Annotated in this window: 108 protein-coding genes, 1 tRNA gene and 2 pseudogenes (1 of these 111 only partly in view); 51 read left to right on the forward strand and 60 right to left on the reverse strand. The window is 66.3% G+C overall.

Features of this window, described 5'->3' with window-relative positions:
* Nucleotides 1–370: pseudogene (locus tag AC1DNE_RS22185) on the reverse strand (hypothetical protein); the annotation flags it as partial.
* 315 nt (nt 371–685) lie between these two features.
* Complete coding sequence (gene argH, locus AC1DNE_RS22190) at nt 686–2,107, reverse strand: argininosuccinate lyase (RefSeq protein WP_476767342.1); 1,422 nt, start codon at nt 2,105–2,107, stop codon at nt 686–688.
* Nucleotides 2,108–2,256: 149 nt separating this feature from the next.
* Here argH and AC1DNE_RS22195 point away from each other — a divergent pair, with 149 nt between their 5' ends.
* From AC1DNE_RS22195 to AC1DNE_RS22205, 3 genes are read left to right on the forward strand one after another with little or no spacing between them, the layout of a single operon-like run.
* A complete protein-coding gene (locus AC1DNE_RS22195) occupies nt 2,257–3,372 on the forward strand; it encodes an aminotransferase class I/II-fold pyridoxal phosphate-dependent enzyme (protein WP_476767341.1) in 1,116 nt (371 codons plus the stop codon).
* A gap of 18 nt (nt 3,373–3,390) precedes the next feature.
* A complete protein-coding gene (locus AC1DNE_RS22200) occupies nt 3,391–4,008 on the forward strand; it encodes a helix-turn-helix transcriptional regulator (protein WP_476767340.1) in 618 nt (205 codons plus the stop codon).
* Nucleotides 4,001–4,957, forward strand: coding sequence for an ornithine cyclodeaminase family protein (locus AC1DNE_RS22205; protein ID WP_476767339.1), 957 nt, complete (start codon nt 4,001–4,003; stop codon nt 4,955–4,957). The genes AC1DNE_RS22200 and AC1DNE_RS22205 overlap by 8 nt, the downstream gene beginning before the upstream one ends.
* A gap of 133 nt (nt 4,958–5,090) precedes the next feature.
* Here AC1DNE_RS22205 and AC1DNE_RS22210 read toward each other — a convergent pair whose 3' ends face one another.
* Nucleotides 5,091–6,200, reverse strand: coding sequence for an aminotransferase class I/II-fold pyridoxal phosphate-dependent enzyme (locus AC1DNE_RS22210; RefSeq protein ID WP_476767338.1), 1,110 nt, complete (start codon nt 6,198–6,200; stop codon nt 5,091–5,093).
* Nucleotides 6,201–6,516: 316 nt separating this feature from the next.
* Between AC1DNE_RS22210 and AC1DNE_RS22215 the strand changes: the two genes are divergently transcribed.
* Nucleotides 6,517–6,795: a hypothetical protein gene (locus tag AC1DNE_RS22215; protein WP_441472424.1), complete on the forward strand. Its 279-nt coding sequence runs from the start codon at nt 6,517–6,519 to the stop codon at nt 6,793–6,795.
* Nucleotides 6,796–6,855: 60 nt separating this feature from the next.
* Here AC1DNE_RS22215 and AC1DNE_RS22220 read toward each other — a convergent pair whose 3' ends face one another.
* The 5 genes from AC1DNE_RS22220 to AC1DNE_RS22240 all read right to left on the reverse strand — a co-directional run bounded on the left by AC1DNE_RS22220 (nt 6,856) and on the right by AC1DNE_RS22240 (nt 11,549).
* On the reverse strand, nt 6,856–7,704 hold the full coding sequence (locus AC1DNE_RS22220) for a transporter substrate-binding domain-containing protein (RefSeq protein ID WP_441472425.1): 849 nt from the start codon (nt 7,702–7,704) through the stop codon (nt 6,856–6,858).
* Nucleotides 7,705–7,749: 45 nt separating this feature from the next.
* The gene (locus AC1DNE_RS22225) at nt 7,750–8,523 is read right to left on the reverse strand and encodes an ABC transporter ATP-binding protein (protein ID WP_441472426.1); all 774 of its coding nucleotides are present in this window, start codon (nt 8,521–8,523) and stop codon (nt 7,750–7,752) included.
* Nucleotides 8,520–9,245, reverse strand: a complete 726-nt coding sequence (locus AC1DNE_RS22230; RefSeq protein ID WP_441472427.1) for an ABC transporter permease — start codon at nt 9,243–9,245, stop codon at nt 8,520–8,522. The genes AC1DNE_RS22225 and AC1DNE_RS22230 overlap by 4 nt, the downstream gene beginning before the upstream one ends.
* Complete coding sequence (locus AC1DNE_RS22235; protein ID WP_441472428.1) at nt 9,245–9,964, reverse strand: ABC transporter permease; 720 nt, start codon at nt 9,962–9,964, stop codon at nt 9,245–9,247. The genes AC1DNE_RS22230 and AC1DNE_RS22235 overlap by 1 nt, the downstream gene beginning before the upstream one ends.
* Before the next feature lie 163 nt (nt 9,965–10,127).
* Nucleotides 10,128–11,549, reverse strand: coding sequence for an amidohydrolase (locus AC1DNE_RS22240; RefSeq protein ID WP_441472429.1), 1,422 nt, complete (start codon nt 11,547–11,549; stop codon nt 10,128–10,130).
* A 220-nt stretch (nt 11,550–11,769) separates the two neighbouring features.
* On the opposite strand from AC1DNE_RS22240, the gene AC1DNE_RS22245 reads away from it, so the two are divergent.
* The 10 genes from AC1DNE_RS22245 to AC1DNE_RS22290 all read left to right on the forward strand — a co-directional run bounded on the left by AC1DNE_RS22245 (nt 11,770) and on the right by AC1DNE_RS22290 (nt 23,948).
* Nucleotides 11,770–11,955 carry a hypothetical protein gene (locus AC1DNE_RS22245; RefSeq protein ID WP_476767335.1) on the forward strand — a complete coding sequence of 62 codons (186 nt, stop codon included), beginning with the start codon at nt 11,770–11,772 and terminating at the stop codon, nt 11,953–11,955.
* A gap of 11 nt (nt 11,956–11,966) precedes the next feature.
* On the forward strand, nt 11,967–12,056 hold the full coding sequence (locus AC1DNE_RS22250) for a K(+)-transporting ATPase subunit F (protein WP_441472431.1): 90 nt from the start codon (nt 11,967–11,969) through the stop codon (nt 12,054–12,056).
* A gap of 33 nt (nt 12,057–12,089) precedes the next feature.
* The gene (gene kdpA, locus AC1DNE_RS22255; RefSeq protein ID WP_476767334.1) at nt 12,090–13,793 is read left to right on the forward strand and encodes a potassium-transporting ATPase subunit KdpA; all 1,704 of its coding nucleotides are present in this window, start codon (nt 12,090–12,092) and stop codon (nt 13,791–13,793) included.
* Between the two features lie 167 nt (nt 13,794–13,960).
* A complete protein-coding gene (gene kdpB / locus AC1DNE_RS22260; protein ID WP_476767333.1) occupies nt 13,961–16,012 on the forward strand; it encodes a potassium-transporting ATPase subunit KdpB in 2,052 nt (683 codons plus the stop codon).
* Between the two features lie 12 nt (nt 16,013–16,024).
* Entirely contained in the window at nt 16,025–16,630 is a 606-nt protein-coding gene (locus AC1DNE_RS22265; RefSeq protein WP_476767332.1) for a K(+)-transporting ATPase subunit C, read from the forward strand.
* A gap of 66 nt (nt 16,631–16,696) precedes the next feature.
* On the forward strand, nt 16,697–19,399 hold the full coding sequence (locus tag AC1DNE_RS22270) for a DUF4118 domain-containing protein (RefSeq protein WP_476767331.1): 2,703 nt from the start codon (nt 16,697–16,699) through the stop codon (nt 19,397–19,399).
* The gene (locus tag AC1DNE_RS22275; RefSeq protein WP_441472436.1) at nt 19,396–20,088 is read left to right on the forward strand and encodes a response regulator transcription factor; all 693 of its coding nucleotides are present in this window, start codon (nt 19,396–19,398) and stop codon (nt 20,086–20,088) included. Before AC1DNE_RS22270 ends, AC1DNE_RS22275 begins: the two co-directional genes overlap by 4 nt.
* A 5-nt stretch (nt 20,089–20,093) precedes the next feature.
* Complete coding sequence (locus AC1DNE_RS22280) at nt 20,094–20,540, forward strand: PTS sugar transporter subunit IIA (RefSeq protein ID WP_441472437.1); 447 nt, start codon at nt 20,094–20,096, stop codon at nt 20,538–20,540.
* Nucleotides 20,541–20,730: 190 nt separating this feature from the next.
* The gene (locus AC1DNE_RS22285) at nt 20,731–21,384 is read left to right on the forward strand and encodes an invasion associated locus B family protein (RefSeq protein ID WP_441472438.1); all 654 of its coding nucleotides are present in this window, start codon (nt 20,731–20,733) and stop codon (nt 21,382–21,384) included.
* Between the two features lie 167 nt (nt 21,385–21,551).
* Nucleotides 21,552–23,948, forward strand: coding sequence for a transketolase-like TK C-terminal-containing protein (locus tag AC1DNE_RS22290; RefSeq protein WP_441472439.1), 2,397 nt, complete (start codon nt 21,552–21,554; stop codon nt 23,946–23,948).
* Nucleotides 23,949–23,993: 45 nt separating this feature from the next.
* On the opposite strand, the gene AC1DNE_RS22295 is transcribed toward AC1DNE_RS22290, so the two are convergent.
* Together AC1DNE_RS22295 and AC1DNE_RS22300 are read right to left on the reverse strand one after the other, a co-directional pair.
* Nucleotides 23,994–24,299, reverse strand: coding sequence for a hypothetical protein (locus AC1DNE_RS22295; RefSeq protein WP_441472440.1), 306 nt, complete (start codon nt 24,297–24,299; stop codon nt 23,994–23,996).
* Nucleotides 24,300–24,415: 116 nt separating this feature from the next.
* Nucleotides 24,416–25,525, reverse strand: coding sequence for a hypothetical protein (locus AC1DNE_RS22300; RefSeq protein WP_441472441.1), 1,110 nt, complete (start codon nt 25,523–25,525; stop codon nt 24,416–24,418).
* Nucleotides 25,526–25,978: 453 nt separating this feature from the next.
* Here AC1DNE_RS22300 and AC1DNE_RS22305 point away from each other — a divergent pair, with 453 nt between their 5' ends.
* From AC1DNE_RS22305 to AC1DNE_RS22315, 3 genes are all read left to right on the forward strand, one after another.
* A complete protein-coding gene (locus AC1DNE_RS22305) occupies nt 25,979–27,013 on the forward strand; it encodes an aspartate-semialdehyde dehydrogenase (protein WP_441472442.1) in 1,035 nt (344 codons plus the stop codon).
* Between the two features lie 145 nt (nt 27,014–27,158).
* Complete coding sequence (locus AC1DNE_RS22310) at nt 27,159–28,091, forward strand: DMT family transporter (protein ID WP_441472443.1); 933 nt, start codon at nt 27,159–27,161, stop codon at nt 28,089–28,091.
* A gap of 119 nt (nt 28,092–28,210) precedes the next feature.
* On the forward strand, nt 28,211–28,711 hold the full coding sequence (locus AC1DNE_RS22315) for a histidine kinase (RefSeq protein WP_441472444.1): 501 nt from the start codon (nt 28,211–28,213) through the stop codon (nt 28,709–28,711).
* A 10-nt stretch (nt 28,712–28,721) separates the two neighbouring features.
* On the opposite strand, the gene AC1DNE_RS22320 is transcribed toward AC1DNE_RS22315, so the two are convergent.
* The gene (locus AC1DNE_RS22320; protein ID WP_476841191.1) at nt 28,722–29,345 is read right to left on the reverse strand and encodes a TetR/AcrR family transcriptional regulator; all 624 of its coding nucleotides are present in this window, start codon (nt 29,343–29,345) and stop codon (nt 28,722–28,724) included.
* Between the two features lie 209 nt (nt 29,346–29,554).
* Here AC1DNE_RS22320 and AC1DNE_RS22325 point away from each other — a divergent pair, with 209 nt between their 5' ends.
* From AC1DNE_RS22325 to bfr, 5 genes are all read left to right on the forward strand, one after another.
* The gene (locus tag AC1DNE_RS22325; protein ID WP_441472446.1) at nt 29,555–30,763 is read left to right on the forward strand and encodes an HlyD family secretion protein; all 1,209 of its coding nucleotides are present in this window, start codon (nt 29,555–29,557) and stop codon (nt 30,761–30,763) included.
* Between the two features lie 21 nt (nt 30,764–30,784).
* On the forward strand, nt 30,785–32,371 hold the full coding sequence (locus tag AC1DNE_RS22330) for a DHA2 family efflux MFS transporter permease subunit (RefSeq protein ID WP_441472447.1): 1,587 nt from the start codon (nt 30,785–30,787) through the stop codon (nt 32,369–32,371).
* A gap of 231 nt (nt 32,372–32,602) precedes the next feature.
* A complete protein-coding gene (gene irrA / locus AC1DNE_RS22335) occupies nt 32,603–33,136 on the forward strand; it encodes an iron response transcriptional regulator IrrA (RefSeq protein ID WP_441472448.1) in 534 nt (177 codons plus the stop codon).
* Complete coding sequence (locus tag AC1DNE_RS22340) at nt 33,133–33,420, forward strand: (2Fe-2S)-binding protein (protein WP_441472449.1); 288 nt, start codon at nt 33,133–33,135, stop codon at nt 33,418–33,420. Before irrA ends, AC1DNE_RS22340 begins: the two co-directional genes overlap by 4 nt.
* A gap of 126 nt (nt 33,421–33,546) precedes the next feature.
* Complete coding sequence (bfr, locus tag AC1DNE_RS22345; RefSeq protein WP_476841192.1) at nt 33,547–34,041, forward strand: bacterioferritin; 495 nt, start codon at nt 33,547–33,549, stop codon at nt 34,039–34,041.
* Between the two features lie 226 nt (nt 34,042–34,267).
* Here bfr and AC1DNE_RS22350 read toward each other — a convergent pair whose 3' ends face one another.
* On the reverse strand, nt 34,268–34,945 hold the full coding sequence (locus AC1DNE_RS22350; RefSeq protein ID WP_441472451.1) for a cold-shock protein: 678 nt from the start codon (nt 34,943–34,945) through the stop codon (nt 34,268–34,270).
* Nucleotides 34,946–35,270: 325 nt separating this feature from the next.
* Here AC1DNE_RS22350 and AC1DNE_RS22355 point away from each other — a divergent pair, with 325 nt between their 5' ends.
* Nucleotides 35,271–35,885: a GNAT family N-acetyltransferase gene (locus tag AC1DNE_RS22355; protein ID WP_441472452.1), complete on the forward strand. Its 615-nt coding sequence runs from the start codon at nt 35,271–35,273 to the stop codon at nt 35,883–35,885.
* A gap of 74 nt (nt 35,886–35,959) precedes the next feature.
* Here the strand turns inward: AC1DNE_RS22355 and AC1DNE_RS22360 are convergent, their stop codons facing one another.
* Nucleotides 35,960–36,664: an AprI/Inh family metalloprotease inhibitor gene (locus AC1DNE_RS22360; RefSeq protein ID WP_441472453.1), complete on the reverse strand. Its 705-nt coding sequence runs from the start codon at nt 36,662–36,664 to the stop codon at nt 35,960–35,962.
* A 176-nt stretch (nt 36,665–36,840) separates the two neighbouring features.
* On the opposite strand from AC1DNE_RS22360, the gene AC1DNE_RS22365 reads away from it, so the two are divergent.
* Nucleotides 36,841–37,224 carry a RidA family protein gene (locus AC1DNE_RS22365; protein ID WP_441472454.1) on the forward strand — a complete coding sequence of 128 codons (384 nt, stop codon included), beginning with the start codon at nt 36,841–36,843 and terminating at the stop codon, nt 37,222–37,224.
* A 19-nt stretch (nt 37,225–37,243) separates the two neighbouring features.
* On the opposite strand, the gene acs is transcribed toward AC1DNE_RS22365, so the two are convergent.
* Nucleotides 37,244–39,196, reverse strand: coding sequence for an acetate--CoA ligase (gene acs, locus AC1DNE_RS22370; RefSeq protein ID WP_441472455.1), 1,953 nt, complete (start codon nt 39,194–39,196; stop codon nt 37,244–37,246).
* Nucleotides 39,197–39,429: 233 nt separating this feature from the next.
* Between acs and AC1DNE_RS22375 the strand changes: the two genes are divergently transcribed.
* Nucleotides 39,430–40,575, forward strand: a complete 1,146-nt coding sequence (locus AC1DNE_RS22375) for a DUF2235 domain-containing protein (RefSeq protein WP_441472456.1) — start codon at nt 39,430–39,432, stop codon at nt 40,573–40,575.
* A gap of 72 nt (nt 40,576–40,647) precedes the next feature.
* Here AC1DNE_RS22375 and AC1DNE_RS22380 read toward each other — a convergent pair whose 3' ends face one another.
* The 4 genes from AC1DNE_RS22380 to tsaD are packed head-to-tail and all read right to left on the reverse strand — an operon-like array spanning nt 40,648 to nt 43,446.
* A complete protein-coding gene (locus AC1DNE_RS22380; RefSeq protein ID WP_441472457.1) occupies nt 40,648–41,058 on the reverse strand; it encodes an EVE domain-containing protein in 411 nt (136 codons plus the stop codon).
* Complete coding sequence (locus tag AC1DNE_RS22385; protein WP_441472458.1) at nt 41,058–41,384, reverse strand: hypothetical protein; 327 nt, start codon at nt 41,382–41,384, stop codon at nt 41,058–41,060. The genes AC1DNE_RS22380 and AC1DNE_RS22385 overlap by 1 nt, the downstream gene beginning before the upstream one ends.
* 11 nt (nt 41,385–41,395) lie before the next feature.
* The gene (locus AC1DNE_RS22390) at nt 41,396–42,394 is read right to left on the reverse strand and encodes an NAD(P)H-dependent glycerol-3-phosphate dehydrogenase (RefSeq protein ID WP_476766226.1); all 999 of its coding nucleotides are present in this window, start codon (nt 42,392–42,394) and stop codon (nt 41,396–41,398) included.
* Entirely contained in the window at nt 42,391–43,446 is a 1,056-nt protein-coding gene (gene tsaD / locus AC1DNE_RS22395) for a tRNA (adenosine(37)-N6)-threonylcarbamoyltransferase complex transferase subunit TsaD (protein WP_441472460.1), read from the reverse strand. The genes AC1DNE_RS22390 and tsaD overlap by 4 nt, the downstream gene beginning before the upstream one ends.
* Before the next feature lie 255 nt (nt 43,447–43,701).
* Here tsaD and AC1DNE_RS22400 point away from each other — a divergent pair, with 255 nt between their 5' ends.
* From AC1DNE_RS22400 to rpoH, 4 genes are all read left to right on the forward strand, one after another.
* A complete protein-coding gene (locus tag AC1DNE_RS22400) occupies nt 43,702–45,561 on the forward strand; it encodes a uroporphyrinogen-III synthase (protein WP_476841193.1) in 1,860 nt (619 codons plus the stop codon).
* Nucleotides 45,562–45,578: 17 nt separating this feature from the next.
* Nucleotides 45,579–47,258: a heme biosynthesis HemY N-terminal domain-containing protein gene (locus AC1DNE_RS22405; RefSeq protein ID WP_476841194.1), complete on the forward strand. Its 1,680-nt coding sequence runs from the start codon at nt 45,579–45,581 to the stop codon at nt 47,256–47,258.
* 167 nt (nt 47,259–47,425) lie between these two features.
* The gene (locus AC1DNE_RS22410; RefSeq protein WP_441472463.1) at nt 47,426–48,454 is read left to right on the forward strand and encodes an RluA family pseudouridine synthase; all 1,029 of its coding nucleotides are present in this window, start codon (nt 47,426–47,428) and stop codon (nt 48,452–48,454) included.
* Nucleotides 48,455–48,672: 218 nt separating this feature from the next.
* Nucleotides 48,673–49,569: an RNA polymerase sigma factor RpoH gene (gene rpoH, locus AC1DNE_RS22415; RefSeq protein WP_441472464.1), complete on the forward strand. Its 897-nt coding sequence runs from the start codon at nt 48,673–48,675 to the stop codon at nt 49,567–49,569.
* Nucleotides 49,570–49,627: 58 nt separating this feature from the next.
* On the opposite strand, the gene AC1DNE_RS22420 is transcribed toward rpoH, so the two are convergent.
* On the reverse strand, nt 49,628–50,668 hold the full coding sequence (locus tag AC1DNE_RS22420) for a DUF2125 domain-containing protein (protein ID WP_441472465.1): 1,041 nt from the start codon (nt 50,666–50,668) through the stop codon (nt 49,628–49,630).
* A gap of 134 nt (nt 50,669–50,802) precedes the next feature.
* Between AC1DNE_RS22420 and AC1DNE_RS22425 the strand changes: the two genes are divergently transcribed.
* A complete protein-coding gene (locus tag AC1DNE_RS22425; protein ID WP_441472466.1) occupies nt 50,803–51,375 on the forward strand; it encodes a gamma-glutamylcyclotransferase in 573 nt (190 codons plus the stop codon).
* Here AC1DNE_RS22425 and AC1DNE_RS22430 read toward each other — a convergent pair whose 3' ends face one another.
* From AC1DNE_RS22430 to ftsE, 5 genes are all read right to left on the reverse strand, one after another.
* Complete coding sequence (locus tag AC1DNE_RS22430) at nt 51,376–51,774, reverse strand: hypothetical protein (protein WP_441472467.1); 399 nt, start codon at nt 51,772–51,774, stop codon at nt 51,376–51,378.
* A gap of 95 nt (nt 51,775–51,869) precedes the next feature.
* Nucleotides 51,870–52,646 (reverse strand): lysophospholipid acyltransferase family protein, encoded by a 777-nt coding sequence (locus tag AC1DNE_RS22435; protein ID WP_441472468.1) that lies wholly within the window; start codon nt 52,644–52,646, stop codon nt 51,870–51,872.
* A 56-nt stretch (nt 52,647–52,702) separates the two neighbouring features.
* Nucleotides 52,703–53,503: a YdcF family protein gene (locus AC1DNE_RS22440; protein WP_441472469.1), complete on the reverse strand. Its 801-nt coding sequence runs from the start codon at nt 53,501–53,503 to the stop codon at nt 52,703–52,705.
* A 115-nt stretch (nt 53,504–53,618) separates the two neighbouring features.
* Nucleotides 53,619–54,581 (reverse strand): cell division protein FtsX, encoded by a 963-nt coding sequence (locus AC1DNE_RS22445; protein WP_441472470.1) that lies wholly within the window; start codon nt 54,579–54,581, stop codon nt 53,619–53,621.
* Nucleotides 54,568–55,227 (reverse strand): cell division ATP-binding protein FtsE, encoded by a 660-nt coding sequence (gene ftsE / locus AC1DNE_RS22450; protein WP_441472471.1) that lies wholly within the window; start codon nt 55,225–55,227, stop codon nt 54,568–54,570. Before ftsE ends, AC1DNE_RS22445 begins: the two co-directional genes overlap by 14 nt.
* Before the next feature lie 265 nt (nt 55,228–55,492).
* On the opposite strand from ftsE, the gene AC1DNE_RS22455 reads away from it, so the two are divergent.
* The 3 genes from AC1DNE_RS22455 to AC1DNE_RS22465 all read left to right on the forward strand — a co-directional run bounded on the left by AC1DNE_RS22455 (nt 55,493) and on the right by AC1DNE_RS22465 (nt 57,368).
* Nucleotides 55,493–56,293, forward strand: a complete 801-nt coding sequence (locus AC1DNE_RS22455; RefSeq protein WP_441472472.1) for a zinc-ribbon domain-containing protein — start codon at nt 55,493–55,495, stop codon at nt 56,291–56,293.
* A 130-nt stretch (nt 56,294–56,423) separates the two neighbouring features.
* On the forward strand, nt 56,424–56,981 hold the full coding sequence (gene hpt, locus AC1DNE_RS22460) for a hypoxanthine phosphoribosyltransferase (protein ID WP_441472473.1): 558 nt from the start codon (nt 56,424–56,426) through the stop codon (nt 56,979–56,981).
* A 9-nt stretch (nt 56,982–56,990) separates the two neighbouring features.
* Nucleotides 56,991–57,368: a response regulator gene (locus tag AC1DNE_RS22465; RefSeq protein WP_441472474.1), complete on the forward strand. Its 378-nt coding sequence runs from the start codon at nt 56,991–56,993 to the stop codon at nt 57,366–57,368.
* 3 nt (nt 57,369–57,371) lie between these two features.
* Here the strand turns inward: AC1DNE_RS22465 and AC1DNE_RS22470 are convergent, their stop codons facing one another.
* On the reverse strand, nt 57,372–57,881 hold the full coding sequence (locus AC1DNE_RS22470) for a TspO/MBR family protein (RefSeq protein ID WP_441472475.1): 510 nt from the start codon (nt 57,879–57,881) through the stop codon (nt 57,372–57,374).
* 142 nt (nt 57,882–58,023) lie between these two features.
* A complete protein-coding gene (locus AC1DNE_RS22475; protein ID WP_441472476.1) occupies nt 58,024–58,533 on the reverse strand; it encodes an Lrp/AsnC family transcriptional regulator in 510 nt (169 codons plus the stop codon).
* A 135-nt stretch (nt 58,534–58,668) separates the two neighbouring features.
* Between AC1DNE_RS22475 and AC1DNE_RS22480 the strand changes: the two genes are divergently transcribed.
* Nucleotides 58,669–59,823, forward strand: coding sequence for a trans-sulfuration enzyme family protein (locus tag AC1DNE_RS22480; protein ID WP_441472477.1), 1,155 nt, complete (start codon nt 58,669–58,671; stop codon nt 59,821–59,823).
* Between the two features lie 7 nt (nt 59,824–59,830).
* On the opposite strand, the gene AC1DNE_RS22485 is transcribed toward AC1DNE_RS22480, so the two are convergent.
* Nucleotides 59,831–60,415, reverse strand: a complete 585-nt coding sequence (locus tag AC1DNE_RS22485) for a glycoside hydrolase family 19 protein (RefSeq protein ID WP_441472478.1) — start codon at nt 60,413–60,415, stop codon at nt 59,831–59,833.
* Between the two features lie 145 nt (nt 60,416–60,560).
* On the opposite strand from AC1DNE_RS22485, the gene AC1DNE_RS22490 reads away from it, so the two are divergent.
* Nucleotides 60,561–61,859, forward strand: coding sequence for an aminotransferase class V-fold PLP-dependent enzyme (locus AC1DNE_RS22490; RefSeq protein ID WP_441472479.1), 1,299 nt, complete (start codon nt 60,561–60,563; stop codon nt 61,857–61,859).
* A 77-nt stretch (nt 61,860–61,936) separates the two neighbouring features.
* Here AC1DNE_RS22490 and AC1DNE_RS22495 read toward each other — a convergent pair whose 3' ends face one another.
* Nucleotides 61,937–62,458, reverse strand: coding sequence for a cysteine dioxygenase (locus AC1DNE_RS22495; protein ID WP_476766229.1), 522 nt, complete (start codon nt 62,456–62,458; stop codon nt 61,937–61,939).
* 180 nt (nt 62,459–62,638) lie between these two features.
* On the opposite strand from AC1DNE_RS22495, the gene AC1DNE_RS22500 reads away from it, so the two are divergent.
* Entirely contained in the window at nt 62,639–63,112 is a 474-nt protein-coding gene (locus AC1DNE_RS22500; protein WP_441472481.1) for an Lrp/AsnC family transcriptional regulator, read from the forward strand.
* A gap of 70 nt (nt 63,113–63,182) precedes the next feature.
* On the opposite strand, the gene AC1DNE_RS22505 is transcribed toward AC1DNE_RS22500, so the two are convergent.
* The 6 genes from AC1DNE_RS22505 to AC1DNE_RS22530 all read right to left on the reverse strand — a co-directional run bounded on the left by AC1DNE_RS22505 (nt 63,183) and on the right by AC1DNE_RS22530 (nt 68,955).
* Nucleotides 63,183–63,869: an OmpW/AlkL family protein gene (locus AC1DNE_RS22505; protein ID WP_476766259.1), complete on the reverse strand. Its 687-nt coding sequence runs from the start codon at nt 63,867–63,869 to the stop codon at nt 63,183–63,185.
* 155 nt (nt 63,870–64,024) lie between these two features.
* Nucleotides 64,025–65,647 (reverse strand): peptide chain release factor 3, encoded by a 1,623-nt coding sequence (locus AC1DNE_RS22510; protein ID WP_441472482.1) that lies wholly within the window; start codon nt 65,645–65,647, stop codon nt 64,025–64,027.
* Nucleotides 65,648–65,810: 163 nt separating this feature from the next.
* A complete protein-coding gene (locus AC1DNE_RS22515; RefSeq protein ID WP_441472483.1) occupies nt 65,811–66,587 on the reverse strand; it encodes an ABC transporter permease in 777 nt (258 codons plus the stop codon).
* The gene (locus AC1DNE_RS22520) at nt 66,584–67,522 is read right to left on the reverse strand and encodes an ABC transporter ATP-binding protein (protein WP_441472484.1); all 939 of its coding nucleotides are present in this window, start codon (nt 67,520–67,522) and stop codon (nt 66,584–66,586) included. The genes AC1DNE_RS22515 and AC1DNE_RS22520 overlap by 4 nt, the downstream gene beginning before the upstream one ends.
* A 235-nt stretch (nt 67,523–67,757) precedes the next feature.
* Entirely contained in the window at nt 67,758–68,456 is a 699-nt protein-coding gene (locus AC1DNE_RS22525; protein WP_441472485.1) for a hypothetical protein, read from the reverse strand.
* Nucleotides 68,457–68,730: 274 nt separating this feature from the next.
* Nucleotides 68,731–68,955, reverse strand: a complete 225-nt coding sequence (locus tag AC1DNE_RS22530; protein ID WP_441472486.1) for a YjiS-like domain-containing protein — start codon at nt 68,953–68,955, stop codon at nt 68,731–68,733.
* Nucleotides 68,956–69,058: 103 nt separating this feature from the next.
* Between AC1DNE_RS22530 and gcvA the strand changes: the two genes are divergently transcribed.
* Nucleotides 69,059–69,991 carry a transcriptional regulator GcvA gene (gene gcvA, locus AC1DNE_RS22535; RefSeq protein ID WP_441472487.1) on the forward strand — a complete coding sequence of 311 codons (933 nt, stop codon included), beginning with the start codon at nt 69,059–69,061 and terminating at the stop codon, nt 69,989–69,991.
* 110 nt (nt 69,992–70,101) lie between these two features.
* Here the strand turns inward: gcvA and AC1DNE_RS22540 are convergent, their stop codons facing one another.
* From AC1DNE_RS22540 to AC1DNE_RS22555, 4 genes are all read right to left on the reverse strand, one after another.
* Nucleotides 70,102–70,395 (reverse strand): hypothetical protein, encoded by a 294-nt coding sequence (locus tag AC1DNE_RS22540; protein ID WP_441472488.1) that lies wholly within the window; start codon nt 70,393–70,395, stop codon nt 70,102–70,104.
* Between the two features lie 148 nt (nt 70,396–70,543).
* Entirely contained in the window at nt 70,544–71,164 is a 621-nt protein-coding gene (locus AC1DNE_RS22545; protein WP_441472489.1) for a TlpA family protein disulfide reductase, read from the reverse strand.
* Nucleotides 71,165–71,301: 137 nt separating this feature from the next.
* Nucleotides 71,302–72,186 carry a tellurite resistance TerB family protein gene (locus AC1DNE_RS22550; protein ID WP_441472490.1) on the reverse strand — a complete coding sequence of 295 codons (885 nt, stop codon included), beginning with the start codon at nt 72,184–72,186 and terminating at the stop codon, nt 71,302–71,304.
* A 101-nt stretch (nt 72,187–72,287) separates the two neighbouring features.
* Nucleotides 72,288–72,758, reverse strand: coding sequence for an Lrp/AsnC family transcriptional regulator (locus AC1DNE_RS22555; protein ID WP_441472491.1), 471 nt, complete (start codon nt 72,756–72,758; stop codon nt 72,288–72,290).
* Between the two features lie 125 nt (nt 72,759–72,883).
* Here AC1DNE_RS22555 and hppD point away from each other — a divergent pair, with 125 nt between their 5' ends.
* Nucleotides 72,884–74,020, forward strand: coding sequence for a 4-hydroxyphenylpyruvate dioxygenase (hppD, locus tag AC1DNE_RS22560; protein ID WP_441472492.1), 1,137 nt, complete (start codon nt 72,884–72,886; stop codon nt 74,018–74,020).
* A gap of 42 nt (nt 74,021–74,062) precedes the next feature.
* On the opposite strand, the gene AC1DNE_RS22565 is transcribed toward hppD, so the two are convergent.
* The 3 genes from AC1DNE_RS22565 to AC1DNE_RS22575 all read right to left on the reverse strand — a co-directional run bounded on the left by AC1DNE_RS22565 (nt 74,063) and on the right by AC1DNE_RS22575 (nt 76,734).
* Entirely contained in the window at nt 74,063–74,854 is a 792-nt protein-coding gene (locus AC1DNE_RS22565) for an AprI/Inh family metalloprotease inhibitor (protein WP_441472493.1), read from the reverse strand.
* Nucleotides 74,839–75,813: a 2-hydroxyacid dehydrogenase gene (locus AC1DNE_RS22570; protein WP_441472494.1), complete on the reverse strand. Its 975-nt coding sequence runs from the start codon at nt 75,811–75,813 to the stop codon at nt 74,839–74,841. Before AC1DNE_RS22570 ends, AC1DNE_RS22565 begins: the two co-directional genes overlap by 16 nt.
* A 144-nt stretch (nt 75,814–75,957) precedes the next feature.
* On the reverse strand, nt 75,958–76,734 hold the full coding sequence (locus tag AC1DNE_RS22575; RefSeq protein WP_476841195.1) for a FadR/GntR family transcriptional regulator: 777 nt from the start codon (nt 76,732–76,734) through the stop codon (nt 75,958–75,960).
* Between the two features lie 236 nt (nt 76,735–76,970).
* Between AC1DNE_RS22575 and AC1DNE_RS22580 the strand changes: the two genes are divergently transcribed.
* The 5 genes from AC1DNE_RS22580 to AC1DNE_RS22600 all read left to right on the forward strand — a co-directional run bounded on the left by AC1DNE_RS22580 (nt 76,971) and on the right by AC1DNE_RS22600 (nt 82,469).
* Nucleotides 76,971–78,023 (forward strand): ABC transporter ATP-binding protein, encoded by a 1,053-nt coding sequence (locus AC1DNE_RS22580; protein WP_441472496.1) that lies wholly within the window; start codon nt 76,971–76,973, stop codon nt 78,021–78,023.
* 226 nt (nt 78,024–78,249) lie between these two features.
* Nucleotides 78,250–79,554: an ABC transporter substrate-binding protein gene (locus AC1DNE_RS22585; protein WP_441472497.1), complete on the forward strand. Its 1,305-nt coding sequence runs from the start codon at nt 78,250–78,252 to the stop codon at nt 79,552–79,554.
* 65 nt (nt 79,555–79,619) lie between these two features.
* A complete protein-coding gene (locus AC1DNE_RS22590; protein ID WP_441472498.1) occupies nt 79,620–80,576 on the forward strand; it encodes a carbohydrate ABC transporter permease in 957 nt (318 codons plus the stop codon).
* Complete coding sequence (locus AC1DNE_RS22595; protein ID WP_441472499.1) at nt 80,569–81,471, forward strand: carbohydrate ABC transporter permease; 903 nt, start codon at nt 80,569–80,571, stop codon at nt 81,469–81,471. The genes AC1DNE_RS22590 and AC1DNE_RS22595 overlap by 8 nt, the downstream gene beginning before the upstream one ends.
* A gap of 92 nt (nt 81,472–81,563) precedes the next feature.
* Entirely contained in the window at nt 81,564–82,469 is a 906-nt protein-coding gene (locus AC1DNE_RS22600) for an NAD(P)-dependent oxidoreductase (RefSeq protein ID WP_441472500.1), read from the forward strand.
* A 161-nt stretch (nt 82,470–82,630) separates the two neighbouring features.
* Here the strand turns inward: AC1DNE_RS22600 and AC1DNE_RS22605 are convergent, their stop codons facing one another.
* Nucleotides 82,631–83,707, reverse strand: a complete 1,077-nt coding sequence (locus AC1DNE_RS22605; protein WP_441472501.1) for a LacI family DNA-binding transcriptional regulator — start codon at nt 83,705–83,707, stop codon at nt 82,631–82,633.
* A 92-nt stretch (nt 83,708–83,799) separates the two neighbouring features.
* On the opposite strand from AC1DNE_RS22605, the pseudogene AC1DNE_RS22610 reads away from it, so the two are divergent.
* Nucleotides 83,800–84,720: pseudogene (locus AC1DNE_RS22610) on the forward strand (NAD(P)-dependent oxidoreductase); the annotation flags it as partial.
* A gap of 49 nt (nt 84,721–84,769) precedes the next feature.
* On the opposite strand, the gene AC1DNE_RS22615 reads toward AC1DNE_RS22610, so the two are convergent.
* Both AC1DNE_RS22615 and AC1DNE_RS22620 read right to left on the reverse strand, forming a co-directional pair.
* Nucleotides 84,770–85,513, reverse strand: a complete 744-nt coding sequence (locus AC1DNE_RS22615; protein WP_441472503.1) for an aspartate/glutamate racemase family protein — start codon at nt 85,511–85,513, stop codon at nt 84,770–84,772.
* Between the two features lie 831 nt (nt 85,514–86,344).
* Nucleotides 86,345–86,429, reverse strand: a tRNA-Leu gene (locus AC1DNE_RS22620).
* A 205-nt stretch (nt 86,430–86,634) separates the two neighbouring features.
* On the opposite strand from AC1DNE_RS22620, the gene AC1DNE_RS22625 reads away from it, so the two are divergent.
* The 4 genes from AC1DNE_RS22625 to AC1DNE_RS22640 all read left to right on the forward strand — a co-directional run bounded on the left by AC1DNE_RS22625 (nt 86,635) and on the right by AC1DNE_RS22640 (nt 90,210).
* Nucleotides 86,635–87,246 (forward strand): YqaA family protein, encoded by a 612-nt coding sequence (locus AC1DNE_RS22625; RefSeq protein WP_441472504.1) that lies wholly within the window; start codon nt 86,635–86,637, stop codon nt 87,244–87,246.
* A gap of 8 nt (nt 87,247–87,254) precedes the next feature.
* Complete coding sequence (locus tag AC1DNE_RS22630; protein WP_441472505.1) at nt 87,255–87,803, forward strand: disulfide bond formation protein B; 549 nt, start codon at nt 87,255–87,257, stop codon at nt 87,801–87,803.
* A 269-nt stretch (nt 87,804–88,072) separates the two neighbouring features.
* A complete protein-coding gene (locus AC1DNE_RS22635; RefSeq protein ID WP_441472506.1) occupies nt 88,073–89,458 on the forward strand; it encodes an NfeD family protein in 1,386 nt (461 codons plus the stop codon).
* 8 nt (nt 89,459–89,466) lie between these two features.
* Entirely contained in the window at nt 89,467–90,210 is a 744-nt protein-coding gene (locus tag AC1DNE_RS22640) for a slipin family protein (RefSeq protein WP_441472672.1), read from the forward strand.
* A 223-nt stretch (nt 90,211–90,433) separates the two neighbouring features.
* On the opposite strand, the gene AC1DNE_RS22645 is transcribed toward AC1DNE_RS22640, so the two are convergent.
* The 16 genes from AC1DNE_RS22645 to AC1DNE_RS22720 all read right to left on the reverse strand — a co-directional run bounded on the left by AC1DNE_RS22645 (nt 90,434) and on the right by AC1DNE_RS22720 (nt 106,874).
* Nucleotides 90,434–90,991, reverse strand: coding sequence for an HNH endonuclease (locus AC1DNE_RS22645; RefSeq protein ID WP_441472507.1), 558 nt, complete (start codon nt 90,989–90,991; stop codon nt 90,434–90,436).
* A 222-nt stretch (nt 90,992–91,213) separates the two neighbouring features.
* Nucleotides 91,214–92,098 (reverse strand): 3-hydroxybutyryl-CoA dehydrogenase, encoded by an 885-nt coding sequence (locus tag AC1DNE_RS22650; RefSeq protein WP_441472508.1) that lies wholly within the window; start codon nt 92,096–92,098, stop codon nt 91,214–91,216.
* An 84-nt stretch (nt 92,099–92,182) separates the two neighbouring features.
* Nucleotides 92,183–93,127, reverse strand: coding sequence for an electron transfer flavoprotein subunit alpha/FixB family protein (locus AC1DNE_RS22655; protein ID WP_441472509.1), 945 nt, complete (start codon nt 93,125–93,127; stop codon nt 92,183–92,185).
* Nucleotides 93,127–93,873 (reverse strand): electron transfer flavoprotein subunit beta/FixA family protein, encoded by a 747-nt coding sequence (locus AC1DNE_RS22660; protein WP_441472510.1) that lies wholly within the window; start codon nt 93,871–93,873, stop codon nt 93,127–93,129. The genes AC1DNE_RS22655 and AC1DNE_RS22660 overlap by 1 nt, the downstream gene beginning before the upstream one ends.
* 165 nt (nt 93,874–94,038) lie before the next feature.
* Nucleotides 94,039–94,737: a rhomboid family intramembrane serine protease gene (locus tag AC1DNE_RS22665; RefSeq protein WP_441472511.1), complete on the reverse strand. Its 699-nt coding sequence runs from the start codon at nt 94,735–94,737 to the stop codon at nt 94,039–94,041.
* Nucleotides 94,738–94,745: 8 nt separating this feature from the next.
* On the reverse strand, nt 94,746–95,327 hold the full coding sequence (locus AC1DNE_RS22670) for a cob(I)yrinic acid a,c-diamide adenosyltransferase (protein WP_441472512.1): 582 nt from the start codon (nt 95,325–95,327) through the stop codon (nt 94,746–94,748).
* A gap of 60 nt (nt 95,328–95,387) precedes the next feature.
* Nucleotides 95,388–95,981, reverse strand: a complete 594-nt coding sequence (locus tag AC1DNE_RS22675) for an acyloxyacyl hydrolase (RefSeq protein WP_476811395.1) — start codon at nt 95,979–95,981, stop codon at nt 95,388–95,390.
* A 156-nt stretch (nt 95,982–96,137) separates the two neighbouring features.
* Nucleotides 96,138–96,326 carry a twin transmembrane helix small protein gene (locus AC1DNE_RS22680; RefSeq protein ID WP_441472514.1) on the reverse strand — a complete coding sequence of 63 codons (189 nt, stop codon included), beginning with the start codon at nt 96,324–96,326 and terminating at the stop codon, nt 96,138–96,140.
* A 67-nt stretch (nt 96,327–96,393) separates the two neighbouring features.
* Entirely contained in the window at nt 96,394–97,674 is a 1,281-nt protein-coding gene (locus AC1DNE_RS22685; protein WP_441472515.1) for a glycosyltransferase family protein, read from the reverse strand.
* 150 nt (nt 97,675–97,824) lie between these two features.
* Nucleotides 97,825–98,595 (reverse strand): polysaccharide deacetylase family protein, encoded by a 771-nt coding sequence (locus AC1DNE_RS22690; RefSeq protein ID WP_441472516.1) that lies wholly within the window; start codon nt 98,593–98,595, stop codon nt 97,825–97,827.
* On the reverse strand, nt 98,592–99,728 hold the full coding sequence (locus AC1DNE_RS22695) for a glycosyltransferase family 4 protein (protein ID WP_441472517.1): 1,137 nt from the start codon (nt 99,726–99,728) through the stop codon (nt 98,592–98,594). Before AC1DNE_RS22695 ends, AC1DNE_RS22690 begins: the two co-directional genes overlap by 4 nt.
* A gap of 32 nt (nt 99,729–99,760) precedes the next feature.
* A complete protein-coding gene (locus AC1DNE_RS22700; protein WP_441472518.1) occupies nt 99,761–100,939 on the reverse strand; it encodes an ABC transporter permease in 1,179 nt (392 codons plus the stop codon).
* Between the two features lie 8 nt (nt 100,940–100,947).
* On the reverse strand, nt 100,948–101,946 hold the full coding sequence (locus AC1DNE_RS22705) for an ABC transporter permease (protein WP_441472673.1): 999 nt from the start codon (nt 101,944–101,946) through the stop codon (nt 100,948–100,950).
* Nucleotides 101,947–101,952: 6 nt separating this feature from the next.
* Nucleotides 101,953–103,908 (reverse strand): ABC transporter substrate-binding protein, encoded by a 1,956-nt coding sequence (locus AC1DNE_RS22710; RefSeq protein WP_441472519.1) that lies wholly within the window; start codon nt 103,906–103,908, stop codon nt 101,953–101,955.
* Complete coding sequence (locus tag AC1DNE_RS22715) at nt 103,905–105,788, reverse strand: ABC transporter ATP-binding protein (RefSeq protein WP_441472520.1); 1,884 nt, start codon at nt 105,786–105,788, stop codon at nt 103,905–103,907. Before AC1DNE_RS22715 ends, AC1DNE_RS22710 begins: the two co-directional genes overlap by 4 nt.
* A gap of 96 nt (nt 105,789–105,884) precedes the next feature.
* Nucleotides 105,885–106,874, reverse strand: coding sequence for a polysaccharide lyase family 20 protein (locus AC1DNE_RS22720; protein ID WP_441472521.1), 990 nt, complete (start codon nt 106,872–106,874; stop codon nt 105,885–105,887).
* A 149-nt stretch (nt 106,875–107,023) separates the two neighbouring features.
* Here AC1DNE_RS22720 and AC1DNE_RS22725 point away from each other — a divergent pair, with 149 nt between their 5' ends.
* From AC1DNE_RS22725 to AC1DNE_RS22735, 3 genes are all read left to right on the forward strand, one after another.
* Nucleotides 107,024–109,759 (forward strand): ABC transporter transmembrane domain-containing protein, encoded by a 2,736-nt coding sequence (locus tag AC1DNE_RS22725; protein ID WP_441472522.1) that lies wholly within the window; start codon nt 107,024–107,026, stop codon nt 109,757–109,759.
* Between the two features lie 23 nt (nt 109,760–109,782).
* Complete coding sequence (locus tag AC1DNE_RS22730; protein ID WP_476841196.1) at nt 109,783–110,205, forward strand: Crp/Fnr family transcriptional regulator; 423 nt, start codon at nt 109,783–109,785, stop codon at nt 110,203–110,205.
* Nucleotides 110,206–110,275: 70 nt separating this feature from the next.
* On the forward strand, nt 110,276–110,562 hold the beginning of the coding sequence (locus AC1DNE_RS22735) for an adenylate/guanylate cyclase domain-containing protein (RefSeq protein WP_476841197.1). The gene runs 1,492 nt beyond the window's last position; 287 of the gene's 1,779 nt are visible here — the first part of the coding sequence; its start codon is at nt 110,276–110,278; its stop codon lies beyond the right edge, outside the window.

The following is a 110,562-nucleotide window of genomic DNA, read 5'->3' on the forward strand; positions in this document are numbered from 1 at the left end:
CGCCGAGCTCGGCGAGGACGGCCGGCGGCTGCGGCCCGGCTTCACCCATCGGGATGCCCTGAAAGGCGCGCTGGACCCAGACCATGCGCTGCTGACCCTCAGCATCCGCCACGTTCTGCCAGAAGCGCTTGCCCTCCGCGGGGAGGAGGCGGGGCAGCGGCAGCGTCGGATCGGCCGCGAGGGCGTGACTGATCGCGGCGCATTGCTGCTCGACCAGAGCCGGCTCGCCCTGCGGGCGCATCGCCTTGACGATGACATCACCCTCGCTGGTCCGGCCACGGAAGTTGAGGTCGTATTCGCCGCCGAGCTGCCGCAGCCCGCCATCGATGCCGAACTGTTCGGCGACCCCACGCAACCAGACGTGTTCCATCTTGTCTCCCCCGCCGCGGAGCCTGCGCCGTGCTCCGCGCTCATTCTTTCAGGCACGGTCGAATCGGCCGGCACCATCATCCATAGCCACAAAGCCGGCCGCTTTGGTCCTGCAAAGTTTGCGCGGCTGAGCCCGCCGGGATGCGTGGCGCGCCGATCTCATGGGGAATCACGCCGTCATCCCGGGCTGGACCCGGGATCCATGCCGGAGCCCATCTGATCAAGGCTCAGGCATGGATCCCGGATCTTCGCTTCGCTTCGTCCGGGATGACGCGCGTTTTCGTGTAGAGCACTCCGATTGGCGCGAAGATGCGCGTCAGACCTCCGCCGCCATGGTGCCGGCCAGCCAGCGCTGCTTCGCCCGCTCGATCGCCTCGCGCACGGTGTCCGGGGCGGTGCCGCCATAGCTGCGCCGGCTGCGCACGGAATGCTCGGGCGCCAATACTTCGAAGACCGCTTCGCTGATCCGGGGATCGACCGAGCGCATGGCGTCGAGGTCGAGCGCCTGCAAGGTGCAGCCCTTGGCCTCGGCCAGCGCAACGATACGAGCGGTGACGTGATGGGCGTCGCGGAAGGGGATCCCGGCCTCGCGCACCAGCCAGTCGGCGAGGTCGGTCGCGGTCGGGAAGCCGCGATCGAGGAAGGCGCGCATGTTCTCGGGCCGCACCGTCAGGTCGCGGATCATGCCGGTGGTGGCGGCGACGCAGAGCTCGACCGTTTCCAGCGCGTCGAACATCGGCTCCTTATCCTCCTGCATGTCCTTCATGAAGGTCATCGGCAGACCCTTCACCATCACCAGCATGGCGGTGAGCGAGCCGACGACACGGCCAGTCTTGCCGCGCACCAGCTCGGCGGCGTCGGGGTTGCGCTTCTGCGGCATGATCGAGGAGCCGGTGGTGAAGGCATCCGACAGCGCGATGAAGCGGAAGCCGTCGCTGCACCAGAGCGTAATCTCCTCGTTGAGGCGCGAGAGATGCACGGCCAGCATCGAGCAGCAGAACAGGAGTTCGCAGATGTGGTCGCGCGCGCCGACCGAATCCATCGAGTTCTCGGTCGGCCGGGCGAAGCCGAGCTCCGCCGCGGTGAACTGCCGGTCGATGGGGAAGGCGGTGCCGGCGAGCGCGGCGGCGCCAAGCGGCGAGACATTGGTGCGCTGGCGCGCGCCGGCTAGGCGCTCGCGATCACGGCCGAACATCTCGACATAAGCCATGAGATGGTGGCCGAAGGTCACGGGCTGGGCGACCTGCATATGGGTGAAGCCCGGCATGATCGTATCGGCATGCTCGCTGGCACGCTCGATCAAGGCCTGCTGCATGTCGCGGATGGCGCCGTCGAGCGCATCGATCGCGTCGCGCATCCACAGGCGGACATCGGTGACCGCCTGGTCGTTGCGGCTGCGGGCGGTGTGCAGGCGCCCGGCCGGCTCGCCGATGATCTCCTTGAGGCGGGCTTCCACGTTCATATGGATGTCCTCGAGGTCGATGCTGAATTGCAGCTCGCCGCGGTCGATCTCGCCGCGGATCTGGTCGAGCCCGGCCTGGATGCGCTCATTGTCGGCGCTTGCGATGATACCCTGGCGGGCGAGCATCGCGGCGTGGGTCTTGGACGCGGCGATGTCCTGCCGATAGAGCCGGTAGTCGAAGCCGATCGAGGGATTGATCTTGCGCATCACATCGGCCGGAGCTGTCGTGAAGCGGCCGCCCCACATCTTGTTGGCACCGGGGTTCTGGTCGGACATGATGGGCTCTCCGGGAGCGGCTTTGACGTCGCCGACATGGATAGCAATCGCGATTTGGACTGTAAATTCCAAAATTGACCTTGACGTCCAAATGATGCCTATCATACTCGCGGGAGATGCGGCGGATCGGCCGCCGCGGGATGGGCAGCATGAAGATCGAAGAATTCACCCTGGAGCGGATCCAGTCGCTCTATGAGAACACCGTCGAGTTCAACCTCTCGGATAGCGGCGTCCATCCCTACTCGTTGAACGAATTGCTCAGCGCCGATGAGCGCGCCAAGCTGATGGAGGTCGAGCTCGGCTATGGCTGGACCAATGGCGCGGTCGAATTGCGCGAGGACATCGCCAAGCTCTATCGCAACCGCAGCTCGGATGAGGTGATCGTCACCAACGGTTCGGCGGAAGCCAATTTCCTGATGGTGATGTCGCTGATCGAGCCGGGCGACGAGATCGTCGTCTTCGTGCCGAACTACCTGCAGATCTGGGGCTGGGCGCGGGCGATCGGCGCGACCGTGAAGGAAGTGAAGCTGCGTGAGGAACTGGGCTGGACGCCCGATCTCGACGAGGTCCGCCGGGCGATCACGCCGCGCACCAAGCTGATGACGATCTGCAACCCGAACAATCCGACGGGCAGCCTGCTCTCGCGGGAGACGATGGACGAGCTTGTCGCGATCGCACGCGAGCAGGGCTGCTATCTCCACGCCGATGAGGTCTACAAGGGCGCGGAACTCGAAGTCGACGAGCCGCCGAGCTTCGCCGATCTCTATGAGAAGGCGATCATCACCAGCGGCCTTTCCAAGGCGATGGCGCTGCCGGGCCTGCGGATCGGCTGGCTCGTCGGCCCTGCCGCCGACATCTACACGGCCTGGCAGAACAAGGACTACACCTCGATCACGACGAGCGCGCTGAGCGAGCAGGTCGCCCGTATCGTCGTCCAGCCGGGCAAGCGCGCGGAGATCCTGCAGCGAAGCAAGACCATCCTGCGGGAGAATCTCGCGCTGCTCAGCAACTGGGTGAAGGCGAATGAGGAATTCTTCTCCTTCGTGCCGCCCAAGGCCGGCGGCATGGCCTTCATCAAGTACAGCCACTCGATGAACTCGACGGAGCTCGTGCACCGGCTCCGCGAGGAGCGCGGCATCATGCTGCTGCCGGGCGATGTCTACGGGCTCGACGGCTATATCCGCATCGGCATCGGCGCGCCGGGCGAGCATCTCTCCGCAGGGCTGGAGCGCCTGAGCGACTATCTGAAGTCGCAGCCACGCTGACGCCTGCCTGGGGGAAGCATGACGCCGGAACTCGTTCCTTACCTGCCGATCTGCGACGCGGTCGCGCTGCTGTTCCGGCCGCATGCCGAGGTCGTGCTGCACGATTTGGGGTCGCAGAGCGTCGTGCATATCGCCGGCAACTTCTCGCAGCGCGTGCTCGGCGAGCCCTCACTGCTCGACGAGATCGGCTTCGACCCCGACGAGACGATCATAGGTCCCTATGAGAAGGTGAACTGGGACGGGCGGCGGCTGAAATCGATCAGCATCGTGCTTTCGACCGGGGGGAAGCCGGTCGGCGTGCTCTGCATCAATGTCGACGTCTCGCATTTCCACGCGCTGATGCAGACGCTCCAGGCCTTCGCCACCGTCCCGGCCGGCGCGGAAAAGCCGCAGGCGCTGTTCAAGGAGGACTGGCACGAGCGGATCAACGAGTTCGTGCAGCAATGGACTCAAAGTCGTGGTCTCGCCGTAACCAGCCTCAGCCGGGCCGAGAAGCGAGAGCTGGTCGCGGACCTTGCCGCCAACGGCGCCTTCGGCGGGCGCAATGCTGCGGCCTATATCTCGCGCATCCTCGGGCTCGCCCGCGCGACCGTCTACAACTACCTCAACCAGGCCAACGAGACCCCGGATGCTTGATCTGACGCGGGCGGAGATCGAGGCCGCCGTCGATCTCGACCGGGCCTTCATCGCGCTGGAGGAGGGGTTCAAGGCGGCTGCGGCCGGCCAGGTGCAGATGCCGCCGGTCGGCTATCTCGGCTTCCCCGCGCATAACGGCGACTGCCATATCAAGTTCGGCCATATCGCCGGTGATGCCATCTTCGTCGTTAAGATCGCGACCGGCTTCTACGACAATCCGGCCAAGGGCCTGCCGACGACGAGCGGCATGATGATCGCGCTTTCGGCCGAGACCGGCGCGGTCGTCGCGATCCTGCGCGACGAGGGCTGGCTCACCGATTTGAGGACGGCGCTGGCCGGAGCCATCGCGACGCGTGCGGGCATGCGGGCCGATGCGCGCCGGATCGGGATCGTGGGCGCCGGCACGCAGGCGCGCTTCCAGATCCGCGCCGCTGCGCATCTGCTGCGCGAGCGCGAGCCGCGCTTCGCATGCTGGGCGCGCTCGCCGGAGAAGCTGGAGGCGCTACAGCGCGATCTGGAACGGGAGGGCATCGCCATCGAGCCGGTGGCCGAGCTGGAGGCGCTGTGTGCGCGCTCGGATGCGCTGATCACGGTGACGCCGGCTGCCGCGCCGATCATCCGTGACGACTGGATCAAGCCGGGAACGCATATCACCGCGCTCGGAGCCGATGCACCGGGAAAGCAGGAGTTGGACTCCGCGCTGGTGGCGCTCGCTGACACAAGGATCGCGGATTCGCTGGAGCAGAGCCTCGACCATGGCGAGTTCGCCGCTGCCGCAGCCGTGGGGCTGATCGATGCGGGCGATTGCGTCGAGCTGGGGGCGGTACTGGCCGGGCAGGTGCCGGCGCGGCGCTCCGACGACGACATCACCATCGCCGACCTCACGGGGATTGCGGTGCAGGACATCGCGATTGCGCGGGTGGTGCTGGACGGGATCGGGCGTCGATAGCGCCAGCCTTCGACGGGAAGGGCGTCCTTCTCGGGCTTGCCCCGAGAATCTTTGGAAAGCGAGGTGTCGGAGCCTCCTTCGGCACGAGATGCTCGGGTCAAGCCCGAGCATGACGGCGAGTTAGAAAGGCTCGTCAGCCCTTGTGCCGCGCCAGAAACCGATCCAGCCTCGCCAGCCCTTCCCGCAGCACGTCGGTCGGTACACCGATGCCGATGCGGATGTGGCTTTCAATGCCGAACCAGCTTCCCGCGACGACGAATACGCTCTCCTCCTCGCGCAGCTTCTGCGAGAAGGCCTCGGAGGGCATGTCGAGCGGGTAGCGCAGAAAGGCCATGCCGCCGGCCTGCGGGCGTCGCCAGGACCAGTCGTTATGCTGCGCCATCCATTGCGCAACGAGATCGGCATTGCTGCGCAGCAAATCGCGGCCGCGTGCAAGCAGGCGCCCGCGTGTTTCCGGACGCATGACCTCTTCCGCAAGGATCTGGCTGAGGATGCCGCTGCCGATCGTGGTGTAGTCCTGCCGCTCGGCCGCAGCCGCTACGACCTCCGCGGGAGCGACGATCCAGCCCAGACGCAAGCCCGGGCAGGCGAAGGACTTAGACAGGCTCGAGGTGACGAGCACCTTGGGGTAGCTACCCCAGAGCGTCTGCGTCTCCGCGCCGTCGATCTCGCCGCCGCGGTAGATCTCGTCGACGATGAGCCAGGCGTCGTTACGCTCGGCGGCCTCGATGAGAACGGCGCGGCTCGCAGCAGAAAGCACGCTGCCGGTCGGGTTGGCCGGGTTGGTCACGGCGATGGCCTTGGCGCCGGCAGCGACGGCGGCGAGCTGCTCTGCGTCGATCTGCCAGTCGCTCTCGCCGGAAAGCTCCAGCCGGCGGATGTCGAGGCCGAGCGCGCGGCCGAGGCCGTCGATCTGCATGAAGTTAGGCAGGGCGAAGACGAGCGCGTCGCCGGGCTCGAACAGCGCCATCAACGCGATCATCGTCGCCTCGGAGGAGCCGTTGGTCACCAGCACATTGGCGGCGGTGGCGCCCGGATACCAGGAGGCGATGTTGCTGCGCAGGTCCGGCCGGCCGTCGGTCCAGCCATAGCCGAGGGGCTGCTTGAGCAGGTCGCGCGCTGCCTGTTCGCCCAGAATATCCTCGATCGCCCAGGGATGGACGCCGCTTTCGGTCAGATTGATCTCGACGTCGTTCTCGAAGAGCGTCTGGTTCCGCTCCATCTGGAAAATGTCGAACTTCACGGGAGCCTCCGGCAATGCCGCATCGAACCCTGCCATCGCAGGGCAGTGCGTTTGCTCGATCTGTGAGGCCGGGCGGCCGAGGGGTCAAGTCAAATTTAGACAATCAGTCCAATTTGGACTTGTTGTTTATTCAATCCGTGTTGCGGCGTCGGTTGCGTCGAAGCCGGGTTCGATACCCTAGCCTGTGCGCAGCTCGTTGTTTTTGTGGGTGATGCCGTTCTTGCGGCGGGTGTTCAGGGCATGGCCGCAATTCCGCCTGCCTTGCGGGGAACCTCGCCGCCCCCATATCCGTTGCGCCGCCATGCTCGAATCGATGATGCCCGCCCAGAACTTCCGCTTTCCCGGTGTCCTGAACTCTCAGGAGCTTCTCGTCGCAGAAGCCGTGCTCGCCAGAGCCTGGGCTGCGCTGGACTATGACGCGCGCACGGACGCGGAGCTTGAAGCGGAAGCGCGGGATCGCCTCGGGCGCATCATCCTGCAAGCGATGTCGCGCGGGTCGGATTCGATTTCTGATCTCTCGGCTGCGGCGGTCGCCGAGTTCAAGGCGACCAAGCCGGCGATGCGCGTCGAGATCGCCGGCCGGCAGGACGGCTGAGGCTCGCGCAGAAGGAACTGCGCGATCGCCGCATCGGACGATCGCGCAGGACGAGGCGCTTCAGCGCACCGTGACGTCGAAGCCGAAATACTTCTCGCCCAGTGCCTTGATCGTGCCGTCGGCATTGGCCTCGGCGATCGCCTTGTCGAACTTCGCCTTCAGCTCGGTGTCGCTCTTGCGCAGGCCGATGGCGCTGCCCTTGCCGACGATGCCGCCCTGGAAGCGCGGGCCGACCACGACCATGTCCTCGTTGCCGGCCTTCTTGGCGGCGGTGGAGAGATAGGCCATCGAAGCCATGATCAGGTCGACGCGGCCGGCGGCCAGGTCGAGGTCGTGCTGCTCGGTGGTCTTGTACTCGCGAATCTCGACGAGGCCCTTCAGGTACTTTTCGAGGAAGGCGCCGTTGATGGTCGAGGTCTGCACGCCGATGATCTTGCCCTTGAGCAGGGGCTTCAGCTTCTCGATCTCGGCAAGGGCACCGGGCTCGTCGGTGGTCAGGTGGAAGATCTTGCCGGTGTCCGGCAGATCGGCGAGCGGGCTGCCCTTGATGACGGCGAAGGTCTGGCCGGTCGAGCCGTAGGGGTTCGAGAAGAGGATCGCCTCCTCGCGCTTCGGGGTGACCGACATGCCGGCCATGATCGCGTCGAACTTGCCGGCGTTGAGGGCGGGGATCATGCCGTCGAAGGCCTGGGCCTCGATCGAGCAGTCGAGATTGGCCCGCTTGCACAGGTCCTTGTACAGGTCGATCTCGAAGCCGGCGAGGGTGCCGTTGGCCTCGGTCCAGTTCCACGGGCGGAAGGCGCCTTCGGTGGCAATGCGCACCTTCTGCGGCGCCTGGGCGAGGACGGGGGCGGCGAATGCGGCAGCGCCGAGCGCGGCGAGCGCAAAGAGCTTGGTGATGGTCTTCATGGTCTCTTCCCTGATGATGCGGCCGCGAGCGGCGCGCGGTTAATATCAGCCCGCCAGGAACTGGCGGAAGCGTTCGGAACGGCTGGCGGTGAAGACCTGCTGCGGCGGGCCCTCCTCCTCGATGACGCCCTTGTGCAGGAACACGACCTTGCTGGAAACGTCGCGGGCGAAGCCCATCTCATGCGTCACGACCAGCATGGTGCGGCCCTCTTCCGCAAGAGAGCGCATCACGCGCAGCACTTCGCCGACGAGCTCGGGGTCGAGCGCCGAAGTCGGCTCGTCGAAGAGCATGACCTTGGGGCGCTGGGCGAGCGCGCGGGCGATCGCGGCGCGCTGCTGCTGGCCGCCGGAGAGATGCGCCGGATAGTGGTTGCGCTTGTCGGCGATGCCGACGCGGGCGAGCAGCGCCTCGGCCTCGGCGATGCATTCGGCGCGCGGGCGCCCCTGCACATGGATGGGCGCCTCGATGACGTTCTCCAGAATGGTCATATGCGACCAGAGATTGAAATTCTGGAAGACCATGCCGAGCTCGCTGCGGATCCGGTCGACCTGGCGCGGATCGGCAGGCTTGGTGCCGTTCGGCGTCTGCTGCAAGCGGATAGTCTCGCCGGCGACCGTGATGTCGCCTGAGTCCGGTATCTCCAGCATGTTGATGCAGCGGAGCATGGTCGATTTGCCCGAGCCCGAGGAGCCCAGGATCGAGACGACGTCGCCCTCGCGGGCTTCGAGGGAGATGCCCTTGAGCACTTCGAGCGAGCCGAAGGTCTTGCGCAGATTGGTCAGCGAGACCGCGACGGGGCGTTCTGGGACGGCGCTCATGCGGAAGCTCCGGATTTCAGGGTCGCGGGTGCGCCGGGGGCGGGGCGCAGATGTGGCGTCAGCCGATATTCGGCGTATTGGACGAGCCGCGTCACGACGAAGTTGATGACGAGGTAGATCGCGCCGGCGACGATGAAGACCTCGATGGCGCGGTAGGTTTCCGAGATCAGCTTGGCGGCGAGCCCGGTGATCTCCATCAGCGTGATGATCGAGGCGAGCGAGGTCGCCTTGATCATCAGGATGAGTTCGTTGCCGTAGCCCGGCAGGGCCTGGCGGATGGCGAGCGGCAGCACGATGCGGCGGAACATCAGAAGGCGCGTCATGCCGGCGGCGCGGGCGGCTTCGATCTGCCCGGCCGGCACGGCTTGGAGCCCGCCGCGGAAGATCTCGCTGGCATAGGCGGCGGTGTTGAGCGAGAGCGCCAGCAGCGCGCACCAATAGGGGTCGCGCAGCAAGGGCCAGGCGAAGCTCATGCGGACTTCGCGGAACTGGCTTAGCCCGTAATAGATGATGAAGATCTGCACGAGCAGCGGCGTCGAGCGGAAGATGAAGACGTAGAAGCGCGCGAACCACTCCAGCGGCGCGATGCCGGACATGCGCAGCAGCGCGAGCAGCAGCGCCAGCACCGAGCCGCAGGCGACCGAGGAGAGCGCGAGCTTCAGCGTCAGCGGGATGCCTGCGACCAGCGTCAGCAGCGTCTCATACATGAAGGCGAAATCCATCACGCCCTCCTGAGGCCGCGCGTGAAGCGCGTTTCCGCCGCGCGCAGGCCCCAGCCCGACACCGAGGAGATGACGAGATAGAGGATCGCGGCGATGAAGAAAAAGGTGAAGGGCTGGCGGGTCGAGCCGGCGCCGATCTGGGCCTGGCGCAGGATCTCGACCAGGCCGGTGACCGAGATCAGCGCGGTTTCCTTCAGCACGAGCTGCCAGACATTGCCGAGGCCGGGCAGGGCATAGCGCAGCACGAGCGGGGCGATGACGCGCCTGAGTCTCAAAAACGGGCTCATGCCGCAGGCGATGGCAGCCTCGATCTCGCCGCGCGAGACGGCGCGATAGGCGCCGCGGAAGACCTCTGTGTGATAGGCGCCGGAGACGAAGCCGATGGCGAGCGCGCCGGCAAGGAAGCCGGGCAGGCTGATGAAGCCGGTCGCTCCGAAGAGCCGGCCGAGCGGGGTGAGCACCGCGCTCGAGCCGAAATAGAAGAGGTAGATGACCAGAAGGTCGGGGATGCCGCGCAGCACGGTGGTGTAGCCATCGGCAAGCCGGCGCGTGATCGGGCCGCCGGAGAGCTTGGCCCAGGCGCCCAGCGCCCCGATGACGGCGCCGAGCGCAAAGCCGCAGATCGCGACGGCGATCGTCATGCCTGTTGCCGCCAGCAGGGCGGGGCCCCAGCCATTGGCGCCGAAGCCGATGATCTCGAAGAAGCCAGGCTGGTTCATCGGCCCCTGCTTTCGACAAAAAGAAATCCGCCGGATGGGAGGGGCGGGAAGCCCCGCCCATCCGAGCGGTGTGACGATGCGCTTGATTCCCGCAGCGGAGCGAATACGCAAGTCATCGAGCGGCTTTGCTCACATGCATCGCGCGCTTCCGCCGGGAAGAGCGTCAATGTGCCGCCATGTCGAGCGGGGGTTCGACATCGTCGGTGATCGGGTTGGCGAAGGGGTTCTTGGCGCGGAACGCCGCGAAATCGTCCTTCGCCGCCTTGAGCAGGGCGGGATCGTTCAGCACGTCGGCGGCGACGCCGGCCATCGCCTTGGCCGCCAGCGCCAGGCCCTTGTGCGCCGCAGGGGCCAGGCCCTGGGCGACGAGCTGCCAGGAATGGCCGGGCGTGCCGATGGCGTAGCAGGCGGTGCGGCATTGCACGGTCGGGACGACCCAGCTCACCGTGCCGACATCGGTTGAGCCGACCGAGGTGTCGTTGCCGGCGCCGAGCGGATAGATGTCGTCGCTCAGCGCCTCGCCTTCCTTCGGCTTGAGGTCGAAGCGGCCATAGGCCGCGGCGATGTCCTCGGCGCTCAGGGTCTTCTGGAACTTGGCGGCGAAAGCCTGGTCGGCGGCGTCGAAGCCCGGGCCGCCGAGCGCCTCGAGATTGGCCTGCATCGCCTCTTCGAGCGGGCGGTTGCCGATCAGGTTGGCGTCGCCGGAGAGCTGCTTGACGGAGACGGTGGTCTCGCTCATCAGCGCGGCGCCCTCGGCGATCTTCTTCACGCGGGCGACGAGATCCCACATCTCACTGAGGGTGGCGGCGCGGATCAGCTGGCGCGTCGTCGCGGTGGCCTGGACGACGTTGGGGGCGATGCCGCCAGCGTTGATGATGGCGTAGTGGACGCGTGCCGTCGAAGGCATATGCTCGCGCATGTAGTTGACGCCGATATGCATCAGCTCGACGGCATCGAGCGCCGAGCGGCCGAGATGGGGCGCGGCGGCGGCGTGCGAGGCGCGGCCGCTGAAGGTGAACTCGATCTCGACGCAGGCGAGCGAGAAGGGCCGGTTGACGCCGTTGAACGAGGCCGGGTGCCAGCACAGTGCGATATCGACGTCGTCGAAGGCGCCGGCGCGGACCATGAAGCCCTTGGCCGAGCCGCCTTCCTCCGCCGGGCAGCCATAATAGCGCACCCGGCCCTTGATGCCGTTGGCGGCGAGGTAGTCCTTCACCGCGGTGGCGGCGAGGAGGGAGGCCGAACCCAGCATGTTGTGGCCGCAGCCATGGCCGTTGCCGCCCTTCTCGACCGGCGTCTCGCTCGCGACGCCGGCTTCCTGGCTCAGGCCCGGCAGCGCGTCGAATTCACCCAGGATCGCGATGACCGGGCCGTCTTCGCCGGCCTCGCCGACCACGGCGGTGGGCAGGCCGGCTACGCCGGTGGTGACGCGGAAGCCCTCGCGCTCCAGCATGGCCTGATGCTCGGCCGCAGAGCGGACTTCCTGATAGTTCAGCTCGGGCATGTGCCAGATGCGGTCGGAGAGCTCGAAATAGGCCGGGGCCTTGTCGTCGATCAGACGCCAGACGTCCTTGCTGTTGCTCATGGAAGGCTTCCTCCTGCGCGGGCTCTATTGCCCAAATTCGCGCCAGCTTCTGGCATGGCGCATGGGCGGCTCACAAGCGGCCCGGTGACGGGGTTTCCCTGCGTTTTCGGTAGGGCAGGCGGCCTTTAGCGCCGCCGCCGTTCGATGCTCGCCCGGCGCGTTGGCCGAAAATTCCTATAAAATCTTTATATCCGCGCCTCCGTCCTTCTCTCGAACGGCTATGGCCTCGGCGCGATATTGGCCCGAACGGCCGGTCCCCCAATGGAACCGGTGCTCGCTGCCGGACGGATGGTCCGGCAGCCACGACCATCGGGGTTATTCGATGATGGACACCATCGTACTCGCCATCGGGCTCGTCTTCTTCGGGCTCTCCTTCGCCTATGTCGCTGCCTGCGACGCGCTGTAGGGGAGGCCGGAATGCTTCTGGATTACGTCCTGGGCGGAGCGGTGACGCTGTTCCTGCTCGCCTACCTCACCTACGCGCTGATCCGCCCCGAGCGGTTCTGACGGCGGCGGCCCCTCAGATTCGGAACCTCATCCATGACCCTCAACGGATGGATCCAGATCCTGCTCTTCTGCGGGATCATCATTGCTCTGGCTAGGCCGCTTGGCGGCTACATGACGCGCGTCTTCGCCGGCGAGCGCACATTGCTTTCGCCGGTCCTGCACCCGGTCGAGCGGCTGCTCTACGGCGCCGCCGGCACGCATGAGAAGGAGGAGCAGCACTGGACGAGCTATGTCACGGCGATGCTGCTGTTCAACCTCGCCGGCTTCCTCGTGCTCTACGCGATGCAGCGGCTGCAGGGCGCGCTGCCCTTCAACCCGGCGGAGATGGGCGCGGTGCCGGCCGATCTCGCCTTCAACACGGCCGCGAGCTTCGTCTCCAATACCAACTGGCAGAACTATGCCGGCGAAAGCACGATGTCCTACTTCACCCAGATGGCGGGGCTGGCCGTGCAGAACTTCGTCTCGGCGGCGACGGGCATCGCCATCGCCGTCGCGGTGATCCGCGCCTTCGCGCGCCGTTCGGCCCGCACGCTCGGCAATTTCTGGGCCGATCTCGTTCGCGCGACGCTTTATGTCCTGCTGCCAATCTGTGCGATCGGGACGCTCGTCCTCGTCTGGCAGGGCGTGCCACAGAACCTCAACCCCTACACCGTCGCGACGACGCTCGAAGGCGCACAGCAGACGATCGCGCAGGGGCCGGTCGCCTCGCAGATGATGATTAAGCATCTCGGCACCAATGGCGGCGGCTTCTTCAATGCCAATGCGGCGCACCCCTTCGAGAACCCGACCGCCTTCACCAACCTGATCCACTTGGTCGCGATCTTCGCGATCGGCGCGGCTCTGACCAATGTCTTCGGCCGCATGGTCGGCAACGAGAAGCAGGGCTGGGCGATCTTTACCGTGATGGGCCTCCTGTTCGTGGCCGGCGTCATCGTCTGCTACTGGGCCGAGGCCGCCGGCAACCCGCTCGTCCAGGCGCTCGGCCTCGATGGCGGCAACATGGAAGGCAAGGAGACGCGCTTCGGCATCGTGCTCTCGGCGCTGTTCGCGGTCGTCACCACCGCTGCATCCTGCGGCGCCGTCAACGCGATGCATGACAGCCTGATGCCGCTGGGCGGGCTGATCCCGCTGATCAACATGATGCTCGGCGAGATCATCATCGGCGGCGTCGGGGCCGGTTTCTACGGCATCATCCTCTTCGTCGTCATCGCCGTCTTCGTCGCCGGGCTGATGGTCGGGCGCACGCCGGAATATCTCGGCAAGAAGATCGAAGCGAAGGAGGTCAAGATGGCGATGCTCGCCGTGCTCTGCCTGCCGCTCGCCATGCTCGGCTTCACCGCCGTCGCCGTCGTGCTGCCGGATGCCGTCGGCTCGATCGCCAATGCCGGCCCGCACGGCTTCTCCGAGGTGCTCTATGCCTATACTTCGGCGGCGGCGAACAACGGCTCGGCCTTCGGCGGGCTCTCCGGCAACACGGTCTGGTACAATCTGACCATCGGCGTCGCCATGCTGATGGGGCGCTTCCTCGTCATCATCCCGGCGCTGGCGCTGGCAGGCTCCGTCGCGGCCAAGAAGACCGTGCCGGAATCGGCGGGCACCTTCCCGACGCATGGGCCGCTCTTCATCGGCCTGCTCATCGGCGTGATCGTCATCGTCGGCGGCCTGACCTTCTTCCCGGCGCTCGCGCTCGGCCCGATCGTCGAGCACCTGGCGATGCTCGCCGGCCAGAGCTTCTGAGGAACTGGTCATGCGCACCGAAACGGGACCTCGCCCTTCGACCCTCATCTGCGGAGCGACGATCGCGGTCCTGTTGATCGCCATCGTCTTCCACGCCCTTTCTTTCCTGCTTGCGGCGGTCTGACCCGAGAGGGGTCCCGCTCGCAGGCCACGACGGAGCTTTCGTCATGAGTCATCCAAGGTCCGGCAGCATCCTCGATGCCCGCATTCTCGTCCCGGCGCTCGGTGGCGCCCTCCGCAAACTCGATCCGCGCAGCCTTGCCAAGAACCCGGTGATGTTCGTCGTCGCCGTCGTCTCGGCGCTGACCACGATCCTGCTGCTGCGCGACTGGCTCACTGGGGCGACCCATCTGGGCTTTTCCTTCCAGATCGTGCTCTGGCTCTGGTTCACGGTGCTGTTCGCCAATTTCGCCGAGGCCGTCGCCGAAGGGCGTGGCAAGGCGCAGGCGGATTCGCTGCGCCGGACGCGCGCGGAGACGCAGGCCAAGCTGCTCAGCGGTACCGATCGCAGCAAATACACGCTGGTCCCCGGGCCGAGCTTGAAGCTCAACGACGTCGTGCTGGTCGAGGCCGGCGACATCATCCCCTCAGACGGCGAGGTGATCGAAGGCATCGCCTCGGTCAACGAGGCCGCGATCACCGGTGAATCGGCGCCGGTCATCCGCGAATCCGGCGGCGACCGCTCGGCCGTCACCGGCGGCACGCAGGTGCTGTCGGACTGGATCCGCGTGCGCATCACCGCGACGGCGGGCTCGACCTTCATCGATCGCATGATCGCGCTGGTCGAAGGCGCCGAGCGGCAGAAGACGCCGAACGAGATCGCGCTCAACATCCTGCTCGCCGGCATGACGCTGATCTTCGTGCTGGCGACCGCGACGATCCCCAGCTTCGCCAGCTATGCCGGCGGCGCGATCCCTGTGATCGTCCTCGTCGCGCTGTTCGTGACGCTGATCCCGACCACCATCGGCGCGCTGCTCTCGGCCATCGGCATCGCCGGCATGGACCGGCTGGTGCGCTTCAACGTGCTCGCCATGTCCGGCCGCGCCGTCGAGGCGGCGGGCGACGTCGACACGCTGCTGCTCGACAAGACCGGCACGATCACGCTCGGCAACCGCCAGGCGACGGCCTTCAGGCCGGTCCGTGGCGTCAGCGAGCATGATCTTGCGGACTCCGCGCAACTCGCCTCGCTCGCCGACGAGACGCCGGAAGGCCGCTCCATCGTCGTGCTCGCCAAGGAGCAGCACGGCATCCGGGCGCGCGATCTCGTTGGTCTCAACGCCCATTTCGTGCCCTTCACCGCGCAGAGCCGGATGAGCGGCGTCGACCATGACGGCTCCAGCATCCGCAAGGGCGCCGTCGATGCGGTGCTCGCCCATGTCCGCGCGACCGGTGGCGAGGCCGAGGCGGCGCGCGAGGTGCAGTCCATCGCGGAGGAGATCGCCAAGACGGGCGGCACGCCACTCGCCGTGGCGCGCGACGGCAAGCTGCTCGGCGTCATCCAGCTCAAGGACATCGTCAAGGGCGGCATCCGCGAGCGCTTCGCGGAGCTGCGGCGCATGGGCATCCGCACCGTGATGATCACCGGCGACAACCCGATGACCGCCGCCGCCATCGCGGCCGAGGCCGGGGTGGACGACTTCCTCGCCCAGGCGACCCCTGAGAACAAGCTCGCGCTGATCCGCGAGGAGCAGGGCAAGGGCAAACTCGTCGCGATGTGCGGCGACGGCACCAACGACGCGCCGGCTCTGGCGCAGGCCGATGTCGGCGTCGCCATGAACACCGGCACGGTGGCGGCGCGCGAGGCCGGCAACATGGTCGATCTCGACAGCGACCCGACCAAGCTCATCGAGATCGTCGAGATCGGCAAGCAGCTCTTGATGACGCGCGGCGCGCTGACGACCTTCTCGATCGCCAACGACATCGCGAAATACTTCGCCATCATCCCGGCGATGTTCATCGCCTTCTATCCGCAGCTCGGCGCGCTGAACTTCATGCAGCTGGCCACGCCGCAGAGCGCGATCCTCTCCGCGATCATCTTCAACGCGCTGATCATCGTCGCGCTGATCCCGCTCGCGCTGCGCGGCGTGAAGTACCGCGCGGTCGGCGCGGGGGCGCTGCTCTCGCGCAACCTGCTGGTCTACGGCCTGGGCGGCATCATCGTCCCGTTCATCGGCATCAAGGCAATCGACATGGCCGTCACGGCCGTCGGCCTGATCTGAAGGAATTCAGCCATGCTTCGTCATATCCGCCCCGCGATCGTGATGATCGTCGCGCTTACCGCCATTACCGGTCTCGCCTATCCGCTGGCGATGACCGGTCTCGCCCAGGCGCTGTTCCCGCGCCAGGCGAATGGCAGCCTGATCGAGAAGGGCGGCAAGGTGATCGGCTCCGAGCTGATCGGCCAGTCCTTCACCGGTGAGCGCTATTTCCATGGCCGGCCGTCGGCGACGGTCGGCGCCGACCCGACCGACAGCAGCAAGACCGTTGATGCGCCCTACAATGCAGCCGGCTCCGGCGGCTCCAATCTCGGCCCGACCAATCCCAAGCTGATCGAGCGCATCAAGGGCGATGTCGCCACGCTGAAGCAGGAGAACCCGCAGGCCGCGGTTCCGATGGACCTCGTGACGACCTCGGCCAGCGGGCTCGATCCGCATGTCTCGCCGGAGGCGGCCTATTTCCAGGTGCCGCGCATCGCCAAGGCGCGCGGCCTGAGCGAGGCCGATCTGCGCAGCCTGGTCGCGGACCATCTCGAGGGACGCCAGCTCGGCATCCTCGGCGAGCCCGTGGTCAATGTGCTGAAGCTCAACCTCGCTCTCGATGCGGCGACGGCAAAATAACGCTAGGAAGAGCGCGGCGGCCGGAGCGATCCTGCCGTCGCGCCGTTTGGGGACCGAATTCCAGCCATGCCGGACGAGCTTCGTACCGAGCCGACAAGGCCGTCGCCGGACGCGCTGTTGCAGCAGGTCCGCAGCGAAACGCGCGGGAGGCTGAAGATCTTCCTCGGCGCCGCCCCCGGTGTCGGCAAGACCTACGAAATGCTGCTCGCGGGCCGGGCGCGCCGCGCGGAGGGCGTCGATGTCGTCATCGGTGTTGTCGAGACGCACGGCCGGCGCGAGACCGAGGCACTGATCGAAGGCTACGAGACGATACCGCGGGCGCAGGTCGCCTATCGCGGCCAGAGCGTCGATGAGATGGACCTCGACGCGGTGCTGGCGCGGCGGCCGGAACTGGTCCTCGTTGACGAGCTCGCCCACACCAATGCGCCGGGGAGCCGCCATCCGAAGCGCTATCTCGACGTACTCGAGCTGATCGAGCGTGGCATCGACGTCTACACCACGCTCAACATCCAGCATGTCGAGAGCCTCAACGACGTCGTTGCGCAGATCACCCGCATTCGCGTGCGCGAAACGGTGCCCGATTCCATCATCGACCGGGCCGATGCGATCGAGATCATCGACCTCACGCCCGAGGACCTGATCAAGCGGCTGAACGAAGGCAAGGTCTATCTGCCGGAGACCGCCAGGCGAGCTGTCTCCAACTACTTCTCGCCCGGCAACCTGACGGCGCTGCGGGAGCTTGCGCTGCGGCGCACGGCGCAGCGGGTCGACGAGCAACTGCTCAGCCATATGCAGGCCCATGCGATCCCGGGGCCCTGGGCGGCCAGCGACCGGCTGATCGTCTGCATCGACGGCAGCCCGCGCGCCGCCTCGCTGGTGCGCCATGCCCGGCGTCTCGCCGAGAAGCTGAAGGCGTCATGGACGGCGTTGCATATCGAGGCGCCCGGGCGCGCGCGGCCCTCTGAGGCAGAGAAGGACCGGCTTTCCGCCGCCATGCGGCTCGCGGAGCAGCTCGGCGGCGAGGCGGTGATCCTGCCGGGCGAGACCGTGCCTGACGAGGTGCTGCGCTATGCCGCCTCGAAGAATGTCAGCCATATCGTCATCGGCTCGTCGAGCGCTCCGCGCTGGCGCGAGCTCCTCTTCGGATCGGTGGCGCAGGCGCTGATCCGCGAGGCCGGAGACATCAATATCCATGTGATTCCCGGGCAGGAAGCCGGGGCTGGTGAGGTTCGTGCTGCCGGCTCCACCGGCGAGCACCGCTTCGAACCCGGTGCCTATCTGGCGGGCATGGCCTTCGTGGCCGTGGCCGTAGGGCTCGGCATGTTGCTGCATCTCGTGCTCGACGTGCGCAACATCGCGCTCGTCTTCCTGATGGCCGTGCTCACCTCGGCGGTGACGGCCGGACTCTGGCCGGCGCTGTTCACCTCCGTGATCGGCGCGCTGGCGTTCAACTTCTTTTTCCTGCCGCCGCTCTACACGCTCGTGATCGGCGACCCCGAAAGCGTGCTCGCCTTCTTTTTCTTCCTTCTGGTCGCGCTGATCGCCAGCAATCTCACGGCCCGCGTCCAGCGCCAGGCCGCGGCGGCGCGCCAGCGGGCGCGTGCCACCGAGGACCTCTATCTGTTTTCGCGCAAGCTCGCCGGTACGGGCACGCTCGACGACGTACTCTGGGCGAGCGCCTACCAGATCGCGGCGATGCTGCGCGTGCGCGTCGTGATCCTGTTGCCGGAAGAAGCCAGCATCGCCGTTCGGGCCGGTTACCCTCCCGACGATACGCTCGACGATGCCGATATCGCGGCGGCGCACTGGGCCTGGGAGCACGACCGCCCGGCGGGACGCGGCGCCGACACGCTGCCGGGTGCGAAGCGGCTCTATCTGCCGCTGCGGACCGGGCGCGGCGCCATCGGCGTGATCGGGCTCGATTCCGACCGGCCGGGCGCGCTGCTGACGCCCGAGCAGCAGCGTCTCTTCGATGCGCTGGCCGATCAGGCCGCGATCGCGATCGAGCGCGTCCAGCTTGCGGCGGATGTCGACAAGGCGAAGCTCGCGGCGGAGGCGGACCGGCTGCGCTCGGCGCTGCTGACCTCGATCTCGCATGATCTCAAGACGCCGCTCGCCGGCATCATGGGCGCGGCCGGCACTCTGCGCGACTACGGCAAGGCGATCCCCGAGGCGGATCGCTCCGAGCTTCTGGCGACTGTCGTCGAGGAGTCGGAACGGCTCAACCGCTTCATTGCCAATCTGCTGGACATGACGCGGATCGAGGCCGGCGCGATGGAGCCGAACTATGCTCTGCTGGACGTCGGCGACGTCGTCGGCGCAGCGCTGCGGCGCGCGGAAAGCATCACGCGCGGCCATGCGATCGACCTGTCGCTCGCCCCCCATCTGCCGATGCTGCGGCTCGACCCTGTGCTGTTCGACCAGGTGCTGTTCAACCTCATCGACAACGCCGCGAAATATGCGCCGACGGGCACCACGATCGGCGTCCATGCCCGTGGGGATGGCGATGCAGTGGTTCTGGACATTCTTGACGAAGGGCCGGGCCTGCCGCCTGCCGATCTCGAACGGATCTTCGACAGCTTCTACCGGGTCGGGAAGGGCGATCAGGTCCGCGCCGGCACCGGGCTTGGCCTTGCGATCTGCCGCGGCTTCGTCGAGGCGATGGGCGGCACGATCACCGCCGCCAACCGCAGCGATCGGCAGGGCGCGGTGTTCGCGATCCGCATGCCGATCCCGCCCGAGGCACACCAGATGAAGGTATTGCCATGACAACGATGGCCGTCCGGGTGCTCGTCGTCGACGACGAGCCGCCGATCCGCAAACTGCTGCGCGTCGGGCTTGGCACCGAGGGATACACGATCAGCGAGGCCGGCAACGCCAAGGACGCCATTGCCCGGATCGACGCCGAGGAGCCCGACCTGGTGCTGCTCGATCTCGGCCTGCCGGACATGACCGGGCAGGAGCTGCTGCGGCTCTGGCGCAGCGAGGGGCGCACGCTGCCCATCGTCATCCTGTCGAGCCGCACCGACGAGGCCGGCATCGTCCAGGCGCTTGAGGCGGGGGCGGATGACTATGTCACCAAGCCGTTCGGGATGCGCGAGCTCGCGGCGCGGCTGCGCGTTGCGCTGCGTCACAAGCTGCACCAGCAGGGCGAGAGGCCGGTCTTCCGTACCGGGGAGCTCTCGGTCGATCTCGTTCGCCGCATCGTCCAGGTCGGCGGCACCGAGGTGAAGCTGTCGCCGAAGGAATACGACATCCTGCGCGCGCTGGTGCAGCATGCCGGCAAGGTGCTGACGCATCGCCATCTGCTGAAGGAGGTCTGGGGCGGCAACGAGGATGTGCAGTATCTGCGCGTCTATATCCGGCAGCTGCGCCAGAAGATCGAGCCGGTGCCCGAGCAGCCCCACTACATCACGACCGAGCCCGGCGTCGGCTATCGGCTGCGCGAGAGCGACTGACGGCCATGGATATTTCCGAACTGATCGCCCCCGGCTCCGTGCTGACCGGGCTCAAGGTCGCGTCGAAGGAGCAATGCCTCGATCTGCTCGCCCGGCATGCGGCCGGGGCGGCGGGCGTGGCGGATGACGTCATTGCTGCCGCGCTAAAGCGCCGGGAAGCGTTGGGCTCGACCGGCATCGGCGGCGGTATCGCCATGCCGCATGCGCCGATCGCTGGCCTTTCCGTGCCCTTCGGTCTGCTCGCCTGCCTGGCCAAGCCGATCGATTTCGAGTCGGTCGATGGCGAGCCGGTCGATATCGTCTGCCTGATCCTGACGCCGGAGTCGGGGCAGGGCCAGCATCTCAACGCGCTCGCTTGCGTCGCCCGGCGCCTGCAGCGGCAGGACATTCGCGAAGCGATCCGCCGGGGGCGCCGTCCGGAGGATGTTCATGCCGCGCTGGGGAATGGCTGAGGTGCTGGGCAGTCGAGGTGACCGAGCGTGACTGCGAACGCTGTTCAGATTGAACCGATTCTATTCTATAAATTTGTTTGAATGAGTGAATTCTGCGTCGCTTTATCGATGATTGTGAGCGATTTCGCGCTTTCTCTCGTAATGAATTTCTGCAATAGCTCTGGCGATATATTCACCAGATCATAGCGCCATGCCCTGTCATATCTCCCGAAACGTCTCTCTCGCCGCCCTGGCCTTCGTGGTCGGTTCCTTTATCGCTGCGCCTTCGCTCATGGCGCAGGGAGAGTCGCCGCCTCAGCGCCCCGCCGCCCGGCCTCCGGCGAAACCCGCCCAGCCGGTCGCGCAGAACCAGGCTGCTGCGAGCGTCAGCCAACCCGCAGCGCAGACCGCGACGCTGCCGAACGGCGCGAGCGCGATCAACGAGACCTATGGTGACTGGTCGGTCGACTGCCGCATCGCCAATGGCCAGCGGCTCTGCGTGCTGCTGCAGTCGCAGGGCAACAGCCAGACCGGACAGCGCGTCTTCGCCATCGAGCTGCGCACGCCTAAGGACGGGCGCGCCGAGGGCACGATCCTGTTTCCGTTCGGCATGAAGCTGGAGAACGGAGCCGTCCTGCGCCTCGACGACAGGGATCTGGGCCAAGGACTGCGCTTCTCGACCTGCATGGCGCAGGGCTGCCTGCTGCCGATCTCCTTCCCGACGGTTGCGACCGACGCGATGAGGGCGGGCAAGACGCTGACGGTGGCGGCACTGAACCTGTCGAACAGCGAGCCGATTTCCTTCAACGTATCCCTGACCGGCTTCGCCGCCGCCTTCGACCGCATCGCGCAGGTCGACAGGTAGCCGGCAAGAAGGGCCGCGGCGCTGCCACGTCATTTGGCGATTTCAAGCGTCTCTGTGCTCTGCAATAGTCGAAGCCGCCAAAGTGGGTCGACAGAACACAGAAATTTGGCTCGTTCTGCCAGTGCTTCCGTGCATGATCGGCAGCACAGGGAGTTCGGGCCAAAACCATGACAACAGATGCGCGCCTGCCGTTTCTCGCCGAGCTTGAAAAGAAGATCCTCTGGTTGGCGTCGTGGACGATCCACAACGCCAACCATATCCGGCCGAATGAGGACGGCATGAAGGTCGGCGGGCATCAGGCTTCCTCCGCCTCGCTCGCCACGATCATGACGGCGCTCTACATGGCGGCGCTGAAGCCGCAGGACCGGGTGGCGGTGAAGCCGCATGCCTCGCCGATCTTCCACGCCATCAACTATCTGATGGGGCTGCAGACCCGCGAGAAGCTCGAGAATTTCCGCGGCTACAAGGGCGCGCAGAGCTATCCCTCCCGCACCAAGGACATCGACGATGTCGATTTCTCGACCGGCTCGGTCGGCCTGGGCGTCGCGCAGACGCTCTTTTCCTCGCTGACGCAGGATTACGTGAAGGCGCATGGCTGGGCCAAGGATCGTTCGGAAGGCCGTATGGTCTCGCTGATCGGCGATGCCGAGCTCGACGAGGGCAACATCTTCGAAGCCCTGATGGAGGGGTGGAAGCACGGCGTCCGCAATACCTGGTGGATCATCGACTACAACCGTCAGTCGCTCGACGCGGTGATCCGTGAAGGGCTCTACGACCGCTTCGAGACCATGTTCCGCAATTTCGGCTGGGACGTGGTCACGTTGAAATATGGCTCGCTGCAGCAGGCCGCCTTCAGGGAGAAGGGCGGCGAGCGGCTGAAGGCCTGGATCGATTCCTGCCCGAACCAGCTCTATTCGGCGCTGACCTTCCAGGGCGGCGCAGCCTGGCGCAAGCGGCTGATGGACGATCTCGGCGATCAGGGGCCGGTGACCAAGCTGATCGAGAAGCGATCCGATGCGGAACTCTCGAAGCTGATGTGCAATCTCGGCGGCCATGACCTGCCGTCGATCCTCGAAGCCTTCGAGTCGATCGACCATGACCGGCCGGTCTGCTTCCTCGCCTATACGGTGAAGGGTTTCGGTCTGCCGATCGCCGGGCACAAGGACAATCATGCCGGCTTGATGACCAAGGAGCAGCTCGACGGCTTCCGCAAGGCCAACAATATCCGCCCCGGCCATGAATGGGATCTGTTCGAGGGGCTCGGCCTGGCCGAGAACGAGATCAAGGGCTTCCTCGACAAGGTTCCGTTCTTCTCGGAGGGACGCCGGCGCTTCTCCGCCGCCAAACTGCCGGTTCCGGAAAGACTGGAGGCCGGCATCCAGCCGTCCATGTCGACCCAGATGGGCTTCGGCAAGGTGCTGGACGAACTGGCGAAAGCAGGCGGCCCGCTCGCCGACCGCATCGTCACGACCGCGCCGGACGTCACCGTCTCGACCAATCTCGGCCCCTGGGTGAACCGGCGCGGGCTTTTCGCCAGGGCGTCGATGGCCGACACCTTCAAGGACGAGCGCATCCCCTCGATGCAGAAATGGGAGTTCTCGCCCAAGGGCCAGCATATCGAGCTGGGCATCGCCGAGATGAATCTGTTCATCAACCTCTCGGCGCTCGGCCTCTCGCATTCGATCTTCGGCGAGCGGCTGATCCCGATCGGCACGCTCTACGACCCCTTCATCTCGCGCGGCCTCGATGCGCTGAATTATGCCTGCTACCAGGACGCCCGCTTCATGGTCGTGGCGACGCCGTCGGGCGTGACGCTGGCGCCGGAGGGCGGCGCGCACCAGTCGATCGCAACACCGCTGATCGGCATGAGCCAGGACGGGCTCTGCGCCTTCGAGCCGGCCTTCGTCGACGAGCTGGCGGTGATGATGCGCTGGTCGTTCGACTACATGCAGCGCGACGGCGAGGGCGATCCCGACGAGCGGACCTGGCTGCGCGACGAGACCGGCGGTTCGGTCTATCTGCGCCTGTCGACCCGGCAGGTCGAGCAGCCGAGCCGGGCCATGACGCCGGAACTTGAGCGCGACATCATCGACGGCGCTTACTGGCTCAGGAAACCGGGGCCGAACGCCTCGGTCGTCATCGCCTATACGGGCGCTGTCGCGCCGGAGGCGATCGAGGCCGTCGGGCTGCTGGGCGAGGACAGGCGCGACGTCGGGCTGCTCGCCATCACCTCGGCCGACCGGCTCAATGCCGGCTGGCAAGCGGCCGAACGGGCACGCCAGCGCGGCAACCACGCTGCGACAAGCCATATCGAGCGACTGCTCGGCGATCTGTCACGCGATTGCGGTATCGTGTCGGTGCTGGATGGTCATCCGGCGACGCTGGCCTGGCTCGGCAGCGTCCATGGCCACCGGCAGAAGGCGCTCGGCGTCGAGCATTTCGGCCAGACCGGTACGGTCGCCGATCTCTACCGGCATTTCGGCATCGATGCGAATGCGATCGTCCACGCCGCGAATGCCGCGTCGCCCGGGCGTCCGGTGCGCTATCTCAAGGCTTTGCCTTAAGCCGGTCCGTCATGGCCGGGCCTGACCCGACCATGACGCGTTTCGTCAGTAACCCGGCGTTGAGAAGGTATTGGCGAAGGGGTTGACGCCCGCGCCGATGCGGGGCGGCAGTGTGGCTTCGCCATAAAGCTCGCCGACGTTGGCATAGACCGGCGAGGTATAGGGAGCCTGGTTGGCGTAGCGGTTCAGCGAGCCGACCGGAACGACGTTTCCGGCATCGAAGTAGCTGCGCTTCTGGACCGTGACGCGCAGCGGCCCGCGGCGGTTCTGCGCCTCTGCGATCGTTGCGAGGACGGTCGATGCCGCCAGGGTGATGGCGAGAACGGTGGCAACACGCTTGAACGGCATCATGGCGGCAATCTCCGGGAGTGGATGCACCCACTCCATGTAAGCATCAGAAATCCGACGCAAAGAGTAGCACGCTGTCGTTAACAATTTTGTTAGAACGGCGGCGTTTTGCGAGAGCGTCAGGGCTGGTGGCGATTCGGCTTGGCGCGACGCTTGCCGGGCTCGGCAACGGCACGCGGGGGCTCTGCGCTGGCGGTCTTCATCCGCAGAGACGGCAAGCTGCCGTCGACATCGAGCCAGGATGCCTTGCGGCCGCTCGCGGAGAGGCGCGGAGGAGCGCAGGCCGGTTCGCGGTTGAGTTCGCTGCGGGCGAAGACCCTGCGCAATTCCGGGTCGACCGGGCCGGCGAGATCGAGCCGGTCGATGAGGCAAGCCAGCTGCCGGCGGTCGCTCGGCTTCGAACCGGCGCACCACCACCCGCTCATGGCGAAGCCAGCTTCGCCGGGAGGCGAGCGAAATGCGATGCAGGCGCGGCTTTGCGTGCCCTCGCCGAGCACGACGTCTGCCGTTTCCAGCGGACCGAAACGGGTCTCTGTCGGAGCGGGCGTGCTGCTGCGTTCGACGGCGAACCCTCGCTGGGCGGCGTCGTGCACCAAGGCAACCATGAAGGAGCGCGTTCCGGCGGCGGCGTCATCGCCCGTCGCCAGGCGCAGGACGAGATGCGGTTTCGGCTCGGCGAAGCCACCGAAGCTCAAAAGATCCTCGCGACGGCCGCCGTCCTGGCTGCGCCGCGCTTCCAGGGCGGGCGTTTCCCGGCCGAGTTCGGATGCCTCCAGGCTGAACATCGTGCTGGGACGGGGGATCGCGACCCAGTCTTCCGCAGCAGCCGGGGCGCGCTGCCGGCGCGGAGATGCCCCGGTCTGGGCCGATGGGCCTGTCGCCGGCAGGGCCAGACTGGCCAGCTGGGTCGGGGCCTCGTCCTTCGCGGAAAGGCCGGTGATCAGGGCTGCCGTCAGCCCGATGCCGCTCAGAGCCGCTGCGCTGCGCCAGGCGAGCGCTCCGGTCAGCCCGAGGCCGCGGCGCGGCAGAAGCTGGCGGGCGACACGCGTGCTCCAGCGGAAGCCGCCCTCGATGCGGTCGGCGCAGCCGATGAGGAAAGGGACGATGTCGATGCCGGCAAGACGCGCGGCGATGCTGCGAGAAAAAGCGACGCCTTGCAGGAGCATCGGCCTGAGCTGGTGGAGCCCCGCCTGCAACCTCGAAACCGCATCGCCCGAACGCAACCGCAATCCATCGCTCCCGCGCCGCGCAGGGGCGGCATCCTCCTTCAACTGCAGGTAAGCTCGCCTGCGAAGCGTCGCCGGCAGGTTACCGGCCGGCGCCGATCGCTCGGCAGCGTGAATCGCCGGTCAACGAGCAGGGTTAATGGCGCAGATTCAGGTTGGTCCTCGGGGGGAATTGACTTTTTCGCGCCGTGGGTGTTCTGACAGAGCTGCGGTGCAGCAATGCGCCGCTTGCGAAGTTTGCAGCCCTTCGGGATTGGCTCTGTGACTGTCCGTCTGACGACGACGAAACTCACGACCAAAACGACGACCGGGAAAGCCGGTACGTCGCGCTGACGCTTCGCCTCGGTTCCGGGTCCCATCTCCCCCCGGCGGGGGCAGATCGCCGAACCCGCCCGAAAGGGCGGGGCGGCCCCCAAAGGGAGATCCGAACCGCCCCCATCCGCAAAGGATCACATCATGAGCTTCAAGGTCGCAGTGGTCGGTGCAACCGGCAATGTAGGCCGCGAGATGCTGGACATTCTCGCCGAGCGCGCTTTCCCCGTCGGCGAGGTCGTGGCGCTGGCCTCGTCCCGCTCGATCGGCACCGAGGTTTCCTTCGGCGACCGGACGCTGAAGGTGAAGGCGCTCGAGCATTACGACTTCTCCGACACCGATATCTGCCTGATGTCGGCGGGCGGCGAGATTTCGAAGGTCTGGTCGCCGAAGATCGGCGCACAGGGCGCCGTCGTCATCGACAATTCTTCGGCCTGGCGCATGCATCCCGACGTGCCACTGATCGTGCCGGAGGTGAATGCCGCCGCCGCTGCCGGCTTCTCCAAGATGAACATCATCGCCAACCCGAACTGCTCGACCGCGCAGCTCGTCGTGGCTTTGAAGCCGCTGCATGACCGCTTCGGCATCAAGCGCGTCGTCGTGTCGACCTATCAGTCGGTGTCCGGCGCCGGCAAGGAGGGCATGGACGAGCTCTTCAACCAGACCCGCGCCGTGTTCTCGGCCGGTGAGGTCACCACCAAGAAGTTCCCAAAGCGCATCTCCTTCAACCTCATTCCGCAGATCGACGTCTTCATGGAGGACGGCTTCACCAAGGAAGAGTGGAAGATGATGGTCGAGACCAAGAAGATCCTCGACAAGAACATCAAGCTGACCGCGACCTGCGTGCGCGTGCCGGTCTTCATCGGCCACTCCGAGGCGGTCAACATCGAGTGTGAAAAGCCGATCACCGCCGACGAGGCGCGCGAGGTGCTGCGCACGGCGCCGGGCATCCTCGTGATCGATAAGCACGAGCCCGGCGGCTACATCACCCCGCATGAAGCGGCCGGCGAGGACGCGACCTACATCTCGCGCATCCGCGAGGACGCGACGGTCGAGAACGGCCTCGCCTTCTGGTGCGTCTCCGACAATCTGCGCAAGGGCGCGGCGCTCAACGCGATCCAGATCGCCGAGGTTCTGGTCAACCGCAAGCTGATCCAGCCGCGCAAGCAGGCCGCCTAAAGCAAACTGCGCAGCCGACCCTGTCCGAAAACCGGGCAGGGTCACACGCAATGTCCACGCGCATGGGCGGGCGACCGTCTTTGCGTGTGGATATGCAGGGCAAAAGGGCTAAGGCTTGAGCATTCCTTGCGCGCGAACCGAGCCCTTGCCCAACGCTCCCCTCCAGAAAACGCCGGCCGTCCCTCCACAGGAAGGCAGGCCGCTACGCATCGACAATTCCGCGCGTGGCATCGCGCTCGTGCTGCTCTCATCCATTTTCATGTGCAGCGGCGACATCGCCTCCAAATATCTCGCGACCACCTTGCCAGCGCTCCAAATCACCTGGATGCGCTATGGCACCTTTGCCGCGATCATGCTTGTGACCGTCTGCTTCACCGGTGGCTTCCGCAGGATGAGAACCCGCCGGCCTGGCCTGCAGGTGCTGCGGGCTTTGGGAGTGACGATCTCCTCGATCCTGTTCGTGGCCGGGCTGCACGATCTGCCGATGGCGGACGCGACCGCCACCTCCTTCGTTTCGCCGCTCTTCGTGACGGCGCTTTCGATTCCAATCCTGGCCGAAACCGTCGGCTGGCGGCGTTGGCTCGCCACGATCGTGGGACTGTTGGGCGTGATGGTCGTGGTGCGTCCCGGTGGCGCCGGCTTTCATGGCGCGTCGTTCTTCGTTCTCGGCTCGTCGTTCTTCTGGGCGTTTTCGCTGATCATGACTCGGATGATGAGCCGCACCGAGATCCCTGTGGTGACGCTGGCCTATTCCGCCACGATCGGCTTCATGCTGCTTTCGCTGGCCGTGCCGTTCAGTTGGCAGGCGCTCGATCTCAAGACGATCCTGATCGGCGCCTTCATCGGCGGCATCTCGACGATCGGGCATATCTTCCTGATTCAGGCCTTCCGCTATGCGGACGCTTCGCTGCTGGCGCCCTTCGCCTATTCGCAACTGCTCTGGGCCTCGATCTTCGGCTATCTGGTTTTCGCAGCGATCCCGGATATCTGGACCTATGTCGGCGCCAGTATCATCGCGGCTTCTGGGCTCTACACGGCCCATCGCGAGCGCATCCGCGCCAGGCAGGTCGCCGGCTGACGGCCGGTAACCAAGGATCGCGATAGCGCCGCCGCTTCGTCCTGGGATACGTGGCATCGCGGCAATGTTGCTATAGGGTGACGTTGCGCCACCCGGCGTTTTCTTCCCAGGAACGACCTATGCCGATCCATCTCGCACGCGCGGTTTTCGCCGCCAGCCTTTTCCTGCTGCCGGGGCTCGCAAGCGCCAAGACCTACTCGATTCCCGATCCCAAGCCCGTCGCGGTGATCACGATGCCGGACGACTGGGAATCCACCGAGATCGACAAAGGCGTCGAATCCACCTCCGATGACGAGGCCGTCTACATCTCCGTCGAAGTGACGGAGCTGAAGGATGCCGCACAGGCCATCGCTGAAGCGGTCACCTGGCTGAAGAGCAAGGGCGTCGTCGTCGATCCCGCGACGCAGGAGAAGAAGCCGTTCTCCAACAACGGCATGGAAGGCGTCCAGGTGCAGTGGACCGGCAAGGACGAGGATGGCCCCACACATGTCAGCCTGACCTTGCTGCAGGTGACCGAGACCAAAGGCCTTGTCGTGACCTACTGGGCCTCGCCCGAGGGCGAAAAGGAAAACCTCAAGGACCTGGCCTCGATCATCGATAGCCTGAAGGCGCTGAAATAGGGCGCCACGGTCAGCGCGCGGCCGGCTCGGCGCCGGCCSCGCGTCCATAGCGCGCCATGAACATCGCGATTGCCTCGCCGACGACGTGGCGGATCTCGTCCTCGGTCGGCGGGGTGCGGACGGCGTTGAACAGCCGCGGCCGCGTCAGGGTCGACTGGCAGAGATCGAGGAACTGGAAGGCCGCGAGATAGGTGTCGTCGATCGCGAGCTTGCCTTCGGCCACCATGCGGTCGAGATAGCCCGCGATCAGCCGTGAGCCGAGCATCGGGCCGTTCTCGTAGAATTCGCGGCCGAGATCCGGCATGCGCTCGGCGACGCCGATGACGACGCGATGCGCGCTCACCGCCAGCTCGTCATTGATCACCCGCACGATACAGTAGCCGAAATTGCTCAAGGCCCGCACGGGATCGGAATCCTCGTTCAGGGCCTCGATCGCGCCGCGCTTCTGGGCTTCGCGCTCGCGCTGGATCAGGGCGACGAAGAGATGCTCCTTGTCCTCGAAATAGACGTAGAGCGTGCCCTTCGACACATTTGCTGCCGCGGCGATGTCGCTCATGCTGGCGGCGTCGAAGCCGCGCGAGGTGAACACTTGCAGCGCGCCGTCGAGGATCTGGCGGCGCTTGTCCGGATCCATACCGGCGATCCGGCGGTTGCGCGGGCCCGTCTTTACCGGGACTTCAGAGGTTTCCGTCATCATACTCTGGCCCGGCCTGCGGGCTCTGCATGGCAGCTGCGAAAAAAGAATCGAACCAATCGGTTCGATTTGACTTGATATGCATCATCTCTCGCGCTATTTCAAGCGCAATCGAACCGAGCGGTTCGAATTGACACGCAGGACGCATCATGTCTGCAGAAACCGCATCCGAACCGCGGCGTGACCGGCTGAAGCTCGTAGACGCACAGGCCGAGACCGCCCAGCCGGCCGAGCCGGCCACCGCCCGCGAGGCGCGCGAAGCGCCGGCCAGGGAGGCTCCGCCAACACCCGCAGCCGACAAAGCCAAGGGTGGCAAGAGCCCGCTGAAGCGCGGCATCATGATGGTCGCGGCGACTGCCGTCGTTGGCGCCGGCCTGTGGTACGGCATCGACTGGTGGCGCAATGGCCGCTTCATCGTTTCGACCGATGACGCCTATGTCAGTGCGGAGATGGCGACGATCTCTGCCAAGCTCGCGGCGAACATCGCGACCGTTTCCGTGACGCAGAACCAGGAGGTCAAGGCCGGCCAGCCGCTCGTGGCGCTGGACGATGGCGACTGGCGGATCGCGCTCGACAGCGCACGGGCCAAGAGCGCCACGGCGCGCGCTACGCTGGCGCGCATCGACAGCCAGATCGAGGCCGGTCGCGCCGCGCTCTTGCAGGCGCAGGCGCAGCAGGTGTCGGCCGAGGCGGCGGTGACGCGCACCACGGCCGATTTCGAGCGCGCCAACAGCCTCGCCGCCAAGTCCTATGGCTCGCAGGCAACGCTCGATGCGGCGACGGCTGCGCGCGACCAGGCGGTCGCTTCGGTGGCGAGCGCCAAGGCCGGCGTCGTGCAGGCGCAGGCCAATATCAAGGTGCTGGAGGCGCAGAGGGTCGAGGCTGCCCGCCAGATCGACGAGCTCAAGGTTGCCGAGCAGAAGGCCGAGCGTGACCTTTCCTTCACCAAGATCGCCGCGCCGATCGACGGCGTCGTCGCCAACACCAATCTGCAGCTCGGCGACCTCGTCAGCGCCGGCAAGCGCCTGATGTCGATCGTTCCGCTTGATCAGGTCTATGTCGATGCCAACTTCAAGGAGACCCAGGTCGGGCCGCTGAAGGTCGGCGACAAGGCAAGCATCACGGTCGATGCCCTGCCGGGCAAGGTCTTCCACGGCACGGTCAGCGGCATCGCCGGCGGCACGGGCTCGGTCTTCACGCTGCTGCCCCCGGACAACGCGACCGGCAATTTCACCAAGATCGTGCAGCGCGTGCCGGTACGCATCGTGCTCGACAAGGAATCGACTGGTCAGCATGTGCTGCGGCCGGGCATGTCGGTCATCGTCTCGATCGATCCGCGTCCCGCCAGCCAGCGCTGACCCTCAATCGAGGAGGCCACCATGGCCACCGCGACCGTAAATGTGCCGGCGGGAGCGCCGCCGGCATCGGACGCCATCCCCTTACGCCGGATCTTCGCCTTCCTGGCGATGGTCTTCGGCATGTTCATGGCGATCCTCGACATCCAGATCGTCTCGGCCTCGCTGGCGGAGATCCAGGCGGGCCTGTCGGCATCGGCCGATGAGATCGCCTGGGTGCAGACGGCCTATCTGATCGCGGAAGTGATCATGATCCCGCTTTCCGGCTATCTCAGCCGGGCGCTGTCCACGCGCGTCTTCTTCTCGATCGCGGCGGCGGGCTTCACCATATCCAGCGTGCTCTGCGCCCAAGCGTCCTCGATCAACGAGATGATCCTGTGGCGGGCCGTCCAGGGCTTCATCGGCGGCGGCATGATCCCCGGCGTCTTCGCTGCGGCCTTCACCATCTTTCCGCCGTCGAAGCGCCCGGTGGTCTCGCCGCTGATCGGCCTCGTGGCCACGCTGGCGCCGACGATCGGCCCGACGGTCGGCGGCTATCTCAGCCACGCCTTCTCCTGGCACTGGCTCTTCCTCGTCAACGTCGTGCCGGGCATCGGCGTGACGATAGCGGCCTGGACGCTGATCGACTTCGACAAGCCGCAATACGACCTGATCAAGCGCTTCGACTGGCTCGGGCTCGCCGGCATGGCAGCCTTCCTCGGCAGTCTCGAATATGTGCTGGAGGAGGGGACGCGGCTCGACTGGTTCCAGAGCCATGAGATCGTGTTCTTCTCGGTCGTGATGGTGTTCGGTGCCGTGCTGTTCTTCTGGCGGGCGCTGACGCGCGACGACCCGCTCGTCGATCTCTACGCCTTCAGGAATCGCAACTTCGCGTTCGGCTCCCTGTTCTCCTTCTGCATGGGCATCGGCCTCTACGGGCTGACTTATCTCTACCCGGTCTATCTCGGGCGCATCCGTGGCTATGACGCGTTGATGATCGGCGAGACCATGTTCGTCACCGGCCTCGCCATGTTCCTGACAGCGCCGATCGCCGGGCGGCTCTCGGCCAAGCTCGATCCGCGCGTCCTGATGATGATCGGCTTTGCGGGGTTCGCGCTTGGAACCTGGTGGGCCTCGTTCATCACCGCGGACTGGGACTTCCGTGAGCTTCTGGTCCCGCAGATCCTGCGCGGCTGCTCGCTGATGCTGTGCATGGTGCCGATCAACAACATCGCGCTGGGGTCGCTGCCGCCGCAGCAGCTCAAGAACGCTTCCGGCCTCTACAACCTGACCCGCAATCTCGGCGGCGCCGTCGGGCTCGCGGTGATCAACACGCTGCTGAACACGCGCACGGACCTGCACATCACGCGGCTGCATGAGATGGTCGTGGCCGGGCGCGGTGTTGCGGAGGAGGCGCTCGCCAATACGGCGCTGCGCTTCGGCGACTATGGCGACGCAGCGCAGAAGATGGCGCTGGCCCTCATCAACCAGCGCGTCCACAAGCAGGCGCTGATCATGGCCTTCAGCGACGTCTTCCTCGGCCTGACCTTGATCTTCGCCAGTCTCGTCGTGCTGTCGCTCTTCCTGCGCAAGCCGCCCAAGGCCGCTGCCGGGGGCGGCGGCGGCCACTGAAAACAAGGCTGCGCGCGGGATGGCCCGCCGCGTGTCGTCCCCTCCTCACGCCTCCTCAATGGCGGTCATGCCCGCGATTTCGTGATCGCCAAGCTGTGGGCGCTGCCGGATGCCGCAGCCACGAAGATTGACAACCGGTGCCGATATTGGCAAATATGTGAGTAATATCAGTAGTTTAGAGGATTTCTAAACTGTGCGGCCGGGCAACCGGCGTGGTGGAAGGCGTTATCGATGAGCGTTCTGACGAACAAGGATCAGGATCACAAGCCGGTGGCGGGCGACCATATTCCGTGGCCGCAGAAAAACCCCGCCTCGTGCCCGATCAGCTCGGTGAAGGCTCGTTTGCGCACCGCCGGCCTGCGCCCGACGCGCCAGCGCATGGCTCTGGGCTGGCTGCTCTTCGCCAAGGGCGACCGCCATGTCAGCGCCGAGATGCTCTATGAGGAGGCGCTGCGCGCCCGCGAGCCCTTGTCGCTGGCGACCGTCTACAACACGCTGCGCCAGTTCTCGGAAGCGGGCCTGCTGCGCCAGGTCTCGGTCTCCGGGCCGAAGACCTTCTTCGATACCAACGTGTCGGAGCATCATCATTTCTATAACGAGGACGACGAGACGGTTACGGATATCCCCGGCTCGACCATCCATGTCTCCGGCCTGCCGGAGGCGCCGGAAGGCATGGTGGTCTCCTCGGTCGAGGTGATCGTGCGGCTGCGCCGCGCCGATGGCGAAGAGATCGAAACCAAGCGCGTGGTGGGCCATCACGCGTGATCGTCTGTTCCTGCAACGTTATTTCCTGCCGTCAGATCAAAGGGACTGTCGCTCCCGACGGCAGCGGTCCGCGGACGGCGGGCGAGGCCTATGACTGCCTCGGCTGCAGCCCGGACTGCGGGCGCTGCGCCCGTGAAGTGCGGACCCTTCTGGCGGAGGCGCGCGCCGCCTGCGCGACGCAATGCAGCAGCTGCGCCAGCCGCGAGATCGAATGTGCGGTGCAGGTCACCGTCGAGCGCATGCTTGAAGGCATCGCGGTCGTCGAGGATGCCGCCGCGGCCTGAGCCGGAACGGCTTTCGTTTTGCCGCTCGCATTCGGCGCGCCGCAAAAGCGGATTTACCTCTTCCCTTCCGAGCTTGCCCTGTCTACATTAGTATTATTCTAATGTAATTTATTGGGGTGCTCCGCCATGAAGGGCGACAAGAAAGTCATCGAATATCTCAACAAGGGGCTGCGCTCGGAGCTCACCGCCATCAACCAGTACTGGCTGCATTACCGGATGCTCGACAATTGGGGGCTGAAGGAAATGGCCAAGACCTGGAAGAAGGAATCGATCGAGGAGATGGTCCATGCCGACCGTTTCGTCGACCGCATCCTCTTCCTCGAAGGTTTCCCGAACCTGCAGACGCTCGACCAGCTGCGCATCGGCGAGAACGTCAAGGAAGTCATCGAGTGCGATCTCAAGGCCGAGGTCGAGGCGCGCGCCCTCTATCAGGAAGCGGCGAGATACTGCCGTGACGTCGGTGACTACCCGTCCGAGGATCTGTTCAAGGCCCTGATGAAGGATGAGGAAGGCCATATCGACTTCCTCGAAACGCAGCTCGACTTGATCGGGCGCGTCGGCCTCGAACTCTACACCYAGAAGCATATCGGCGGCCTCGAAGGCGACGATCACGATCACTGAGAATGGCTCGGGGAGTGCGTCCTCGGCGGCGCTCCCCGATTTCACGCCGTCAGGCTGCTAGAGCATTTTCGCGTTTCTCCGAACCGCGGAAATGCACGAAGTCTTTATTCTTCGCATTTTCTTCACGCGGACCGATATCCACTTCGTTCGAAAATGCTCTGGTGAATGCCAAAAGAAAAGGCCCGCCATTGGCGGGCCTTTGACGTTTGGAGCGATCTGATTCGGATCAGATGAAGCTGACGTTCGCAGCTTCCGGGCCCTTGCGGCCGGCGCGGATCGAGAAGCGCACGCGCTGTCCGTCGACCGGCGGCTGCAGGCCGCTGCGGCTCAGCGACGAGACGTGCAGGAAGACGTCCGGGCCGCCCTTGTCGGGGGCGATGAAGCCGAAGCCGCGATCCGAATTGAAGAACTTCACGGCGCCGTCGAAGGGGCCTTCGACCGGGCCGCTGTCGCGGTCCTGGAAGCCGCCGCCGCCGCGCGGGCCGCGGTCACCGCCGCCGAAGCCGCCGCGGTCGCCGCCGAAGCCGCGATCACGATCGCCGCCATATCCGCCCCGATCCCGATCGCCGTAGCCACCACCGAAATCGTCACGCGGCGGGCGCGGCGAGAAGGCGCGCGGAGCCGGAGCGGTCTGAGTCGCGGTAGAGGCATCGATCTCGTGGATCGCGACGACCTGGAGGCCGCGGCGTCCCTCGCCGAGATCGGCGACGATGGTGGCGCCGGGCAGCAGGTCCTGCTGATCGAGCGGGCCGATCGCCGAGACGTGCAGAAAGACATCGCCCGAACCATCGGCGGGCGATGCGAAACCGAACCCCTTCTCGGGGTCGAACCACTTAACCTTGGCTTCGATATTTTCGTGCGTGACGAAAGGCTGGGCAGCAGGAGGCTTGCGACGATCGAACATGGAGCTTCAAGTATGAGTGACCGGGAGCACGCAACTTAGCTCATGCCGGGCGCGCCGTCATCGGGGTACGTGCGAAATTATCGCACGACGATATCCGTGGTTGTAGTGCTTTTTTTCGTGGCGTCCCCAGGCTGTTGAGAGCCGAGTGTCATGTCTTTTCTGCATGGGATTTTGCGGTAGAGGCTCAAATCTTAGTCAGACCCGGCAAAAATGCCGCAGCTCGATGCCTTGCATTCGCCCGAATCCGGCACGATCTGGGGAACGCGTTAGGGAAGATACGCTCCTGGTCGGCAGTGCGCGCTTCGCGCTGTTCAGGAGATGACAATTGGCTCGTTCGAAACTCGCCGGCGTGAAGGCCGGCACGGGCGTGATCCGGCGGCTGTGGCCGACGGAGCGCTATTTGCTGCGGGAACATCTGCTTCGGCTCGATCCGGTGACACGCCATCAGCGGTTCGGCACGGCGGTCAATGATGCCTTTCTCGAGAATTATGCGACGACGACCTTCGGCGTGGGCGGACTCGTCTATGCCTATGTCGAAGACGGGATTGTTCGCGGTGCCGCCGAGCTGCGCGGCCTCGACGATATCGTCGCGCAGACAGGCGAGGCGGCTTTCAGCGTCGAGGGCGACTGGCGCCGGCGCGGTATCGGCACGGATCTTTTTCACCGGCTGATTACCGCGGCGCGCAACCGCAGCATCCGCACGCTCTACATGACCTGCCTGCCCGGGAACGCGGCGATGCGCCGGCTCGCCGCCAAGTTCGAGGCGGATCTCGTCGGCGGCTACGCGGATGTGGAAGGCGTGATCATGACCGGGGGGCCGACGCCCTTCACGATTCTCGACGAAGCGCTGGACAATGCCACGGGCTTTGCGACGCTCGCCCTGTCGATCCAGAAGAACTTCTGGCCGACGACCCTGCTTGCCCGCGCGCTCAGGCCGTAATTCGTCGCCGGCTTAAACCGCAGCGCAGGGCGGATCGAGGCGCTTCCGCCCGCGCTTCGTGTGCTGGCCGCAGACTACCTGCTGAGCGATAGCCCCGCACCGGACTTGGTCACCGCGCCATCGAGCGAGCTGCCGCCGCCGCGCAGGCGCGCCGCAACGGTGCCGCCCTGCTGGTAGAGATAGACCTCGCCGTCGCGATAGTCCCAGGCCGTGATCTTCTGCAGATCCCGATTCGCGCAGCCAGACGAGCTGGCGCGATAGAGATCGAGCGTCGGCGTGCTCGACAGTTGAATCCGGCAGGAGCCGCCGGTCGCCTCCCGTGCCGTCCAGCCGCCGACCATGCCGTCGCGGCTTGCGGCCGGGCGCGGCGCGGTGGCACTTGAGCCGAGCCCGGCGACCTGGTTGCTGCTGCCGCGCAGGCCGGGCGCCTGCTCCGGCTGACCCGTCGGCGGCAAAGGTTGGCCGCCGGGTGGCAGTGCCTGGCCCTGCGGCGCGCCGGCGCCGGGATTGAAGAACGGATCCTGCGGAGCGGGCAGGCCCCCTCCCGCCGGCGGCGGCGCGGACGCGGCCGGATAGCCGCCGGGCGGCGGCAGCGGCTCCGAGGTGATCGGCGCTGAGCTGACCGGAGGCGCCGAAGGCAGAACCGGCTGATCGTAGGATGGCGCGTTCATTACCGGGCCGGAGAAGCGCTGAGAGCCTGCGCAGGCCGTCAGAACCAGCAGAGGCAGAAGGGCAGCCGCGCGGGTGAGGGCGGCAGGCGTGGCAGTCATCGTCATCATGCGGCGCGGGTTCCGATCTCGGTCAGCCGAACTTTGCGTCATTAGCACAGGAACTCAATGAACGCGGCATGAGCATGATCTAGCGCAGGCCGGGCGCGATGCGAACCCGCGATACATGCTCTGGTTCCAACAGATGTGGGCAGGCATAGTCCGGACGATTCCCGGAGACCTCCCCCATGAAGCCGCTCAACCCCGCCGCGATCGCGCCGCCCTTCGCCCGCTACAGCCACGGCATGGAGGTGCCGGCGGGCAGGCGGCTCGTCTTCTGCTCGGGCCAGCTGGGGATCGCCGCCGATGGGAGCGTGCCCGAGGATGTCCGGGCTCAAGCCGACCTGTGCTTTGCCAATATCGCAGCGATTCTGGCCGAGGCTGGGATGACGCTCGCCGATACCGTGCGGGTCAATGCCTATGTCACCGACCGCGCCTACATGAAGGGCTATATGGAATCGCGCGACGCTCATGTCGGCACGCCGCCGCCCGCCTCGACCCTGATGATCGTCTCGGGCTTCACCCGGCCGGAGTTCAAGGTCGAGATCGAGGTGGTGGCGGCGGCTCACTGAGCGCCGCCACCAAAGGGCGTCAACCGGCCTTGCGCTTGTTCTGCCGGTTCTCGATCAGGTCGTCGACGACGGCGGGATCGGCCAGTGTCGAGGTATCGCCGAGCGCACCGAACTCGTCCTCGGCGATCTTGCGCAGGATGCGACGCATGATCTTGCCGGAGCGGGTCTTGGGCAGTCCGGGCGCGAACTGGATCAGGTCCGGCGAGGCGATCGGGCCGATCTCGTTGCGGACATAGGCAACGAGTTCCTTGCGCAGCGTGTCGCTGGGCTGTTCGCCGGCCATCAGGGTGACATAGGCGTAGATGCCCTGGCCCTTGATGTCGTGCGGATAGCCGACGACTGCGGCCTCGGAGACCGAGGGGTGCGCGACGAGGGCCGATTCGACCTCCGCCGTGCCCATGCGGTGACCGGAGACGTTGATGACGTCGTCGACGCGGCCGGTGATCCAGTAATAGCCGTCTGCGTCGCGCCGGCAGCCGTCGCCGGTGAAATACTTGTTCGCATAGGTGGCGAAATAGGTGTCCATGAAGCGCTGATGGTCGCCATAGACCGTGCGCATCTGGCCCGGCCAGCTGTCGGCGATAACGAGGTTGCCCTCACAGGCACCCTCCTGCACCTGGCCCGCGGCATCGACGATCTCGGGCTTGATGCCGAAGAAGGGCCGGGTGGCCGAGCCGGGCTTGAGCTTGGTCGCGCCCGGCAGCGGCGTGATCAGGATGCCGCCGGTCTCGGTCTGCCACCAGGTATCGACGATCGGGCAGCGGCGATCGCCGACGACACGGTGATACCACTCCCAGGCTTCCGGATTGATCGGCTCGCCGACCGAGCCGAGCAGGCGCAGCGAGGCGCGGCTGGTCTTCTTCACCGGATCCTCGCCGGCGCCCATCAGCGAGCGGATCGCGGTCGGTGCGGTGTAGAAGGTGTTGACCTTGTGCTTGTCGATCACCTCCCAGAAGCGGGAGATCGACGGATAGGTCGGGATGCCCTCGAACATCAGCGTCGTAGCGCCGTTCGCGAGCGGGCCGTAGAGGATGTAGCTGTGGCCGGTCACCCAACCGACATCGGCGGTGCACCAGTAGATATCGCCATCATGGTAGTCGAAGACATATTGGTGCGTGATCGCGGCGTAGACCAGATAGCCGGCCGTGGTGTGCAGCACGCCCTTCGGCTTGCCGGTCGAGCCCGAGGTGTAGAGCAGGAAGAGCGGGTCCTCCGCATTCATCTCGGCAGCCGGGCAGTCGCCGGAAACCTTGGCTGCCTCGTCGTGATACCAGACGTCGCGGCCCGCCTTCATAGAGACATTGCCGCCGGTGCGCTTGACGACGATGACGGTGCCGATGCCGCCCTTCACCTTGTCGTCGGCGAGGTCCACGTTCTTCTTGAGCGGGACCGAGCGGCCGCCGCGCAGGCCTTCATCGGCGGTGATGACGATCTTGGAATCGGAATCCTCGATGCGGCTCGCCAGCGAGTCGGGCGAAAAGCCGCCGAAGACCACCGAGTGGATGGCGCCGATGCGCGCGCAGGCGAGCATGGCGTAGGCTGCCTCGGGGATCATCGGCAGGTAGATGGTGACGCGGTCACCCTTCTTGACGCCATGCTCCTTGAGGACGTTCGCGAACTTGCAGACCTCGGCGTGGAGCTGGCCGTAGGTGATCGTCTTGGACTCGGCGGGGTTGTCGCCCTCCCAGATGATCGCGGTCTGGTCAGCGCGTGTGGCGAGATGCCGGTCGACGCAGTTATGGGCGACATTGGTGGTGCCGTCCTCGAACCATTTGATCGAGACCTTGCCCGGCTCGTAGCTGGTGTTCTTGACTTTGGTGTAGGGCTTGAACCAGTCGATCCGCTTGCCGTGCTCGCCCCAGAATTTCTCCGGATCCGCGACCGAGGCCGCATACATCTCCTGATAGCGAGCGTTGTTGACCCAGGCCTTCTCGGACCAGCCGGCGGGCACGTCGTAGATCGTCTCGGACATTCGGGTGTCTCCCCAGACTTGGAACGTCTGTGTTGCGTTGGTCCCACCGCTCTGGCGAGCGGTTGGGACATCGCTTCCTTTGAATTCCCCGCATCATAGGATGCGCGCACGGCGCGGCAACCCATTGTGCGTCGCACTTTCGTGGCAGGGGCAGGCGCTGGAAGCATGGTTGGGGGCCAAATTGTCCCCGGAGCGCCTCATCACATGGTAGGGTGCGGGCGCGGGAGGGCTCCATGGCGCGCAATGTCTGCATCTTCTCGGATGGGACGGGGCAGGCCGGCGGTGCGAACCCGATCAACTGGACGAGCATCTACCGCCTGTTCATGGCGACGCGGGAGGTCGATCCCGCCCGTCAGATCTGCTTCTACGATCCCGGGTTGGGCTCGAACCCGGACGAGGGCGAGATTCGCGGGCCGCTTCGGCGCTTCAAGGACCTGCTGGCCCAGGCGACCGGCTACGGCATCACCGACAACATCATCGATTGCTACGCCGCTCTGCTCTGCGCCTACAGGCCGGGCGACCGCGTCTTCCTGTTCGGCTTCAGCCGCGGCGCCTACACCGTGCGCAGCCTCGGCGGGGTGCTTGCGCTCTGCGGTGTGCCGGGCGGCTTCATCAATGTGCTGCGCTGGGACGGCTTCACCGACGCGGTTCAGGCGCGCGAGGTGCGGGAGCTCGCGGCCAGCGCGGTGAAGGATGTCTACATGATCCGCGACCGCGCGGCGCGGATCGAGGCCGCTGCGGCGTTCCGGCAACGCCACGCTACCCAGCCGGCGCCTCCGTTCTTCGTCGGCGTCTGGGATACCGTGCGCGCGCTTGGCCTGCCGGCTATCGGCAGCCTGCCGGGGCGCCACAAATTCCACGACGCGATCCTCAACCGGCAGGTCGCCCATGGTCGCCAGGCGCTCGCCATCGACGAGAACCGGCAGGTCTTCGCGCCCGAGCTCTGGGACGAGACGCAGGCGCCGCCGGGACAGATCAGGCAAGTCTGGTTTGCCGGCGTGCATACCGACATCGGCGGCGGCTATGGTCTGCAGATGGGGCTGACCGACCTGGCACTCGGCTGGATGGTCGCGGAAGCGCGGGCCGCCACGCCTCCGCTCATCGTCGAGCCGGGGCTGGTCGCAGAACTCAGGCCCGATGCGCTCGGCCTCCAGCATGACGAGCGCAAGACCTCATGGCTGCCCTGGAGCGAGGGCACGCGGGGGAGCTTCGTGCTGCACCGGTTCCAGCCGCAGCCGGCGCGGATGGCTGATGCCGTCGAGCCACGCCTGAAAGCTCCGGCGGTGCCGATCCTCGACGAGAGGCTGCCTTATCGGCCGCGCGCGCTGGCTAAATATCCGCCCTTCGCCGCCTACTACCGCGGCCCAGAACCTATCTGATGAGCCCTCATCCTTCGAGACGCCGCGTTCCGCGGCTCCTCGGGATGAGGGCTATGAATTTTCTGATGGGGATCAGAGGCCGCCCATCTTGCAGACGAGGTCCCATTCCTCGTCCGTCACCGGCTGGACCGAGAGGCGGAAGGAGGTGACCAGCGACATCTTGGCGAGCTTCGGCTCAGCCTTGACGGCAGCGAGCGAGACCGGCTTCGGCAGCGGCTTCACCGCCTTGAAGTCGACCAGGACCCAAGGCGGGCCGGCCGCTTCCCAGGGGTAGGCTTCCTTGATGACCTCGACGATGCCGACGACCTCGAGACCTTCGTTGGAGTGATAGAAGAACACCTGATCGCCCTTCTTCATCGCCATCAGGTTGAGCTTGGCGGTGTGGTTCTTCACCCCGTCCCAATGCGTGCCCTTGGCGCCGGCCTTGACCTGGTCGTCCCAGGACCAGACCGAGGGTTCGGATTTGATCAGCCAGTGAGCCATCAGGCTTCGTCCTCCTTGAGCGGCACCGGCGGCTGCGAGGCCGCCTCGCCCTGTTCGTTCCAGAACCGCACCATCTCGCGCGTCAGGGCGGCGTAATCCTTGGGGTCGAGCTCGACGCGGACCTCGCCCTCGCCGAAGGGCAGGATCAGCACGAAGCGATGGGTGCCCTCGGCCTTGCGCCGGCGATGCTGAAGCACGGGGCCTGCAATCCGCCCGGCCAGCGGGACGGGTTGGCCTTCGGCAATGAGCTCGGACCCCGTCGTCTTCTTGACCTCGGCGATGCCGCGCGCGACGCGCTTGGTGAGATCGGACCAGTCGTTTGCCATGCCCGTTCCCCCTATCGTTCGGCCCGGATCGGCCGGGCGAGCAGGGCGGCCACGGCCTCCCGCACGCCGATGCGCCCGGCGATGATCTCGCAGACCGCTTCCGCGATCGGCGTCTCGACGTTCCGCGACCGGGCCATCTCGACCAGGATCGGAGCGGTGAAGGCGCCTTCGGTGAGCTTGCCGCCGGCGGCCTCGGCGGGCTTGCGGCCCTGTCCGAGCGCCAGACCATAGGCAAAGTTGCGCGATTGCGGCGAGGCGCAGCTCAACACGACGTCGCCGAGGCCCGACAGCCCCATCAGGGTTTCCGCTTCGCCGCCATAGGCCTCGCCGAAGCGACGCAGCTCCGCGAAGCCGCGCGCGACCAGCGCCGCGCGCGCGCTTTCGCCATAGCCGAGGCCGATGGCGATGCCGGCGGCGATGGCGAGCACGTTCTTGGCCGCCCCGCCGATCTCGACGCCGAGCGGATCGCTGGAGTGATAGATGCGGAAGGCCGGCGAGCTCAGCGCCTCGGCCAGGGCCTGCGCCAGCTCCGGTTCTGCCGCCGCGAGCGTCACCGCCGTCGGCAGGCCACGGCCGATATCGGCGGCAAAGCTAGGGCCGGACAGGATCGCGGTGCGGGCGCCGGGCAGCACGCTTTCGATGATCTCGGTCGGAAACAGGCCGCTCGCCTGCTCGATGCCTTTTGCGGCGGAGATGATCGGCACGCCCGCCGGCAGGTGCCCAGCCAGATTCTGGCAGGCCGAACGCAGATTCTGGGTGGGTACGGCGATGATCAGCGCGTCGCAATCCGCGAGGTCGTCGAGAGAGGCGGTGGCGCGGATGGTTTCCGGCAGCGCGATATCGGGCAGCCGGGGCGCCTGGCGGCTGCGCTCGATGGCTGCGACGGTGTCCGGGTCGCGGGCCCAGAGCCGGACATTGCGGCCGGCGCGGGTCGCGGCGAGCGCCAGCGCCGCGCCATAAGAGCCGGCGCCGACAACGCCGATGGTCGCGTAGGGCGCCGCGGGTTTCATGCGGCGGTCTTAGGCTTGGCCGAGAGCTCGTCGAGCGGCCAGCGGGGACGCGCGGCGACCGTCATGTCATCGACGAGGCCGAGCCTGAGCCGTTCCAGCCCGGCCCAGGCGATCATCGCGCCATTGTCGCCGCAGAGCGCCTGCGGCGGGGCGACCATGGGCAGGCCGGCTTCGGTGGCAAGGCGTGTCAGGCCGCTGCGGATCGCCTGATTGGCTGCGACGCCGCCGGCGACGACGAGCGTCGAGGGCGTGATGCCGGCCTCGCGGCAGGCGCGCAGGCCGGCGCGGGTGCGGTCCACCATGACGTCGACGATGGCAGCCTGGAAGGAGGCGCAGAGATCGGCGACGTCGCGATCGGAGAGCGGGGCGATGCGCTCGGCGACGAGGCGCACGGCGGTCTTGAGGCCGGAGAGCGAGAAGTCCGGATTGGCGCGCCCCTGCATCGGCCGCGGGAAATCGAAGCGCTCGGGATCGCCCTTCAGCGCCTCGCGCTCGACCGAGGGGCCGCCGGGGTAGGGCAAAGCGAGCATCTTGGCGATCTTGTCGAAGGCCTCGCCCACGGCATCGTCGATGGTGCCGCCGAGCTTGAGATAGTCCCCGACGCCGCGCACGGCCAGCAACTGGGTGTGGCCACCCGAGACGAGCAGCAGCAGGTAGGGGAAGGCGAGGTTGTCGGTGAGGCGGGCGGTCAGCGCATGCGCCTCGAGATGGTTGATCGCGATGAAGGGCTTGCCGGTCGCGAGCGCGATCGCCTTGCCGGCGGTGAGCCCGACCATGACGCCGCCGACGAGGCCGGGCCCAGCCGCCGCCGCGATAGCGTCGATGTCCCCGGGCTTCATGCCGGCCGTCGCGAAGGCGCGCGCGATGATGCGGTCGATCGCCTCGACATGGGCGCGCGCCGCGATCTCCGGGACGACGCCGCCATAGGCCGCATGGGCGGCGATCTGGCTCAGCACCTCGTTCGACAGGATCTTGCTCTCGCCCGAGCGCTCGACGGAGACGATCGCGGCCGCTGTTTCGTCGCAGGTCGTCTCGATCCCAAGGACACGCATGATCGTTCGATTAACCTCACGGAACGGAAGAACGGGATGAGGGACCATGTCCGGCAGTTCCTCGCCGGCCATTCCTTCGTATAGTGCGGGGTAGGGTGCAAGGCCAAGGGGCGCGGTTGCGACCTTTGCGGCAGAGACAAGAACGGAGACGGCATGCAAGGCATCATTGTTCCGCCTCAATGCGGACCGAACGCGGGAAGCTGCATGGTTTGCGCACCGTCCTGTGGTCGTTGCCCTTCTTGTCAGGAGCTGTGAATGCGCGTTTTCGTCTTCCGTCCCCGTCCTGATGCCGAACGGACCGCGCGCGCCATTGCCGATCATGGTTTCGAGCCTGTGCTCGCGCCGCTCTTCGACGTGGTCCGGCTGCCTGGAGCAGCGCCGGAGGCTGCTTTCGATGCGATCGTGCTGACGAGCGGCAATGCCGTCCCGGCGCTCACCGAAGGACCGGCCGGCTGGCGTGACCTGCCCGTCTTCGCGGTCGGTGCGCGAACGGCGGCCAAGGTCCGTGAAGCCGGGCTAGAGGATGCGCGCAGCGCAGACGGCGACCGCAACGACCTGATCGAACTGATCAAGCGGACGCTGCCGGCCCCGGCGAAGCTCCTGATGATCGTGGGGCGCGATCGCAAGGAGGACGTGCCGGACCGGCTCAAGGCGGCCGGCTACGCGGTGACGCTCTGGACCGCCTATGCGGCCGAGCCGGTGACCGTCCTGCCCGAGGATACGCAGGCCGCGTTGCGGCATGGTCAGCCGGGCGATGCGGCCCTGCATTATTCGGCGCGCGGCGCACGCACCTTCATCACGCTCGCGCAAGCGGCTGGTGTATCGGACGCGGCGCTCGAACTCACCCATGTCGTGCTCTCGGCCGATGTCGCGGCGCCGCTGATCGCGGCGGGCGCCAGCACGGTGCTCGTCGCCGAGCATCCGGAGGAGGCGGGGATGCTCGCCGCGCTGGAGCAAGTCTCCGCGCGGGCAGGCGCATCCGATCCCGCCCGGCCGGAGCCGCGCGGCAGCCTCAAGCGCACGCCGCCGACCATCGAGCTCAAGGCCGAGGCGGAAGCGCCTGCAGCGGCGCCTGATACCGCACATGCAGATGCCCACCCCCCGGAAGCGATTGCGCCGACGGAGGCGCTGCCGCAGGAATTCAGGCCGCCGCCCGTCGAGCCGCAGCCAGATACCGGCGAACGCCAGCCCCCTGCGGGAACGTCCTGGCTGCACTTGATCGCAGCCGGGCTTGTCGGTGGAATCATCGGAGCCGGGGGCGTGTTCCTGGCGCTCAACCGGGTCAGCCCGGCAGCGACCGGCGAGCAGATCGCCGAGCTGCGCAGCCGGATCGATAGCGTGCAGACCGGCGTGGCCGCGGCCGATCGGAAGGCGACGGCTGCGTCCGAAGCGGTCACGAAGACCGGATCGGAAGTGCAGGCGCTGGCCGGGAAGCTGGGCTCTCTCGGCAATCAACAGGCGCCCGATACGAGCGCTTTCGCTGCCCAGGTCCAGCGCACCGAGGCTGCGACAGCGGCTCTCGGGCAGCGGCTCGACCAGATCACCGGCCGCGTGGGCGCGGTCGAAGCACAGGCGAAGAGCGCGGCCGCCCTCGGCCCGGAGGCTACGGCCGCGGCGCGGATCGTGCTCGCCGAGCGGGTACAGCGGGCGCTTGCGGGCGGGCGCTCCTTCGCGAGCGATGTCGCGGCGCTGACCAAGAGCGGTGTTGCTCAGGCCGATATCGCTGCGTTGGCGGCGGTCGCAGCGTCGGGAGCCCCGACGCGCGACGCGCTGCTGGCGGGCTTCCGCAAGCATGGTGCGATGTTCCAGCGCGAGGTCACGCCGCAATCCGACAGCTGGTCGGACAAGCTCATCGGGCTCGCCAGCCGGATCGTCACGGTCCGCCCGGTCGGCGACAACGGCTCGAACGACCCCGCGACATTGCCCATCCGGCTGGAGGCTGCCATCACGGCCGGGGACATGCCGAAGGCGGCTGCGCTGTGGGGGCAGTTGCCCGAGCCGGCGCGCCGTGCCAGTGCGGATTTCGGCGCCGATCTGCAGAAGCGGGCCGCGGCGGATGCGGCGATCGCCAAGATCGCGCAGGATGCAGTCGCGGCGCTCGGCGCCGCCGGCTGACGGAGGATAGAGGGTCCATGGTTCGCGTTCTCATCTATCTCGCGGTCTTCGCCTGCCTTGCCTTCGGTGCGGTCTGGCTCGCGGATCGCCCCGGCGAGGTCTCGGTGCTCTGGCAGGGCTACCGGATTGAGACCAGCGTTGCGATCGCCGCCGTCGGCGTCGTGGCGCTCGCCTTCCTCGTGCTGCTGGCCTGGGCGGTGCTGCGCTTCGTCTTCGGCCTGCCCTCGGCCTTCAGCCTGTCCTCGCGCGCCCGGCGCCGGGCTCGCGGCTTCGAGGCCGTCTCGCGCGGCATGGTCGCGATCGGCGCGGGCGATCCCGTCGCGGCCGGGCGCTATACCGGCGAAGCGCGCCGCTTCGTGCCGAACGAGCCGCTGACATTGTTGCTCGAAGCGCAGACGGCGCAGCTTTCAGGCGACCGCGCCCAGGCGGAGGCTGCCTTCAAGGCCATGCTCGACAAGCCGGAGACGCGGGTGCTCGGCCTGCGCGGTCTCTTCGTCGAGGCCAAGCGTCGCGGCGACATGGCGGCGGCCCGCGCGTTTGCCGACGATGCGGTGCGGCGCTCGCCCTCGCTCGCATGGGCCAATGATGCGCTGCTCGATTTCCACACCAACGCCGGCGACTGGCAGGCGGCGCGAACGGCCGTCGAGCGCCGCGCCGCGCTGCGGCTCGCCGACAAGGCGGAAGCGCGGCGCCAGCGCGCCGTTCTGCTCGCCGCCGAAGCGCTGCAGGAGAGGGACCGTGAGCCGGAGAAGGCGCTTGCCGCCGCTCTCGAGGCGGTGAAGCTCGCGCCGTCACTGACGCCCGCGGCCGCGCTTGCCGGGCGGATGCTGTCGGAGCGCGGCGATGTCCGCAAGGCGTCCAAGCTGCTGGAAGCGGCTTGGCGGGAAGCGCCGCATCCCGATATCGCCGCCGCCTATCTCGATGCGCGGCCGGGCGACAGCGCGCTCGATCGGCTCAACCGCGCGACCACCTTGTCGAAGCTGCGGCCGGCCGACCCCGAAAGCGTGCTGGCGCTGGCTGGGGCTGCGATCCAGGCGCGCGAATTCCAGAAGGCGCGCGAGATCTTGAAGCCGCTGCTCGCCGGCGGAGCCTCGGTGCGGGCCTGTCTGCTGATGGCCGAGCTGGAGGAAGCCGAGCACGGTGCCGCTGGCCGAGTGCGCGAATGGCTGGCGCGGGCGACGCGGGCACCGCATGATGCGGCCTGGGTCGCGGACGGGCTGGTCTCCGACCACTGGATGCCGGTCTCGCCGATCACCGGCCGGCTCGACGCGTTCGTCTGGACGGTGCCGCCGGCGACGCTGGGGAGCCCGCCTCAGGCGCTCGACGATGTATTGGTCGATCTCGACGACTCGACCAAGCTGATCGAGATCAAGCCGTTGTCGGCGACGACGATCGAGCCGGCGGTGGTAGCTCCCCCGGCCGCGCCCGCGCCGAAGGAAGAACCGAAGCCGGAGCCGGCCGCGGCGGTCGCGCAGCCCGCTCCCAAGGAGGAGCCGAAACCGGTGGAGACGGTGACCGAGGTCGCGAGGCCGGCCGAAGCCAAGACAGCAGAGGCAGCCAAGCCGGCTGTGTCTGCGCGGGAGGCCGCGCCGCCCAAGCCGGTGATCTTCCCGGTCTCGCATGCGCCGGACGATCCGGGCCCGGACGACGAGCCGCCGCCAGAGCCGAAAAAGAGCGGCTTTCGCCTGTTCGGCTGAGGGCGGCCGCCGGAATCATTCTCGGGCGAAGCGCAGACCCGGGAATCTCTTTCAGCGCGAGGAACAGGAAGCCCGTGTCATGAGATGCTCGGGTCACGCCCGCGCATGATGGGGGAGCATTGCGGAAAAGGCGTGCGGTCCCGCTGCATGCAACGTATAGCGGCGCAATGACCTCCGTTTCCGATCCGAATGCCAGCGTGACCCTGCAGGTCGGTCCCGAACAGGCCGGCCAACGCCTCGACAAGGCGCTTGCCCTGCTGGCCGGCGAGATTTCGCGTGCGCGGCTGCAGCAGGTCATCAAGGAGGGCGGCGTCCGCCTCAACGGCGCCGTCGCTAGCGACGGGAGCCGCAAGGTCGTCGAAGGCGACGAACTCGCCCTCGTGATGCCCGAGGCCAAGCCGGCGGAGCCGATCGGGCAGGATATCCCGCTCAACGTCGTCTATGAGGACGAGCATCTCATCGTCATCGACAAGCCGGCGGGGCTGGTCGTCCATCCGGCGGGCGGCCATGAGGATGGTACGCTCGTCAATGCGCTGATCGCCCATTGCGGCGAGAGCCTCTCCGGCATCGGCGGCGTCCGGCGTCCCGGCATCGTTCACCGGCTCGACAAGGATACGAGCGGACTGCTCGTCGTCGCCAAGAACGACCAGGCGCATCAGAAGCTCGCCAAGCAGTTCGCCGACCATGGCCGCACGGGCCCGCTGCAGCGCGCCTATCTCGCCATCGTCTGGGGCGTGCCGCGACTGCACCAGGGCACGATCGATGCGCCGATCGAGCGATCGAACCGCAATCGCGAGAAGATGATGGTGGTCAAGGAAGGGCGGGGCCGCGAGGCGATCACGCATATCGAATTGATCGAGCGTTACCCGCCTCTGCTCAAGGGGCTCGACGAAACCGAGCCGCTGGCGAGCCTGATCGAGTGCCGGTTGGAGACCGGGCGCACGCATCAAATCCGCGTGCATATGAGCCATATCGGCCACCCGTTGCTCGGCGACCAGCTCTATGGCTCGGGATTTGTCACCAAGGCAGTGCGGTTGCCGGCGGAGGCACAGGCGGCGCTCGCCGCGCTGGGGCGCCAGGCACTGCATGCCGCCATTCTCGGATTCGCGCATCCCGCCACGGGCGAGGAAATGCTGTTCGAATCCGAGCCGCCTGCGGCTTTTGCGAATCTGCAAACCGCCCTCGCGACGCTGTGAGTCAATCTGGCTTCTCTGCCACCTTTCCGCCAGACTGAGTTCGCATATACTAGGGTTGTCGGATGCGGATGGCCAAGGGGGCGCCGCACGCGATCAGTCCAGCCGAACTCCACAGCAGTTGCTGCGTTGGATCTATTCGCATCATCCGAAACCTGCGCGAAGGTTGATCGCGCGGTGGGCCTGCCGCACAGCGGGAGCCTTGATGAGGAGACACGCGCATGGCGAGTGCTTCGCTGCCTGTCCTGTCCGCCGAAGGCGGGCTGTCACGTTATCTCGACGAAATCCGCAAGTTCCCGATGCTGGAACCGAGCGAGGAATACATGCTGGCCAAGCGCTGGCGTGAGCATGGCGACCGCGATGCGGCGCACAAGCTCGTTACCTCGCATCTTCGCCTCGTCGCCAAGATTGCCATGGGCTATCGCGGCTACGGCCTGCCGATCGGCGAAGTCGTGTCCGAAGGCAATGTCGGCCTGATGCAGGCGGTCAAGCGCTTCGAGCCTGACAAGGGATTCCGCCTTGCCACCTATGCGATGTGGTGGATCAAGGCCTCAATTCAAGAGTACATCCTGCGCTCGTGGTCGCTCGTGAAGATGGGCACCACGGCCAACCAGAAGAAGCTGTTCTTCAACCTGCGCAAGGCCAAGAGCAAGATCTCGGCGCTGGGTGAGGGCGATCTGCGCCCCGATCAGGTCAAGCAGATCGCGACCAAGCTCGGCGTCAACGAGCAGGACGTGGTCGAGATGAACCGCCGGCTCGGCGGCGACGCCTCGCTCAACACGCCGCTGCGCGAGGACGGCGAGGGCGAGTGGCAGGACTGGCTGGTCGATGATTCCGAGAGCCAGGAGCGCCGCCTCGCCGATTCGGAGGAGAGCAGCAACCGCCATACTGCTCTGCGCGAGGCGCTGGAGGTGCTGAATCCGCGCGAGCGCCGGATATTCGAGGCGCGTCGTCTCGCGGAGGATCCGATTACGCTGGAGCAGCTCTCCGAGGAGTTCGGCGTTTCGCGCGAGCGCGTCCGCCAGATCGAGGTGCGCGCCTTCGAGAAGGTGCAGGAGGCGGTCAAGAAGGCCATCAGCCGCATTGAGGCGCCGAGCGCGGCCCTGCCGGCGGCCTGAGCCGGCGCTGCAGCGCAGATAAGTTCAAGGGGCGCCGCGGCGCCCCTTTTTCATGTGTTTAGTAGAGAGAGGGCAGCGGCTGGAGCGGCAGCCGGAAGGGCCCGATGAAAACCCGGCCTTCGCGCAGCGACACGGGCGGCAGCGGGGTGAGGCCGGGTGTCGCCGCGGGATCGGCACCGCGCCCGCCGAGAAGACCGCCGAGGCCGCCGAGGAGGCTGCCGATGCGAATACCGCCGATCTGTTCGATGCCGGCTGCTGCCAGCCGGAGATCGCCGGAGACACGGCGCATCGGATCGAGCTGCAACTGGCCGCTGCCATCGACGCGGGCCTTGCCCTTGGTCGAGACGAGGCGGGTCAGCTCGAAGGCGCCGTTGGCGCCGCGCCAGCTTTCCAGAGCGTCGGGATTGAAGCCTTTGCGGAAGGCTTCCGCCTGCGTCAGCGTGGCTTCCAGCGCGATCTCGCCGGTATCGGTGTTGCGGAGCAGCATGTCGATCGGCGGCAGGACCGTACCCTTGGCCGTGAGGGCGATGTCGACGGCCTGGTCGGTGGCCGGCCGCGCCGGGTTGCGGCGAAGGTGGGCCTCGAGGGACTTGCTGCTCCAGGTTTCCGGATTCAGGCCGGGCGCCGTCTGAACGGCCGTAAGATCGCTGGCGACGAGGGCGAAGCGCTCGGGATTGCGCCAGGCGAGGCTGGCATCGAGGTTGGTCCAGGTCAGAGCGACCGAGCGGCCTTCGGGCAGGGTGACCTTGGCGGGGCCGGTGAGCTCGACAATCACGAGACTGGGCGAATAGATCTGGCCGACGGCGACGGCAGGGCCGGTCTCGACGCGAACGGCGTCTCCCCAGCGCGTCGAGGTCAGTGCGAGCGCATTGCAGCGCAGCTCGATTCTGAAGGGATAGCCGCCGATCGTGCGGTCGCTGCAGGTCCAGGTGCGGCCGCGCTCGGCCTCGCGCGCCAGGGCGGCATCGATCTCGGCCGCGGCGCGCCCGCGTGCATAGAACCAGAAGACGGACCAGGCCGCCGCCAGGATAACGAGCAGAAGCGTGGGACCGTAGAGCCAGAAGCGGCTCTGGCGGCGCGTCGGAAGGGTATCGGTCATGCGGCAGGCGTTCCTTGCGCGGAGGCGGGCGGATTGTTAGCTCGCCGAAGGAGCCGGCGCCAGAGCGGGAAGGCCCTTGCGCTGGACGGCGCGGGACAGCAAGCAGCTTGGCGCGGCCAAATTATGGGATGGCGATGACGACCGAATTCGGTGCGACCGATCTCTGGGTCTTCGGCTACGGCTCGCTGATCTGGCGGCCTGGCTTTCCCTTCGCGGAGAGCGTGCAGGCCCGGCTGCACGGCTATCACCGCTCGCTCTGCGTCTTCTCGCATGTCCATCGTGGCACGCCGGAGCGGCCGGGGCTGGTCCTCGGGCTCGATCGCGGCGGCGTCTGCCGGGGCCTCGCCTTCCGGGTCGCTGCGGCACAGGCGAAGGAGACGGTGGACTATCTGCGGGCGCGCGAGCAGGCGACGGCTGTTTATCTCGAGCGCCATGTTCCGCTCAGGCTGGAGGATGGCCGGCAGGCACGCGGGCTGGTCTATGTCGCTGACCGCAAGCATCTGCAATATGCCGGCAAGCTGCCGCCCGCGCAGCTGCTCAAGCTCGTTCGGGAGGGAAAGGGCCAGTCCGGCGAGAACCCGGACTATGTGCTGCAGACGCATGAGCATCTGCGCAAGATGGGCATCTACGATCCGGTCCTGGCCTGCCTCGCGCAGGAGCTGGCGCCCGGTCTCGGCGCGCCGCATCCGCCGTTGGGGGCCGGCTGATCAGGCTTCCGGGCTGGCCTCCGGCATCAGGTCGAGCAGCGCGGCCCGGCGGCTCAGGCCATCCTCGGCGAGAAGATGCACGTGAATCTCGGCAGCGCCTGCGGCGCCGATCGCGCGCTGCCAGCGGCTCAGGGCCGCCTCGACACCGAAAGGGCCGGAATCCCGCGCCGCGATGATGCGCCGATCGGGAGAGACCGCGAGCAGCACGGCATCGGTGAAGCCGAGCGCATGCATGTCATCGACGGCGAAGACCGAGGCGACATAACGCCGGCCGGACCGGCCGCGCCAGGCGGTGAAGCGGCGCTCGCTGAGGCTCGCGGTACTGCGCAGCGGCATCTCGCGGGCGACGAGGGGCTCGTCGAAAAGATCGGGAGTATAGCGATAGGCGAGAGCGGCCATGTCCGTTCCTCCGTAATAGGAACAAAATGGGAACGACATGGAGATAAGTCAAGCGTCGGAGCCGGCAGCTCCCGGGGCGGCGTAAAGTTCTGCTGTCAGGGTTTGTCAGGAGCCTGCGCCGCGAGCGGGTCGAGGCCGAGCGCGGCGAGTTCCGCCCGCCCCTGCGCCAGCAGCCTGTCGCAGGCTGTTTCGATCCGTTCCTGCAGCTCATGCTGAAAGGCGAGCTTGCCGAGACCCGGCATGATCGGTGGCAGGATCTCGATGCGGATCGTGCCGGGTCGGCGCAGGAATTTGCGGCGCGGCCAGTAGAGGCCGGTATTGAGTGCGACGGGAACGCAGGGGACGCCGAGCTCGGCGTAGAGATGGGCGGCGCCGAACTTGTAGGCCGGTGGGGCGCCGGGGGGGCGGCGCGTGCCTTCCGGGAAGATCAGCAGCTGACGGCCGTTCTGACCGAGCTCGACCTTGGCGCGCCGCGTGACGTCGGACAGGGCGCGGGCGCGGGCACCGCGGTTGACGGGAATCATGCGCAGCTGGTTCAGCGCCCAGCCGAAGAGCGGGATCCAGGTCAGCTCGCGCTTCAGGATGAAAACCGGGTTCTGGAAGATCGTGACGAGTGTGAAGGTCTCGACGAAGGACTGATGCTTCGCCGCCACCATCAGGCCGCCCTGCGGAATGTTCTCGATGCCGGTGACCTCGTAGCGCGTGCCGGCGACCACGCGCAGCAGCCAGAGCGAGGACCGCGACCAGGCGATGGCCGCGGCCAGCAGAATCCGCCTCGGCAAAAACAGCGCCGGCAGAATGATGAAGATCAGCCAGAGGACAAGATTGGCATAGAAGAGTGTGTTGAAGGCGAGGGAGCGCAGGACGAGCATGCTGCGCAATGAGCCTGAGACGCGGCGCCGGTCAAGCGCTTGCGCTATTTCGGGGCTCAGCCCTCGTGGCGGGAATGGCCCGGCAGCCGCGACCGCTTCTCGGCCGCGGGGCCCAGAAGCTCGGCCGGCTTCGACGAGACAGGCTTGCGGCCGCCGGTGATCACCGAGAGCCGCGAATTCTCGGGATCGCTTTCGACGAGACTGCGCAGGCGTGCGACGAGATATTTCACGTATTCCGGCGCGAGGACCTTGATCGTCGCCCAGCGATACCACCAGCCTGTCGTGTCGAGATGCTCGGTGACGACCGGGTGGGGGATCAGCGTGACGCCCGGCATGGCATGGGCGAATTCTGCGACCGTGCGCGGCATGTGGTAGTTCGAGGTCACGACCATCAGCGAGCGAAAGCCGTGCTCGCGGACCCAGCGCCGCGCCTCGATGGCGTTGCCGATGGTGTTGCGGGCGCGGTAGTCGAGATCGACGCAGCAATTGAGCAGGTCGCGCGAGGCGGGGTTGAGCTTGGCCAGTTCCTCGCGGCTGGTCTTCTCGTTGACGCCGCTGATCAGGAGCCGTGAGCCGCGATCGGCCCCAAGCAGTCCGATGGCGTCGCCGATACGCTGGGCGCCGCCGGTGACCACGACGATCGCGTCCGTACGCGGGGAAGTCGCCGGTTCCTGCGCGTCGATGGCCGAGGCGAAACGCACATAGCCGAGGCCGAGCAGCGCGACGCAGGTCCCCGCCAGCGCAGCGACGGTCAGAGCCAGGATGCGGCGCAGCGAGGGCCGCACAGCCTGCCCGGAGCCCCGGATCGCTGAATCCGGCGGCTCGATCCCGAGATCGTCCTTCGTGCTGCCGATCATGGCCATGATATCGTTGGCATAACCCGGCATTCGGGCATAACGGCGGCGGCAGGATGCCGGCTTTCGCCGCAGGAGTGAAGGATCCGTTGACGTCCGGCTGTCGCCCCGCGCGCGCTCATGACAGCATCCGCAGATAGTGACGGACGGTGAAGCGCGAGACGAGACCGGCGATGGCGGCGACCACCATTGCGACCAGAAGCACCGCGGCATAGCCGGCCCAGCCTATTTCGAAGGCGCCGAACAGAGCCTGCAACTGCTCGGCCTCCGGCGCCGTGCGCCAGCGCGAGACGATGAAGCCGATGAGGGCGATGGCGAGGATCGCGGCGAAGCCGCCGAAAGCCCCGCCCTTGAGACCCAGCCTGATGAAGCGGCTCTGGAATTCGCGGGCGATGAAGCCGTCATCGGCGCCGACGAAATGCAGCACCTCGACGCTGTCGCGGCTGCCCGCCATCGCGCCACGTGTGGCGAAAGCGACGGCGAGCGCGGCCGCTGTCAGGACGAGCAGAACGATCGCGAAGCCGGAGGCGACGATGGTGCCGGCCATGGCTGAGAGCCGCCGGACCCAGAGCCGGTGATCATCGAGGATCGCCGTCGGCACCTCGCGGCGCAGCGCCGGCCCGAAGCTCGCCAGATCCGGGCTGGCGCCGCTCTTGAGCTTGAGCACGATCAGGCGCGGAATCGGCAGCTCGACGAGGTCGAGGCCGGTGCCGAGCCAGGGTTCGAGCAGCTTGTCCGATTCGGCCTTCGGCACGGCGCGCACGCTGTCGATGCCGTCGAGCGCCTGCGCCATCGCCACGGCGCGCGCGACATCGCCGTCGATGCTGCGATGCGAATCGGGACGGATCTGGATGGTCATCTCGTTGGAGATGGCCCCCCGCCACTGATCGGAAGCGCGCGCGGCGAGCACGGCGGCGCCGGCGCTGAGCGCGGCGAGGAAGGTCAGGATCGCGATCACCGCCATCAGCGCGCGGCCGGCAACGGTGTCGACAGGCACGAGCGGCAGGTCGCGCCGCAGATTGGGCGGCAGCGTCCTTTCCTCGCGCTCCGGTTCGTGATGGCTGAGCTCAGGCATCGACATGCAGATGCCCGTCGGCCAGCACGAGGCGCGGCGCGTCGTAGATCTCCATCAGATTGAGATCATGCGTGGCGATGATCACGGCGGTGCCGAGCGTCTGCAGCTCCATGAACAGCCGCAACAGCCGCCGACCGAGGCCGGGATCGACATTGCCGGTCGGCTCGTCGGCGAGCAGCAGTTCCGGCCGGCCGATCAGGGCGCGGGCGATCGCGGCGCGCTGCTTTTCGCCACCGGAGAGGACCGGTGGCACGGCATGCATGCGTTCGCCGAGCCCGACCCAGCGCAGCAATTCGACGACCTCGGCGCGATAGCTCGCCTCCTCCTTGCCGAGAACGCGCAAGGGCAGGGCGACATTCTCGTAGACGGTGAGATGATCGAGCAGGCGGAAATCCTGAAAGACCACGCCCATGCGGCGGCGAAAGGCGGTGAGCGTGTCGGCATCGAGGCGCGAGACATCCTGGCCGAACAGGTTCACCAGCCCGCGCGTCGGCTTCAACGCCATCAGGATGAGACGCATCAACGTCGTCTTGCCCGCACCGGACGGGCCGGTGAGATACTGGAACGAGCGCGGCGCGATGCTGAAGTTGATGTCCTTCAGCACCTCCGGCCCCATGCCATAACGCAGGCCGACATTTTCGAACCGAACCAAGCGGTCTTCCTCATTCAGCGAAACGCGTATCCGGGCCAATCCTACACCGCAAGCGAGCCTGCCCGGAACGGCGCGATGGGTGCAGTCTGCGTCACAGATTCTTCACGGGGCGTTAACCATAAATCGTGCCAATAGCAGCGGGCATTTCCGTTCGCCGCCATTCGTGCTTCAGCGCCTGTCGTCGTGCCAGATCCTGAAGGACGAATCCCGGGCCGAAGCGTACCGGAGACACCCGGCCATCGTTGCGAAGAGATTGCCCAAGCCCATGCTGATCGTCTGCCCATCCTGTGCCAGCCAGTATGAACTCGACGCGGCCAAACTGGGGCCGGAAGGTCGAAAGGTGCGCTGCGCGAGCTGCAAGACCGCATGGCATGTCGAGCCGGTCGCCGTCTTTCCCGATGCACCCAGCGAGGAGGAGACGAAAGCCCTGCTGGCGGAGGAGATGGAGCGCGCTGCCGCCATCGACGCCGAGATCACCGCGCTTGCCGCCGAAACCAGTGAGAAGGCGGTTGCGGAGGCGGAATCCGACATCGTCGCCAATAGCCGGCCTCTCGCCCGGCGCGGCAGGCCCGGTGCGGCAAGGGCAACCGCTTCCAGGGTGAAGGGTTTGCGGCGCGCGGCGGCGTTACCGGCGGCGGCCGCTGTGGCGGGTCTTGCCCTGCTCGGCCTTTTCGCATGGCAGCGCAACGCAGTCGTCCGCGCTGCCCCGCAGCTCGCGAGCGTGTTCGAGACGGCCGGGCTACCGGTGAATGTGAGGGGCCTGAGCCTGGGCGCGATCGAGAGCGGGCTCGTCGAGGATGGTGCGAACCGTTTCCTCGTCGTCGAGGGCGATGTCACCAATATCACCAAGAGCAAGGCGAAAGTGCCGCTGATCGAGGTCGCGGTGAAGGATGCTGCCGGCGCGACGCTCTACACCTGGACGACGGAGTCGCCGCGGGCGAGTCTGGAGCCTGCCGAACTCATCCGTTTCCGGGCCCGGCTTGCTTCTCCCCCGGAAAGCGGGCGGTCCGTGCGGGTGCGCTTCACTTCGGCCGCGACAACCGCCAATATCGCCAGCACGCCCTGACGCTGCTAGGACGGGTGCTTGTCGATCGGGCCTGTCGGGCTGGACGGCGTTCATCAACAATCGCTGCACGGGCCCCGGCGCATCGATCTTGCGCGGGCCGGTTGCGGCCGGAAATGAAGACGGAGATATCATGCCGGAACGGCGGATCAGGGTTCTTTACGACGAGGCTGCGATCGCGCGGCGCAACCAGGAGATGGCGGAGGCCATTGCCGCCAGCAATCCCAAGGATCTGCTCGTCGTTGCCGTTCTGAAGGGCAGCTTCATGTTCGCGGCCGACCTGATCAGGGCGATGCACCGCATCGGCCTCGCGCCGCAGGTCGAGTTCATTCACCTCTCGAGCTACCGGACGGGAACCGTCTCGTCGGGGCAGGTCGAAATCCTGCGCGACGTGCAGAGCGAGGTGCGCGGGCGCGACGTGCTTCTGGTCGACGACATCCTGGAATCCGGCCGCACGCTGGCTTTCGCCAAGGATCTGCTGGCCGCACGCGGTGCCGCGAAGGTGTCCACCGCGGTTCTGTTGGAAAAGCCGCATAAGCGCGCGGTCAACATCCAGGCTGATTATGTAGGCTTCGAATGCCCGGACTATTTCGTCGTCGGCTATGGCATGGATGTCGCGCATTCCTATCGCCAACTGCCTTTCGTCGGCGTGATCGAGACGGAAGATCAGGCCGGACTGCCGGGCATCTGAGGAACTGCGATGTCACGTATTCTGGTCGTCGACGACGAGGAGCCGCTGCGCGTGCTGGTGGCGCGCGGCCTCAGCCTGGACGGCCATAGCTGCCTCACTGCTGCCGATGGCGCCGAGGCGCTCGACATCCTTCTGGCGGAGGAGGGGCGCTTCGACCTGCTGCTGACGGATATCCGCATGCCGCTGATGGACGGGATCGCGCTGGCGCTCGCCGCCAAGCAGCGCTTCCCCGAGCTGACCATCATGCTGATGACCGGCTATGCCGAGCAGCGCGAGCGCGCGAAGAGCCTGGAGACGATCGTCGCCGAAGTGATGGCGAAACCCTTCACCATCGCCGAACTCCGCGCCACCGTGATGAAGGTGATCGAGCGCTCGATCGGCGGATAATCCTCAGCGGTTGAGCCACCAGATCGAGGCATTGAGCAGGGTCGCGAAGGAGACCCATGCGAGATAGGGCCAGAGCAGATTGGCGGCGAGCCGGTCGAGCGGTCTGAAGGCGGCGATGGTCGCGAGGATCAGGACGAGCAGCGGCAGGATGACGATCAGCCCCGCCAGCGGGCTGTTGGCACCGAAGAAAGCGAAGGACCAGCCGATATTGAGCAGAAGCTGCAGGTGATAGACCAGCAGCGCGCGGCGCCGGCCGGGCACCCCGACAGGGATGCGCAGGATGCGGAAGGCCGCCAGCGCCATCAGCGCATAGAGCGCGGTCCAGACCGGCGCGAAGATCCAGTTCGGCGGGTTGAAGGCCGGCTTGGCGAGCCCGGCATACCACCCCGCAATCTGAGGAACCGTGACTGCACCGCCGAGCACCGACGCTGCGACGACCGGCAGGATCGCGATGATCAGCGCCGCCCAGAGCGGGGAGCAGCGTTCGGAGTGAATTCCCGGAAGCGTGTTCATACCCGGAAGATGATGCCGGTGCGTTGGGGCGGCAAGGCTGCCTGGCGCCACCTGACATGCGTCCTGCTCTGGATGGCATGTCTTCCGGTCATGGAACTCTTCCTGAGAAGGCCGAGGCGGAGGCCGCTTGCGAGACCGGGCGCTAGGCCCGCCGTTCGGGGCGAGCCGCCGCGGTAGCGCGCTCCGGCCGACCAGCTTGCGCCGGACCGACCACTTCGCGCATGGCGACATAGGTGTAGAACGACGACACGTTGGGGTCGTCGTGGAAAACCTCGCGCGCAAAGGCCGCGTAGGCTTCCATGCTCTCGACCTGAAGGTGGAGGACGAAATCCGCGCCTCCCGTCACATAGGACGCGTACCGAACCTCCGGCCGCAAACGCAGCTTGCGTGCGAAGGCCTCGGCGAGCTGAGAGCCCCTGTCGATCGAGACCAGCACGTGAATTGTGAGGGGAACGCCGAGCACGGCGGGGTTCACGATGGAGATGTCGGCCGTGATGATCTTTTCGGCTCGCAATCGCCGGAGGCGGCGGAGCACGGCGCTCTGAGACAATCCGACTCGCTCCGCCAGGACGCGGGCCGGCGTCTGGTTGTCGCGCTGCATCTCTTCGAGCAGGGCATGGTCGAACTGATCGAGGTCGGCGATTTTCGGCATCATGAGTTTCCTGGCGACGAAAATAGTCGCCCTATGGTGAAAAGCACCAACTTTAATTTTGGCTGAGCCCTAGAGTGCGTCTGACCGATCATGCGAGATCGTGTCGACATAGGCAGCGTGACGGTTGGAGAGACGATGAGCACGAAAAGCTGGAGCCCGCGGAGCCTCGCAGCGCAGGCGATGGGCAAGGTCGATTCGGTGACCAAGGCCGTGGTGCCGCCGATCCATGTCTCGACGACCTATATCCGCGACGAGGACAACGGCTACTCGACTGGTTTCATCTATGGCCGGCCTGACAACGAGACGGTCCATGAGGCGCAGGCCGTGCTCGCCATGCTGGAAGAGGCCAAGGCCGGCGCGCTGCTGTTCGGCTCGGGCATGGCTGCGGCGACCGCCGTGTTCCAGGCGCTCTCACCCGGCGACCACGTCGTCGCCTCCAAGGTGATGTACTGGGCGCTGCGCGCCTGGCTGCTCAACGAGGCGACACGGTGGGGCCTGAATGTCGATTTCGTCGAGACCGACGATCTCGCTGCGCTCAAGGCAGCCGTGAAGCCCGGCGCGACCAAGCTCGTCTGGATCGAGACGCCGTCGAACCCGCTCTGGACCATCACCGACATCGCGGCCGCGGCCGAGATCGCGCACAAGGCCGGCGCGCGGCTCGCGGTGGATTCGACCTGCGCCTCGCCGGTGCATACGCGGCCGCTGACGCTCGGCGCCGACATCGTGATGCATGCGGCGACCAAGGTTCTCAACGGCCATTCCGACGTCGTCGCCGGCGCGCTTTGCGCCAATGCCGACGATGAGTTCTGGAACCGCATCAAGACCGTGCGCAAAGGGCAGGGCGGCATCCTCGGCCCGTTCGAGGCTTACCTCCTGATGCGCGGCATGCGCACGCTGCATCTGCGGCAGGAGCGCCAGTCGGCTTCGGCGATGGAATTGGCGCAGCGCCTCTCGGCCCATCCGCTGGTGGCGCGCGTGCTCTATCCCGGCCTGCCGCAGCACCCCGGCCACGACATCGCTGCGCGGCAGATGGAAGGCGGCTTCGGCTTCATGCTGTCGATCCAGGTCACCGGGGGCGAGGCGGCGGCGGTCAAGGCCGCGGCCCATGTCGAACTCTACAAGCGTGCGACCTCGCTTGGCGGCGTCGAGAGCCTGATCGAGCATCGCGCCTCGATCGAGGGCGCCGGCTCGCCCTGTCCGACCGATTTGCTGCGCCTCTCGACCGGTATCGAGGATGTCGGGGATCTCTACGCCGATCTCGACCAGGCGCTGAAGGCCGGGCACGTTTGAGGGGCGGCTAGATCCAGATCGCTTTGGCGAGCTTCAGATAGCGCGCCCGCGCGGCCAGGCCGTTGTGCCCGCCATTGACGAGCTTCGTCACTCGCTCGACATCGTCGGCATCGGCGGCTGCGCCGATGCCGCGCTCGCGCCAATAGGAAAAGGCGACGGAGAGCGCGATCGCAGGTTCCTTTGCCCGCTCGGGCTCGGCTTCAAGATCGATGCCGAGAAGCTGCCCGAAGCGGCGATAGTTCGCCCGGCCGGTGAGCTGGAAGATGCCGCGGCCATGATAGCGAATGCCGTCGCCGGCCTGCGTGTTGCCGAGATCGCGCCGGCCTTCATAGCGGCTGAAGTAGACGGGGCCGCCATATTCCTCGAGCGTGCGGAAGCCGTCGGTCTCGTGTGCGGCTTGCGCGAGGAAGTGGCATATGCGCAGCCGCGTCGTCACGCCGTGGCCGGGCGCCAGCCGATCGAAGCCGCCTGCAATGCCGGCGAGGATCGCCGCGCCTCCATCGGGCGCGAGCCGGCGAAGCTTCGGCTCGGTGACGGCTGAGGGCGCTGGTGCCACAATCGTCGGCGCTCCCGTCCGGCCAAAAATCGACATGCGCAGGCTCCCCTGAGGTTTGAGCCGGCCAGCATGCGGCCGCCGTCCGGACCGGGGATAGAAGTGCCCCTTTATCCCCGCATTCCGTCACAGGGCTGAAACACCGCTTCGCTACGCGGCACCGACCCCGCAGGAGGCGACGACCATGCAAGCCCTCGAGACCAATCGCCGTGCGTTGCTGCTCGGCCTCGGCGCCGCTGCGCTGACGACGCAGGCCATGACCGCTTCGGCCCGCTCTTTGCCGGCACTGCCGACCGCGAATATCGGCTCCGACACCGCCTATTGGACTGCCGTGCGCAATCTCTATGCGGTGACGCCGGACATGGTGAACCTCGAGAACGGCTATTGGGGCATCATGGCCGAGCCGGTGAAGGCAGAATACAAGCGCCTGACCGACTTCGTGAATTTCGAGAACACGGTCTATGCCCGCACCAAGATCGGCAAGGACCTCGACGATGTCCGCACGCCGCTCGCCGCCTTTCTCGGCGTCGCGCGCGAGGAGATCGCGCTGTCACGCGGCGCGACCGAGGCTCTGCAGGCGCTGATCTCCGGCTACAACAAGCTGAAGCCCGGCGACACGGTGCTCTATGCCGATCTCGACTACGACTCGATGCAGTATGCGATGAACTGGCTGAAGGGGCGCCGCGGCGTCGATGTCGTCAAGTTCGCCATCCCGGAGCCGGCGACCCGTCAGGCGGTGCTCGACGCCTATGACGCTGCGCTCAAGGCCAATCCGAAGTCACGGCTCCTGCTGCTGACCCATGTCAGCCACCGCACCGGCCTGATGATGCCGGTCAAGGAGATCGCCGTCATGGCGAAGGCGCGCGGTGCCGACGTCATCCTCGACGCCGCCCATAGCTGGGGCCAGGTCGACTTCCAGGCCAAGGACCTCGGCGTCGATTTCATCGGCTTCAATCTGCACAAATGGATCGGCGCGCCGCTCGGCGTCGGCATGCTCTACATCAACAAGGAGCGCCTGGCCGACATCGACACCTATCTGGCCGACGAGGACTTCAAGGCCGACGATGTGCGCTCGCGGCTGCATACCGGCACGGTGAACTTCGCCGCCCAGCTCGCGGTGCCGACGGCGCTGGCGCTGCATCAGGAGATCGGCCCGCAGGCCAAGGAGGCGCGCTATCGCCATCTGCGCAACTACTGGGTCGCCAAGGCGCGAGAGCTGAAGGGCGTGGAAATCCAGACACCGGACGATCCGAGCATGGTCGCCGGCATTACCTCCTTCGCGCTGACCGGCAAGCGCACGGTGGCGGAGACCAACGCGATCGTCGCGGAGCTGCGGGACAAGCACAGGGTAATGACGGTGCGTCGTGGCGGCGTCGCCCGGGGCGACACGATCCGCATCTCGCCGGCGCCCTACATCATGGAAGCCGATCTCGATCGCTTCATCGCCGCGCTGGCGGTGGTTTCGGGCAACCGGGCGGGCTGAGGCCGATCGGGAAGCCGCGGGGCGGGGGTCCATGCACCCGTCCCGCCGCAAGCAGTGCGCCGCGGTTACGGCACGTGTCAGCCGCTGATGGCGGTATATTCGGTCTCGATCGAGGAGGCGTGAACCTCGTGGTCGAAGCCGTAGATATGGATCGAAATCGCCTCGCCCGGCCCGAAATTACGCATGCGGTGGATGTTCGGGCCTGAGGGCAGCATGCAGGCAACATAGCCCGGCTGGCGCTCCTGCTCTTCGGTAGGCACGGCGCGGGCGCCGTCGATGGCCCGATACCACGTCTCGGTTACGGTGCCGGAGACGACGCCAAAGCAGCAAGAGCAATGGTGATCATGGATCGAGGTGGCCGAGCCTTCGCCCCAGACGATGGCCCAGACGCTGACATCCTCATTGCCGGCGAGCAGGTTGCGGCTGTAGCCGCCCGCCTTGCGCTCCAGCGGCAGGCGCTGGATCAGATCGGGCATGGCGACAAGCTCGTGCAGGACTTCTCGCGCTGCTGAGAGATAGTCGCGCGACAGCGTGCCTGCATCGGTCCGCAGGCTCTGGAGTACGGCCCCACGCCGCTCCTCGTTCAGAAACCCCTGCATGTCGTCCCCCTCTCGAACCCTTGCGAAAAAGGATACGGGAGGGGGGCGGGCATTGGTTTGCGCAGTTGGAGAATTTTCTTCCCTGATTGGAACCTGTTGCCCTAAATGGGATAATACGTGGAAAATATTCTCCGCTTCATTCCTTGGGAAAGAAGCTGATGCCGAATTCGCCGAGGTTTCATGGCCAAGCTCGATGCTTTCGACCTGCGCATTTTGGCGCGGCTGCAGGAGGATGCGAGTCTGCCGCTCGCTGAACTCGCGGAGGCGGTGGGACTATCGTCATCGCCCTGCTGGCGGCGGGTGCAGAAGCTCGAGGAGGGCGGCTACATCAAGCGCCGCGTAGCGCTGCTCGACCGGGAGATGCTCAAGGCCGGCGTCACGGTCTTCATCGCGATCAAGACGGCCCGCCATTCGATGGAGTGGCTCGAACGCTTTCATCAGGCCGTGCACGACCTGCCGGAGATCGTCGATTTCTACCGGATGAGCGGCGAGATCGATTATCTGCTCAAGGCCTATGTCGCCGACATCGCCGCCTATGACGCGCTCTACAAGAAGCTGATCTCGCGCATCGACCTCAGCGACGTGACCTCGATGTTTGCGATGGAGGAGCTGAAATCCACCTCGGCGATCCCGCTGGGTTTCGCCGAGGTGTGAACGCCGGCGGCGGAGGGAGGGGCGAACCGTTCCCTTTCCGCCAGCCGAACCGCCGAAGCCGGGCCGGATCTCAGAAGCGGTAGGTGACGCCGGCGCCGATGAGCCAGGGGTCGATCTTGACCTTGCCGGCGATGAGTCCGTTGTTCACCTTCACCTTGGGCTCCAGGAAGATTTTCTTGACGTCGAAGTTGAGGCCCCAGTGCTGGTCGATCATGTAGTCGAAGCCGGCCTGGAGCGCGAAGCCGAAGGAATCCTTCAGGTCGAAATCGGTGAAGCCGCCCTTGGCCTTCTCGTTGAAGAAGACGGTGTAGTTCACGCCGACGCCGAGATACGGCTTGAAGGCGCCGAGGTCGGTGAAGTGGTACTGCAGCATCAGGGTCGGCGGCAGCAGCCAGGCCGAGCCGATGCGCGCGCCGGCGAGACTGCCCGCACCCTTCACATTATGCGGGGTGACGCCGAGGATGAGCTCGGCGGCGATGTTCTTGGTGAAGAAGTAGGTGATGTCGAGCTCGGGCACGACCGAATTGGAGATATCGACCTTGCCGCCGACGATCGGCGCCCCGCCCAGCCTCAGGCTCGCCTCTTCCTGCGGCATGACGAAGAGCGCGCGTCCGCGGATCATCCACGGGCTCCAGCTGGTGAGCACCGGGGCCAGGGGAGCGGCCTTGGTCGAGGGCAAATCGGCCGCCTGGGCGCTGGTCAGCGCCGTGGCGCCCAGCAGCACGGCGGCAAGAGAAAGACGGATCGAGCGAGACATCATGGTAGCAGCTTCCGGAGTCGCGAGCCTGCGACGCGGGTTGCGCCTCAAAGCTCATGCCTCCATCAGCGCCGGTTTCGCGCGATGCGAATTGATGCGGATCAACCCGAAAGGAGCGCGCCGCGGCCTGTCGCTTTCAGGCCACAGCGGCCGGCTCAGCCCTTCACGCCCTTCTGATAGTCCTTGATGGCCGAGAAGGTCACATCGGGTGCGCGCTCGGCGTCGTATTTCAGCGTGAACTGTGATGAGGCCATGAAGACCGGGTCGCCGTCGAGGTCGTCGGCCATGGCCGAGGGCTTCAACCCGACGAATTTCGCCAGCGCCGCCTTGTCGTCCGAGGAGACCCAGCGGGCGATCGCGAACTGGCAGGGCTCGAAGTCGATCGGCAGCGAATACTCCGCCTCCATGCGCTCCTTGAGCACGTCGAGCTGGAGGGCGCCGACGACGCCGACGATGGCGGGCGCGCCGTCATGCGGCAGGAAGAGCTGGACGACGCCTTCCTCCGCCATCTGCTGCAGGGCTTCGCGCAGCTTCTTGGCCTTCATCGCGTCCTTCAGCTTGACGCGGCGCAGGATTTCCGGCGCGAAGCTCGGCACCCCCTTGAAGACGATGTCCTCACCCTCGGTCAGCGTGTCGCCGATGCGCAGCGTGCCGTGGTTGGGCAGGCCGACGATGTCGCCGGCGAAGGCTTCCTCCGCAATCGAGCGGTCGCGTGCGAAGAAGAACTGCGGCGCGTTGAGCGGCATCGGCTTGCCGGTGCGGACGAGCTTGGCCTTCATGCCGCGCGTCAGCTTGCCCGAGCAGACGCGCATGAAGGCGATGCGGTCGCGATGGTTGGGGTCCATGTTCGCCTGGATCTTGAAGACGAAGCCGGTCATCTTCGGCTCAGACGCTTCGATCGGGCGCTTGTCGGCGAGCTGGGCGCGCGGGCTCGGGGCGTAGGCGCCGAGCGCATCGATGAGGTCGCGCACGCCGTAGTCGCGCAGTGCCGCGCCGAAATAGAGCGGCGTCAGATGGCCCTCGCGGAAGGCCTGCAGATCGAAGGGCTTCAGGCCCTCGGCGGCGAGGAAGACCTCTTCGCGCCAGGTCTCGGCGGCGCCATGCGGCAGAAGCTCGTCGAAGAGCGGATCGTCCCAGCCGGAGACGCGCTGATCCTCGGCGCTCTCGTCGCCCTTCTGGTTGCGGCGGAAGGTGTTGGCCTTCAGGTCGTAGGTGCCGGCGAATTCGCGCCCGCGGCCGACCGGCCAGGTCATCGGCGCGACGTCGAGCGCCAGCGTCGTCTCGATCTCGTTGATCAGGTCGAAGGGGTCGCGGGTCTCGCGGTCGACCTTGTTGATGAAGGTTACGATCGGGATATCTCTGAGACGGCAGACCTCGAAGAGCTTCTTGGTGCGGTCCTCGATGCCCTTCGCCGCGTCGATCACCATGACGGCGGAGTCGACCGCGGTCAGCGTCCGGTAGGTGTCTTCCGAGAAGTCTTCGTGGCCGGGCGTGTCGAGCAGGTTGAAGACATGGCCGCCATATTCGAAGGTCATCACGGAGGTGACGACCGAGATGCCGCGCTGGCGCTCGATCTTCATCCAGTCCGACGAGGTCTGGCGGCGGCCCTGCTTGGCGCGGACTTCGCCGGCGAGCTGAATGGCGCCGCCGAAATAGAGCAGCTTCTCGGTCAGCGTCGTCTTGCCCGCGTCAGGGTGCGAGATGATGGCGAAGGTGCGCCGGCGCGCATGCGGCGCGGGGCGGGCCGCGGACGCCTCGATGGTCGAAAGATCGGTCATGGCGCGCATCAAGACGGAAGGGGGGCGGAAGTCAATTGGTTGTACGGAACGTCATTCTCGGGCGTAGCGAAGCGCAGACCCGAGAATCTCCTCCCGGAGGAGGCTCGGGCGCGTCATTGTCATGAGATGCTCGGGTCAAGCCCGAGCATGACGGCTCTCTTGCTCAATTCTTCAGCCGATATCCCGTCTTGAAGATCCAGCCGACCACTGCGATGCAGGCGGCGAGGAAGACGAGCGTCATGCCGAGGCTCACGCCGAGGCTGACATCGGCGAGCCCGAAGAAGCTCCAGCGGAAGCCGCTGATCAGATAGACGACCGGGTTGAACAGCGTCACCGTCTGCCAGAAGGGCGGGAGCATGCTGATCGAGTAGAAGGAGCCGCCGAGGAAGGCGAGCGGCGTCACGATCAGCAACGGGATGACCTGCAGCTTCTCGAAGCCGTCGGCCCAGATGCCGATGATGAACCCGAACAGGCTGAAGGTCGTCGCCGTCAGCACCAGGAAGAGCAGCATCATGAAGGGGTGCTCGATCCGGAGCGGGACGAAGAAGGCCGCCGTTGCGAGGATGATGAGGCCGAGCAGGATCGATTTCGACGCGGCCGCGCCGACATAGGCTATCACCGCCTCCCACCAAGCGACGGGAGCGGAGAGCAGCTCGTAGATCGTGCCGGTGAATTTCGGGAAATAGATCGCGAAGGAGGCGTTGGCGATGCTCTGCGTCAGCAGCGAGAGCATGATCAGGCCGGGCACGATGAAGGCGCCATAGGGCACGCCGTCGATCGACTGCATGCGTGAGCCGATCGCCCCGCCGAAGACGATGAAATAGAGCGAGGTCGACAGCACCGGCGAGACGATGCTCTGCAGCGGCGTGCGCCAGGTGCGCGCCATCTCGAAGCGGTAGATCGCCGCGATGGCATGCGGGTTGAAGCTTGCGGCGCTCATGCCCGCTCCCTCACCAGATTGACGAAGATCTCTTCCAGCGAACTCTGGCTGGTGCTGAGGTCGCGGAAGCGGATGCCCGCTTCCGACAGGCCCTGGAGCAGTGTGGTGATGCCGGTGCGCTCGGCCTGGGTGTCGTAGGTGTAGACGATCTCATCGCCACCCTCAGACAGCTTCAGGTCGAAGCCCGCGAGCGTCGCCGGGACGGCGCCGATCGGCTGCTGGAGCTGCAGGGTGAGCTGCTTCTTGCCGAGCTTGCGCATCAGCTCGGCTTTTTCCTCGACCAGGATGATTTCGCCCTTGGAGATCACGCCGACGCGGTCGGCCATTTCCTCGGCCTCTTCGATGTAGTGCGTGGTCAGGATGATGGTGACGCCATCATCCCTGAGCCGGCGCACCATTTGCCACATGTCCTGCCTGAGCTCGACATCGACGCCGGCCGTCGGCTCGTCAAGGAAGAGGATGCGCGGCTCGTGCGAGAGCGCCTTGGCGATCATCACGCGCCGCTTCATGCCGCCGGAGAGGCGGCGGATCTGCGTGTCTTTCTTGTCCCAGAGCGAGAGGTCCTTGAGGATTCGCTCGATCAGGGCCGGATCCTTCGGCTTGCCGAAAAGCCCGCGGCTGAAGCTGACCGTGCTCCAGACGGTCTCGAAGGCATCGGTCGTCAGCTCCTGCGGTACGAGGCCGATGGCGGAACGGGCCGCGCGATAGTCGCGCTGGATGTCGTGCCCATCCGCCAGAACCGTGCCGGTGCTTGGCCGCACGAGCCCGCAGATGATGCTGATCAGCGTCGTCTTGCCGGCGCCGTTGGGGCCGAGCAGAGCGAAGATCTCGCCGCGCCGGATGGCGAGGTCCACCGATTTCAGCGCGCTGAAGCCGGTGGCATAGGTTTTGGAGAGGCCGGAGACCGAGATGATCGGCGGGGTCGTGTCTGACATGGGCGGCATATAGGGGAGCCGGAGCTTGGTTGCGATGGCGGGGCCATGCCGGGAAAGCATGATCGCCTGTCAGTTCGTGGCGGGAAGCGCCGCCGCAAACGAGAAGGCCGGGCGCAGGGCCCGGCCTTCTTCACGCGACGCAACCGCACGCTACTTCATGAAAAACCACAGCAGGATGATGATCGGGATCGGAATACCCACAAGCCACAGGATGATGGAACGCATTGGCAGCCCCTCATTGAAAGGATGATGCTGCGGCAACGCTTCCGGGCGGGTAAAAGTTCCTACCGGTCCGTGCCTGGGACGGGGCCAGGGCTTCCGCGCTCGGGTGCCAGATAGGTTGGTAGCCATGCCTCAGCGCGGCAAGCGTGGCTGGCGGGGTGAGAACGGTCGCCAGCCCTTTCGGACGGGGATGAAGCGCAACATAGCCGGCTGGTGACCAGAGCAGGGCGGTGTCTGCGCGCAGTGCCAGAAATGCTCCTTCGCTCTCGGACAGGAGCATCGCGCCGTCCGGCAGTTCTTCTGCCGGCAGCCGGTGCATGCGCTTGGCCCGTCCTATCCGGCGATCGGCATCGAGGATGCGGTCGATCTCGGGAAAGAGCGGCGTTTCCGGGAGGCGCAGGCCCTGCACCAGCGCGTCGCGATAGGCGAGCGCGTCGCGGCGGCGGCATTCCATGCAGGGGCGATGGCCGGCTGCAAGCGCCGTCACCTCGTCGCAAAAGAAGAGCTCGGTGTAGCCGTGGCCCCAGACCTTCCGGCGGCGCCCCTTGAATGAGAGGACGCAGCAGAGCCAGTGCTGCGTCGCCTGAATGCGGGCCGGCACCTCGCGCCGGTCGGGATCGTGGAAGCGGCCGCCGCGATTGCCGAAGAACAGCCCGCGCGCCGGGTCGGCGGTGAGCGTGCCGTCAGGCCTGACTCGGTTGGGCAGGGGCATCGACGATCTCCGTTACGAGCGCGGGATCATGATTTAGCCCCCGCGCGTCAGATCACGTCAGCGATGTCGATCGTGGCAGCTTCCCGCTGAAGCGCTGCATCGCCTGGATCGTTACCGGCAATCTGTGCAAGGCAACGGCCGGCAAGGGGCGCGTCGGCGAGCGTGCGACGACAGGAAAAGGGGGCTGGCGGTCGTTGTCGACCTCCAGCCCCTTTTTTCGTTCGGTTCCGTTCTGGCCGGCCTCGGTCCGGTCGGGTTCTCCGCAGCGGGCTTCTCAGGCGGCTCCGGCAGGGCGGCCGGCGTCCGCGTTGACGCGCTCGACATCACTGCGCGACAGGGCGAGATCGGAGAGGGCCCGTTCGTCCATCGCGTAGAGCGCGCGTGCGCTGCTCCTGGCATCGAGCCAGGCCTCGAGCTGCAACAGCAGCCCCAGGGCACGGCCGCTCGACCGGCGGGGAGCGGAGAAGGAAAGTCCGGCTATGGCAGGGCTGGCGTACATGACGCGCCTCCTGAGTGATCTAATCGACCCGGAATCTGCGCCTTGCCCGAGGGGGAAGCAAATGCGAAGTTCTTCGCATTGCCCAAGCTGAACTTGGCCTGACATGAGCCGTCGCCATCTCCCGCCCCTGGCTTCCCTGCGCGCCTTCGAAGCCGCTGCCCGGCATCGCAATTTCGAGAAGGCGGGGGATGAGCTCGCCGTTACCGCAAGCGCCGTCGGCCAGCATGTGAGGTCGCTCGAAGCCTGGCTGCGGCGCCCGCTCTTCATCCGGCTGCCGAGCAAGGGCGTTGCCTTGACCGAGATCGGCGAACGTTATGCCGCGACGATCTCGCAGGTGCTCGACCAGCTCAACGAAGCCACGGCCCGGGCTTTGAGACCGGAGGCGCCGAACGCCCTGACGGTCAGCACCTTGCCGAGCTTCGCCCTGAACTGGTTGATCCCAAGGCTCGGCTCGCTGAAGGAGCGCGAGCCCAACCTGGAGGTGCGGGTCGAGATCTCGGTGAGCCTGACCGATTTCGCCCGCGAGAATGTCGACGTAGCGATCCGCTTGGGCCGCGGCGGCTATCCGGGGTTGCAGACGGATCTCCTGATGGAGGAGAATTTCTTTCCCGTTTGCAGCGCCGCGCTGCTCGGCGACCCGGAGCGGCCGCTACGCGAGCCGGCGGACCTCAGCCATCACACCTTGCTGCATGAGATTCCGGAGGGAATCCCTGATTTTATTACCTGGCCGCGCTGGCTCGGCGCGGTCGGCCTGCCCCAGATCGACGCGACGCGGGGCCCACGCTTCTCGCACACCTTCCTGGCCTTGCAGGCCGCCGCGTCAGGGCAGGGGGTGGCGCTCGCCACCAATGTCCTGATCGGGGATTATCTCGATGCCGGTCGTCTGGTCCGGCCGTTCCCGCATCAGGTCAAGGGGCCGCACCAGTACTATCTGGTCTGCCCGGTGGCTTCCGCGCAGCGGCCGGCCATCGCGGCTTTCCGGAAGTGGATCTGCGACGAGGCGGCAGCCCATGTGGCGCTGAGCGTCGGTCCGTGAGCATGGCTGCCGCGCTCACGGACGGCGCCTGATGCCGGTCACGCCGGAAGCAAAAAAGCCCCTCGGAGAGGGGCTTCAGTCTGGTCTCGAGAACTCAGGGTGCCGAAGCCTCAGTAGTAGCCGCAGACCCGGCGGTAGCCGATGACGTTGCCCCAGCGGTCGAAACGCTCGACCAGATCACAGGAGCGGACGGGAGCGGCATAATAGCCGTGGCCATAAGCCGGGCGAGTGGCCGAGGCGATGATAGCGCCCGCGGCGAGCGCGCCAACCACACCGGCTCCGACGCCCCAGCCACCGTAGCCATAGCCCCAGCGCGGGCGCGCCTCGGCGCCGGAGGCGATGAAAGTGGTGGCCAGGGTCGCGGCCGCGAGGGTGGCGGTCAGCGTCTTGCGGAACGTCGTCATGCTCGTCTCTCCCGACTGGTTCGAGAGCGAACTGCTCGCCCTCTATGCCGATTGGTCGCGGGACGGAGCGGGGAGGTTCAATGCAGGAGGCGATTATTTTTTCGGGGTCGATCCGCGGGAGCGCACGAACCCTGCTTTCATTGGCAAATCAGCCCGCCGCTCTTGCGTAGAAGCGCAGCAATTTCAGCCCCTCAGGGTTGTCCCAGTCCGCTTCGCCGACGAGATAGCCGACGCTACGCGCTTCATGATCGAGCACATAGGTCATTGGCATGCCGTAGAGGGCGAATGGCGTTGGCTGGGTCGATTTCGGCCCGGAAGCAACTGCGCCGGCAGCATCGATGAAGGTCGAGAGGTCGGCAAGCCCAAGGCGCTTGAGATAGGCGATCACGGTCGCCGCCGATTTGTCCAACGACACCGGAAGGACGACGAAGGGCTCATGCGCCGCTCTTGCCTGCAGGCGCCGCAGGATCGGCAGCTCGCGCCGGCAGGGCGGGCACCAGCTCGCCCAGAAATTCAGGAGAATGGCTTTGCCGCGATAAGCCGAGAGGGGCCTGCTCTTGCCGTCGAGGTCGGTGAGCGCGAGGGAGCCGGCATCCTCCGGCGGATCGAGCTGCACGAATTGCGAGGCGGAGCCGGCAAAGAGCGGCGGCCGCGCAAGAGCGGGCACGGCGGCAAGCGGCGAGAGCAGCGTCAGCGCGAGGGCTTGGCGGCGCGTCGGCGAGGGGGCGTTCAGCTCCGGTGCCGGTCCGCCGTTCTTCGAGTCAGGCATGGCCCCGCACCTAGCAGCAGGGAACACGGAAGTGGAGGCGGCGCGGCTTCCAACTCGCGAGCCTGTGATGTTCTCAGCCGGCTTCCGCGATGGGCGAAAGCCGGCGCTGGCGGTGCCTGTGGTCTGCCTTGCCCGGTTCAGACCTTTGCGGCGCTGGCAGCAGCGTCGATATTGGCGACGAGTTCCGCGTCCAATCCCAGCGAACCGGCGAGGCCGGCCAGGAAGTCCTTCTCCGGCGCAGTGTCCGGATTGATGGCGATGCGCGCCGCCGTATAGATCTGCGCGGCGAGTTCCGGGCTTTCTGAGGCTTCGACGAGTTCGTCGATCGAGGCTGGCTTGGCGAGTTCCTGTGCCAGCCAGGCATGGGCGTCCTGATCGAGATTGGCCTCCTTGAGGCCGCCGAGAATCGCATCGCGTTCTTCGGTGTCGATATGGCCATCAGCCGCCGCTGCCGCGATCATGGCGCGGACGAAGACGAGGGCGGTCGCTTCGCTCGCCGCCTGCGGCTCGAAGCCGGTTCCGGCGGGGGCGGGCAGCAACTCCTGCTGGCGGCTGTCGAGCACGGGCTTGCCGGCCTGATAGTTCTGGTAGGCCTTGTAGGCGAGGCCGCCGATCAGGGCGAGGCCGCCGAGCTTGGCTGCCGAGCCGGCGACGGAGCGGCCGGTCGAGGTGCCGAAGACGAGCGCGCCGAGACCGCCGAGCACGGCCGTTGCGAGGGCAGGGTTGCTGTTGAACAGGCCCTTCGCCTGCTCGATGAGCTGGTCGGGTGTCTTGCCGCCGGTGATCCGGCCGAGCGCATCGTTCGCGCCCTGCTGCACGCCGGTCTGGCGCGCGGCGTCGCCGACGCCCTGACTTGCCTGGGTCAGGATTTGCCCGGCGAGCCCGCCGAGGCCACCCGAACGCTGCACCTGTTCCGCCAGGCCGCCGAGCATGCCGCCGAGGCCACCCTGCTGACCCGCCTGCGTACCTGCCTGGCTGCCGGCGCTGATCAGGGCATCAAGCAGCGATTTGGCGTTGAACATCGACGTTCTCCTGTGGTGGCCGCAGTGGGAGGGCATGCGACCGGGATCGATCAGCCGCATCAAAGCGGCGTGACGAAGGCGCAGTTTGCACAAGCGCCGCGCTATGTCATCGGCAGCGGCAGGAGCCCCGGTTCCTTAAGCGTTTCGAGCGCGATCTCGGAGCGGACGCGCGCCACGCTCTCATGCGGCATCAGGATTTCGTTGACGAGCCGGGCGAGCGCCTTGAGATCGCCGACCGCCACCTTCAGCAGGTAGTCCGCCTCGCCCGTGAGCGCATGAGCCTCGAGAATCGCCGGCGTCAGCCGGACGAGGTCGCGGAAGCGCCGGGCGTTGTCGCGCGAATGGGTGTCGAGCGCGACATGGATGAAGACGATGACGCCGAGCCCGACGGCTGCCGGCTCCAGCGCCGCGCGGTAGCCGCGGATTACGCCGTCCTGCTCGAGGCGCTGGCGGCGGCGCGAAACCTGGCTGGCAGACAGGCCGATCTGCTCCGCGAGAGTTGCATTGGTCAAGGAAGCGTCGCGCTGCAGGGCATCGAGAAGCCGCCAATCGAGGGTGTCGAGCGTGGTCATGTCGTGCGCCATTCTGCTTGTGGGTGCATGGATGATGCATCTCTTGCGCGGCTGCGTACAGATTCGCACGCCCCTTGCCTCCATTCTGCGTGACCATGTGCCCTCAACAGAACAGGAGGAGTGCCATGGGTCCCTTTCCGCACGATGCGGCACCGCCGGAAATCTCGGCCGCGAATCCGATGGGCACGGACGGCTTCGAGTTCGTCGAGTACGCCCATCCCGAGCCGGAGAAGCTCGGCGCGCTGTTCGAGACCATGGGCTTCATGCCCGTTGCCCGTCACCGTTCGAAGCAGGTGACGCTCTACCGCCAGGGCGATGTCAATTTCGTCGTCAATGCCGAGCCGGATTCCTTCGCCCAGGCCTTCGCCGCCGAGCATGGCCCCTGCGCATGCGCGATGGCCTTCCGCGTGGTCGATGCGAAGCATGCCTTCGAGCGGGCCGTCTCGCTCGGCGCAGAGCCCTATGAGAGCGCGATCGGGCCGGGCGAGCTTGCGATCCCTGCCGTACGCGGCATCGGCGGATCGCTGCTCTATTTCGTCGATCGCTATGGCGAGAAGGGCTCGATCTGGGATGTCGATTTCGAGTGGATCGGTGAGCGCGATCCGCATCCCGAGCAGGCCGGCCTCTATTATCTCGATCACCTCACCCACAACGTCCACCGCGGGCGCATGGACCATTGGGCCGGCTGGTACGGCAAGCTGTTCAATTTCCGCGAGATCCGTTTCTTCAACATCGAAGGCAAGCTGACCGGCCTGATCTCGCGGGCATTGACCTCGCCCTGCGGCAAGATCCGCATTCCGATCAACGAGTCGCTCGACGACAAGAGCCAGATCGAGGAGTACCTGCGCCAGTACAAGGGCGAGGGCATCCAGCATGTCGCGATGGGCGCGCGCGACATCTATGCCAGCGTCGAGCAGTTGCGCCGTAACGGCCTGCCCTTCATGCCGTCGCCGCCAGACACCTATTACGAGAAGGTCAATGCGCGCGTGCCGAACCATGGCGAGCCGGTCGAGCGGCTGAAGGCGGACGGCATCCTGATCGACGGCGAGGGAGCCGTGGCGCTCGGGGACAAGCAGGGGCGGATGAGCAAGGTGCTGCTGCAGATCTTCTCGGGCACCGTGCTCGGCCCGATTTTCTTCGAATTCATTCAGCGCAAGGGTGATGACGGCTTCGGCGAGGGCAATTTCCGCGCTCTGTTCGAGTCGATCGAGGAGGACCAGATCCGGCGCGGCGTGCTCAAGCCCGCGGACGCGGCGGAGTGAGGTTTCTGCCCTGTCGCGCGGGTGCCTTTCGCGCGGCAGGGTCTACGGATTGAGCTTGCGCATCAGCAACGGCGCGCCGACCGCCGGGTCCTTGCGCCATTGGCCATTCTCGAAAATCAGGTCGATGCCGTGGCCACGGCGGGCGACGAGGGTGAGGCGTCCGCCGTCATAGCGCCAGCCCGCCGGGTCGAAGATGGTGAGCCCGGTATCCTGGCAGGAGCCTTCGAAGGCGGCTGTCGCTTGCCCGGCTGCCGTTGGCGGAGACAGGATGAGACGGCACGCTTCGCGGTTCTGCTGGCGCATTACCACATAGCGCCCGGGCAACGTCGTGGCCGCAGGCGCTGTGGCCGGGTCGACCGGAGTCTGTCGTTGTGCGGCGGTCGCCGGATTCGCGGATGAAGCCGGCGCGACGCGGGGGTGGTCCTTCGAGAGCAGCCGATAGGCCTTGCCGTCGCTGCCTTTGCCGTCCAGTCCGGTTGCAGGCGTGCCCTTCTGGAAACCGACCACTTCCTTGCCGCTGGCGTCCAGCAGCTGCGGCTGGCCGTTGGCTGCCAGTGTCCAGCCCGTCGCATCGTCGAGGATCGGCAGAGCGCGGCGGCATGTGGCGGGGAAGCGCAGCTGGCGGGCCGTGCCGGATGTCTCCGCACCGAGGGTGACGGTGCAACTGCGCGTGGCGCCTGCCAGTTCGAGCTCCCAGGCTCCAAGCCAGCGACGGATCGTCTCCGGGGCCTTGTCGGCGCCGCGCGGAAGCGGCGCCGTCTGGGCGGCGGCCGGCAGGCTGCCGGCGCCGAGCACGAGAAGCGGCAGCAGCCGGCGAATCAGGCCTTTTTCCATGGGGTCTCCGGCACGGGCGTCAGCGGGCCCTTGCCATCGAACCATGAAACGAGATTGTCGACCAGAAGCTGGCCCATCGCCTCGCGGGTATGGACCGAGGCCGAGCCGACATGAGGCAGGAGCACCGCATGCTCGATGGCGATCAGCTCGGCCGGCACGCGCGGCTCATCCTCGAAGACGTCGAGGCCGGCGGAGAGGATGGTCTTGTCCTGCAGCGCCTTGATCAGGGCCTGCTCGTCGATGACGGTGCCGCGGCCGACATTGACGACGATGCCGTTCGGCCCGAGCGCCTTCAGCACCTCGGCATTGATGATGTGATGCGTCGAGGCTCCGCCCGGCGCGACCGAGATCAGGGTGTCGACGTCAGCCGCCATGTCGACGAGCGAAGGATAGTAGCGATAGGGCACGTCGTCCTGGCGCGAGCGGCCGTGATAGGCGATCGATACGCCGAAAGCCTCGAGCCGGTGCGCCACGGCCTTGCCGATGCGGCCGAGACCGACGATGCCGACCGAACGCTTGCGCAGCGAAGTCGTGAGCGGATAGGCGCCCTTCAGCCACTTGCCCTCGCGCAGGTAGCGGTCGACCTGAGGAAGCTGGCGTACGGTCGAGAGCAAGAGGCCGATCGCGAGATCGGCGACCTCGTCGGTGAGGACGTCGGGCGTGTTCGTGACGACAAGGCCGCGCCGGCCGGCCTCGGCCGCATCGACATGATCGTAGCCGACGCCGAAGCTCGAGACGATTTCGAGCTTGGGAAGCGCATCGAACAGTGCACCGTCGACGCGATTATGGCCGCCGCCGGCTGCGACGCCGCGGACGCGTCCGGAGACCTCGCGCAGCAAGGCGGCGCGATCGGGCGCATTCCAGAGCTCGTGGACCGTGAAGCGCGCCTTAAGCTGATCGGCGGCATAGGCCATCAGCGGTCCGGTCATGATGATTTCGGGCTTGGTCGAGGCTGTCATCGTCGCGCTGTCCGTGGGGCTGGAAGGAGTGTTGATTCGCGGCTTCTGAATCGATTAAAATGAAACTAGCCTGCTTGGCGCGGCATTCTAGCCATGCCTTTGCATGAGCGGTACCCGATGACGCCCCGCACCGCGGTGGGGCGCTTATTTAGTATGCTTTATTCGCATGATTTTTCCCGTCTCGGTAGCGTAGTGCGTGCCGAGCGAGGCGAGAGTCGTGTTCAGGCTGTCGATCACGAGCCCGGCCATCCGGGCGGAGGCGAGGTCGCCGTCGCGGTCGATGATGGCGAGCAGGACGTGCTCGTGGTCCGGGAGCGATTCGATATAGGCGGCCTCGTCCCCCGTCTTGAGCAGCAGCGACCATTGCAGCGTGGCGATGACGGCGCTGGCGAGGCACTGCAGCGCGGCATTCTGTGCGGCAGCAAAGATTGCTTCGTGGAAGGCGAGATCGGCGCGGATAGTCGCCTCGGCATAGGGAGGGCCGTCGGCCATGCCGCGATAGGCCGCCTCGATCCGGGTGATGTCAGCGGAGGTCCGGCGCTGGGCGGCGAGGCGGGCGGCGCTGGGCTCGACGAAGCGGCGTAACTCGAAGAGATCGCGAATGAAACGCTCGTTCGGGTCCGCTTCGAAATGCCAGGAGAGAACATCGGGGTCGAGCAGGTTCCAGCGCTCGCGCGGCGCGGCGCGGGTGCCGCTCTTCGGGCGTGCCTCCACCAGCCCCTTGGCGGTCAGGATCTTGACCGCTTCGCGATAGGCGGTGCGTGAAACCGAGATGTCCGAGCGCAGATCGTCCTCGTTGGGCAGAACCTCGCCGGCCTTGATGCGACCGGTGATGACCGCGACCGCGAGCTTCTGCGCGACCTGGCCGAAGAGCCTGTCCGGATTAAGCGTCGTCGGACGCGAGAAGTCGCGCACGCGCATGATGGGCTCTCCCTCTGCGGCCTTGCCGGAGCCCCTCATTTGAGGCGCGGCACAGACCATGGCGGCGCTTGACACGCTCGCTTCTATCGTATGACTTTATCGCAGACTGGAGCGGACACAATCGCCCGAAGCAGGCGAGGTCCGCTTTCATCATTCGGTCATCAGAAGCCGATTGTGGTCGCGACGCCTGATCGACGGGCGCTGCGACAAGGGAACGGAAAGCAGGGAAGGACGGCATGGCTTCAGTCCAGATCGCCGACGTACGCAAGGCCTACGGGTCGACGCAGGTCATCCATGGCGTCGACATCGACATCAACGACGGCGAATTCGTCATCCTTGTCGGCCCCTCGGGCTGCGGAAAGTCGACGCTGCTGCGCATGATCGCGGGGCTCGAGAACATCTCGGGCGGCGAGATTCGGATCGGACCGCGCGTGGTGAACGACGTGCCCCCGAAGGAGCGCGACATCGCCATGGTGTTCCAGAACTATGCGCTCTATCCGCATATGACGGTCGCCGACAACATGGCCTTCTCGATGAAGCTGCGGAAGGCGCCGAAGAGCGAGATCGACGAGCGCGTCAACAAGGCCGCGCAGATCCTCGGCCTGAACAAGCTGCTCGACCGCTATCCGCGCCAGCTTTCGGGCGGTCAGCGCCAGCGCGTCGCCATGGGCCGCGCCATCGTCCGCGATCCGCAGGTCTTCCTGTTCGACGAGCCGCTCTCGAACCTCGACGCCAAGCTGCGCGTCCAGATGCGCACCGAGATCAAGGAGCTGCACCAGCGCCTCAAGACTACGACGGTCTATGTCACGCACGACCAGATCGAGGCCATGACCATGGCCGACAAGATCGTGGTGATGCATGACGGCATCGTCGAGCAGATGGGCGCGCCGCTCGATCTCTACGACAATCCGGCGAACCTGTTCGTCGCGGCTTTCATCGGCTCGCCGTCGATGAACCTGCTCAAGGGCAAGATCACGGGCAATGGCTTCGAGACCGAAGGCGGAGTCGTCTGGCCGATCGGCCAGCATCCGGCGAATTCCGACGGGCGCGCAGCCGTGCTGGGCATCCGCCCGGAGCACTTCCAGCTCGACCCGAACGGCCTGAAGGCCGAGGTCGCGGTCGTCGAGCCGATGGGGTCGGAGACACAGGTCGTCGTCCGCTGCGGCGGGCAGGATCTGACCTGCATCTTCCGAGAGCGCATCACAGCCAAACCGGGCGAGACCATCGGGATCACGCCCGATACCAGCGTGACGCACCTCTTCGACGCTGGGACCGGCAAGCGCCTCTAGAGTGCGCGCCATCCGGGCCGCGCAACGGCCCGGGCGGACCACGCGTCCTCTGGCACGAGTTCAGAGCCGGCGCCGGGCAGGCTGACGCGATCAGGCCGGTGCCGCCTCTCAGAAATTCGCCGCCCATTGCATCGGGCGGCGGATAATGGCTGTTCAGTGCCCATAATCCATGCAGGACGGAGGTCCCATGTAGGCCTCCGCCGCACCCCACGGAGGAGACGGTTTCATGAGCATTTCCAGAAGAGACGTATTGATCGGCGGCGCCGGGCTTGCCGCCGGCGCAACGCTGCCGCTCGCGCCGGCCATCGCGCAGGCCAATATCGAGAAGGGCGCGACGCTGCGCGTGCTGCGCCCGACCAAGTTCGTCGATCCCGACCAGGCCATCTTCAACGAGAACACCGAGGCCTTTACCAAGGCGACGGGCGTGCCTGTCCGCGTCGACTATGCCGGCTGGGAGGACCTGCGCCCGCAGACGGCGGTGACCGCCAATACCGGCGCCGGCCCCGACATCGTCGTCGGCTGGGCCGACGACCCGCACATCTTCTCGGACAAATTGATCGATCTCACGCAGATCGCCGAGGATCTCGGCAAGAAATATGGCGGCTGGTATCCGATCGCCGAGAAATACGGCAAAAAAGACAAGACCAATCAGTGGGTCTCGATCCCGATGGGCGCCTCCGGCGCGCCGGCTGTCTATCGCGAATCCTGGGTCAAGGAAGCGGGCTTCGATACCTTCCCGAAGGATCTCGACGGTTTCCTCAACCTCTGCCGCAAGCTCAAGGCGAACGGCCACCCCGCCGGCTTCGCGCTCGGCAACGCGGTCGGCGATGGCAACGCCTTCTGCAACTGGCTCGTGTGGACCCATGGCGGCTACATGGTCGACGAGAACAACAAGGTCGCGATCAACTCGAAGGAGACGATCGCGGCGCTGAAATACGCCAAGGCGCTCTACGAGACCTTCATCCCCGGCACGCTCTCCTGGCTCGACATCAGCAACAACAAGGCGCTGACGGCCGGCGAAATCGGCGTCACCCAGAACGGCGTCTCGCTCTACTTCTCGATCAAGAATTCGAAGGACGAGAAGACCGCGGCGATCGGCAAGGACCTGAACCACGCGACCATGCCGGTCGGCCCGCTCGGCCGCCCGTCGGAGCCGGCGCTGATCATCAACGCCATGGCGTTCAAGCACACCAAATTCCCGAATGCCGCCAAGGAATACCTCCGCTTCATGATGGAGAAGGAGCAGTACGACAAGTGGCTGACTGGCTGCTACGGCTACTGGACCCAGCCGCTGAAGGCCTATGCCGAGAGCAAGGTGTGGTCCAGCGATCCCAAGATCCTGGTCTATCGCGATACCTGGGAGCGGGCTCTCTGGAGCGGCTACAAGGGCTCGATCAACGAGGCCGCCGGCACGGTCAACGCCGAATATGTCGTCGTCCAGATGGTCGCCTCCGTCTGCGCCGGCCAGGCCACGCCTGAGGAAGCCGCGGCGGAAGCCGAGCGCCGCGCCAAGCGCTACTATCGGACCTGACCCGCTTCTCCCGGCCGCCGTCCATGGTCGGCGGCCGGGAATGCCGGTCCAACTGCGAGCGCGCCATGGCGATTGCTGCTGCCGAATCGCGAACGGTCTACAAGCTGGAACAGAACTGGCTGGTACGGCTGTTCGACAACAAGACCTTCCTGATCTGCATCTGCCTGTTTCCGGCGGCGGCGCTGCTGCTCGTCTTCCTCAGCTATCCGCTGGGCCTGGGCATCTGGCTCGCCTTCACCGACACCCGCATCGGGCGGACCGGCCATTTCATCGGCTTCGAGAACTTCCAGTCACTGCTTCAGGACCGGGTCTTCATCACGGCGGTCTGGAACACGCTGCTCTATACCAGCGTGGCGACGGTGGGTAAGTTCGCGCTGGGCCTGTGGCTCGCGCTGCTGCTCAACAACCATCTGCCGTTCAAGTCGCTGCTGCGAGCGCTGATCCTGGTGCCCTGGATCGTGCCGACGGTGCTGTCCGCGATCGCCTTCTGGTGGATCTACGATCCGCAGTTCTCGATCATCTCCTATGTGCTCGTCGACGTGCTCGGCTGGCGCGACACCTATATCGATTTCCTCGGCCAGCCCTGGCCCGCGCGCTGGTCGCTGATCGCCGCCAATATCTGGCGCGGCATCCCCTTCGTCGCGATCAGCCTGCTGGCCGGCCTGCAGACGATCTCGCCCTCACTCTACGAGGCGGCGATGCTCGACGGAGCCAATGGATGGCAGCGCTTCCGGCATGTCACGCTGCCGATGCTGATGCCGATCCTGGCGGTGGTGCTGACCTTCTCGGTGCTGTTCACCTTCACCGACTTCCAGCTCGTCTACGCCATCACCCGCGGCGGACCGGTCAATGCGACGCATCTGATGGCGACCCTCGCCTTCCAGCGCGGCATCCCGGGCGGCCAGCTCGGCGAGGGCGCGGCGATCGCGGTGGCGATGATCCCGTTCCTCGTGATGGCGACGCTGTTCAGCTATTTCGGGCTCGCCCGGCGCAAATGGCAGCAGGGGGAAGACAATGACTGATCAGACCCTGAGCACGCGCCCGCCGCTGACGGACAAGGAGAGCACCGGCGTCATCGACTGGTCCTCCGGACCGCGGCGCTTCATCACGCTCTACCTGCCGCTGTCGATCTTCGTGCTGGTGTTGCTGTTCCCGTTCTACTGGATGGCGATCACGGCGATCAAACCGAACGCGGAACTGCTCGACTACAAGAACAACAACCCGTTCTGGGTGAAGTCGCCGACACTGGAGAACATCAACAAGCTCCTGTTCCACACCGACTATCCGCAGTGGCTCTGGACCACGATGATGGTCGCGGTGGTGGCGACCGCTCTCTCGCTGTTCGCCAGCGTGCTCGCGGCCTATGCGATCCAGCGGCTGAAGTTCAAGGGCTCGCAATATGTGGGTCTGGCGATCTATCTCGCCTATCTGGTGCCGCCCTCGATCCTGTTCATTCCGCTGGCGACGCTGATCTTCCAGTTCGGGCTGTTCGACTCGCCGCTGGCGCTGATCCTGACCTACCCGACCTTCCTGATCCCGTTCTGCACCTGGCTTCTGATCGGCTATTTCAAGTCGATCCCCTATGAGCTCGAGGAATGCGCGATGATCGATGGGGCGACCCGGCTGCAGACGCTGCGGCAGATCACCCTGCCGCTCGCCATGCCCGGGCTGATCTCGGCCGGCATCTTCGCCTTCACCCTGTCCTGGAACGAGTTCATCTATGCGCTCGCCTTCATCCAGTCGGCGGAGAAGAAGACGGTGCCTGTCGCGGTGCTGACCCAGCTCGTCGAGGGCGACGTCTATCATTGGGGCTCGCTGATGGCCGGTGCGCTGCTGGGCTCGATTCCCGTCGCGATCCTCTATTCCTTCTTCGTCGACTACTACGTCGCCTCGCTGACCGGCGCGGTGAAGGAGTAGCCAGTTTTGGCGCCGGCTTCCGCGAGGCCGGCGACTTCCTTGCGGGCATGGCGCGAGCCGTGCCCGCTTTCGTTCAAAGAGTGACTACGCCCATGTCCGCTCAACCGATCTCCAGCATCGCCTTCGTCGGCCTCGGCGCCATGGGTGCGCCAATGGCCGAGAACCTCGTCAAGAAGCAGTTCCGCGTCACCGGGTTCGATATGCGCGAGGCGGCGCGTGACGCGCTCGTGGCCGCTGGCGGTCATGGCGCGGCCAGCGCCAAGGAAGCCGCCAGCGGGGCCGAAGCACTCGTGCTGATGGTCGTCAATGCTGCCCAGGCCCGGGCTGTGCTGTTCGAGGCCGGGGCGCTCGCAGCGCTGGCGCCCGGCGCGACCGTCATCCTGATGGCGACCTGCCCACCGGGAGAGGCAGAGGCGATCGCGACCGAAGTCACCAAGACGGGGCGGCACTTCATCGACGCGCCGGTTTCCGGTGGCGTGAACGGCGCGCGGAACGCGACGCTGACGATCATGGTGGGCGCGCCGGCCGACAGCTTCGCACGGGCGAAGCCCGTGCTCGACGCGCTCGGCGACAAGGTTTTCCATGTCGGCGAGAAGGCGGGGCAGGGCGCGACGGTCAAGACCGTCAATCAACTGCTCTGCGGCGTGCATATCGCGGTTGCGGCCGAGGCCCTGTCGCTGGCCGAGAAGGCCGGCATCGACGGGCGATTGCTGTTCGAGATCATGGGCGGCTCGGCCGCCTCGTCCTGGATGCTCAGGGATCGCGGGCCGCGCATGCACGAGCCGGATCCGGTGGTGGCGAGCGCGGTCGACATCTTCGTCAAGGATCTCGGCATCGTGCTCGATGCCGGGCGCGCGGCAAAGACGGCGCTGCCGCTCGCTGCGGCGGCGCACCAGATGTTCCTCGCCGCTTCCGGCCTCGGCCATGGCGGGCGCGACGATTCGCAGGTCGTGCGTGCCTATCGCGCGCTCAATGCGAAACCCGCCAACGATGCCTGAACGGTGTTGATCCGGTGGCCCGCGATCTCAGCCCTCATCCCGAGGAGCCGCGCAGCGGCGTCTCGAAGGATGTTTCGGGAAGCTCGGGAGACATCTGGACCATTCTTCGAGAGGCGTCTCTGCGAAGCGCTCCTCGGGATGGGGGCTCGAGGGATGAAGAGCTAACGCGGCGGGCAGGTCGTTCCCCGGACGATCAGCGCAGGCGTCAGCAGCAGACGCTGCGTCGGCGCAGTGGGATCTGCGATGCGGTTCAGCAGGAACTCCGCCGACTTGGCGCCCATGTCGTTCTGGAAGTTGTAGATGGTGGTGAGCGCGGGGAACCATTGCGCGGCCTCCTTCACGTCGTCGCAGCCGACGATCGAGAAGTCGTGGCCCGCTTCCAGTCCGCGATGACGCAGGCCGAGCATGGCGCCGAAGGCGGCGAGGTCGTTCATGCAGACCGCCGCGGTCGGCGGGTCGGTCGCGTCGAGTACCTTGAGGATGCCCTTGTGGCCGGTTTCACGCGTGCCGAAGTCGAAATGCACCAATGCTGGATCGAGCGGCAGGCCGGCGCGGGCCAGTGCCTCGCGATAGCCGGCATAGCGGTTGCGCCCGGTCGAGATGCTTTCGTTCGCGCAGAGGAAGGCGATGCGGCGATGGCCGAGGTCGATCAGGTGCTCCATCGCAAGGGTGGTGCCATGGCGGTCGTCGGAACCGACGAAATCGAGGTCGACCCCGGCGATCTCGCGCGAGAGCTGTACGATCGGGACGCCGGAATCGGTCAGCGGAGTCAGGCTCTCCGCCGTGCTGCCGCCGGCCGAGCAGAGGATCATGCCGTCGGGACGGTATTCGGCGAGGCTGCCGAGCACCCGCGCCTGTTTCTCGATATCTTCCGCATAGGTGCCGAGCAGGATCGAGCGGCCATGGCGGCCCGCCGTTTCCTCGATCGCGGCCAGAAGCTCGGCGAAATAGGGATTGGTGATGTCGTGAAAGACGACGCCGATGATGTTGGTCCGGTCGGTGCGCAGCGAGGCGGCGCTGCGGTTGTAGCTGTAGCCCATAGCGCGGGCGATCTCGCGGACGCGTTCGCGCGTCGCTTCGGCGACGAGCGGCGAGCCCCGGAGCGCCAGCGACACCGTCGCGGTCGAGACCGAGAGGTGATCGGCGATGCTCTGCAGGGTGACGCGGCTGCGGCCGGCCGTGCCTGCCGTGGTGGGGCTTCTGGTCCGGCTGGTCTCGGGCGGGCCGTCGGCAGTCATGAATCGTCCACTGTGAGCGCTGACCTCGCGATGACCGGCGAGTCGGGTCGTTTTCTCCACGTTCCGTTTCATCTCAACCATATCAGCGGGAGAATTTGAAGATGACTGCAACCAAAGAGTCGGTGGGCTTCATCGGCGTCGGCCTGATGGGGCAGGGCATGGCCCGCAATCTGGTCGACAAGGGCTTTCCGCTCACCGTGATGGGGCATCGCAACCGCAAGCCGGTCGAGGAGCTGGTCGCGGCCGGCGCAGTGGAGGCGAAGACGCCGAAGGAACTCGCTGCCCGTTCGACCATCATCTTTCTCTGCGTTACCGGCTCGGCCCAGGTCGAGGCGGTGGTGAGGGGCGAGAACGGGATCATCGCGGGGGCCAAGCCCGGCACCGTGATCGTCGATTGCTCGACGTCCGACCCGACGGTGACGGTGCGGCTCGCTGCGGAGCTGGAGGCGAAGGGCCTGCATCTCGCCGATGCGCCGCTCGGTGGCACCCCGGCTCAGGCGGCGCTCGGGCAGCTCTCGGCGATGATCGGCGCTTCGCCCGAGGTCTTCGCCCGGATAAAGCCGGCCTGTGAGGCCTGGGCACAGAAGATCGTGCATCTCGGGCCGGTCGGCGACGGGCACAAGATGAAGCTGATCAATAACTTCCTGTCGCTGGGCTATGCCGCGATCTATGCGGAGGCGCTGACGCTCGGCCAGAAGATCGGCATCACGCCGGAGACCTTCGACAGCGTGTTGCGCGGCAGCCGCATGGATTGCGGCTTCTACCAGACCTTCATGAAATACGTGCTGGAGCGCGACCGCGACGCGCACAAGTTCACGCTCAGCAACGCGCTGAAGGATGTGCGCTATCTCGAGAGCGTCGCCAATGATGCCGGTGTCGCCAACCCGATCGGCAACGCCGTCAAGAACAGCTATGCGGCGGCGGTCGCGAGCGGGCACGGCGAGGACTATGTGCCGATGCTCTCCGACTGGATTGCCGGGCTCAACGGCGTTTCCCTTGCCGGCAAGGGCTGAACGATGACAACGAGGCGCCCGAGGATCGTGCGGGCGCCGCGACCGGATGTCAGGGCTGCGCCAGCAGGCGGGCCAGGCCGTCCGACAGGCCGGTGCTGGCGACGGGGGCGGGCAAGGCGAAGTCGCCGCTCTCGGGCTTGCGCAAGGGCTGGCTCAGTGCATCGAGCAGCATCCGGATGCCGGCCTCGGCCGAGCAGATCACCGGAATGTCGACATGGGGCTGCACCCGTGCGGCAAGTCCGGCGAGGCCGGCGCCGCCGAGGATGACCGCGCCGGCGCCGTCGCGGTGCGCCACGAGGCGGCAGGCCTCGGCGAGCATGGCGATGGAGCCGTCCGGGTCGCGGGCGATGTCGGCCCCGGTGGGCGCGACTGTCTCGACCGCTGCGAGGCGCCCGCCGAGGCCGAGCGAGCCGAGGAACTCCCGCAGCATCGGCCCCCAGCGCTCGCCGCCGGTGACGATGGCGAAGCGCTGGGCCTTCTGTGCTGCGAGACGGCTGCTCGCCTCGGCCATGCCGATGACGGGAACGCGCGCCATCTCCTTGAGCGCGAGAAGGCCGGGATCGCCGAAGCAGGCGAGATAGACACCGTCACAGCCATGGCCGTGCTCGGCGAAGGCCTCCAGCGCGGCATGTGCAGCCACGACGCTGGCGCTGCGGCTGGCGATGTAATGCGCGCCGAAGCGCCCGGTCACTGGCACAATGGTCGTGTTCGGCGGCAGATAGGGCTCGATCACCCGCGCGACCAGGGCCGTCATTTCCGGCATGGTGTTGGGATTGATGACGAGAATGCGCAAAGCGATCGGTTCCCGATTTGCGAAGCGATAGAGCGCTCCGGCGAGAGGGCAAGTCTCTCCGGCGGCACATCATCCATGCCATGAAGGAGCGCGGTTTCCGGCGCAAGAGTCTTGTGCCGTGACGCGACGCGGGAGGCCGCGCAAGAGGGCTCCCGCCGGCGATGTCGATGGCGCCTTTGATCGGACGGACAGAAGGCAGGAGTTCGGACGGGATCTGAGCATGCCAAGCAGAAGGGCAAGATTTGGCGGGCGCCGCGCCGGATTTGCCACCTGCTTGCCCCGGGCGAAATCTTCTCGCTTCTGCCGGCGTCGGCCATTGCTTCGGCCGAATAAGTGTCCGGGTCACTCTAATCTCGATTGGAAGCAAGCGGAGGACCGTCTATTGTCGATAGTTGCCCGGACCGAGTGTATTGGCCCGATAGGCACGACCCCATCCGGTCGACGCTTGACAGGACATGCGAAATGAAAACACCTCAATATGTGTGTCTGCTGCTTATCGCTGGGTCTGCTCTTGCAGGGTGCCAGACATCGCAGTCAAGACAATCGCAGCTCGCGGCCATCTGTGCCGATCCGGCCAATCGGCGGCCTCAGACCGCTTATTTTTCCGAATGCCAGACGCTCTATCCTTCGACGGATCGGGCCTTGCAGAGGAACTATCAGCTCGGCGCCCCCACCGGTAATTGACCAACAGCGGCACTGCCGTAAAGAGACAGCGTGCGTGGCGATGTCTCGCGCGAGATCGCTGCCGCCGCGTCGTTGTGACGAGGCGACGGTGACTCGTAGAATGCTCAGGCTTGCTCAGCATGCCGCCAAGATCGGCGGATCGTGTTTTGGTGCCCCTGGCCGGGATCGAACCAGCACTCCTTGCGGAACTCGATTTTGAGTCGAGCGCGTCTACCAATTCCGCCACAGGGGCCCATACAGGCGGGCGGACTATAGCGATCGGTCGATGCCGGTCAATCGGTGGAACGGCCGCCGCGGCTGGTTTCGGTGCGTTGTGCTCTGACGGCCGTGGGTTTTTCACGCATGGGCTCTTGCAAGGATGGCACACCGGGGTGGCGACAGCGCTCCGAAGGCTCGCGCACCGTTGCGTCAGCCGTCGCCCCATGGTCTAGAGCGCCATGCTCAAGCGCCTCTACGAATGGACAATGTCGCTCGCGGCCCGGCCGCGCGCCGAGCTCTGGCTGGCAGTCGTCGCCTTCGTCGAAAGCTCGTTCTTCCTGATCCCGGCCGATGTGCTGTTCGTGCCGATGGCTTTGGCGCGGCCGCAGCGGGCGTATCGGTTGGCCTTCATCGCCACGCTGTTCTCCGTGCTCGGCGGTATCGCCGGCTATGCGCTCGGCTACTACGCCTTCGAGGCGCTGGCGAAGCCGGTGCTCGCCTTCTACGGCAAGCTCGGCGCCTTCGAGACGCTGCGCGCCTGCGCAGGCCCGGACACGACGCTCATCCTGCTGACCACCTCCGGCCTGGCTCACCTGCCGCCGATCAAGGTGGTGACGATCCTGGCCGGTGCGGTCCATATCGGCCTCGCGTTTTTCGTCATTTCCTGCGTGCTGGCGCGCGGGGCGCGCTTCTTCGCCTTGGCCTTCCTGCTGCGCCGCTATGGCAACGCGATCCGGCATTTCATCGAACGTCGCCTGAAAGTGATCGCGGTAGTCGGCGCCGCCGTGCTGATCCTGCTTTATTTCGGCCTCAAGCTCGTCGCAGGGTCAGGCCAGCTTCTTTCCTGCTGAGCCTTGCCATGACCGCCTCTTCAGCCATTGCGTCCCACGGTCCCAACCGGTTGCTCACGCCGCTGCGGTTGATCGCGCTGATCGGACTTGCGAGCCTGGCTCTGATCGGAGGCGCCTGGTTCTTCGAACTGGTCATCCATCTGCGGCCCTGCAAGCTCTGTCTCGAACAACGCGTGCCGCACTATGCCGCCATCGGCCTGGCTCTCGCGGCGCTGGTGCTGGCACGTTCGCCGCGGCTGCAATGGCTCGTCCTGCTCGGGTTGGCCGGCCTGATGGCCTGGAGCACAGGGCTCGGCTTCTACCACGCGGGTGTCGAATGGGGCTGGTTCGTCGGGCCGAATGATTGCGGGGGCGCGGCCTCGGCAGCAGCCGGCATGCAGGATTTCATGAAGCAGCTGCAGACGACCCGGATCGTCGCCTGCTCGGAAGCGGCGTGGCGTTTCCTCGGTCTGTCGCTTGCAGGCTGGAACGCGCTGGTATCGGCCGGGCTGTTCCTGCTCGCCATCTTCGGGCTGCTGCGCGGGGTTGTCGGGCGCCGGCTAAACCAGCCTGTTTGATCAGCGAGATCCCTGAAGGTCGGGCGTCGTCTTCGCCCTGGCTGTCGGCACGAGAGGCACGCTTCGGCGGCGCCTGGGGCGGTCGCCGCAGGCCTATGCTTCACCTTCGCGGTGGCACCTGAGGCTGCGATTGCGGCTCCCGGAAGCAGGCGAAAGCGCCCGAGCGCGTACTCTTCCCCAAACGTGAGATATCAGCCGCTCCGCCGCCATCGCCGACCTCATGGACTTTGCCGGAATCGAACCCATATTGATTCCACGGAGTTTTGAGCGTGAGACTCGCGCGGGTGGCCCTTTTCGCAGCGGCCGTCATAGCCGCAGCGGTCCTTTCTTCCTTCTCACCGGCCCGAACGGCGGGGGGGCGGGTCGCCTTGAGCATCGCGATCGACGGCGCGATCGGTCCGGCGAGCACGCGCCAGCTCAAGGAGGCGCTGAGCGTCGCCGCCAAGCGCGATGCCGAGGTTCTCATCCTGCAACTGGATACGCCCGGCGGCCTGGTCACGTCGATGCGCGAGATGATCGCCGACATCCTGGCCTCTCCCGTGCCCGTCATCGGCTATGTCGCGCCGCCGGGCGGCCACGCGGCGAGTGCCGGAACCTACATCCTCTACGCCACCCATGTCGCGGCGATGGCGCCCGGCACCAATCTCGGAGCTGCGACCCCGGTGGCGATCGGCGGGCTGCCCTCGCTCCCCGGCGGCGAGAAGGATAGCGGCCCGGGCGGCAACGGGAAGGACGCCGGCGGCCGGCCACCCGGCGACGCGATGATGGCCAAGGTGACCAATGACGCGGTCGCGTTGATCCGCTCGCTTGCCGAATTGCGCGGGCGCAACGGCGACTGGGGCGAGAAGGCCGTGCGCGAGGCGGCGAGCCTGTCGGCCAGCGCGGCGCTCGATCAGCATGTCATAGACTTCGTCGCCCGCGACACGACCGAGCTCCTGCAACTGGCCGATGGCCGCACCGTCGACGTGGCCGGCAAGAAGGAAGTGCTGGCCACGAAGGGCCTGGCCGTCGAGACTCTGGAGCCCGGCTGGTTCATCCAGCTTCTCGCCGTCATCACCAACCCCAACATCGCCGTCGTGCTGATGCTGGTTGGCGTCTATGGCCTCGTCTTCGAGTTCATCAGCCCCGGCGCGGTGGCGCCGGGCGTGCTCGGCGCCACCTGCCTGCTGCTCGGCCTCTACGCGCTCGATCTGCTGCCGATCAACTATGCCGGGCTCGCGCTGATGCTGCTCGGCGTCGCCTTCCTCATCATGGAGGCCTTCAATCCGACGGCCGTGCTCGGGCTCGGCGGTGTGGCGGCCTTCTTGCTCGGCGCCACCATGTTGCTCCAGGTCGAGGGGCCGGGCTTCGCCATATCCTGGGCGGTCATCGGCCCCGCGGCCGCGCTGACGCTCGGGCTCGCGCTGCTCGCCGGCACCTATGTCTGGGCGGCGCGGCGCAATCCTCCGCGCGTCGGTGGCGAGGCGATGCGGGGCCTTGCCGTCGACATCCTCGACTGGGACGGCCGGGAAGGCCACGTGCTGGCGCTCGGTGAACGCTGGCGGGCGAAGGCCGACGAGCCGATCATGCCGGGGGACAGCGCCGAGGTGACCGCCATCAGCGATCTCGTCCTGACGGTACGGCGGCGGGCCGCGGCGAACGATGGAGCAAGATGATGACGACGATGGTCGGTTATGTGGCCTATCTGATCATTGCGCTGCTGGTGGCCCTGTTCCTGTCAGCGGCGATCCGCATCCTGAGGGAATATGAGCGCGGCGTGGTCTTCACGCTCGGTCGCTTCACCGGTGTCATGGGGCCGGGCCTCATCATCCTCGTGCCGTTCGTCCAGCAGATGGTGCGCGTGGATCTGCGCGTCGTGGTGCAGGATGTGCCTCCGCAGGATGTCATTTCGCGCGACAACGTCTCGGTGAAGGTCAACGCAGTGCTCTATTTCCGCATCGTCGATGCCGAGCGCGCGATCCTCCAGGTCGAGGATTTCATGACCGCCACCAACCAGCTCGCGCAGACCACGCTGCGCTCGGTGCTCGGCAAGCACGAACTCGACGAGATGCTGGCCGAGCGTGACAAGCTCAACAGCGACATCCAGGAGATCCTCGACCAGCGCACCGATGCCTGGGGCATCAAGGTCTCCAATGTCGAGATCAAGGATATCGACCTCAACGACAGCATGGTCCGCGCTATCGCCAAGCAGGCTGAGGCGGAGCGGCTGCGGCGCGCCAAGGTCATCAACGCCGACGGCGAGCAGCAGGCAGCGGCCAAGCTGGTCGAGGCCGGCCGCATGCTGGCGGCCGAGCCCCAAGCCATGCAGTTGCGCTATTTCGAGGCCCTGCACGACATCGCCGGCGAGCGCTCCTCGACGGTGGTGTTCCCTCTGCCGGTGGATCTGTTGAGTCAGTTCCTGAAGTAGCCGGGCGGCGATGGCGGGGGCACGCGACAAACGCGCCTGGGAAAATTAGAGCCTTGATCCTGAGGAGCGCCGTAAGACGCGTCTCGAAGGATGATCCAGATATCTCCTGAGCTTCCGGGAACACCCTTCGAGGAGCCATTCCTGACGAAATGGCTCCTCAGGACGAGGCTCGGGGAATTCCCAAACGGCTCTCATTGGGTGCAATGCAGCTGCTGCCTGAGCCTTACGGCTCCAGCTCGGAGTCCCAGTAGAGATAGTCGAGCCAGCTCTCGTGGAGATAGTTCGGCGGGAACAGCTTGCCGTTGCGGTGGAGGTCGTTGACCGTCGGCGCATAGGGCTTCTGGGCCGGGAACATCTCGACCGCGGCCGGCATCTTGTCGCCCTTGCGCAGGTTGCAGGGCGAGCAGGCGGCGACGACGTTGTCCCAGGTGGTCAGGCCGCCCTTGGAGCGGGGGATGACGTGGTCGAAGGTCAGTTCCTCGCGCGTGTTGCAATATTGGCAGGCGAAGCGGTCGCGCAGGAAAACGTTGAAGCGGGTGAAGGCCGGCGTCCGGGATGGCTTGATGTAACTCTTCAGCGAGACGACCGAGGGCAGCCGCATGTCGAAGCTGGGGCTGCGGACGACGGTGTCGTATTCGGAGACGATGTTGACGCGGTCCATGAAGACCGCCTTGATCGCGTCCTGCCAGCTCCAAAGGGACAAGGGATAGTAGCTGAGCGGCCGGAAATCGGCGTTCAGGACCAAGGCCGGACAGCCGTCCGGCGACGCCATCGGATGCATCACATGCGCCGTCAAACCCGTCGCACCTCCGCTTCGCCAAGCGGGACGAATCCCGCCCTCAGATCAATGTAAGCGCGAGACGACAGGAATGTGAAGGAACTTATTGCGGGTGCGACAAAGCCCCTCGCACGGGCGAGGTGCTTCCTCGCTCGTGGCAGCCGCTCAGCAGATCATGGTGCTTTTCGTTCAATTCGCGGGTTCTGGCCCGCCGGCCGTGATTCGTCAGCGGGTTGGGACGGGCTTCTCGCCGCGGTAATCGTAGAAACCGCGCTTGGTCTTGCGGCCCAGCCAGCCGGCCTCGACGTATTTCACCAGCAGCGGGCAGGGCCGATATTTCGAATCGGCGAGGCCGTCATGGAGCACCTGCATCACGGACAAGCAGGTGTCGAGGCCGATGAAATCGGCGAGCTGGAGCGGGCCCATCGGGTGGTTGGCGCCGAGCCGCATGGCGGTGTCGATCGCGTCGACCGAGCCGACGCCCTCATAGAGCGTGTAGACGGCCTCGTTGATCATCGGCAGCAGGATGCGGTTGACGATGAAGGCCGGGAAGTCCTCGGAGACCGAAACGGTCTTGTGCAACTGGCCGACGAGCGCCTTGGCGCGCTCGAAGGTGCCGTCGTCGGTGGCGATGCCGCGAATCAGCTCGACGAGCTGCATCAGCGGCACCGGGTTCATGAAGTGGATGCCGATGAAGTGCTCGGGGCGGTCGGTCGCGGCCGCAAGCCGGGTGATCGAGATTGAGGAGGTGTTGGAAGCGAGGATCGCCTGGGGCTTCAGATGCGGACAGACGGCCGTGAAGATCTTGCGCTTGACCTCCTCGTTCTCGGTCGCAGCCTCGATGACGAGGTCACAATCGCCGAGATCGGCGAGGCCGACCGCGGGCTCGATCCGTTGCACGGCGGCGCGGCGATCCTCGTCGGCGAGGGCGCCCTTCTGGACCTGGCGGGCCATGTTGCCGTCGATGGTGGCGAGCGCCGCCTTGATCCGGTCCTCGGCGACGTCGTGCAGCCTGACATCGAACCCGGCCACCGCCGCGACATGGGCGATGCCGTTGCCCATCTGGCCTGCCCCGATGATGCCGATCGTCTTGATCGCGTGGTCCGACATGGTCTGATCCCGGATAGTCTTCTTATGCTCCCGCAGGAGCGGAACGGGCCGCCCTAAGGCGGCCCGGGAACGATGGTCTATGCCTTACTTGCCGGCTTTGGCGAGTTCGGCGTCGAGCTCCGGCAGGACGGTGAAGAGGTCGCCGACGAGGCCGTAATCGGCGATCTGGAAGATCGGCGCCTCTTCGTCCTTGTTGATGGCGACGATGACCTTCGAGTCCTTCATGCCGGCGAGATGCTGGATCGCGCCGGAAATGCCGACCGCGATATAAAGTTCAGGCGCGACCACCTTGCCGGTCTGCCCGACCTGCCAGTCGTTCGGGGCGTAGCCGGCATCGACCGCAGCGCGCGAAGCGCCCATGGCGGCGCCGAGCTTGTCGGCGACGGGCTCGATCACCTTGGTGAAGTTCTCGGAGGAGCCGAGCGCGCGGCCGCCCGAGATGATGATCTTGGCCGAGGCGAGTTCCGGACGGTCGGACTTGGCGACCTCCTCGCCCTTGAAGGACGAGTTGCCGGGGTTCTCAGCCGCCGAGACGGTCTCGACCGCGGCCGAACCGCCTTCGCCCGCCGCCTGGAACGAGGCGGTGCGGATGGTCAGCAGCTTCTTGGCGTCGGTCGACTGCACCGTCTGGATGGCGTTGCCGGCATAGACCGGGCGCTCGAAAGTGTCGGGCGAGACGATCTTGCTGACGTCCGAGACCTGCATCACGTCGAGCAGGGCGGCGACGCGCGGCAGCACGTTCTTGCCGGTGGTGGTCGAGGGCGCGACGACGGCGTCATAGCCGTCCGCGAGCTTCACGATCAGCGCCGCCAGCGGCTCGGCCAGCGCGTGGCTGTAGGCCGCGTCATCGGCGAGCAGCACCTTCTCGACGCCGGCGAGCCTGGCGGCGGCATCGGCTGCGGCCTTGGCGCCCTGGCCGGCAACGAGGATGTGAACCGGAGTGCCCAGTTCCTTGGCAGCGGTCAGCGCCTTGGCGGTGGCGTCCTTGACGGAGACGTTGTCGTGTTCGGCGATCAGCAGCGTGGTCATCAGATCACCCCGGCGGTCTTGAGCTTGGAGACGAGTTCGGCGGCGTTGGCCACCTTGACGCCGGCGGAGCGGCCGGCGGGCTCGACCGTCTTCAGAACTTTCAGGCGCGGCGCGACATCGACGCCGAGCGTCTCGGCCGAGGTCTCGTCGAGCGGCTTCTTCTTCGCCTTCATGATGTTGGGCAGCGAAGCGTAGCGCGGCTCGTTGAGGCGCAGATCGGTGGTGACGATCGCCGGCAGCTTCAGCTGGACCGTCTGCAGGCCGCCATCGACCTCGCGGGTGACGTCGACGCTATCCGCGCCGAGCTCGACCTTGGAGGCGAACGTGCCCTGCGCCCAGCCCAGCAGCGCGGCGAGCATCTGGCCGGTCTGGTTGCAATCGTCGTCGATCGCCTGCTTGCCGAGGATGACGAGACCGGGATTCTCCTGCTCGACCACCTTCTTCAGAAGCTTGGCGACCGCAAGCGGCTCGACCACGCCGTCGACCTTCACGAGGATGCCGCGGTCGGCGCCCATGGCCAGCCCGGTGCGGATCGTCTCGGCGGCCTGCGCCGGGCCGATCGAGACCACGATCACTTCGCTCGCCTTGCCGGCTTCCTTGAGGCGGAGCGCCTCTTCGACGGCGATCTCATCGAAGGGGTTCATCGACATCTTCACATTGGCCAGCTCGACGCCGGACCCGTCCGCTTTCACGCGGATCTTCACGTTGTAATCAACCACCCGCTTGACGGGCACCAAGATCTTCATCGTCAGATCACCGTTCAGAAGAGATGCGCCTCGCGCCGCGCCGTCCAAGACGGCAGAGTGGCGGCATCGCGGCCCTCGGCTGGAATGCGCAGGGACCGTAGCGACGCCGGTTTGGGCTTGTCAACGTCGTCCAAGGTCTGGTCGGAGGGGCAAAAGCGCACGGGCTCACCCGCCGACCGGCCGGCGGCCGAACAAGGGCACGCTGCGATGGATGAAGAGCGGCGTGAGCGCAGCCCCGGTCGCAAGCCCGCCAAGATGGGCCCACCAGCCGACATTGCCGTCGGTCTGGAACAAGGCCGAGCCGGCCTGCAGAAGAATCCAGCCGCCGAGCGCGTACATCGCCGGGATATGGATCGGAATCCAGTTGAAGGCGACGCCCCAGATGCGCACCTGCGGATAGAGCATCAGATAGGAGGCGATGACACCGGAGATCGCGCCGGAGGCGCCGATCAAGGGCTGCTCGGAATCGGGATACATTCCGGCGTGGATGAGCGAACCGCCCAGACCGCAGAGGAAGAAGAACATGAGGAAGCGGGCATGGCCCATCGCGTCCTCGACATTGTCGCCGAAGACCCAGAGGAACAGCATGTTGCCGGCCAGATGCGCCAGATTGGCATGGAGCAGCACATTGCTGAACAGCGTCAGCCAGGGCGGCAGATGGGCGAGCCCTTCCGGCAGCTGCGCCGTGCCGAACAGCACCGAGGGGATCATGCCGAAACCGGCCATGATCGCGATCTCGGCGTTCTCTCCCGGCCAGAACCAGAGCGCGACCTGGGCGGCAAGACAGGCGCAGATCAGCGCGTAGGTGACATAGGGAGTTCGCATGAAGCGCAGCGGCACGCCGTCATGCAGGGGAACGAACATGGCTGATCTCAGCGATTCTGGCCGGGCACCCAGAGGACGTCCCCGCCGGCCTTCGCATTGAGGAAGCGGGAGGCGACGAACAGGAAGTCCGACAGGCGATTGATGTATTTGAGCGCGGCCGGTCCGACGGTCTCGCCCTCCGTGGCGGCGAGTTCCGTCATCAGCCGTTCGGCGCGGCGGCTGACGGTGCGGGCGAGATGGAGGTGCGTCGCGGCGGGCGTCCCGCCGGGCAGGACGAAGGAGCGCAGGGGCGCAAGGCTCTCGTTCATCCGGTCGATCTCGGCCTCCAGGCGATCGACCTGCGCCTGGACGATGCGCAGCGGCTCGAAGGCAAGGGGCTTGTCCGTCTCCGGCGTGGAGAGATCGGCGCCGAGATCGAAGAGGTCGTTGCTGATGCGGCCGAGCATGGCATCGACCTCGGCGTCTTCGCCCTCGGCATGGAGGCGCGCCAGGCCGACACAGGCATTGGTCTCATCGACCGTGCCGTAGGCCGCGACCCGCAGGTCGAATTTCGGGCGGCGCGGCCCGGCCGTCAGCCCGGTGGTGCCGTCATCGCCGGTGCGGGTGTAGATGCGATTCAGCTTGACCATGCGACGCTTATAGCGCGGCACGGTCGGGACGGAAGCGAGGTTTTCTGCTGAGGCTGGTTGCTAGAACGTATAGCCGAGCCGCGCGCCGATATTGGCCGGGCCTCGTGGCGAAGACCCTGCACGATCGCCGCAGCCGGCCGTGCTGAAATGCTCGAGCGTGGTGACCAGGCTCCAGCGATCGGAGAGCCGCACACCGAGCGCCGCGGCCTCGCGGGTACCTGTGTTGCAGCCGACGTTGAGGCGATTCTCGGGGACGAAGCCGGTCTTGCCGTCGTTCAACGCTGCGCCGAAGCTCGCTTCGACGAAGACGTCCCGCGTGACGTCGAAACTCCAGGTCGCTCCGGCATAGGCGTAACGGGTGCCGTTGAGGTTCAGGCTGGTGCCGAGATTGAAGCGCGGGATGAAGGCGGCTGCGATTCGGTCCTGCAGGGGGATCAGGCGAGGCGAGAGCACCTCCGCTCCCACGTTGAGAAGGCTGCCTTCGCGCCCGCCGGGGTTGGCGAGCCCGGCGCCGATGCGGGTTTCCCAGGCCGGGGCCGGCGGCTCGGTCGCGGGAGCGTAGCTGGAGACATTGCCGGAGAGAGAGCGGGTCTGTGCCTGAGCCGAAGAGGCGGCCAGACAACCGGCGAGGAGCAGCAACGCGACGCGAACCATGGGCCTTCGGCAGGGTGTGAGAGAGCAGGCGTTAGTGAAGCACACACACTCGTGTTCGGAATGTGGCAGAGCCCGCGAAGCCAGGGCTCTGTTCACAGCTAATCGTTCCAAAAAACGTCAATGACGTCAATCAATTGGGCAGGATGTCGCGGCGGGTCAGCCGTTGCGCCACCAGAGCACGGTGACGATCAGGATGATGGCGACGAACTGCAGCACGACGCGCAGACGCATGAGCTTCTGCGAGGTGTCGGCACTGCCACCGCGCAGCATGTTCACAAGACCGAGCAGCAGCACGACAGCGACGGCGCCGACCGCGACGGAGACAAGAGTGTTCGAAAGCGTCATCGTGAAAGCCTGTAGAACGGAGCCCGGTCCGTGACCAGCGGCGGGATGCCGCGCCGGAAGATCGGGGTCAGCTTGTCGCGGCGTTCTGCGCGAGGGCCCGGCCGCGCACGGTCTGCGACAGATCGTCCGCAAGGGCCCGGCTGATCGCCGGCAGCCCTTCGAGCAGGTCGGGCATGAAGGCCTGCGACGGCGGCGGCCGCTTCGCCAGGGCATGGATCGCCCTGGCCATGACGAGCGGATCGCGCTCGCCCTCGCCGGACTGCGAGGGGTCGCAGAGCATTTCGACCAGGCTCAGTTCGTCCGCCCGCTGCGCACGGATTGCCTGCTCCAGGCGAGGCTTCACGCGCGGCACGATCAGCGCCGGCTTGTCGAAGGAGAGGATCTCGCAAAAGGTGTTGTAGCCGCCCATCGCCACGACGCAGTGCGCGCGATTCATCAGCAGTTCGAGGCGAGGCTCGAAGCCGAGACCCTCCAGCTTCGGATTGCGCGCGATCCGCTCGGCGAAGTCCTTGCGCTTCTCGCGCGACATGAAGGGCCCGAACACGATCAGCGCCGGCAGCGCGATGGTCGGGTCGGCTTCATAAGCCGAGATCACCCAGTCGATCACGCCGGCACCATCGCCGCCGCCGCCGGGGGTGACGAGGACGAAGGGCTGTTTGGTGATCCGCGGATAGCGATTCGGCGGCATCGGGCTCGGGACCGCACGCTTGAGATAGCCGACATAGCGAATCTTGTCGGCGAAACGCTGCTGGTCGGGCAGGCCGCTCAGGGGTTGGTAGATGCCCTCCAGCCCATAGACGAAGATGTCGTCGTAGATGGTGTCGAGCGCGTCGAGCGCGCCGCTATGGCGCCACTCCTCCAGCAGCGTGGCCGGATCGTCGAGCACGTCGCGCACGCCCAGCACGATGCGGGCGCCGCGGCGGCGCAGGATGTCGAGCGACGGCTTCAGCTCTCCGCGCAGGCCGACGGGCTCCTTGTCGACGATGACGACATCGGGATCGAAGGAGAGGACGGTCTGCTTGATCAGGTCGGTGCGCAGCCGCAGCGTGTCGCCGAGATCGAGGTTGAGGTGGTGCGGCTCATAGCGGCCGTCGCTCTGCTTCTCGATGCCGGGGATGCGGACATAGTCGATCCCGTCGCCGAACTGGAAGCTCGAGATCACCGAAGAACCGGAGACGATGATGACCGAGATGTGCGGAAAGCTGGCGATCAGCGCATTGGCGATGGCGCGGCAGCGGCGGATATGGCCGAGACCGAAAGTGTCATGGCTGTAGATCAGCACACGCGGCGCATGAGGGCTGCGCGGCGCCCTTTCGGCTCCGATCAAATCGATGACGTTGGAAGACATCGGATGCCGCCCTCCGCAAAGGCCAGACGACCTCTTGGCGAGGACGAACGCAGCTCGGAACCAGTTTAGAGCGCTTATAGCGCGGCGAGGTCCGTCAACCAAGCCCGTGCGGGTGGTGACATGCAGGATTCATCTTAGCCGGTGCGACGCCTATACTCTGGCAGGAAGAAGCTCGGCCGGATCAGCGAGATGCACGGCCGGATGGGCGGCTGCAAGGCTCAAGATGTCGTGGAGAACGGACCAAGCGCCTTCGTCATGGTCGCGGTGATGCAGGAGCAGACCGAGCGCGGCCGCCTGATCGGGGCCCTCGCCGCGCATCGCGATGATTTGTGCCACGATCTCGGGCAGAAGGTCATCCGCGCGCCGGCCCATGCGGCCGCCATGCCAGTCCATGACATCGATTCGGGTGTTGAGTAGGCGGGGGCCGCCGGCGGGACCGTGGCGATAGTTGCGGAAGCATGACAGACCGGAGAAGCCGAGGCTGCCGAGCCGGGCGGCGTGGCCGGGGTCGATGCGATTCCATGGCGGCACGAAGACCGGCATGATGTCGCCGCCGATCAGGTCGCGAAGGCGATCGCGGCCCTCGGCGATCTCGCCATCGACGGCTGTCCTGTCGCGATCGGGGCCGAATTCCGACTTCTTTCCGCCTGCCGGAGCATGGTTGCGATGCCAGACGCCGTGCTGGCAGGGACGCAAGCACGGCATGCCCTTCAGGGCCGATGCCAGGGCGGGTTCCGCCAGCATCGGGATTACCGCCAGCAGGACAGTTGCACCATGGCGTTCCGCCAGAACCGAAAGCCGCGCCAACGCCGGGCTCGGCGCGACCGCGTCGTCGTCGCGGAGCCATAGCCGCAGCTGCCGGCCGGCGGCCTGCCAGTTGTCGAGTTCCCGCGACAGAGCCTGCCAGTGCGTCTCGTTCATGACGCGACGCTGCCTGCGGCCCTGAGCTTGTCGCGGCGGTGGCGGCAGGCGAGGTCGAGCCCTTCGGCCAGCCTTGCGGCGGCGCGGGCGTTCGTACGCTCGTCCAATACGAAGCGGCGAGCATCGTCTCCCATCCGTTCACGGCGCGCCCTGTCCCGCAGCATGGCGACGAGATGACCGGCGAAAGCCGCTTCGTCGCCTTCCGGCGCCAAGAGCGCTGTCTCTCCTGACATCACCGTCGCGGAGACGCCGCCGCTGTCGAAGGCGACCACGGGCAGCCCGACCGCCTGGGCTTCGAGATAGACCAAGCCATAGGCCTCGCGTACGCCCGGCCAGACGAAGATGTCGTGCCGCGCCAGCTCGTCGAGCGCCCGCTCGCGCGGGATCAGGCCAAGCCAATCGATTCGTTCTTGCGGCAGGCAGGCGAAGGCCTGCTCGATCTCGCCGCGCTGGCGGCCGTCGCCGACGATGCTCAGGCGCCAGTCCGCATCGGGAATGCGCGCCAGGATGCGGGCGAGCGTCAGATAGCTGTTCTGCTTCGTGCCCTGGCGCATCATCGCGATGGTGATCAGGTGGGGAGGTCCGGGATGGTTCCGGCGCTGCGGCGGCTCCTTCTCGAAGGTGATGAAGGGCGGGAGCTCCAGAAGGGCGGTGCCGGGCTGGCGCCAGGGTTCGAGCCCCTGGCGGTCGCGATCGGTGAAATAGAAGTGGACGTCGCCCGCCGTGAGGCTGTGCCGGACGATTTCGGTCTGGGCGCTCCATTGATCGAAGGCGCGGCGCTCGGAGTCGCTGGCTTCGGCCGTGACATAGGGGATGCTGAGGGCATCGGCGATCGCAGGGCCGAGCAGGTCCGGGGCGCGGTAGTAGTTGTGATAGGTGAACCAGAGGTCGGGGCGAGGGCTATCGGAGCGATAGCCCGCCAGCAGCCGGTCACTGAGCCGTGCAGCGTCGGCGCGATGCTGGTCGAGGCAAGCCGGATCGGCGCTGGGCAAATAGCCGCGGGTGGCCCGGACAGGCTCGACGACATGGCCCAATGTCTCCAGTGCCGCGACGAGCTGGCGCGCCATGCGGCGGTCGCCGGAGACGCCGCCGTCGTCGAACAGGTTCAGCGGAGTGTGGAATGCGATGCGCAAGGGGATACTGGAAAGGGGCGGAGCGTAGCTGGTCAGCGATAAGGATCGGCTGCATCGCGCAGGCCGTCGCCGAGGAAGTTGAAGGCGAGGATGATCACGATCACGGGCACCACCGGATAGAGCAGCCAGGGATAGAGCGCCACCACATTGATGTTCTGTGCCTCGTTCAGCATCACGCCCCAGCTGGTGATCGGGGGCCTCAAGCCCAGGCCAAGGAAAGAGAGCGCGGTCTCGCCGAGGATGGTCTTGGGTATGGTGATGGTGGCCGAGGCGATGAGGTGGCTCATGAAGCCCGGCACCAGATGCAGGCCGATGATGCGGGCGGGCTTCGCGCCCATCAGCTGGGCGGCGACGACATAGTCCTCCTCGCGCAGCGACAGCAGCTTCGAGCGGACCGAGCGGGCAAGCCCCGTCCAGTCCATCAGGCCGAGGATGATGGTGATGCCGAAATAGACCACCACCGGGCTCCATGACGGCGGCATGATCGAAGCCAGCGCCAGCCAGAGCGGGATATGCGGCAGCGACTGCACGATCTCGATGATGCGCTGGATGACGAGATCGACGCGGCCGCCGTAATAGCCCGCGATGCCGCCGATGATGACGCCGAGCACGAAGGAAACGGAGACGCCGAGCAGGCCGATCGAGAGCGAGATGCGTCCGCCATAGAGGATGCGCGAGAACATGTCCCGGCCGAGCCGATCCGAGCCGAGCCAGAAGAAGGTGCCGTCCTTGGGCGGGCAGACCAGGCGCCTGTTGCCGGGGATCAGACCCCAGAACTCGTAGCTGTCGTCGCCGCGGCAGAAGAAGCGCAGTTTCTGCGGCCGCGTGCTGTCGACCTCGTATTCGCGCTTCAGGTTCTCCATGTTGAGCCGCATCTTGTACGGGTAGACGAAGGGGCCGATGAAGCTGCCTTCATGGAAGAGGTGGACGCTCTGGCCCGGCGCGCGGATGAAGTCGGTATTGCGCGTTGTGTAGTGGTAGGGCGCGAGGAATTCGGCGAAGGCCGCCATCGCGTAGATCGCCACGATGACGAAGGCGGAGATGACCGCGAGCTTGTGGCGGCGGAACTTCCACCACATCAGCTGCCATTGCGAGGCGAGATAGATCCGCTCCTGCTCCGGCGTCATCGCCTCGGTGGCATAGGGCTCGAAAGGCGCGGTCGAGGCCGCATGCGGCAGCGGCGCGCCATCGGGCGGAAGTGTGTTGAGCAAGTTCGCCTTCACTTGGTCGCCGTCCCCTGCAGACGGATGCGCGGATCCAGGATGGCGAGCGCGATATCCGAGATCAGCACGCCGATCACGGTCAGGAAGGACAGGAACATCAGGAAGGAGCCGGCGAGATACATGTCCTGGGCCTGCAGCGCCCGGATCAGCAGCGGGCCGGTGGTCTGCAGCGAGAGCACGATGGCGACGACCTCGGCACCCGAGACGATCGAAGGCAGGATGTCGCCGATATCCGAGATGAAGAAGTTGAGCGACATGCGCAGCGGATATTTGCGCAGCGCCTTGCCGGGCGGCAGGCCCTTGGCGCGGGCGGTGACGTAGTACTGCTTCTGGAGCTCGTCGAGCAGATTGGCGCGCAGCGCCCGGATCATGCCGGCGGTGCCGCCGGCGCCGATGATGATGACGGGGATCCAGAGATGCTCCAAAACGGATCGGAGCTTGGCCCAGCTCATCGGCTGGTTGAGATATTGCGGGTCGACGAGACCGCCGATCGAGGTGCCGAACCAGACATTGGCAAAATACATGAAGACGAGCGCCAGCAGGAAATGCGGCACTGCGAGACCGATCAGGCCGATGAAGGTCAGCCCGTAGTCGCCCCAGCTGTACTGGTGCGTGGCCGAGTAGATGCCGATCGGGAAGGCGACGACCCAGGTGAAGACGATCGTGGCGAAGGAGACCAGCATGGTCAGGAGCAGTCGGTCGCCGACGATCTCCCTGACCGGCCGCTGATATTCGAAGGAATAGCCCATATCGCCCTGAAGCAGGCCCGCGACCCACCAGAAATAGCGCTCGACCGGGGGCTTGTCGAAGCCGTACTCCTGTTTCAGGAACTCGATGCGGCTCATATCGGCCTTCTCGCCCTGCGCCTGCATTTCGGCTGCGAGAGTCTCGAAATAGTCCCCTTCCGGGAGATTGATCACGGTGAAGATCAGCGCGCTGGTGACCAGCAGCGTCGGGATCATGATCAGGATGCGCTTGAGGATGTAGCGGAACAGCACGGATCAGCCTTTGGTCTCTTGCCGATCGAACCAGAAGGTGTCGGGCATATAGCGGCCGATGAAGGCGCCGGGTTCGAAGCTGTAGAGGCCGACCTCGGGCACGTTGCGCAGGTCGCGGGAGACGACGATCGGCTGCAGCGTGCTGTTGATCACGCCGATGGTGAAAACCTGCTCGGCATTGATGGCCAGCATCTTGTGCCAGATGGTGCGGCGCTGGTCGCGCGTCGAGCTCATCCGCCATTCCTCGTAGAGCCGCACCAGCTCGTTGACCTCGTGCGAGGCCGGTCTTTCGCCCTCGCGGCCGCTGGTCTCGATGAACTGGCCCCAGCGCGGCCACTGGAACTGCGCCGACGAGGTCGGCGACAGCGCATCCGGTTCCATGTCGGAGGTGATGAGCGCGTTGTCCATGCCGGCCCAGGCCGACATGATGGTCTGCCCCGCGACGATGCGGCGGCGGAAGACGTCGCGCTGCGTGGAGCGCGGGTAGATCTTGATGCCGACGTTCAGGAAATCCTGCTTGAGCAGATCGAGGATGTCCGTCTCCTCGGTGTTCTCGCCGGCTGTCTCGATGGTGAATTCGAGCCTGCGGCCGTCCGGGAGCAGACGCACGCCGTCATCGTCGCGCTTGGTCAGGCCGATCTCGTCGAGAAGCCGGTTAGCCAGATCCGGGTCGTGCTGGATCCAGAGCGAAGCGAGCGTGGGATCGTAGAGCGGGCTTTCCGGCAACGCCGTATTGGCGCTTTCGCGCGCCAACCCGAAGAAGATCACCTTGTTGATGTCGGCGCGGTTGATCGCGACCGAGATGGCGCGGCGATAGCGTACGTCGCGATTGAGGTCGCGCCAGACCGGATCGATGGCGTTCAGATTCGGCAGAAGGGCGAAATAGGCGCCCTCGGCCCGCTTCCAGAGCCTGACCTCGAAGTTCATCCGCTTCGAGGCTTCCTTGAGGAAGGTGTAGTTGTCGAAGCGGATGTAGCGGGCCTGAAGATCGGCCTCTCCGGCGGCTGCCTTGGCCGGGATCAGTGAGCTTGTGCCGATAGTCAGCGTGACCTGATCGGCATAGGGCAACTGCCGGCCCTTCTCGTCGACGCGATGGAAGAAGGGGTTGCGCTCGAACACGAATTGCTCGGCTGGCAGCGGCGTGGTGTTGCGCCAGGGCTCGAGTGTCGGAAGGTTTGGGTTTTCCGGCCGGTACATGCGTGAGAGGCGTTCATGCAGCGCACCCCAGTCGCGCACACGGTTCTCCTTCACGCGCTTGACCAGCTCGTATTTGGGCGCGTGCTTCTCGTGGAACTGCTTGAGGTAGCCCGAGGGCATGAAGATGTAGGTCGGCTGCGCGCCCGCCAGCGCCGGCAGGAAGATCGGGTTCGGCATTTCCCAGCTGTAGCGAACCTCGGTCTCGCTCAACACTTCAAAGAAGGGGAGATTGCCGCCGGCGAGCATCGCCTGGGGCGGTCCGCCGGGCGACAGGCGCTTGTTGTTGGCGACATCCTCCCACCAATAGCGAAAATCTTCGGTGGTGAATGGCGAGCCGTCGGACCAGCGATGGCCGGCGCGCAGCCGCAACGTGAAAACGCGGCCATCCTCGACGTTGCAGCTTTCGAGCACGTCCGGCACGAGCTCGAGGTTCTCGTCATAGACCATCAGGCGCGTGTAGCCGTAGAGCGTCATCATCCGGACATCGCGCTGGTCGCCCATCAGCATGCGGATATTGCCGCCATGGCGTCCCGGCGTGCGGCCGAGCTTGCCGAGATCGATGAGGCGGGGCACGGCCGGCAGGCGCTGCGCCACCGGCGGCAGCGTTCCCGCGTTGACCTTCTCGGCGAAGAAGGGGCTGTCGATCGGGGCAGGCTGAGCCGGCTGGGCCAGCGCGCGGCGGGGCAGGGCGGCTCCGGCGAGCGCCGCCGTTCCCAGCAGCAGGGCGGCGCGGCGCGTCGTATGCGGGGAGCGGGAGGTCATGGGACCATCTCCCGGACATCGGCATTGGGCCGCGCAAGGACGTAGTGGCCCTCTCCGAGCGACAGATGCGCCAGGGCGGAGGCGTCGGAACCGACCTTGAAGGCGTCACCCCAATGGCTGTCATCGGAAGCACCGCCCGGCGCCGCGAGCTTGAAGTCGAGCTTGCGATCGAGATCGGCGAAGGGCACGGAGCGCAGCAGCGCCTTGGTGTAGGGGTGGACCGGCTTGGTGAAGAGGCTATGGCGCGGCGCCAGTTCGACGATGCGGCCATTGGCCATCACCGCGATGCGGTCCGCCATGTAATTCACCACGGCGAGGTTGTGCGAGATGAACAGGAAGGTGAGGCCCCGCTCGGCCTGGATGTCCTTCAGCAGGTTGAGGATCTGCGCCTGCACGGAGACATCGAGCGCCGAGACCGGCTCGTCGCAGATGATCAGTTCGGGATCGAGCGCCAGGGCGCGGGCGATGCCGATGCGCTGACGCTGCCCGCCCGAGAAGGAATGCGGATAGCGATTCAGGAAGCGGACATCGAGGCCGACATCCTGCATCAGGGAGCGAACCCGCTCATCCTGGGCTGCAGAGTGGCCCCTGTCATGGACCGCAAGCGGCTCGCGCAGGATGTTCATCACCGTCATGCGGGGCGAGAGCGACGAGACGGGATCCTGGAAAATCATCTGGATGCGCGGGCGGAAGGCGCGCAACGCGTCGCCCTTCAGCCCGAGTACGTCGACCCGTTCATGGCCGTCGTCGAAGATGACCTCACCGGAATCGGCGGTGATGGCCCGCATCACGATCTTGCTGACGGTCGTCTTGCCGCAGCCGCTCTCGCCGACGAGGCCGAGGCATTCGCCACGGCGGATGTCGAAGCTGACATTGTCGACGGCCTTCACGGCGCTTTGCGTGCCCTTGCCGAAGAAGCTGCGAGAGCCGGTGACATAGGTCTTGTGCAGGTTGCGGACCCGAAGCAGCGGCGTGTTCTCGCGATCCGCGGGCGGCGGAGCGGGGCGTGGCGCCGCCGGGGGGCGGGGCCTGGCTTCCCGGAGCGCGACGAGGCGCTCGCCCTCCTGCATGTCGAAATGCGGCGAAGCGTTGAGCAGCGCCTTGAGATAGGGGTGGCGCGGCTGCCGGAAGATGTCCTCGACCGGGCCGCGCTCCAGAATCTCACCGTGGAAGATCACCACCACCTCGTCGGCCATGTTGGCGACGACGCCGAGATCGTGGGTGATCAGCAGGATCGCCATGCCCATCTCGGCCTGGAGATCGCGCATCAGGTCGAGCACCTGCGCCTGGATGGTGACGTCGAGCGCCGTGGTCGGTTCGTCGGCGATCAGCAGGGCCGGCTTGCAGATCAGGGCCATCGCAAGCATGGCGCGCTGGCGCAGGCCGCCCGATAGCTCGAAGGGATACAGCCCATAGGCGCGATGGGCGTTCTTGAAGCCGACGCGCTTCAGCATGGCCTCGATCAGGCCGCGCGCCTCCGCCTTCGGCATCGGCCGGTGCAGGAGCAGAGCCTCTTCGATCTGGTTGCCGATGGTGTGGACCGGAGAGAGCGACGACATCGGCTCCTGGAAGATCATGCCGATGCGGCCGCCACGCAGCGCACGAATCTCCGGACCTTCGGCGGGCAGGGCCGCGATGTCGATCACGGTCTGTGGCGCCAAGGGGTCGCGGAACAGGATCTCGCCCCCGGTCACGGCGCCCGCGCGGGGCAACAGGCCCATGATGGCCTGCGAGATCACCGATTTGCCGGAGCCGGATTCGCCCACGAGCGCGACCGTCTTGCCGGCCGGCACGCGCAGGCTCGCGCCCTTCACCACCTCGCGAGACAAGCCGTGAACGGTGAAGCCGATACGCAGGTCGCTGATGCGCAGGATATCCATGACCCGATCTGACGCCACTCCGGAACCGTCCGCAATTCACCTGACGTCACTAGACGTCTAAAGTTCGGTCTTGCCAATGATTTTCGACACATCGACTCATTCGGCCGGACATTGGCCGAGCCGGATGACATCGCTGCAACGCGGCCCGCGGCGGAAATCGTCGTAGCTGACGCTCCAGGGGAGGCGGCCGGGAGCCCGATAGGGGCCGAATTTGAAGTACTGGTTGGTGTCGAGGCCCGGGCCGCCTTGGCCGATATGCCCGCGGATGGTCACGATCGGGACGCCGTTGGCCATGATCTCGATGCGTCCGTCGCCGTGGGGGCCTGGTTGCGATCGGATGACGAAATCGATCCAGCCCATCCGGGCTGCCGGCAGATCGGCATGGCGCGTGACCTGGATGTCCGGGGCGCAGGCGTTGAAATAGCCGGGGTAGCTCCCGCGCGGTGCGCCGGCCTCAACGGCGACCAGAGCCCGCGTCTGATGAACGTTCGGGTGGTCAAGCACCAGCGCCTCGCCGGGGCGGCAGCCATCCGGGCGCTCCGGGCTCCCGATCGGATAGGAGACGACGCGATCCGTCTCGATGGTGATGCCGAGATGCCCCCGATAGAGTCGCAGCGCCAGGAAGGGTGAGTCGTCTCCCTCGGCGGCGGGCCGGGCCTCGCGCTTCCATTGGGCGATCACATATCTGCGATCGTCCTGCGGCAGCGGATCGTCGAGACGCACGGCCAGCCCGTACCAGACCGTGCTGCGGTAGGGAGCGAGCACCTCCGGGCGCTCCCAGACCTCGGCGCGTTCGCTGCAGTTGACGCGGTGGGGCGAGCAGGACGCCATGACCGTCAGGGTCAGCGCCCCGGTGCCGCGCAAGGGCGCTGCAGGGCCGAAAGCCACCCGGCCGCCGCGTTGCTCGAAGCTCTTCTTATAGAATAGCCCGCCTTCGGCGGCGAAACCGCCTTGGTCGAAGCCATCGTGCAGCAGGAGAGAAGCGTTGCCCGCTGCGACTTTGGCGCAGGCGGATGCCAGGGGAGCGGCGACGACAATCACGAGAGCAGCGCAGCCAAGGGCCGCGCGTAGCAACAGACGCTTCACATCTCTCCCCGACGCGGCGCGATCCGGGTGTGCCGCCGCCTCAAAGTGGCTCGCATTGCACTCCGCCGCAACCTCACCACATATGGTCGCTTTCAGGGGCCTTGCCCCGGCATGACAGCGCCGTCGGCGTTTCGCGACAGGATTGCCCTTTGGAGCCCAACCTCTTCCGTTACATCTGGCAGAAGAGTCGCGGCGAGCAGATCATCGTCCTGCTGATCATCCTTGTCTCGATACCCTTCAACTGGGCCTCGTTCGACGTCCCGAAGCGGATCGTCAACGACGCCATCCAGGGCGGAGCCTTCCGGGGCGGCAAGACGACCACCACCTTCATGGAGACGACCCTCCATCTCCCGTCCTGGCTGGGCGGAGCGACCCTGAGGCTGTTCGAAGGCTTTCAGGTCAATCAGGTCGGGCTCCTCATGGGGCTTTCCAGCTATTTCCTGGTGCTCGTCCTGATCAACGGTGCCTTCAAATACATCGTCAACGTGCGCAAGGGCATCCTCGGCGAGCGCATGCTGCGGCGCATGCGCTACGATCTCTTCAGCCAGCTGATGCGGTTTCGCCCGGAGGAGATCCGGGCGGTCAAGCCGGCCGAGATCGCCAGCATGATCAAGGACGAGGTCGAGCCGATCGGCGGCTTCGTCGGAGACGCCTTCATCCAGCCGGTCTTCCTGCTGAGCCAGGCCCTGACGGCACTCGTCTTCATCATGGTGCAGAGCTTCTGGCTCGGCTCGATCGCCCTGCTGATCGTGCTGGCGCAGGCCATCATCATCCCGATCCTGCGCCGCGAGCAGCTGAGGCTCGGCCGCGAGCGCCAGATCGCTTCCCGGCAACTCGCGGGAAGGATCGGCGAAATCGTCGATGCCGGGCCGATGATCCAGGGGCATGGCGCCACGGGCTACGTCCAGGCGGATATCGCCGGGCGGCTCGGGCACCTCTTCGACATCCGCTACGAGCTCTACAAGCGCAAGTTCGCCGTCAAGTTCCTCAATAACCTGCTGGCGCAGGTCACGCCGTTCTTCTTCTATGCGATCGGCGGCTATTTCGCGCTGCAGGGACGCCTCGACATCGGCCAGCTCGTGGCGGTGATCGCGGCCTATCGTGACCTGCCTTCGCCGATCAAGGAACTGATCGACTGGGATCAGCAGCGCAACGACGTCACGATCAAATACGAACAGGTCATTTCCCAGTTCAACAGCGACGACACGCTCGTCCTCGACGAGGCGAACGGCTGCTCGCCGCTGCCGGTCAAGGGAGACATCCGGCTCGAGGCCGTGCAGATGCTGGACAATCGCGGACAGCCGCTGCTGACGCCGCTCTCGTTCGTCCTGCAGCGACCGGGCTGGGTCGCGGTGATCGGGCCCCATGGCTGTGGCGGGGATGTGCTCGGCCGCATCCTCGGGCGGCAGGCGACCAACTACACGGGGCGGGTCCTCATCGACGGCGAACTGCTCGCGGATATGTCGGTCGAGCGGGCGAGCCATCTGATCGGCTATTCCGGAGACCAGGCGGAGGTCATTGCCGGGACGATGCGGGACAATATCCTGTTGCCGCTGCGGCGGCGCCGGCCGGAGATCAAATCCGACGGTCCGGTTTCCCCGGAGGAGCATCGCCGTTTCGTCGAGGCGGTCCGTTCGGGCAACTCGCCATTTCCGTTCGAGGCGGACTGGACGGACTACGAAGGTGTCGGGGTCGCCGACGCGGCCGAGCTCGCGGCGCGGGTGCGCGAGCTGCTCGACGTGTTCGGCTGCACTCAGGACGTGTTCGAGCTCGGCCTGGGCGGCAAGGTGATGCCGCCGGTGAGCGCGGAAGCAACCGAACGCATCATCACCGCCCGTCATGTCGTGGCCGCCGAGCTCGAGCGCATCAATCTTGGCGGGCTGATCGAGCCCTTCGCCCTCGACCGCTACAACCGGAACGCCTCGGTCGCCGAAAACCTGATCTTCGGAACGCGGACCAGCGCCCGCTTCGGCAACGCGACCCTGCTCTTCGAGCCTTATGCCCATTCGATCCTGAAGGCGGAGGCACTGGTGGAGCCTTTGACCGAGATGGGGGCGCGGATCGTTGCCACGGTCGTCGAGATCTTTGCCGGCCTGCCGGTGGGGCATGCGCTGTTCGAGCGCTATTCCTTCGGCGAGAATTTCGACTTCGAACGCCTCAACGAGCTGGCGGACATCCTGGCCAAGCACGATATGCGAAGCCCGCTCGATCAGGAGACGGAGCGTGACCTGGTGGCCCTGGCACTCGGCTATATCGAGCCCAAGCACAGGTTGAACCTGATCGACGACCGGCTCGAGCGCCGTATCCTCAGGGCGCGCGCGAGCTTCCGCAAGCACCTGCCGGCCGATGCCGCGGGCGATGTGGATTTCTATGCTCCCGACAAGGTTATGCTCGGCGCGAGCGTGCGGGACAACCTGATGTTCGGCCGCATCGGCTACGGCATCCCCGACGCGGGCCGGAAGGTGGCGGAGATCGTGCTGCAGGCGCTCGAGCGCTCGGGGCTGGGAGAGGCGCTCTATCGTCTCGGGCTCGACACCGAGAGCGGCATTCGCGGGCGCTATCTGCCGGCGCGGCTGCTGCAGGCCATTCCTCTGGTTCAGGCGCTGGTCAAGGCGCCCCAGATCGCTGTTCTCGACATCGCGGCCCTGCTCGCGATCTCCGACGAGCCGGAGAAGATCGTTGCCCGGTTGAGGGGCTATTGTGCCGGCATGACGCTGTTTCTTCTGCTGGGAGATGCTAGACTTGTCGAGGACATCCCGATGCGGATCGTTTTCCATGGTGCGACGGGGACGGTCGAGGCCGGTGGGGCGCTCGAGGCAGCGAACGATGCCGGCGATCAGGCGTTGCGCTTTGCGGATGCCCAGCGAATGGAGGCACGGTCATGAGTCTGGAAGCCGATATCGGCTGCTTGCGCAGCCTGCCGCTGTTTCGCGACATGCCTCCCTCGCGGCTCAAGCTCGTCGCACTGATGGGCGAGAGGTTGCGCTTCGAGCCGGGCGCTGTCCTGATCGACCAGAAGGGCCGGCTGGATGGCGTCTACGTCATCCTCGAGGGGGACGTCGAATTCTCGCAGTCGCGCCCCGATGGCGAGGGGCGCCGATTCCAGAAGGACGCCGGCAGCATTACCGGCGACGTGTCGCTGCTCAGCGGCCGGCCGTTCCTCGGCACGGTCAGCGCGAAGACGCCGGTCCTGGCCCTTAGAATTCCGAAGGACCTGTTCTTCGAACTGCTTCAGACCGTGCCGGAATTCAGCCTCGCGGTCTGCCGCGACCTGGCTGACCGCGTTCATCGTCTTGCCAGCGTTTTGCTCCGCGAGCACGAAACCGTTTGATGAGGTCGAGCGTCGTATGAATCGGCCACAAGCCGCCGGCACGCAGCGCACACAAACGGCGCGCAGCAGTATGGGCGCGAGCATCTATCAGGTCTCGTCCTGGAGCCGCGACATTCGTCTCGTCTCGGGCCTGATCCTGCTGACCTTCGCGACGACGCATTTCCTCAACCACGCCGTCGGCATCCTCGGGGTCGATGCCATGGAGCGCGTCCAGGACTGGCGCTACAACGTCTGGCACTCCCGCATCGGGACGATTGTGCTCTACGGCGCGCTCGTCATCCATCCGGTGTTCGCGCTGCTGCGCGTGGTCCAGCGGCGCACCTTCAAGATGCCGCTGCGCGAGATGCTGCAGATCGC

The organism is Allobosea sp. 05L423 (assembly GCF_056397745.1).

What these genes read in the sequence shown, in the direction of transcription:
- AC1DNE_RS22625 (WP_441472504.1), top strand. Translation starts at nt 86,635, where the DNA reads ATGCTCAAGCGCCTCTACGAATGGACAATGTCGCTCGCGGCCCGGCCG.
- AC1DNE_RS22410 (WP_441472463.1), top strand. Translation starts at nt 47,426, where the DNA reads ATGACCTCCGTTTCCGATCCGAATGCCAGCGTGACCCTGCAGGTCGGT.
- AC1DNE_RS22215 (WP_441472424.1), top strand. Translation starts at nt 6,517, where the DNA reads ATGCCCGCCCAGAACTTCCGCTTTCCCGGTGTCCTGAACTCTCAGGAG.
- hpt (WP_441472473.1), top strand. Translation starts at nt 56,424, where the DNA reads ATGCCGGAACGGCGGATCAGGGTTCTTTACGACGAGGCTGCGATCGCG.
- AC1DNE_RS22665 (WP_441472511.1), bottom strand. Translation starts at nt 94,737, where the DNA reads ATGTTCGTTCCCCTGCATGACGGCGTGCCGCTGCGCTTCATGCGAACT.
- AC1DNE_RS22225 (WP_441472426.1), bottom strand. Translation starts at nt 8,523, where the DNA reads ATGAGCGCCGTCCCAGAACGCCCCGTCGCGGTCTCGCTGACCAATCTG.
- AC1DNE_RS22500 (WP_441472481.1), top strand. Translation starts at nt 62,639, where the DNA reads ATGGCCAAGCTCGATGCTTTCGACCTGCGCATTTTGGCGCGGCTGCAG.
- acs (WP_441472455.1), bottom strand. Translation starts at nt 39,196, where the DNA reads ATGTCCGAGACGATCTACGACGTGCCCGCCGGCTGGTCCGAGAAGGCC.
- AC1DNE_RS22230 (WP_441472427.1), bottom strand. Translation starts at nt 9,245, where the DNA reads ATGGATTTCGCCTTCATGTATGAGACGCTGCTGACGCTGGTCGCAGGC.
- AC1DNE_RS22710 (WP_441472519.1), bottom strand. Translation starts at nt 103,908, where the DNA reads ATGACCTCCCGCTCCCCGCATACGACGCGCCGCGCCGCCCTGCTGCTG.
- AC1DNE_RS22375 (WP_441472456.1), top strand. Translation starts at nt 39,430, where the DNA reads ATGGCGCGCAATGTCTGCATCTTCTCGGATGGGACGGGGCAGGCCGGC.
- AC1DNE_RS22205 (WP_476767339.1), top strand. Translation starts at nt 4,001, where the DNA reads ATGCTTGATCTGACGCGGGCGGAGATCGAGGCCGCCGTCGATCTCGAC.
- AC1DNE_RS22565 (WP_441472493.1), bottom strand. Translation starts at nt 74,854, where the DNA reads ATGGAAAAAGGCCTGATTCGCCGGCTGCTGCCGCTTCTCGTGCTCGGC.
- AC1DNE_RS22305 (WP_441472442.1), top strand. Translation starts at nt 25,979, where the DNA reads ATGAGCTTCAAGGTCGCAGTGGTCGGTGCAACCGGCAATGTAGGCCGC.
- AC1DNE_RS22330 (WP_441472447.1), top strand. Translation starts at nt 30,785, where the DNA reads ATGGCCACCGCGACCGTAAATGTGCCGGCGGGAGCGCCGCCGGCATCG.
- AC1DNE_RS22540 (WP_441472488.1), bottom strand. Translation starts at nt 70,395, where the DNA reads ATGACGACGTTCCGCAAGACGCTGACCGCCACCCTCGCGGCCGCGACC.
- AC1DNE_RS22475 (WP_441472476.1), bottom strand. Translation starts at nt 58,533, where the DNA reads ATGCCGAAAATCGCCGACCTCGATCAGTTCGACCATGCCCTGCTCGAA.
- AC1DNE_RS22385 (WP_441472458.1), bottom strand. Translation starts at nt 41,384, where the DNA reads ATGGCAAACGACTGGTCCGATCTCACCAAGCGCGTCGCGCGCGGCATC.
- AC1DNE_RS22515 (WP_441472483.1), bottom strand. Translation starts at nt 66,587, where the DNA reads ATGAGCGCCGCAAGCTTCAACCCGCATGCCATCGCGGCGATCTACCGC.
- AC1DNE_RS22195 (WP_476767341.1), top strand. Translation starts at nt 2,257, where the DNA reads ATGAAGATCGAAGAATTCACCCTGGAGCGGATCCAGTCGCTCTATGAG.
- AC1DNE_RS22435 (WP_441472468.1), bottom strand. Translation starts at nt 52,646, where the DNA reads ATGCTCGTCCTGCGCTCCCTCGCCTTCAACACACTCTTCTATGCCAAT.
- AC1DNE_RS22545 (WP_441472489.1), bottom strand. Translation starts at nt 71,164, where the DNA reads ATGCCTGACTCGAAGAACGGCGGACCGGCACCGGAGCTGAACGCCCCC.
- AC1DNE_RS22360 (WP_441472453.1), bottom strand. Translation starts at nt 36,664, where the DNA reads ATGATGACGATGACTGCCACGCCTGCCGCCCTCACCCGCGCGGCTGCC.
- AC1DNE_RS22575 (WP_476841195.1), bottom strand. Translation starts at nt 76,734, where the DNA reads ATGCGCGTGCGCGACTTCTCGCGTCCGACGACGCTTAATCCGGACAGG.
- AC1DNE_RS22495 (WP_476766229.1), bottom strand. Translation starts at nt 62,458, where the DNA reads ATGCAGGGGTTTCTGAACGAGGAGCGGCGTGGGGCCGTACTCCAGAGC.
- argH (WP_476767342.1), bottom strand. Translation starts at nt 2,107, where the DNA reads ATGTCCGACCAGAACCCCGGTGCCAACAAGATGTGGGGCGGCCGCTTC.
- AC1DNE_RS22275 (WP_441472436.1), top strand. Translation starts at nt 19,396, where the DNA reads ATGACAACGATGGCCGTCCGGGTGCTCGTCGTCGACGACGAGCCGCCG.
- AC1DNE_RS22365 (WP_441472454.1), top strand. Translation starts at nt 36,841, where the DNA reads ATGAAGCCGCTCAACCCCGCCGCGATCGCGCCGCCCTTCGCCCGCTAC.
- AC1DNE_RS22530 (WP_441472486.1), bottom strand. Translation starts at nt 68,955, where the DNA reads ATGTACGCCAGCCCTGCCATAGCCGGACTTTCCTTCTCCGCTCCCCGC.
- AC1DNE_RS22485 (WP_441472478.1), bottom strand. Translation starts at nt 60,415, where the DNA reads ATGTCGATTTTTGGCCGGACGGGAGCGCCGACGATTGTGGCACCAGCG.
- AC1DNE_RS22390 (WP_476766226.1), bottom strand. Translation starts at nt 42,394, where the DNA reads ATGAAACCCGCGGCGCCCTACGCGACCATCGGCGTTGTCGGCGCCGGC.
- kdpB (WP_476767333.1), top strand. Translation starts at nt 13,961, where the DNA reads ATGAGTCATCCAAGGTCCGGCAGCATCCTCGATGCCCGCATTCTCGTC.
- AC1DNE_RS22440 (WP_441472469.1), bottom strand. Translation starts at nt 53,503, where the DNA reads ATGATCGGCAGCACGAAGGACGATCTCGGGATCGAGCCGCCGGATTCA.
- AC1DNE_RS22605 (WP_441472501.1), bottom strand. Translation starts at nt 83,707, where the DNA reads ATGACTGCCGACGGCCCGCCCGAGACCAGCCGGACCAGAAGCCCCACC.
- gcvA (WP_441472487.1), top strand. Translation starts at nt 69,059, where the DNA reads ATGAGCCGTCGCCATCTCCCGCCCCTGGCTTCCCTGCGCGCCTTCGAA.
- AC1DNE_RS22595 (WP_441472499.1), top strand. Translation starts at nt 80,569, where the DNA reads ATGACTGATCAGACCCTGAGCACGCGCCCGCCGCTGACGGACAAGGAG.
- AC1DNE_RS22645 (WP_441472507.1), bottom strand. Translation starts at nt 90,991, where the DNA reads ATGCATCCGATGGCGTCGCCGGACGGCTGTCCGGCCTTGGTCCTGAAC.
- AC1DNE_RS22655 (WP_441472509.1), bottom strand. Translation starts at nt 93,127, where the DNA reads ATGACCACGCTGCTGATCGCCGAACACGACAACGTCTCCGTCAAGGAC.
- AC1DNE_RS22715 (WP_441472520.1), bottom strand. Translation starts at nt 105,788, where the DNA reads ATGGATATCCTGCGCATCAGCGACCTGCGTATCGGCTTCACCGTTCAC.
- AC1DNE_RS22200 (WP_476767340.1), top strand. Translation starts at nt 3,391, where the DNA reads ATGACGCCGGAACTCGTTCCTTACCTGCCGATCTGCGACGCGGTCGCG.
- AC1DNE_RS22690 (WP_441472516.1), bottom strand. Translation starts at nt 98,595, where the DNA reads ATGAACGAGACGCACTGGCAGGCTCTGTCGCGGGAACTCGACAACTGG.
- AC1DNE_RS22280 (WP_441472437.1), top strand. Translation starts at nt 20,094, where the DNA reads ATGGATATTTCCGAACTGATCGCCCCCGGCTCCGTGCTGACCGGGCTC.
- AC1DNE_RS22585 (WP_441472497.1), top strand. Translation starts at nt 78,250, where the DNA reads ATGAGCATTTCCAGAAGAGACGTATTGATCGGCGGCGCCGGGCTTGCC.
- AC1DNE_RS22295 (WP_441472440.1), bottom strand. Translation starts at nt 24,299, where the DNA reads ATGATGCCGTTCAAGCGTGTTGCCACCGTTCTCGCCATCACCCTGGCG.
- irrA (WP_441472448.1), top strand. Translation starts at nt 32,603, where the DNA reads ATGAGCGTTCTGACGAACAAGGATCAGGATCACAAGCCGGTGGCGGGC.
- AC1DNE_RS22325 (WP_441472446.1), top strand. Translation starts at nt 29,555, where the DNA reads ATGTCTGCAGAAACCGCATCCGAACCGCGGCGTGACCGGCTGAAGCTC.
- AC1DNE_RS22290 (WP_441472439.1), top strand. Translation starts at nt 21,552, where the DNA reads ATGACAACAGATGCGCGCCTGCCGTTTCTCGCCGAGCTTGAAAAGAAG.
- AC1DNE_RS22430 (WP_441472467.1), bottom strand. Translation starts at nt 51,774, where the DNA reads ATGGCCGCTCTCGCCTATCGCTATACTCCCGATCTTTTCGACGAGCCC.
- AC1DNE_RS22235 (WP_441472428.1), bottom strand. Translation starts at nt 9,964, where the DNA reads ATGAACCAGCCTGGCTTCTTCGAGATCATCGGCTTCGGCGCCAATGGC.
- AC1DNE_RS22675 (WP_476811395.1), bottom strand. Translation starts at nt 95,981, where the DNA reads ATGGTTCGCGTCGCGTTGCTGCTCCTCGCCGGTTGTCTGGCCGCCTCT.
- AC1DNE_RS22650 (WP_441472508.1), bottom strand. Translation starts at nt 92,098, where the DNA reads ATGTCGGACCACGCGATCAAGACGATCGGCATCATCGGGGCAGGCCAG.
- AC1DNE_RS22600 (WP_441472500.1), top strand. Translation starts at nt 81,564, where the DNA reads ATGTCCGCTCAACCGATCTCCAGCATCGCCTTCGTCGGCCTCGGCGCC.
- AC1DNE_RS22470 (WP_441472475.1), bottom strand. Translation starts at nt 57,881, where the DNA reads ATGAACACGCTTCCGGGAATTCACTCCGAACGCTGCTCCCCGCTCTGG.
- tsaD (WP_441472460.1), bottom strand. Translation starts at nt 43,446, where the DNA reads ATGCGTGTCCTTGGGATCGAGACGACCTGCGACGAAACAGCGGCCGCG.
- AC1DNE_RS22455 (WP_441472472.1), top strand. Translation starts at nt 55,493, where the DNA reads ATGCTGATCGTCTGCCCATCCTGTGCCAGCCAGTATGAACTCGACGCG.
- AC1DNE_RS22510 (WP_441472482.1), bottom strand. Translation starts at nt 65,647, where the DNA reads ATGACCGATCTTTCGACCATCGAGGCGTCCGCGGCCCGCCCCGCGCCG.
- rpoH (WP_441472464.1), top strand. Translation starts at nt 48,673, where the DNA reads ATGGCGAGTGCTTCGCTGCCTGTCCTGTCCGCCGAAGGCGGGCTGTCA.
- AC1DNE_RS22520 (WP_441472484.1), bottom strand. Translation starts at nt 67,522, where the DNA reads ATGTCAGACACGACCCCGCCGATCATCTCGGTCTCCGGCCTCTCCAAA.
- AC1DNE_RS22405 (WP_476841194.1), top strand. Translation starts at nt 45,579, where the DNA reads ATGGTTCGCGTTCTCATCTATCTCGCGGTCTTCGCCTGCCTTGCCTTC.
- hppD (WP_441472492.1), top strand. Translation starts at nt 72,884, where the DNA reads ATGGGTCCCTTTCCGCACGATGCGGCACCGCCGGAAATCTCGGCCGCG.
- AC1DNE_RS22245 (WP_476767335.1), top strand. Translation starts at nt 11,770, where the DNA reads ATGGCCTCGGCGCGATATTGGCCCGAACGGCCGGTCCCCCAATGGAAC.
- AC1DNE_RS22555 (WP_441472491.1), bottom strand. Translation starts at nt 72,758, where the DNA reads ATGACCACGCTCGACACCCTCGATTGGCGGCTTCTCGATGCCCTGCAG.
- AC1DNE_RS22240 (WP_441472429.1), bottom strand. Translation starts at nt 11,549, where the DNA reads ATGAGCAACAGCAAGGACGTCTGGCGTCTGATCGACGACAAGGCCCCG.
- AC1DNE_RS22525 (WP_441472485.1), bottom strand. Translation starts at nt 68,456, where the DNA reads ATGCCCCTGCCCAACCGAGTCAGGCCTGACGGCACGCTCACCGCCGAC.
- AC1DNE_RS22580 (WP_441472496.1), top strand. Translation starts at nt 76,971, where the DNA reads ATGGCTTCAGTCCAGATCGCCGACGTACGCAAGGCCTACGGGTCGACG.
- AC1DNE_RS22630 (WP_441472505.1), top strand. Translation starts at nt 87,255, where the DNA reads ATGACCGCCTCTTCAGCCATTGCGTCCCACGGTCCCAACCGGTTGCTC.
- AC1DNE_RS22270 (WP_476767331.1), top strand. Translation starts at nt 16,697, where the DNA reads ATGCCGGACGAGCTTCGTACCGAGCCGACAAGGCCGTCGCCGGACGCG.
- AC1DNE_RS22490 (WP_441472479.1), top strand. Translation starts at nt 60,561, where the DNA reads ATGCAAGCCCTCGAGACCAATCGCCGTGCGTTGCTGCTCGGCCTCGGC.
- kdpA (WP_476767334.1), top strand. Translation starts at nt 12,090, where the DNA reads ATGACCCTCAACGGATGGATCCAGATCCTGCTCTTCTGCGGGATCATC.
- AC1DNE_RS22590 (WP_441472498.1), top strand. Translation starts at nt 79,620, where the DNA reads ATGGCGATTGCTGCTGCCGAATCGCGAACGGTCTACAAGCTGGAACAG.
- AC1DNE_RS22315 (WP_441472444.1), top strand. Translation starts at nt 28,211, where the DNA reads ATGCCGATCCATCTCGCACGCGCGGTTTTCGCCGCCAGCCTTTTCCTG.
- AC1DNE_RS22400 (WP_476841193.1), top strand. Translation starts at nt 43,702, where the DNA reads ATGCGCGTTTTCGTCTTCCGTCCCCGTCCTGATGCCGAACGGACCGCG.
- AC1DNE_RS22445 (WP_441472470.1), bottom strand. Translation starts at nt 54,581, where the DNA reads ATGTCGATGCCTGAGCTCAGCCATCACGAACCGGAGCGCGAGGAAAGG.
- AC1DNE_RS22425 (WP_441472466.1), top strand. Translation starts at nt 50,803, where the DNA reads ATGACGACCGAATTCGGTGCGACCGATCTCTGGGTCTTCGGCTACGGC.
- AC1DNE_RS22550 (WP_441472490.1), bottom strand. Translation starts at nt 72,186, where the DNA reads ATGTTCAACGCCAAATCGCTGCTTGATGCCCTGATCAGCGCCGGCAGC.
- AC1DNE_RS22570 (WP_441472494.1), bottom strand. Translation starts at nt 75,813, where the DNA reads ATGACAGCCTCGACCAAGCCCGAAATCATCATGACCGGACCGCTGATG.
- AC1DNE_RS22480 (WP_441472477.1), top strand. Translation starts at nt 58,669, where the DNA reads ATGAGCACGAAAAGCTGGAGCCCGCGGAGCCTCGCAGCGCAGGCGATG.
- AC1DNE_RS22660 (WP_441472510.1), bottom strand. Translation starts at nt 93,873, where the DNA reads ATGAAGATCTTGGTGCCCGTCAAGCGGGTGGTTGATTACAACGTGAAG.
- AC1DNE_RS22505 (WP_476766259.1), bottom strand. Translation starts at nt 63,869, where the DNA reads ATGTCTCGCTCGATCCGTCTTTCTCTTGCCGCCGTGCTGCTGGGCGCC.
- AC1DNE_RS22670 (WP_441472512.1), bottom strand. Translation starts at nt 95,327, where the DNA reads ATGGTCAAGCTGAATCGCATCTACACCCGCACCGGCGATGACGGCACC.
- AC1DNE_RS22285 (WP_441472438.1), top strand. Translation starts at nt 20,731, where the DNA reads ATGCCCTGTCATATCTCCCGAAACGTCTCTCTCGCCGCCCTGGCCTTC.
- AC1DNE_RS22265 (WP_476767332.1), top strand. Translation starts at nt 16,025, where the DNA reads ATGCTTCGTCATATCCGCCCCGCGATCGTGATGATCGTCGCGCTTACC.
- AC1DNE_RS22350 (WP_441472451.1), bottom strand. Translation starts at nt 34,945, where the DNA reads ATGTTCGATCGTCGCAAGCCTCCTGCTGCCCAGCCTTTCGTCACGCAC.
- AC1DNE_RS22685 (WP_441472515.1), bottom strand. Translation starts at nt 97,674, where the DNA reads ATGTCTTCCAACGTCATCGATTTGATCGGAGCCGAAAGGGCGCCGCGC.
- AC1DNE_RS22250 (WP_441472431.1), top strand. Translation starts at nt 11,967, where the DNA reads ATGCTTCTGGATTACGTCCTGGGCGGAGCGGTGACGCTGTTCCTGCTC.
- AC1DNE_RS22680 (WP_441472514.1), bottom strand. Translation starts at nt 96,326, where the DNA reads ATGACGCTTTCGAACACTCTTGTCTCCGTCGCGGTCGGCGCCGTCGCT.
- AC1DNE_RS22640 (WP_441472672.1), top strand. Translation starts at nt 89,467, where the DNA reads ATGGTCGGTTATGTGGCCTATCTGATCATTGCGCTGCTGGTGGCCCTG.
- AC1DNE_RS22220 (WP_441472425.1), bottom strand. Translation starts at nt 7,704, where the DNA reads ATGAAGACCATCACCAAGCTCTTTGCGCTCGCCGCGCTCGGCGCTGCC.
- AC1DNE_RS22420 (WP_441472465.1), bottom strand. Translation starts at nt 50,668, where the DNA reads ATGACCGATACCCTTCCGACGCGCCGCCAGAGCCGCTTCTGGCTCTAC.
- AC1DNE_RS22465 (WP_441472474.1), top strand. Translation starts at nt 56,991, where the DNA reads ATGTCACGTATTCTGGTCGTCGACGACGAGGAGCCGCTGCGCGTGCTG.
- AC1DNE_RS22380 (WP_441472457.1), bottom strand. Translation starts at nt 41,058, where the DNA reads ATGGCTCACTGGCTGATCAAATCCGAACCCTCGGTCTGGTCCTGGGAC.